The following is a 115,343-nucleotide window of genomic DNA, read 5'->3' as shown; positions in this document are numbered from 1 at the left end:
GAATTGCCATAGTCCAACTGCCTTAGCATTGGACTTAGCATTCGTCACGAAAGCACTTTCAACAAAAGGCAGCAAAGCAATTTCAGTAGGCATATTGCGCGCATTTACTTCTTGCACAATGTAGAACAAATAACGTGAAGAGCGCGTCATCGAACGGTTGACATAATCTGGTCGAGCACTTAACCACCGGACCTGTTCAATCTCTAGTGGACTGTTCATGGGCTCCATCTGGAACCCATCGCGAATTCGAATCCATAAATTATCAGAAGGTGCGTACACCTTACTCACAGATTGATTTTTGAGATTGACGCGAGTCACTTTTGAGGACTTGGAGTTACCTCTAGCCGGCGTATCTGAAGACCAATCACCAGTACTTGCACAACCCGATATTAAGGTGGCAACTGCAAGTACCACATACATCAAGCGCATCAGAACTTATCTTTCCAAGCGCGAATGATGGCCAATACATGTGCAGCAGTTGGCAAATTTGCTTGACCAGAGATTGATTTTGCTGAGGCAATTACCTCGGGTTGATCGCTGCGCATAAAAGGGTTGACCTGTAGCTCTTGTCCAATTGTTGTTGGTAAAGTTGGCAAACCTTTATCGCGGAGTTCTTTTGCCTGCTCAGCCCAGGAGATCAGATTGACATTATTAGGCTCTACTGCAAGGGCAAAGCGAATATTCGAGAGTGTGTATTCATGGGTGCAATACACCAGGGTGTTTTTAGGCAATGCAGCAAACTTCGCCAGGGATTGGGTCATTTGTGTCGGCGTACCCTCAAACAATCTTCCGCAACCAGAGGCAAATAAAGTGTCGCCACAAAAGAGCATGGGCTCAACTACATTTGCCTGCATATTTGCAAAGTAGGCGATGTGACTTAAGGTATGGCCTGGAACTTCGTAAACTTTTAGGCTAATTCGGGGCGAGGCAATTTCAATCTTGTCGCCCTCTTTTGCAATTTGAGTCCGGCCTGGGATATTGTCACCCGCTGGTCCATAAACTGGAATATTGGCGTCAATGGCTTGCAGTAAGTTGAGAATCCCCCCGGTATGGTCAGCATGGTGGTGGGTAATCACAATTCCCTTGAGTTTGAGCTGGTGCTTTGCAAGATAGTCCAAAACCGGGACAGAATCACCGGGATCAACGACTAAGGCAGAATGTCCATCGTGAATACACCAGATGTAATTGTCATCAAAAGCGGGAATGGGCCAAACTTGCAATAAAGTATTCTTATCCATAGTCCGATGATACCAACCCCACCCATCCCCTCGCAGACGCCTGCACCTCCATGGAGCTCATGGGAGAAATGGCTGCAATCACCACCTGGAAGGTATGTTCTCCGCTGGGAGCAAAAATGCTTTGATCAGATTGTGTCAGATGTTTTTGGCTTTCATGCAGTTCAAATTGGCTTGCCCCAAATGAATGCGCTTAGCGAGAATCGCATGCCTTTACATGCACTTTTGGTGCACACCAATGACAATCGAGAAAGTGCCTCACGTTTTAGATGGCACCCAATTGAAGGTAATGCTACTGAACTGCCGTTTGCCAATGAAAGTATTGACCTCATTGTCCTGCCACATGTACTGGAATTTGCTTCAGATCCCCATCAAATTCTGCGTGAAGTCGATCGTGTATTGCGTCCCGAGGGTCGTCTAGTTATCTCAGGCTTTAATCCTGCCAGCCTCTGGGGGGCAAGACAATATCTCAGCAGGCTTATCGGCAACCCCTACTTGCCTAGAGATGGTCAATTTATTAGCCTCATCCGGGTTAAAGATTGGCTGCAATTATTAAATTTCTCCTTAGATCGTGGCCACTTTGGTTGTTATAAATTGCCGCTGCAGGGTGAAGCATCAATGACTCGCATGGATTTTTTAGAGCCCATGGGAAATCGCTGGTGGCCCATATTCGGAGCTGTCTTTTTGGTTTCGGCAATTAAACGTCAAAAAGGAATGAGACTAATTGGTCAGGTTCAACCGCTTCGTGTACCCGCAATCACTCAATTAGCCCCTGCTGCAGAACGCAATAGATTAAAGAACAAGTAAATTAGCGCTATGCCACATCACAAACCAGCCCATCACCCTCCCCATATCGTGATCTACACCGATGGTGCCTGCAAAGGGAACCCAGGACCTGGTGGCTGGGGAGCTGTATTGCGGTCAGGAAATCATGAGAAGCATATACATGGGGGTGAAAAGCACACCACCAACAATCGCATGGAAATTAGTGCTGTTATTTTTGCTCTGCGCGCCTTAAAGCAAAGAAGCTCAATAGAACTCTGGACTGACTCCCAATATGTCCAAAAAGGGGTTACAGAATGGCTAGAGGGCTGGAAAAAACGGGGCTGGAAGACAGTCAGTAAAGAGCCAGTCAAAAATTCTGATTTATGGCAAGAATTGGATGCTTTGATTCCAGATCATGAAATTTCGTGGCATTGGGTCCGTGGACATAACGGTCACCCTGGTAATGAGTTGGCCGATCAGCTAGCCAATAAGGGTGTAGAGGAGTTTTTACCTTAGTGCTTATGGTCTTCTGACAAGGCTTTTCCTTCGGTCTTATGAGAGAATGGGTGAGCCTTAAAATCGCTAGAAACTGCATTTAAACCATAAAAAACCTAGAAAAACGAGACTGTGTCAAAAATAGAATCTTCTCTGGATCAGCTAGTCATCAAACTAGGCCAACTTAAAACAGTTGGCAAAGCCCACTTGTGCTCGTTGTGGCAAAAATATTCACCCCAATTAGATAAGCTTAAGAAAATTGACTACGCAACAGTAAAAGCATTTGTTTTGAAATTTAAGTGGCGCATTTTTTTGGTTTTAATTCTTTTATACGCCGGCTCAAAGGTCTACGATTATTTTTTCCCTGCAGCTGATAAAGCGGGTGGTCCTGTAACAGTCACCTCCGTTATTGTTGAGAAAAAAGATATCCCCCTCATTATTGAAGCTACGGGAACTATTGTTTCTAACAGCATTGTGGATATCCGCCCAATGATTACCAATACTGTCGCCAAGATATTGGTGAAAGATGGTCAAGAGGTAAAGGCTGGCGATTTACTGTTCCAATTAGACGATCGCAACGACAAGGCTAACTACGAAAAACTCAAAGCTTTGGCAGACGATGCTCAGAGTCAGTATTTACGCGCTAAGGAGCTGGTAGCCAAAAACTTCATCTCCAAGGCAGGCTTAGAAACCTCCTCTGCCAATGCGAAAGCAGCATTAGCAGCAGCTAAAGCTGCTGAAGTACAGCTGTCATTTGATTACATTCGTTCGCCTATCGATGGGCGTGCAGGCATTGTGAATGTATTCCCCGGCTCACTGGTTCAGGCCAGCAACGTAGTTTCTACCTCTACCAGCTCGACTGCAACTTCCAGCGTTGGCGCAATGGTAACGATCACGCAACTCAATCCAATCAACGTGCAATTTGTTATTCCCGAGAAAGATATACCCACCCTCCTGGAGAATCAGCTTGATGGTGAGCCCTTAAAGGTCAAAGTCACTGTTGGTGATACGAGTAAGAAAACTTATGAGGGCACGGTATTGGTGGTTGATAACCAAGTGGACCCATCTATCGCAGCGGTCCGAGTTAAAGCGCAGATACCCAATGACTCAATGACCCTGCTACCGGGTCAGTTTGCGCGCGTCTCTTTAGTAGCTAGCGATCTGAAAGATGCCTTATCCGTGCCGTCACAAGCGGTTGTGATTAATCCTCGCGGGAAATTTGTTTACACCCTAGATAAGGATGGCAAGGCAAGTTCAGTGCCAATCAAGGTGATTTATGAGTACCAGGGAAATTCTGTCATTACTGGAATTCAAGCGGGTGATCGCATTGCAGTTGAAGGAAAGCAGAATTTACGTCCAGGTAGCAAAACCCGTGAAGCTAAATCAAGTGCAGCGCCGGTTAATAGCCCTGCAACAAGCCCAACTCCAGCTGCAACAACTACTAGCGATAAAAAATGACGTTATCCGAGTTATGTATTCGGCGTCCCGTAATGACGGTATTGCTTTCAATAGCAACCGTCATTGCCGGCACAGTCGCTTATTTAAAAATTCCTGTCGCTGCCCTTCCTAGCTTTAACTCACCAATCATCTCGGTTAGTGCATCGCTTCCCGGTGCCTCACCAGAGAACATGGCTGCCTCAGTAGCCCTGCCGCTAGAAAAAGAGTTTTCTACCATTGACGGCATTACCGTCATTAGCTCAACGAACTTTTTGGGCAGCACCAGTATCACGCTGGAATTTAATAACGATCGTGATATTGATAAGGCTGCAGTAGACGTACAAGCTGCTCTGCTGCGCGCACAAAAGCGCTTGCCAATTGAAATGACGATTCCGCCGTCATATCGAAAAGTCAACCCTGCTGATACGCCAGTCTTGGTAGTGCGTATGAGTTCACCCTCTGTAAACCTGTCAGATCTAAATGCGTACGCAGAAAACTTGCTGTCGCCCAACATTTCCACTATTAGTGGCGTAGCTCAAGTCCTCGTCTATGGTGCAAAGCGCTATGCCGTGCGTGTCCGGGTTCATCCAGATGCGCTTGCAAACCGCAATCTCACAATGGATGATGTCGCTACTGCCATTAATAAATCCAATGCCAATAGTCCTGTGGGCGTCCTTGATGGCCCACGTCAGGCGATCACGATTTACGCTAATCCGCAATTAGTGAGGCCAGAAGAATTTGGCAATTTAGTCATTAGCCAAAAAAATGGTCTACCGATTTATTTAAAAGATATTGCTGATGTCAGTGAAAGTTATGAAGACGTTAAAACACTAGCCAGTGCTAATGGGGAGCGTTCCATTGCAATTGCCATCTTGCGCCAGCCAAGCGCAAATACTGTTGAAGTAGTGAGATCCGTTAAAGAGCTGCTTCCACAATTGCAAAAGCAGATGCCTGAGTCAGTCAAACTGCAACTTCTAAATGACCGATCTTTATCCATTATTGAAGCAATTCATGATGTGAACTACACACTAGCCTTAACTGTGCTTCTGGTGGTTCTGGTTATTTTCCTTTTCTTAAAACACATTTCAGCAACGATTATTCCTTCTATCAGCTTGCCGATTTCCTTGATTGGGGCATTCTTCTTGCTCTACTTCTTGGGCTACAGCCTTGATAACATTTCCCTACTAGGCATTACATTGGCAGTCGGCTTGGTAGTTGACGATGCTATTGTGGTCCTTGAAAACATCATGCGCTACATTGAGGAAGGAATGGAGCCTCTTAAAGCTTCCCTCAAGGGCAGCAAAGAGGTTGGCTTCACCATCATCTCAATCTCGATTTCATTAGTTGCGGTGTTTATTCCCCTCTTCTTTATGGCAGGGCCAATCGGCCTTCTTTTCAGAGAGTTCGCAGTAGTTGTATCTTTGTCTATTCTTGTTTCGGCTATCGTCTCTCTGACGGTTGTTCCAATGTTATGCAGTCGCTTTCTACCTAAGCCCGGTCAACATGCCAAAGAATACGCAATCAATAAAAAATTTGATCGACTATTTGATTGGATGCTCAAAACGTATATTCACTATTTGGATTTAGCTCTACGTAACCGGAAAAAAGTATTGTGGGGGGCGGTATCTACTTTTGTAATTACCGTAGTATTGTTTATTAATAGCCCTAAGGGCTTCTTCCCTGAAGAGGATATTGGACAAATTCAGGCTACCACTGAAGCATCCGAAGATATTTCCTTTAAAGCGATGCTGGCATTACAAGATCAGGCAGCTGAACTCGTTAATACAGATCCCAATGTAGCTAGCTCTATCTCTGTAGTTGGTGGAGGAGCAAGCTCTGGAACCAACACAGGCCGTATCTTCATTATTCTGAAAGATAAAGCCGATCGCCAAAAGATGTCCAAGGTAATGGAAGGTCTTCGTGCGAAGTTCAAAGAGTTACCAGGTCTTCAGGTTTACATGCGACCCGTTCAGAACTTACAGCTGGGCGGAAAAAATAGTAAGTCACGTTACCAATTTATTTTGCAAAGCGTTGGTTTTGAAGGTGTTAATGAGTGGGCGGATAAGCTCATGCAAAAAATGCGCGCCGATCCAATGTTCCGAGACGTCACCAGTGACTCTCAACTTAAGGGCCTGAACGTCAAGATTGATATCAATCGTGAAAAGGCTGCCAGTGCCGGTGTTTCTATCGCAGATATTCGTACAGCCTTGTACACCTCATATGGTGAGAAACAGGTCTCCACAATTTACACCCCAGTAAATACGTACTACGTCATTCTTGAGGCTTCAGAAGATGACCGCCAATATGAAACCGATCTGAACAAAGTCTTTGTGCGAGGACGCGCTACCGACAAGTTAATCCCATTGTCCAGTCTTGCAACCTTTACCCGGACAATAGGCCCCACTGCAGTAAATCATCAGGGTCAAATTCCTGCGGTTACGCTCTCATTTAACTTAGCTCCCGATGTCTTCCTGGGTGATGCCACCAAGAAAATTGAGGAGTACACCAAGCAAATTGATTTGCCCCCTTCAATCATTACCAGCTATGGAGGGGATGCTGCTGTATTTAAGAGCAACCAATCTGGACAACTGATTCTGATTTTTGCGGCATTGGGAGTGATCTATATCCTCTTGGGAGTTCTATATGAAAGCTATATTCATCCCTTAACCATTTTGGCCGGCTTACCATCCGCGGCGATTGGTGCGATTCTGTCATTACGCTTATTTGGATTTGAATTAACAATCGTCGCATCGATTGGCATCTTGCTCTTAATTGGTATCGTCAAAAAGAATGCGATTTTGATGATTGACTTTGCACTTGATGCACAACGAAATCAAGGCATGACACCTGAGAAGGCAATCCGTGAAGCCTGTATTTTGCGATTCCGACCCATCATGATGACGACCTTTGCTGCCCTAATGGGCGCACTACCTATTGCATTCGGTATTGGTGCCGGCGCTGAACTGCGCCAACCACTTGGCATTAGCGTTGCTGGCGGCTTGATCTTCTCTCAATTTGTGACCTTAATCATCACACCGGTGATTTACCTTTACCTCGATAAATACGCCGGCAATGGTCCAATGGACATTCCAGCGTCAGTGCTTGAAGGAACCTAATGCGTCAAGTTATTCTCGATACGGAAACAACGGGTTTAAATCCCGCTACAGGTGATCGCATCATTGAGATTGGTTGCGTTGAGGTTATCGACCGTCGCCTAACAGACCGCACCTTTCACTATTACGTTAATCCTGAGCGTGACATTGATGCCGGCGCTTTTGCAGTTCATGGACTCTCTAGAGAGTTTTTATCGGATAAACCTCTCTTCGGTAATATCGTAGAACAGCTGATTGAGTTCGTCGATGGCGCTGAAATCGTAATTCACAACGCAGCCTTTGACTTGGGCTTTTTGGATAATGAATTTGCCCTCCTGAAGCGCCCTCCCTTTCGCGGTCTTGCTTCAAAGGTAATCGATACTTTATTAGATGCCCGCCAGATGTTCCCTGGTAAACGCAATTCTTTAGATGCACTCTGCGAGCGGTTTTCAATTAGCAATGAACATCGCACCCTACACGGGGCGCTATTAGATGCCCAGCTACTTGCTGAAGTCTATATTGCCATGACTAGAGGTCAAGAGGACCTGTCAATTGATTTGATTGATTACACAGTTGGTACTGACTCGTCTGGCCATACCAAACCGTTGCCAACCAATCTCAAGGTCATGACAGCAAACTCAGATGAACTTGAACAGCATGAAAAGATATTGTCTGAAATTATGAAAGCAAGTAAGAAGGATTCTGTTTGGAGCCCTGCCGTCTCTGGGAGCTAAATCTTTTGCTCTATAAGCTGGCAGTAGAGCGCTTCTAACTCTTTGACGTATTGCTGCGTATTGAACAAAGGAGCAGTCGCCCTTCCTTCCTCAAGTTTATTGCGTATTGCAGACAAAACCTCAGGGTCTTTAGCAAATGACAACGCCTTCGAGTAATACTCCTCAGACGAATTGACGATGAGCTCATCTAACCCAAGAGCGCTTAGTTGGCTAGCAGCCACCCTACCTGCAAATGTCGACCCAAGCTGCGTTAGAACAGGAACACCCGTCCATAACGCATCAGCAGCCGTTGCATGCGCATTGTAATTTGGCGTATCCAAGAACAAGTCTGCCAAACGCAAACGGCTCAAATGGTCCTTTCTTGCAGGCACGCGATTGGCAAAGACCAGTCGATCAACTTCAACCCCCCTAGACCGCGCCTCGTTTTGCAAGTTCAGCATTGCCTTATCAGAAGTTTTTGATAACCACAAAACACTCCCCGGGACCTGCTTAAGCAATCTCATCCACACATCAAATATTTGAGGGCTAATTTTGTATGAATTATTAAAGCAAGAGAATACAAAACCTGTTTCAGGCAGACCCTGAGTATGTCTTGAGGGGGGATTACCCAAATCTGAAATAGAAATGCTGGTATCTACGGGAAAAAATGAATTTGGTAAATACGCAATTTTCTCGGTGTAATGCACGTGATGATCTCTTGGAATTGCCACTTCATCCGCTATTAGACAATCATAAAAATCAGCGCCTGAGGTGCCCGCATAGCCTAAATAGTTAATTTGCACAGGCGCAATTTTTCGTGCAAATAACCCCGTTCTTGCTCCAGCTGTATGCCCATTTAAATCAACGGCAATATCTAGCCCATATTCAAGAATCAATTTATGCGCCTCTGCATCATGCATGCCAAATAAATCAATAGACGTATCGAAAGATTGTCTTAGTCTAGTTTCCAACTGATCCTCAGATGGCTTGCTAAGAAAATATCCTATCACCTCAAAACGTGAGCGAGCATGAAACTTCAGTAGATTCTCCATAAGAATGCCAACCGGATGATCCTTGAAATCAGTTGAAAAATAACCAACTTTGATTTTTTTTGTTTGGCTTGTAGGCAAAACAGGTAGGTTATCCTCGCTTACATAAGCTATGCGATTGCGAATATAAGTTTGTGCAGCCAACATTTGCAACTCTAGAGAGGCCGGGGTTTGCAACAAGATGAACGGCGGTACTGCAGATTTTCTTTCTGCAACCAACTTTAAGGCGGATTCAATTAACTCCCCACTCGCTTCCCATTTACATTGGAGTGCTAATGCATTAATAAATTGCCCAATTAAAAAAGGGATATTAGGTTTTAATCTAAAGGCTTTTTCATAATGAATGAGAGCCAACTCATCTTGTTTTAACTCGGTGAGCGCGTTGCCCTTATTAAACCAAGCTTCCGCATACCCAGTATCCAGACTCAACGCCTCATCATGCGCCTTACAGGCATCGTCAAAGCGACCTAAATCAAACAATGCATTACCGTAGTTGGTCCACGCTTCTTTATAACTAGGATTTAACTGAAGGGCTTGCTCAAAGCAAGGCATTGCATCAACTGGAAAGCCCTGCTCAGCCAGCAAATTGCCCCGGTTGGACCATGCTAAGAAATATTTTTGATCAATCTCAATGGCTTTTTGATAACATACAGCGGCCTTTTCGTACTGACGAATTTTTGAATAGGATGTCCCCATATCAGTAAGAATCTGGGGATTACCAGGCAATAAGAAATTGAGCCTCTCAAAAGACTTAGCGGCATCAATATAACTTGCTGCACTATGTTGTGCCTTAGCCAAATTTGCCAGAAGCTCCAGATTTTTAGGATCAAGTTTAGAAGCCTTGCTCAGCGGCTCAATAGCTTCAGAGTTAAAGCCCTGCATTGCCAAGGATAAGCCCTGGACTTGAAGAGCAATTAAATCCTTTGAATTTACTTTTAATATTGCACGAGCCAACCGATCGGCTGATTCAAGACGTTGATTCTGAAACTCCAGCAACATCTGCTGGAGTAATGGTGCATATGGCTGAGCCATGCCTTGATCAGTAGATTATTTAGATGGCCGCCGCAATAGCCTTACCCAAGTCGTCCGTCTTAGCGGTACCACCGAGATCTGGCGTTAGTGGAGCATTGCCTGGGCCTGATGCAAGTACATTTTCAATGGCAGAAAAGATTGCCTTACCAGCCTCTGGATAGCCAAGGTGATCAAGCATCATCGCCCCACTCCAGATTTGACCAATTGGGTTAGCAATCATCTTGCCGTAGATGTCTGGTGCAGAGCCGTGGACTGGCTCAAATAATGATGGGAATTTCCCTTCTGGGTTAATACTTCCAGATGGTGCAACAGCAATCGTACCGGTACATGCGGGACCCAAATCTGACAGGATGTCGCCAAACAGATTGCTAGCAACCACAACATCAAAACGATCGGGATTCATGACGAAATGAGCAGCCAAGATATCAATATGATATTTATCAGTTCTTACATCAGAGAACTTCTTAGACATCGCCTCTACACGCTCATCCCAATAAGGCATGGTAATAGCAATACCATTGGACTTCGTAGCCGATGTGAGGTGCTTCTTAGGGCGGCTTTGCGCTAAGTCAAATGCGTATTGCAAAATACGGTCAACGCCCTGTCGAGTAAAGATTGATTCTTGAATCACAAATTCGCGATCGGTATCAGGGAACATTTTGCCGCCAACACTAGAGTATTCGCCTTCCGTGTTCTCGCGCACTACAAAGAAATCAATATCACCAGGCTTGCGATTAGCCAATGGGCATGGAACGCCTGGCAACAAACGCACCGGACGTAAATTGACATACTGGTCAAAACCGCGACGGAACTGAATTAAGCTGCCCCATAAAGAAACGTGGTCCGGCAAAATATCTGGCATGCCAACAGCGCCAAAGAAAATCGCATCGTATTGCATCAAGATATCAAACCAATCATCCGGCATCATCTTGCCGTGCTTGAGGTAGTAGTCACAGCTAGCAAAATCAAAGTGATCAAATTGCATGCCGATACCAAATTTACGGTTAGCTGCCTCTAGCGCGCGTACACCTTCAGGCATAACCTCTTTACCAATACCGTCTCCAGGAATAACGGCAATTTTGGGATTCTTAAATATTTTTTTGGCGTTCATTTTTTGTCTCAAGAAGTTATTTTTATGGACTTAAAGGGTAATTTTACCTAGGAATACTCAGCTAATAGCTCTGCGAATCTGGTCTGGAGCAACTTTTTGCCCCTTACCAACGGAGTCACTGTCGTATTCGGTGGTGTTTTCAATGGTTTCCGGGGCATCCTCTTGCATGCGGGTATTGTCTTTTGGGCAGATCGGCGCCCCATAACTAGCCCATTTTTTCAATAAAGTGACCTCATATCCACATTGAGCACATTTTGCTTTGCTTCTGCTGGCATTACTTGGCCTAGGCGGTGGAAAAACAATTGCCTGATGCGGGTATGGACCAAGCTCTTGACTAATCATCATGAGCCTTACCGTAAGCTCCTCAGTCGCATGAGCCATTCGAGCGGGGCCTTCAAGACCAACTGTCTGAGCAATACCCTTGAAATCTTCACCATGGCCACTAAAGCAATCATCCACTGCATGGCATAGCTCGTGAACCAATGTATCCAGTAATTGCACGGGATCGTCAATTTTGGGTGAGATAAAAATCTCATTCACACCGCCCCCAGAGCGCTCCCTAGGCCAGCATTGGCCCAAAGTTGTTCTGGGGCTACTTGATGCAGGAAACCCACAAGATACCCTCACAGGCGGAATGGCATAGCCTGCCTTTGAAAATACCGGCTCAAGATGTTTAACGGCATCTTCCAGCCATGCTTCACGTACAGAATGTTGCTTCATTTTTATGCAGATATAAGAAAGATTAAAAACGGTAAATTGCGATCATACGCCACCAAAAGTAGAATGGACGGATGAAAGATCTGGAAAGCCTGAGTGCATCCCAAGCAGCAAAAGCCCTCGCTCAACGCGAGATCAAAGCGAGTGATTTGTTGCTCTCCTGCCTGGATCGAATTGGACAGCGCGAGAGCATTGTTAAGGCCTGGGTAAGCCTGGGTAAGGAAAATGCCCTCGCACGCGCCAAAGCTCTTGATAAGGGCGCCATTAAGGGGATTCTGCATGGTCTACCTATCGGAATCAAAGATCTGTTTGATACCTATGACCTTCCTACGGGGTATGGCTCCCCAATTTATGCAAAACATTACCCCAGTAGCGATGCAGTTTCGGTAGCTCTCATGCGCCAAGCTGGAGGCATCATTCTGGGAAAGACGGTCAGCACAGAGTTTGCCTCCTTTAAGAGTGGACCAACAAGCAATCCACATGACGATCAACATACGCCAGGGGGCTCTTCTAGCGGCTCTGCAGCCGCAGTGGCTGATTTCATGGTGCCCTTAGCCACTGGCAGTCAAACTGCTGGTTCCATTATTCGTCCTGCCTCATTTTGTGGGGTTGTGGGATACAAGCCGAGCTATGGAAAGATCAGTGTCGCCGGAGTAAAAAGTTTGGCCCCGTCCTTAGATACCTTGGGGTGCTTTGGACGAACCGTCGAGGATGTTGCACTCGGTGTTGCCGCTATGAGTGGTGATTTGGATCTTGCCACCATCGAGAACTTGCACAATAAGCCGCGCATTGCCATTTGCAAAACTGCAGACTGGGGATTAGCAAGCAAAGAAGTTGCTGGCGCATTAGCCCTAGCCCGCTTTAGTGCTGAGACCATCGCCAAAGGAAAAATAAGCGACTTAGACTTACCGCCTCATCTTAATGGGCTTAGAGAAATACAAACTCGCATCATGCTAAATGAAATGTCTCGCAGCCTTGCATTTGAACGTGAGCACTTTTCAAAAAAAATGAGCCCGCAAATTAACCAGCAAATTATTGATGGCTCACAAATCAACTATTCACAATACGTAGCTGATTTATTGGAAGCCAAGGCTGCGAGCACCTATATGTCTGGGTTATTTGCAGATCAACTGGACCTCATCATTGCTCCCAGCGCAATTGGTGAAGCCCCCCTTCTGAAGGATGGCACAGGAGACCCTGTGTTCTGCAGAATTTGGACTCTATTGGGACTGCCCTGCATCAATCTGAATATTGCAAGCGGACCCAATGGTTTGCCACTAGGCATTCAACTGATTGCGGGTCCAGGCAAAGATCGTTTCTTATTAAGTGCTGCAAGAGCGCTTGCAAAAACGTTACCTGATCCCGTCTTGCGAGATCAGGCTTAATTTTTTACTGCTTGCTCCAATTAGTCGAGCGTAATGTTTGCGGACTTAATCACTTTATTCCAGTAAGGCAATTCTTTCTTTACTAATGCCTCGGTTGCAGCTGGATTTTGGTAACGCAATTCGACCCCTGCTGCATCGGCACGCTCCTTTACCTCAGGCATAGCCAAACTCTTCTTCACTGAGTCCGTTAATTTTGCAACAATTGGTGCTGGTGTTCCGGCAGGCGCAAATAGCCCTACCCAAGACTCCAATTGAAATGAAGGTAAGCCTGCCTCTGCAGTAGTCGGCACATTAGGCATACCAGGGTGACGATTTTTACCAGTGACTGCTAGACCTTTGAGCTTGCCACTTTGCACGTGCTGCATCACTGAGGGTGGTGTTGAGATAAAAACCTGTACTTGCCCTGCCAGCACATCCTGAATTGCTGGGCCAGAACCTTTGTAGGGAACATGAACCATATCCACTCCAGTAATCTGCTTAAACATTTCAGTACCGATATGAGAAACCGAGCCATTGCCTTGTGAGGCGTAATTTAATTTACCTGGATTGGCCTTGGCATAGGCAATAAATTCTTTTAAGTTGTTAACTGGAACTGAAGGGTGAACTGCAATGACATTAGTAGAGACTGTCAGCAAAGCAATTGGTGAAAAATCCTTAATTGGGTCCCATGGCAGTTTATCCATCAAAGCCGGATTACCAACGTGATATCCCGAATAAGAAATCAATAAGGTATAGCCATCTGGCTTTGCCTTGGCAACGTATTGGTAAGCAGTATTACCGCTAGCGCCTGGCTTATTGTCGACTACGATTGCTTGACCGATAACACGAGTTAAAGGCTCGCTTAATAAGCGCGCTGAGGTATCGACCAAGCCACCGGGTGGGTTAGGGACAACTAGGACAATCGGCCTATCCGGAAAGCTATCGGCATTCGCAACATTCAATAATGTAACTAATCCAAATAGGATAAGAGCACTGCATACACGCTGAAATAAAGTCATCCTCATCTCCAAATCTTTTTATAGAATTTTTATCGCTGTCCAACTTTAACGCTACCAAAAACAGCTTGCGCCTCTCTTGGCAAACAGCGCCAGTAGCGCTCATTGGCTTTCACGGTACCATCAAGTGCAGCAGCGGCCTCCCAACCCCAGCGTGGCTTGTACAGGAAAGCTCGGGCCAAGGCAATGAAGTCTGCATCTCCTGCTTGCAAAATTGCCTCTGCCTGATGTGGATCTGTAATCAGGCCAACCGCCATCGTGGGTAAGCCCGATTGATCTTTGACAATCTTAGCGAAAGGAACTTGGTAGTTAGGCCCAATGGCGATTTTCTGGTTTGGTGAAATTCCACCAGAAGAGATATGTACAAAGTCGCAACCTAAGGGTTTGAGTTGTTTAGCAAAGTTAGCCGTCTCCTCTGGCGTCCAGCCACCCTCCATCCAGTCGCTTGCAGAAATACGAATGCCGAGTACACCCTTGTATGCTGCTCTAACTGCCGCAAACAATTCCAGCGGGAAACGAATTCGATTTTCAAATGAGCCGCCATATTCATCGGTGCGTTGATTTGCAATTGGCGATAAAAATTGATGCAGCAAGTAGCCATGGGCACCATGAAGCTCAATTCCATCCAAGCCAATACGATCCGCGCGTTTAGCCGCCATGACAAAAGCTTCTATTAAATCTTTTAATTCTGCTTTGGTGAGCTCATGCGGCAAGCGCTCGCCTTCAAGTTGCGGAATTGCTGATGGCGCTGCAGTTTCCCATCCACCTTGATCAACCGACAGCAATTGACCACCATTCCATGGTGTTGCACTTGAAGCCTTGCGACCAGCATGCGCCAACTGAATAAACACAGGGGTAGCTGGTGCTAATTTGCGTGCACGGCTTAATTTATCCTGGAGAGCCGCTTCAGTGCGGTCATCCCATAAACCAAGACAGGCAGGCGTAATTCGAGCCTCAGGAGTAACGCCTGTAGCCTCAATAATGAATAGAGCAGCCCCACTATTCAGAAGATTTCCCCAGTGCATCAGATGCCAATCAGTTGCCTCCCCGTTATCGGCGGAATATTGGCACATCGGGGCCACTACGATGCGATTGGCGAGCTCTAATGGCCCACGAGGGGAATTGAGGGTGTAGGGTGAGAACAGGAGGCTCATAGAAATGCCTTAAAAGTCATAAAAGGGGATAAAAACACAATACGTAGCTTAAAGCGATAAAATAGCAAAAATAGAATAAACGAGACAGCGAAGTCGTGCAGACCCACGGTCTAGCGACTTTAATTACCCCTAAAACTACCATCATCCCTACTGAAGACTATGAACGCACCCCAAGCCTTTGAATCAAAAGAAGATATCGGCCACTTCGTTGGCGGCTCTGTTATCAATCCTAAAGACGGTCGCTTTGCCGATGTCTTTAACCCAACCAAGGGTGCGGTAGCCCGTAAGGTTGCCTTAGCCAGTAAAACAGAGGTTGATGCAGCCGTAGCCGTTGCACAAAAAGCTTTTGAGACATGGGGTCTCACTAGCCCACTGCGTCGTGCTCGCATTATGTTTAAGTACTTAGAGCTTCTCAATGCCAATCGCGACGAATTGGCTGCCATCATTACTGCTGAACATGGCAAGGTATTTACTGATGCGCAAGGTGAAGTCACTCGCGGTATTGAAATTGTCGAGTTTGCAACAGGCATCCCAGAATTACTTAAAGGTGATTACACCGAGCAAGTTTCTACTGATATTGATAACTGGGTCATGCGCCAACCTTTGGGCGTGGTTGCTGGTATTACTCCATTTAACTTTCCAGTAATGGTTCCTATGTGGATGTTCCCGGTTGCCATTGCTTGCGGCAATACTTTCATCCTCAAACCGAGCCCAACCGATCCCTCCGCTTCGCTGTTTATGGCTAAATTACTAAAACAAGCCGGTCTTCCAGATGGCGTATTTAACGTGGTGCAAGGCGATAAAGAGGCAGTTGATGCCTTGATTGAGAACCCAGATGTTAAGGCAGTCAGCTTTGTCGGCTCAACCCCGATTGCAAACTACATCTATGAGCGTTGTGCCCACTTTGGTAAACGTTCACAAGCCCTGGGTGGCGCTAAAAACCATATGGTTATCATGCCGGATGCCGATATTGATAAAGCAATTGATGCTCTTGTTGGCGCTGCCTATGGCTCCGCTGGAGAGCGCTGCATGGCAATCTCAGTTGCCGTATTGGTCGGTGATGTTGCTGAAAAGATCATGCCTAAACTTATTGAGCGGACTAAGACGCTCAAAGTTAAGAACGGTATGGAGCTTGACGCTGAAATGGGCCCGATTGTTACCAAAGCTGCATTAGACCGTATTACCGGTTACATCGATAGCGGCGTTGCCTCCGGCGCAAAATTATTAGTAGATGGTCGCGGTCATAAAGTTGCTGGATATGAAAATGGCTTCTTCTTGGGTGGCACCTTGTTTGATAACGTGACTCCTGATATGAAGATTTACCTCGAAGAAATCTTTGGACCAGTTCTTTCCTGTTTACGCGTTGCAAACTTTACCGAAGCACTGAATTTGGTGAACTCTTGCGAATTTGGTAATGGCGTAGCCTGCTTTACTAGCGATGGCAATATTGCCCGTGAATTTGCGCGCCGTGTACAAGTAGGCATGGTTGGTATTAACGTACCAATTCCAGTACCGATGGCATGGCATGGCTTTGGCGGATGGAAGAAATCACTATTTGGTGACATGCATGCATATGGCAAAGAAGGCGTTCGCTTCTACACTAAGCAGAAGAGCGTCATGCAACGCTGGCCTGAGAGTATTGCTAAGGGTGCCGAGTTTGTTATGCCTACCTCCAAGTAAGAGGCTGGGGCCTAAGTAAAAATAGCGATCTTCAGATCGCTATTTTTTTATCTGTTTACTTCAGAATTTACTGCAAGGTATTTTTGAATGCTGGCATGAGTGGCACAGCCAATACATCAATACCCTCTTCTCTCAGGGACTCCGCCTCATCCAAGGTAGTCTGACCACGAATACTGCGCTCGGGGGCTTCTTTGTAATGAATCTTACGAGCCTCTTCTGCAAAGGAAGCGCCGACATCTTCGGATTTACCCATCAACTCACGCATCCCTTTTAAGAAGGCTGCTTGTACTTGCGCCTCTAGGCGTGAATGATCATTACCCGTTAAGGCAACCACCTCCCCACTAGTAGCGCCAATATTTTCATTGGGCGCAGCGATCGCTAAAGAGGTTGACTTTGCAATTCTGGGGGCAGAAGGCATGCGGGTGATTTCGGTGCTGTCGCACACTGGGCAGGCGAGCATACCTTTGTCTTGCTGGGCAAGACAATCCTCTTCAGAGGCAAACCATCCCTCAAAGTGATGATCTAAGGGGCAAGCGAGGTTGTAGACTTTCATATGACCTATATAAGGGCAAAAATGCCAAATTCAATAGGTCTATTTTAATGGGAATTACAAAACACCCTAATTGAGGGGGTGAGGACTCGCCAATCCACGTCTATACCGATCCAACCAATAGGCAGATATGGTCGTTTTAACATCCGTAATCTCGCCAACCTCAACCCAGGCAATTAATTGCTCCAAAGGCTCTGCAAAGACGTCCAAAAACTCTTCATCATCTAGCTTGTTCGGACCGGGAGTTAGCTCTTGCGCCAAGTAGATATCAATAAATTCAGTTGAATATGAAATCACTGGGTGAATTCGACGTATGAAACTCCACTTCTGAGCGGTGTACCCAGTTTCTTCTTCCAGCTCACGCTGAGCGCACATCAATGGATCTTCACCGATTTCTAACTTACCCGCCGGAATTTCGATACACGCCTTGGCTATTGGATACCGATACTGACGCTCAAGCAACACCCTGCCATCATCCAAGAGAGCTAGCACAGCAACAGCACCGGGATGGGTTAAATATTCTCGCGCAGCAATATGACCATCAGGAAGGCGCACTTGATCACGCTTCATATTTAAGAAGATACCGCCGTAAATATCCTCACCTGAAATGCGATCTTCGCGCAAGTGGGTATCCCCTGCCGGCATATCTTTAAATGATTTTTCGATCATAGAGTCTTTCCATTTAGTTACCTTCATTTAAATGAAGATCGTACAAAAGATCCATGTCATTTAAATGTCATCACTGAACATTAAACAATAAAGGCTCCCTGAGGAGCCCTTATTTACAGTACCGGTAAATTTATGAGCCCAATAAGGTGCGGCGCATTGCATCGAGACAAACACTCATTAATGCAGCCGGGACAATGCCAATAGCCAAAACCAAGATGGTGTTCAAACTCAATAGACCTTTAGCAAAACCAGAGCCAGAAATAGTCACTTCATGGCTTGGCTCATCAAAATACATCACTTTCACTACTCTGAGGTAGTAGAAAGCACCAACCAAAGACGCCATTACGGCGATGATGGCCAAGAACGTATGCTCTGCATCTACCAGGGCTTCCAAAACACCCAATTTAGCTGCAAAACCTACGGTTGGAGGAATGCCAGCTAAGGAGAACATCATTACTAAACCAATAAATGCAAACCAAGGATGTTTCTTATTCAATCCTTTAAGACCATCCAGAGTTTCACAGTCATATCCTTTGCGTGACAGAGCCATCAACAATCCAAAGCTACCTAATGTAGTGAGCACATAAGTAATGGCGTAAAACATCGAAGCGCTAAAGGCGTGATCATCAAATACAGACAGCATGCCCAAGAGAACAAAACCCATTTGTGCGATTGCTGAGTAAGCAAGCATGCGCTTAATATTCGTTTGGGCAATCGCAGTAACGTTACCAACGACTAATGATAGGATGGCTAACAAGACTAACATCGGCTGCCAATCGCCCATCAATGGCAACAAAGTATTTACCAGTAAGCGGAATAACAATGCAAAAGCCGCTAATTTTGGAGCGCCAGCGATCATCAAAGTCACTGCTGTTGGCGCACCTTGATAAACATCCGGCACCCACATATGAAAAGGAACAACCCCCAACTTGAATGCCAAGCCAGCAACAATAAATACCAAACCAAAAGCCATCACCAAGTGATTTACACGGGGATCGGCAACTGTTTTGAAGATTTCAATTAAATCTAGAGAGCCAGTAACGCCGTATAACATCGACATACCGTACAACAAGAAACCTGAGGCTAAAGCGCCCAAGATGAAATACTTAATACCGGCTTCAACACTCTTCTCGCTGCTATGGCGCATAGCCACCAGAGCATACATCGGCAATGCCATCAACTCCAAGCCAAGATAAAGCGTTAGCAGATTTGCCCCAGAAATCAAAACCATCTGGCCCAATAAAGCCAGCAAGATTAAGACGATAAAGTCTGGACGGAATAGACCCCGATCAGATAAATACTGCTTGGAGTAAATCAAGCTTATTAAGACAGCTCCACATGAACAGGCCTTGAGCAAATTAGACAAAGGGTCTGACTGAAACAAACCATTCATAGCAACAAGGGATACGTCACCTAAGCGGCCAACGAATGCGAAGATCAGATAGATTAACAAGATCAATGAGAAAAAATACACAAAACCGACACCGCGGGGAGTGTGAAAGATATCTTGCTCAACGCCAGGAGTTGAAGTGGCTTTTTCAGGTACAAAAACACTCGCCACCAACAATAAGCAAGTAGCAATTAGGAGAACGAGTTCCGGCAGGATGGCGTATAGGTCGAATGCTTGCATTTGCTTTTACTCAGAGTTTGCTAACAGCAACATGCTGCAGCAGATTGATCACGGCTGGATGAATAATGTCTGTAAATGGTTTTGGATAAACGCCCATACCAATGACACAGATTGATAAAACGGCCATCATGAAGTACTCGCGAGCATTGAGATCTTTGAGTTCTTCTACGTGCTCATTATTGATGGTGCCAAAGAAAACCCGCTTTACCATCCACAAAGAATAAGCGGCGCCCAGAATCAAAGCCGTGGCAGCCAAGATGCCAATCACAAAGTCGTAATCAACGGCGGCTAAGATCACCATAAACTCACCAACGAAACCAGATGTAGCAGGTAAGCCGCAATTAGCCATTGCCATTAGCACTGCAAAGGCAGTGAATGCTGGCATGCGATGCACCACTCCACCGTAATCAGCGATTTGACGTGTATGCATACGGTCATAAAGAACGCCGATAGACAAGAACATGGCACCAGCGACAAAGCCATGGGAGATCATTTGGACAATGCCACCCTCGATACCAAGTGGACTGAAGAGGAAGAAGCCGAGCGTCACAAAGCCCATATGAGCTACTGATGAATAAGCCACTAGCTTTTTCATATCTTTTTGAACCAAAGCCACTGCACCAACATAGATCACAGCAACCAAGGATAAGAAAATAACAAATGGGCCTAAGTATTGGCTGGCATCTGGAGCAATCGGTAAAGAGAAGCGCAAAAAGCCATAAGCACCCAACTTCAACATAATTGCGGCCAAAACTACGGACCCGCCTGTTGGCGCCTCTACGTGAACGTCTGGCAACCAAGTATGCAAAGGCCACATTGGAACCTTGACGGCAAATGCCATAAAGAATGCAGCAAACAACAAGATTTGTTCAACGATATCTAGGCGGGCATTTTGCCAAGCCAAAATATCAAAGGTGTTGGTAACGTTATATAGATAGAGCATTGCGACTAAAGTCAGCAATGAGCCAAGCAAGGTATACAAAAAGAATTTGAACGCTGCATATATGCGGTTATGTCCGCCCCATACACCAATAATGATGTACATCGGAATCAAGGTTGCTTCAAAGAATACATAGAACAACAAAGCATCTAACGCAGCAAATACGCCAATCATCAATCCAGACAGGATCATGAATGAAGCCATGTATTGCGAAACCTTAGTATCAATTACTTCCCAAGCTGCAATGACAACGATGATGTTGACAAATGCAGTCAGAACAATAAACCATACAGAAATACCATCAATGCCAAGATGGTAGTTGATGTCATAACGAGGAATCCAGCTCACCTTCTCTACAAACTGCATGCCGGCATTAGCAACATCAAAGTTCAATATCAATGGAAGTGTGGCAATAAAACCAATTACCGCCCCAAAAAGCGATAACCAGCGTACACCGGCAGATGGCTTCTCAGACCCATAAAACAAAATAATGAGTCCAAAGACGATTGGGGTCCAGATTGCGTAAGAAAGAATCATAGTGGCTACTTAAGTAACAAAGGCCTATCGAACAAAAGGCAGGTAAGCATACAAAACCCAGGCCAACAATACCGCCAGGCCTGCAATCATTGCAAACGCATAGTGATACACATAACCGGATTGCAAATGGCGAATGACACCAGCGAAGCGCCCTACTGAATATGCGCTACCGTTAACCAAGAAACCATCGATGATCTTTTGATCACCACGATGCCACAAGAAGCCACCAATCCAAATGAGTCCTTTGGCAAATACTGCTTGGTTGAAATCATCCAAATAGTATTTGTTATCGAACAATTTTTTAATCGGGGCAAAAGCTTCAGCCACTTTAGCTGGTAATTTGGGAGCCCAAAGATAACCAATAGCAGCAGTCAGCACACCAAGTACAACAAGACCCAATACTGGTGAAGTAAAGGCATGAATCGCCATCTCTACTGGACCGTGGAATTCTTCTGCTAACTCCTTCATTACTGGGTGACGAGCCAAGTCGATAAAGATCGAATCGCCAAAGTAAGTTCCAAATAAAAGTGGTGAAATGGTGTAAAAACCAATAATCACTGATGGAATCGCCAAGAGAATCAGTGGCAATGTCACCACCAATGGAGATTCATGTGGTTTTTGACCGGGAGCTAAACCGTGATGAGCGTGATCGTCACCCTGCTCCGCATGATCATGATGGTGATCATGCGAATCTGCATGACCCCAACGGGCTTTTCCATGGAATACCCAGAAGTAAAGACGGAATGAATACAAAGCTGTTACGAATACGCTAGCCATAACTGCAAAGTAAGCGAATCCAGAGCCAGGAATATGACTTGCTGCAACAGCTTCAATAATGGAATCCTTTGAATAGAAGCCAGAGAAGAATGGGGTTCCAATCAAAGCTAGATTACCAAGCAACATCATCAAGCAAGTAATCGGCATGTATTTCCATAAACCACCCATCTTGCGCATATCTTGCTCGTGATGCATGCCTAAGATTACGCTACCGGCTGCAAGAAATAGCAGCGCCTTGAAGAATGCATGAGTCATCAAGTGGAAGATTGCTACTGGATATGCTGAAACACCTAAAGCTACAGTCATATAACCTAACTGTGACAATGTGGAATAGGCAACGACCCGCTTGATATCGTTTTGCACAATACCCAAGAAACCCATGAACAGCGCTGTGATCGAGCCAATCACCAAGATAAAGCTTAACGCTACATCAGAGAGCTCAAACAATGGTGACATGCGTGACACCATGAAGATACCCGCAGTAACCATAGTTGCAGCGTGAATCAATGCAGAAATTGGCGTAGGGCCTTCCATAGAGTCCGGCAACCAAACATGGAGTGGAAATTGGGCCGATTTACCCATGGCGCCAATAAACAAACAAATACAGGCAACGGTTGCTAAGTTCCAGCTTGTGCCAGGCAAGGTTTGCGCAGCTAAAGCAGTATTTTGCGAGAAGATCACGTCATATTGCATGGAGCCAGTACTTGCCAGCAATAAGCCAATACCAAGAATGAAACCAAAATCGCCTACGCGGTTAACCAAGAAGGCCTTCATATTGGCAAACACGGCGGATTGGCGTTCAAAGTAGAAACCAATCAAAAGATAAGACACTACACCCACTGCTTCCCAACCAAAGAAGAGTTGCAAGAGGTTATTGCTCATTACCAACATCAACATTGCAAAGGTAAAGAGCGAAATATAGGAGAAGAAACGGTTATAACCTTCTTCACCTTGCATATAACCAATGGTATAGATGTGCACCATTAGAGATACAAAGGTCACCACACACATCATGGTGGCCGTTAACGGATCAATAAGGAAGCCAATATCTAAATTGAGTTCGCCTAACTGCATCCAGCGGTATACGGTGCCGTTAAAGTAAAAGCCATCCATTACCTGCGATAAAACATTGCAGGACAGAATAAAAGCAATGGTGACACCCAAGATAGTGACAAACTGACTGGCGCCGTGACCAATCCGATTACCGCCTAACTTAGTTCCAAAAAAGCCAGCAATGATGGAGCCGACTAGCGGCGCCAATGGAATTGCGCAGAGAACAGGAATGTTTAAGGTCAATTGCATGACTAGCCTTTAAGGTGGTCTAGATCTTCAGCATTAATGGTGTCGACCTTGCGGAAGAGAACAACCAAAATTGCCAAGCCAATAGCTGCTTCAGCAGCCGCCACAGTCAAAATGAAGAAAACGAATACTTGACCCGCCATATCTCCCAAATAATGAGAGAAAGCAACAAAATTCATGTTTACTGAAAGCAACATTAACTCAATTGCCATAAGCAAAACGATGACGTTCTTGCGATTCAAAAAGATACCGATGACGCTAGTCGCAAATAGAATTGCGCTAAGCACTAAATAGTGGGCAAGAGTAATGCTCATTTTTTCTCACCCCGAGTATCTTGTTTTGCAGCCATATCAGTATCCATCTTCACCATTCTCCAGCGGTCAGCCACCTTTACATTGACTTGTTCGTGGATATTTTGAGATTTGACATCTTTACGATTGCGAAGTGTTAAAGCAACTGCTGCAATGATTGCCACTAATAAGATGACACCAGCAACTTCAAATGCATAAACATAGTCGCCGAAAATCAACATGCCCAAGGCTTGAGTATTGTTAGCCATTACCTCTTCAGGCATTGCTTGGACAGGCGTATTCGTGCCAACGAAACTACGAATTAGCACAATAGAGAGCTCTAGAACAATCACGGCACCCATTAGGAAAGCAACGGGGAGGAATTTTTTAAAGTCACGGCGAAGATGCTCGATATCAAGATCCAACATCATCACGACGAATAGGAATAAGACCATGACGGCACCAACATAAACCAAGATGAGGGCCAAACTGAGGAACTCCGCCTTGAGCAACATCCATAGACCGGAAGCGCAGAAGAATGCGAGAACCAAGAATAAGGCAGCGTGAACTGGATTGCGAGCGGTAATCACACGAATTGCTGAGATTACTAAGAGGCCAGCAAAGCCGTAGAAAAAGACTGCAAATAAGGTAGATGGATCGAATGTCATTTTATATAGGCTCTATTCGATTAGCGGTAAGGTGCATCAATGACGCGGTTGCTAGCAATTTCTTTTTCATACTTATCACCAACAGCCAAAAGCATGTCTTTAGTGAAATATAAGTCGCCGCGCTTATCACCAAAGTATTCAAAGATATTGGTTTCAACAATGGCATCTACTGGACAAGCCTCTTCGCAAAAGCCGCAGAAAATGCATTTGGTTAGGTCAATGTCATAACGGGTGGTACGACGTGTGCCGTCATCGCGCTCTGCGGTTTCAATCGTAATAGCATAGGCCGGACAAACTGCCTCGCATAACTTACAGCCAATGCAACGCTCTTCTCCGCTTTCATAGCGACGTAATGCATGTAATCCACGGAAGCGATTAGATAAAGGCGTCTTCTCTTCAGGGTACTGAATGGTAATTTTTGGTTTGAAGAGATAACGGCCAGTAATGGACATACCAACCAAAATTTCTTTGAGCATTAAGCTATCGAGGAACTGGGAAATTTTCTTAAACATGATTAATCAACTTATTTCCAAATATTCCATGGGGATACCACCCATGCGCCGATAACAACCACCCAAAATACGGAGATGGGGATAAAGATCTTCCAGCCCAAACGCATGATTTGGTCGTAGCGGTAGCGAGGCAATGTGGCACGCAACCAAATAACACAGGACAACAAGAAGAAAGTTTTACCGAATAACCAAAAGAAACCTGGAATATCGCGCAAGATAGGTAAATCAACAATCGGCAACCAGCCGCCCAAGAACATGGTTGAAGCTAATGCTGCGATCAATATCATGTTGGCATACTCGGCCAAGAAGAACATGGCAAATGCCATTCCGGAGTACTCAACCATATGACCAGCAACAATCTCAGATTCACCTTCAACAACGTCAAATGGATGACGATTTGTTTCGGCAACGCCTGAGATGAAATAAATTAAGAACATTGGCAATAAAGGCAACCAGTTCCATGATAGGAAGTTTAGGCCCATGCTAGCGAAATAGCCTTGCTCTTGCGAGGCAACGATCGTACTCAAATTTAAGGAGCCTGAAGTTAGCAATACCGTCACCAGGGCGAAGCCCATAGCGATTTCGTAAGAGATCATTTGTGCAGACGCACGCATCGCACCTAAAAACGGATATTTGGAGTTGGATGACCAGCCCGCCAAAATAACGCCATAAACGCCAACAGATGAAATGGCCATGACATACAGAAGGCCCGCATTAACATCGGCCAACACCATCTTCGCCTGGAAAGGAATCACAGCCCACGCAGCAAACGCTGGAGCAATGACCATTACCGGTGCAATGAAATACAAAACAAGACTAGCTTTTGCAGGAGAAATAATCTCCTTCATTAATAACTTCAATGCGTCAGCAATCGGCTGCAACAAACCTAATGGACCAACACGATTAGGGCCTAGACGAATATGCATCCAACCGATGAGCTTACGTTCCCACAAAGTTAAGTAAGCAACACAACCAAACATTGGCAAAACGATGATGACAATGCGAACTAAAGCCCAAACCAATGGCCAAAAAGAGCCAAAAATAGATTCGCCCTGTGTAGTAATGAGGTTCAAGAAATTATCCATCTCGTACCTTATGCCTTACTTACGGTTACTGGACCAAACATCGATCCCAATTTAGCGCTAGCCAAAGTGCCTGCTGAAATACGTACAGCACCTGCTGCTAAGTTTGCTTCTAATGTTGCAGGCAAATCAACCGATTGGTCGCCTTGAGTAACGCGCACTGCATCGCCCTCTTTCAAGCCTAGTTCCGAGAACAGTTTTTGGCTTAAGCCAGCCTGATTACCGCGTTTGGAATCGCGTGTTAAGTGCAATGCAGGGGCACGACGAACAATAGGATCACCAGCGTAAATATTGACATCAGCTAAACGCTCTAAACCGTTTAGTGGGGCTAAATTACCATTGATCACTGAGTTGGCAGTCGATTGATTCTTCAAGCGGGTACAGTAGTTATCACCTAATGCTTCACCCAAGACTTCTTCCGGCACGTTGTAGAGGAATCCATCTAAGTTGAGCAGCCCACCCAAAACACGCAATACTTTCCATGCCGGACGTGAATCACCCAAAGGTTTCACAGCGGGTTGAATGGTTTGTGCCCTACCTTCTGCATTGACAAAGGTAGAAACGGTCTCGGTAAATGGGGTAATTGGCAAAATCACATCGGCCACCTCTAACAGGTCAGCCGATCTAAATGCACTTAACGCAATGACGGTATTCGCTTTTGCTAAAGCAGCACGGGCTTGCATAGGGTTTGGAAGATCGGAGTCAGGCTCGATATTCATTAAGATCACAGCACGGCGATCGCCAGACAGAACTGAATCAACGCCAGCACCATTAGCATTGACTAGAGAGGCACCAACAGCGTTTCCACCAACAGGCAGGAAACCCAGAGTTGCTCCTGTTTGCTGAGCAATAAACTGAGCCAAAACATGCAAATCAGAAGCATGAGGATGAGCAAGAGCTGCCGAGCCAATTAAGACGGCAGAGCTTGTTCCAGAAAGCAGGCTATCAGCAATCTGTTGCGCTTGTGCAGATACTGGCAAATTAAAAGTACCAGCTGGTGCATTAACTGATTTCGCTTTTGAAATCGCCAAGGCAACTTCACTCAATGCATTTAACCAAGCACTAGGAGCGGCAGCGATTCCTGTTGCAGGAATTAACCAATCATCACCGCCGGCGTCAATACGGGATACCTGAAGTGCACGTTTAGCAGCGGTACGAATCCGTGCAGCCAAGATTGGCTGATCTTTACGCAAGAAGCTTCCAATCACTAAAACGCGGTCAAGCTCGCTAAGCTTAGTAATCGGCATACCCAACCAAGGAGCTGATGCAGCACCACTGATATCAGTTTGACGTAAACGCGTTTCGACTTGATTAGAGCCCAAGCTACGGACGATCTTTTGCAGGAGATGCAATTCTTCTGTACTAGAAATGGGATGAGCTAATGCACCGATGGATTGCGCACCACTCTCAGAAGAAATAGTCTTCAATGAATGAGCAACATAATCTAATGCAGACTGCCAATCGGTCTCTAACCATTGACCGCCCTGCTTCACCATCGGGCTTGTGATGCGCTCAGAACTATTGACACCTTCATAAGAGAAGCGATCACGATCGCTAATCCAACATTCGTTAATGGCTTCGTTTTCTAAGGCAACCACTCGCAGCACTTTATTGGCTTTAGTTTGAACGGTTGTATTGGCACCTAAACTGTCATGAGGACTGACTGAGCGCTTGCGCCCCATTTCCCATGTGCGAGCACCGTAGCGGAATGGCTTACTCGTTAAAGCGCCAACCGGGCACAGATCAATCATGTTTCCAGAAAGCTCTGAATCGACAGTTTGACCTACAAATGTCGTGATCTCGGAATGCTCACCACGGTTGATCATGCCAAGCTCCATCACACCAGCAACTTCTTGGCCAAAACGAACACAACGCGTGCAATGAATACAGCGGCTCATCTCTTGCATAGAGATTAATGGGCCTACATTCTTATGAAATACCACACGCTTTTCTTCGTCATAGCGTGAGCTGGATTTTCCGTAACCTACCGCCAAATCTTGTAACTGGCACTCTCCACCTTGATCGCAAATTGGGCAATCTAAAGGATGGTTAATGAGCAAGAATTCCATAACAGAGCGTTGCGCTTCAACTGCTTTAGCTGAATGCGTGAATACTTTCATGCCCTGCGTTACAGGAGTAGCGCAAGCTGGTAATGGTTTTGGTGCTTTTTCAACTTCAACCAAACACATACGGCAGTTAGCAGCGATAGATAACTTCTTGTGATAGCAGAAATGAGGAACGTAAGTACCGAGCTTATTCGCGGCGTGCATCACCATCGAACCTTGCGGAACTTCTACTGCCTTACCATCTAATTCGATTTCAACCATGCTCACTTTAAGATGTCCCGTGCTCAATAACTTATAAAGGTTTTGCAGAATCTAAGCAGCGCTTATGCTCTACGTGATACGCAAATTCATCCATGTAATGCTTCAACATACCGCGTACCGGCATTGCAGCTGCATCACCCAAAGCGCAAATCGTGCGACCTTGAATATTTGCTGCTACATCGTTGAGTAAATCTAAATCTTCTGGGCGGCCTTGGCCGTGTTCAATACGATGCACAATGCGCCACAACCAGCCAGTACCCTCACGACATGGGGTGCATTGACCGCAAGACTCTTCGTGATAGAAATAAGAGAGACGCTCTAAGGCGCGAACCATGCATCGAGTTTCATTCATCACAATGACTGCACCGGAACCCAGCATTGATCCTGCTTTAGCAATACTGTCGTAATCCATGGTCAAGTCCATCATCTGAGCACCGGGTACTACTGGTGCAGATGATCCGCCAGGAATAACAGCTTTCAATGCCACACCGTCACGCATACCACCAGCCAACTTCAAGAGCTCTGCAAAAGGTGTTCCTAAGGGAATTTCATAATTGCCTGGATGCACAACATCGCCAGATACAGAGAAAATCTTCGTTCCGCCATTATTCGGTTTGCCAAGATCCAAATACGCTTGACCACCAATTGCCAAAATGAAAGGCACGGCTGCAAATGTTTCCGTATTGTTAATCGTCGTTGGCTTGCCATATAAACCAAAGCTTGCTGGGAATGGTGGCTTAAAGCGTGGTTGGCCTTTTTTACCTTCCAGCGATTCCAGTAAAGCAGTTTCTTCACCACAGATATAAGCACCCCAACCTGGTGATGCATGTAGTTGGAATGAAAAATCGCTACCTAAAATTTTGTCACCTAAGTAACCTGCGGCACGAGCTTCTTCTAAAGCCTCTTCAAAACGTGAGTAGACTTCCCAGATTTCTCCGTGAATGTAGTTATAGCCGGTAGTGATACCCATGGTGTAAGCACCAATAATCATGCCTTCGATCAAAGCATGAGGGTTATAACGCATGATGTCTCGGTCTTTAAATGTACCTGGCTCACCTTCGTCACTATTACAAACTAAATATTTTTGACCGGGGAACTGTCGCGGCATGAAGCTCCACTTCAGCCCCGTTGGGAAGCCTGCACCACCACGACCACGGAGTGATGAAGCTTTTAATTCAGCAATGATGGCATCAGGTGAAACTTTGTCATTGATTAAACGACGTAGTTGTTGATAACCACCGCGGCTCTCGTAATCCTTTAAGCGCCAGTTGTCGCCATTTAATCCAGCAAGGATCAAGGGCTTAATATGGCGATCGTGCAAGCTAGTCATGCTGACTTCCCTTCTGCACGAAGCTCATTTAGCAGAGCATCAATTTTTTCATTACTCATAAAGCTACACATACGCTTGTCATTCAAGAGCATTACGGGCGAGTCACCGCATGCGCCCATGCACTCACCCTCTTTGAGAGTAAAGGTACCGCAAGGTGTGGTTTCATTAAAGCCAATACCCAAAGTTTCTTTTAAGTGAGTCGCGGCGGTTTCACCATGCGTTAATTGACAAGGCAGATTAGTGCAAATTACCAACTTGTACTTACCAATTGGTTTGGTGTTGTACATGTTGTAAAAGGTTGCCACTTCTTCTACGGCAATGGTTGGCATTTCTAAGATTTGGGCAACTACTGCAATCACTTCTGGTGAAACCCAACCCACTTCAGTTTGAGCAGCAATAAGTGCAGCCATCACAGCAGATTGCTTTTGCTCTGCTGGGTATTTAGCAACGTTACGGGCAATATCTGCCAGCGTTTTGTCGGAAAGTTGAAGAGTTGTTGTCATTAATAATCCTTGGCACGCTCAATTAGCGGTCAATCTCCCCGAATACGATATCTTGCGTACCAATAATCGTGACCGCATCAGCCAACATATGGCCACGTGACATTTCATCCATTGCGGACAGGTGTACAAATCCTGGCGCACGAATCTTCAAGCGATAAGGCTTGTTTGCGCCATCCGAAATTAAGTAGATGCCAAACTCCCCTTTAGGATGCTCAACAGCAGAGTAAGCCTCGCCATTGGGAATATGCAAACCTTCGGTAAAGAGTTTGAAATGGTGAATGAGTTCTTCCATATTTGACTTCATGTCTACACGCTTTGGCGGAGACACTTTATGGTTATCGCTCATTACAGGACCATCATTTGCTTTCAGCCAAGCAACGCACTGCTTGATGATGCGGTTCGATTGACGCATTTCTTCCATACGAATCAGGTAACGATCATATGAGTCACCATTCACACCAACGGGAATGTCAAAATCAAGCTTGTCATAGGTTTCGTAGGGCTGCTTCTTGCGCAAGTCCCACTCAATCCCAGAGCCACGGAGCATTGGGCCAGTAAAGCCAAGCTGCAATGCACGCTCAGGAGAGACCACGCCAATACCGACCAAGCGTTGTTTCCAAATACGGTTATCCGTTAAGAGATTGCAGTACTCATCGACGTTGGCATCAAAACGGCCTGTGAAATCTTCAATAAAGTCGAGCAAGGTACCGCTACGATTTTCATTCAGACGTTTAATCGCAGATGCACTACGAATTTTGTTCTTGGAGTATTGCGCCATTTGGTCTGGCAAATCCCGATAAACCCCGCCTGGGCGATAGTAGGCAGCATGCATACGTGCACCCGATACTGCTTCGTACATATCGAAAATATCTTCACGATCACGGAAGGCGTACAAGAATACAGCCATGGCACCAACGTCCAAGCCATGACAACCGATCCACAACAAGTGATTCAGCAAACGAGTGAGTTCATCAAACATCACGCGGATATATTGCGCACGCAAAGGCACATCTACTTGCAATAATTTTTCAATGGCTAGAACGTAAGCATGCTCATTGGACATCATCGAAACATAGTCCAAACGATCCATGTAAGGAACGTTTTGAATCCAAGTTCGAGTTTCAGCAAGTTTTTCTGTAGCGCGGTGGAGCAAGCCAATATGGGGATCAGCGCGCTGAATAACCTCACCATCTAACTCAAGCACCATCCGAAGCACGCCGTGAGCCGCAGGGTGCTGTGGCCCAAAATTGAGGGTGTAGTTCTTAATTTTTGCCATGACTTAAACCGGATCTCCGTACTGCTCTTCACGAACGATTCTTGGCGTGATTTCACGCGGTTCAATCGTTACAGGCTGATACATCACACGTTTTAACTCTGGGTCGTAGATCATTTCTACGTTTCCAGCAATTGGGAAATCTTTCCTGAATGGATGACCAATAAAGCCATAGTCGGTCAAGATACGACGAAGATCATCATGACCTTCAAAAATAATGCCGTAGAGATCGAATGCTTCACGCTCAAACCAGTTAGCAGAATTCCAGATAGGGGTTACAGATGCAACTAGCGGATAACTATCATCCGGAGCAAATACTCGAACACGCAAACGCCAGTTATGCTGCAAAGAGAGCAAGTGACTTACCGCTGCAAAGCGCTTACCAGCCCAAGAGCCTTCGTGCAAATCCAAGTAGTCCACGCCACATAGGTCAATAAGCTGCTCAAAACCTAGCAATGGATCATCGCGCAGCAATAAGGCGGATTCAAAATAGGTATCTGCATTGAGAACAACAGTGACTTCACCTAATGCTGTTTCAATAGATTGCGCGCGCTTACCAAGTACTTTTTCGAGGTTGGCGACTAATTGATTTAAACGATCTGACATTGCTTAAGCCTTCCGCGCAATAGTGCTAGTTCGAGCAATCTTGGATTGAAGCTGAATAATTCCATAGATCAAGGCTTCAGCAGTTGGAGGGCAGCCAGGAACATAAATATCAACCGGCACAATGCGATCGCAACCGCGAACTACTGAATAAGAGTTGTGATAGTAGCCGCCACCATTGGCACAGGAACCCATAGACAGAACCCAGCGTGGCTCTGGCATTTGGTCATAAACCTTGCGCAATGCAGGGGCCATCTTATTGGTCAACGTGCCGGCAACAATCATCAAATCTGACTGACGTGGCGATGGGCGAAATACCACACCGAAACGGTCTAAGTCATAACGGGAAGCGCCAGCATGCATCATTTCTACCGCACAACAGGCTAGACCAAAGGTCATTGGCCATAAGGAACCGTTGCGGGTCCAGTTGATTAGCTGGTCCGCTGTAGTGGTTACAAATCCTTCTTTGAGAACGCCTTCTAATGCCATATCGATCACTCCCAGTCGAGAGCGCCCTTTTTCCAGATATATACAAATCCCACAATGAATTCCAAAAGGAAAATCACCATAGAGGCGTAGCCGAACCAACCAAGATCACGTAATGCGACACCCCATGGGAATAGGAATGCAGTTTCAAGGTCAAACAAAATAAAGAGAATAGCAATCAGGTAGTAGCGCACATCGAACTTCATACGCGCATCTTCAAAAGCTTCAAAACCGCACTCATATGGAGAGAGTTTTTCAGCATCAGGCTTTGAAGGAGCCAGAATTTTTCCGAGGAACATGGGGACTAATCCCACCCCAATACCTACGAGGATGAAAAGCAGAACAGGAAAGTAATTAGCGAGATTCAAAATAGTCCTGAGTCGTTCGTCTGATAAATCTTCAGTACAGCAAATTTTAATTATTCCACTACTAACTTCTATTGATTTAGAGCAAAAACTCCACATCTACTTCATATTGGTGCCGACGGCGAGACTCGAACTCGCACAGCCTAAGCCACTACCCCCTCAAGATAGCGTGTCTACCAATTTCACCACGTCGGCATCTTGTAAAGCCTGTTAATTCTACTGCATTGCACCACACAACCACCCCAAAAAGACGGCAGCTAATGATGTAAAAACTGACCTATTTACTTAGGAACTGCTGGTTTACTTGGATCCTGGGCTGGAGCTGCTGGGGCAGCCGGTGCCACTACAGGAGCAACCGTACCAGATAGAACGCCAGGACTAACTTCCTTCTTGTTGCCTACCCAAGTAATACCAAGAGTACAAATGAAAAATACCGCCGCAAAGATGGCAGTTGTATGCGAGAGAAAGTTTGCAGATCCACTGGCACCAAACAAGCTTCCAGAGGCACCTGAGCCAAATGCTGCACCCATGTCTGCGCCCTTGCCCTGTTGCAAGAGAACTAACAAGATCACAGCCAAAGCTGAAACTACCTGCAATACGATTAATAAAGTCTTAAACCATTCCACAGCTTATCTCCAAATAAAAAATCTATGCCTGACAGATAGCCAAAAAATCTTCAGGGTTCAAGGAAGCCCCTCCAACTAATCCACCATCAATATCAGGCATGGCAAACAATTCAACAGCATTATCAGGCTTGACACTGCCACCGTACAAAATTCCTACATGCGAGGCAACATCCTCATCAAATTCAGCTAACTGAAGACGAATATGCCGATGCATATCTTGAGCGATCTGGGCGCTGGCAACTTTACCAGTACCAATCGCCCATACGGGTTCATAAGCAATCAGACAATCAGCCAAGCGATCCTGCAGAACAGAGACTTGTTTTGCGATCTGACCGCAGACAACCTCCTCTGCCCTTCCTGAGTTACGCTCGTCCGCTGTTTCACCAACACAGATCACCGGCGTCATGCCGTTATCAAGAACCTGGAGAGCCTTAGCGGCAACAGCTTCGTCTACTTCATGATGCATTTGGCGGCGCTCTGAATGCCCCACGATCACGTACTGACATCCCAATTCTTTAAGCATGGAAGCACTTGCCTCACCAGTGTAAGCACCGGAGCTTTGAGCAGAGGCATCTTGAGCCCCAAGACTGAGAAAGGCTAATGAATGCTCTTTAATCAAATCGCCACATTGCTTTAAATACGGTAGTGGAGGACATACAGCAAATTTACGACCAGCAGGCATGCCACTCTCCATGCCACGGGCAACGGTCTTCACCCAATCTTGATTACTTGCAAGACTGCCGTTCATTTTCCAGTTGCCGATGACGATGAGTGGGCGCATAAGCTGAAGACTAATTAAACCGTCAGAACAATTTTGCCGACGTGCTCAGAGGACTCCATCAATCGATGGGCATCTGCCGCTTGATCCAGCGTAAATGTTTTATAGATAGACGGCTTTAACTTGCCAGCATTCAGTAATGGCCAGACATGATCAAAAAGCTGCTTTGTAATTTGCTTCTTAAATGACACTGGACGAGGACGCAAAGTTGAGCCAGTAATCGTCAAACGGCGACGCAAAATTTGATTGGTGCTCACTTCGGCTTTAGATCCGCCTTGAATTGCGATAATCACAATGCGACCATCATCCGCTAGGCAATCGATTTCTCGCTGAACGTATTCGCCAGTCACCATATCGAGGATGACATTAACGCCCTTGCCGTCAGTAGCTTTCTTCACCTCTTCTACAAAGTCTTGAGTTTTGTAGTTAATGGCCAAATCAGCGCCCAACTTTAAGCAAGCAGCACATTTTTCGTCGGTGCCAGCAGTAACGAACACCTGATGACCAAGGGCTTTCGCTAGCAAAATTGCTGTAACACCGATACCGCTGGAGCCTCCCTGGACTAATAGGGTTTCACCAGCAGACAATTCTCCGCGCATGAACACATTGCTCCATACGGTATAAAAAGTCTCCGGTAGTGCAGCAGCTTCTTGATCTGTAAAGCCAGTTGGATACGGTAAGCATTGTGCAATCGGGGCAACACAGAGATTTGCATAGCCACCACCTTGCACTAATGCGCAAACTTTATCTCCGAGCTTCAAACCAAAAGCATTGTCAGCGTGCGCTAAGTCACCACCAATAATTTGACCAGCCACTTCAAGGCCTGGAATATCGGAGGCTCCAGCTGGAACAGGATAAAAGCCCTTGCGCTGCAATACGTCTGGGCGATTAATTCCTGCGGCAAGAACCTGAATCAACACCTCGCCAGTGCCAGCAGCCGGGGCTACTGGATCTGGACGAGTGGTAGGCACCAGCATTTCTGGCACACCAAATTCTTTGATCTCAATTACACGCATTGAAAGCTCCGAATAGTCGACTAGTGAATTAAGCTGTTTCGTCAGCTGCAGGAGCAGCTTCAGTAGTAGCGCCTGCCAAAGGAGCAATCGTGCCACCCTCATCAGCCATTGCAGCCTTCAAAGATAAACGTAAACGACCACGCTCATCAGCAGCCAACAATTTCACACGAACTACTTGGCCTTCCGCCAAATAATCTTTTACTTCTTTGACGCGCTCATTTGAAATTTCAGAGATATGCAAGAGGCCGTCTTTACCAGGCAGAATGTTCACCAAAGCACCGAATTCGAGCAACTTGACTACTGGACCTTCGTAGATCTTGCCAACTTCAGCTTCGGCAGTAATACCTTCGATACGCGCTTTTGCTTCAGCCATACCTTCAGCGCTTGTAGAGGCAATGGTTACAGTGCCGTCATCTTTAATGTCGATGCTGCAACCAGTTTCTTTGGTCAAGGCCTGGATAGTTGCGCCGCCCTTACCAATCACTTCACGAATCTTGTCTGGATGAATCTTGAAAGACACCATGCGTGGAGCATGAGCTGACAATTCTGTACGAACTGAACCCATTGCTTCTTGCATTTTGCTCAAGATGTGCAAGCGTCCTTCTTTAGCTTGCGCTAAAGCAACTTGCATAATTTCTTTAGTAATACCTTGAACCTTAATATCCATCTGGAGTGCAGTAATACCGTTTGCAGTACCAGCTACTTTGAAGTCCATATCGCCCAAGTGATCTTCGTCACCCAAGATATCGGTCAACACAGCAAAACGGTTACCGTCCAGGATTAAGCCCATTGCTACACCAGCAACGTGTGCCTTCACTGGAACACCAGCATCCATCATTGCCAGACAACCGCCGCATACAGAAGCCATGGATGAAGAACCATTGGACTCAGTGATCTCTGAAACAACGCGAATGCTGTATGCAAAGTCTTCTGGGCTTGGTAATACTGGAATCAAAGCGCGCTTAGCCAAACGACCGTGACCAATTTCGCGGCGCTTAGGGCTACCTACTCGGCCAGTTTCGCCTGTTGCAAATGGAGGCATGTTGTAGTGAAACATGAAACGATCACGGTATTCACCTTCGAGCGCATCAATGATTTGCTCGTCACGTGCGGTACCTAGGGTAGCGACAACGAGAGCCTGAGTTTCACCACGGGTAAACAATGCAGAACCGTGCGTACGTGGCAGTACACCATTACGAATTTCAATTGGGCGAACAGTGCGTGTATCGCGACCATCAATACGTGGTTCGCCATTCAAAATCTGGCTACGGACAATCTTTGCTTCGATCTCGAACATGATGTCACTAACAGCAACAGCATCAACGTCACCTTCTTCAGATAACTTAGCCAACACTTCTTTGGAAATCTCTTTGAGCTTATCTGAACGAGCGCCTTTTTGGCGAATCTGATATGCCTCACGCAATGGCGCTTCAGCCAAAGCAGTGACTTTCGCAATAAACGGCTCATCTTTAGGAGCAGCAGTCCAATCCCACTCTGGCTTGCCAGCTTCGCTTACCAATTCATTAATTGCATTAATAGCTGTTTGCATTTGGTCATGACCAAATACCACTGCACCGAGCATCACTTCTTCAGAAAGTTGATTGGCTTCTGATTCAACCATCAATACAGCAGCCTGTGTGCCAGCAACGATCAAGTCGAGTTCACTAGTAACTTGTTCTGTACGAGTTGGGTTCAGGAGGTATTGTCCGTTAGCGTAACCAACACGTGCTGCGCCTACTGGGCCAGCAAAGGGGATACCAGAAACAGCCAATGCTGCAGAAGCAGCGATCAAAGCAGGAATATCTGCAGGAACATCTGGGTTAATTGACAAGACATGAACTACTACCTGAACTTCATTCAAAAATCCTTCTGGAAACAAAGGACGCAATGGACGGTCGATCAAGCGGGAGATTAATGTCTCACCTTCAGATGGACGGCCTTCACGACGGAAGAAACCGCCGGGGATCTTGCCGGCAGCGTATGTTTTTTCTAAATAATCTACTGTCAATGGGAAAAAGGATTGGCCTGGCTTTGCAGACTTAGAGGCAACAACCGTACCCATCACTACTGTGTCATCCACATTAACGATAACGGCACCACCAGCTTGACGAGCGATCTCGCCTGTTTCCATAGTTACTTGATGGTTGCCCCACTGAAAACTCTTTACTGCTTTTTTAAACATAGTCATTCTGATCTTCTCCAAATTGTTCACGCAAGACTCACATGAGAATTGCGCTTGTCGTGGGATAAAGCAGTGTCACGACAACACTGGAGTGATTTAGGATTACAAGGGATGCCATTCCAGGGAGGCTCTGAACTCAGAAGCTCATTGGAATGACACAATCCCCTACACAAATAATCTAAAAGCACTCAAAAAAAACATGCCACCTTCTTAAGACTGATTCGGTGAAGAAACAACCTTAAGTGAGATGGCATTGCATACCGATAAGAATTACTTACGGAGACCTAATTTCTCGATCAATGCGCGATAGCGATCCAGATCTTTGCCTTTGAGGTAATCCAAGAGGCGACGGCGACGTGAAACCATCTTCAACAAACCGCGACGGCTGTGATGATCTTTGGCGTTAGCCTTGAAATGGGGGGTTAATTCATTGATGCGGGCTGTAAGCAATGAAACTTGAACTTCAGGACTACCCGTATCGTTTGCGCTGCGCGCGTTTTCTTTGACGATTTCCGCCGTTTTGATATCAGCAACTGCCATTTTTAATACTCCTTACTTGCGAACACATGAGCTTTCACCCAATCCGTGTCGTGCGTTATTAACAAAATAAAACAAAAAAGCTTTATAAATCAAAGCTCTCGAATTGTAGCAGACCGCAGCCCAAAAGCAGGTATTGCCCTACAAAAATTGGTATTCTGTAGAAGAAAATACCCAATTAGTAAAATAATATCTATATTAATCAATAACTTACAAATAATGAACTCCATATATCGCTTTTTAGGCGCCCTTTTTCTCCTCTGCCTTTGCCTCAACAACCCTTCTTTTGCTCAATTTTCAAACCCATTTGGACCTGATAAGACGGTTGCTGAACAGCGCCAAGAAATCCTTAAAAAGAATGAGCAAATTCTCAAGCAGCTCTATTCAGCAGAACCAAAGGCAAAAGATCTGATTGAAAAATCGGTTGGATATGCCACCTTCAGCAACTTTGGCATGAAGATCCTGATAGCCGGCGGTGGTTCTGGCTCTGGAGTAGTAATCAATAAGATGAGTTCCAAGCCAACCTATATGAATATGGCTGAAGTCCAGGCAGGTTTGGGCTTGGGGATTAAATCATTTCAGAACATCTTCATCTTCCAATCTGAAGCGGCTCTCAATGATTTTGTGAACTCAGGCTGGACTTTTGGGGGACAAGTAACGGCTGCTGCGAAATATGACAAAGATGGCACTTCTTACCAAGACGCAACTGTAGTAGCACCTGGCGTTTTAATGTACCAACTAACAGACTCGGGCCTTGCCGCAGAAATCACCGGCAAGGGCACCAAGTATTACAAAGACAGCACCCTGAACAAATAGCAATGCGCTACAAATGACGTTTTTAAGGCGTCATTTGTGCATTGAGTTTTGCTTGGCTTGGGTCGTGTAATTTATTCAATGCTGATAGGTAAGCCTTTGCAGACGCAGCGATGATATCTGGATCGGTTCCAACACCATTCACAATCCGACCACCCTTAGACAGTCTCACAGTAACCTCACCCTGCGATTGGGTGCCCGAAGTAATGGCGTTAACTGAATAGAGTAATTGCTCCGCCCCACTTTTTGCAATCTCTTCGATGGCATTCAAGCTCGCATCTACAGGGCCATTGCCTTCAGCTTCAGAGCTAACCTCTTTCTCACCCATCCGGAAAGTAACCCGAGACTTTGGACGCTCACCCGTTTCTGAATGCTGACTTAATGAGATGAAATGGTAATGCTCGCCCTCTTCAGCTGCGGCAGTATCAGACATGATTGCAATAATGTCCTCATCAAAGATCTCTGCTTTTTGATCAGCTAAGGCCTTAAATCGAGTAAAGGCATCATTTAAATCAGCCTCGGCCTCTACCGTAATACCCAATTCTTGCAAACGTTGTTTGAAGGCATTACGACCGGACAATTTACCTAATACGATTTTATTGGTTGACCAACCCACATCTTCTGCACGCATGATTTCGTAGGTCTCACGGTTCTTCAAAATACCATCTTGATGAATTCCAGAGGCATGTGCAAAAGCGTTCGCACCCACTACGGCCTTATTGGGTTGCACAACAAAACCAGTGATTTGAGAAACCAGCTTGGATGCTGGCACAATTTGGCTAGCATCAATACCACAAACCATATCGAAGTAATCTTTGCGGGTACGCAAAGCCATCACAATTTCTTCTAATGCTGTATTGCCAGCACGCTCACCCAAGCCATTGATGGTGCACTCAATTTGACGAGCTCCGCCGATCTTGACACCCGCCAATGAGTTAGCTACAGCCATACCTAAGTCGTTGTGACAGTGCACTGACCATACGGCTTTGTCTGAATTTGGTACGCGAGTGCGGAGAGTTTTAATAAACTCGCCATACAACTCGGGCGTTGCATAACCTACTGTATCTGGGATATTGATAGTTGAGGCACCTTCATTAATAACTGCTTCAACCACCCTGCACAAGAAATCCATTTCAGAGCGATAACCATCTTCTGCAGAAAATTCAATATCAGAAGCCAAGTTTCTAGCGAAACGAATTGAGCGTTTTGCCTGCTCCAATACTTCCTCCGGAGACATGCGCAACTTCACCGCCATATGCAATGGACTTGTGGCTAAGAAGGCATGAATACGCTTGGCATTCGCCGCCTGCAAGGCATCGGCTGCGCGGGTGATGTCTTTGTCATTGGCTCTAGCTAATGAACAGACGATTGAATCTTTGATGGTAGCAGCCACCGCAGAAATTGCTTGAAAGTCGCCTTCTGAGCTTGCAGCAAAACCAGCTTCAATCACATCTACCTTAAGACGCTCTAGTTGACGAGCAATACGAACCTTCTCGTCCTTGGTCATCGACGCGCCAGGGGATTGTTCGCCATCACGCAAGGTGGTGTCAAAAATGATTACTTTGTCGCTCATCACTACTCTCCGGTTTGGATTACTAATTTAGCTTCTTAACTGAATTCTTTAATAATTCGGTATTACGGTCTTTAAAACAAAAACCCCAGCAATTTGCTGGGGCTGGTATTGGTGGTTAATGGATCTCTTTATCTCATTAACTCAGGCCTTACCCGCCCCAAGCGTAATGCTTAGTGCCAGTAGAAGGAGGCCAGATAAAGGTGAAAAATTCATCAACATGGAATTAATATACCCCAAAAATAGGGAATTAGCTAAAACGCTTACCGCTCAGATGCTCCCAAGCCCAAATCACATAGCCCGAGATTGAATAAATCACAAACAAGCCAAAGAGCGTCAAGGGTGGATTAGATGAAATTAAGACAAAGGTCAGAATTAAGAGAACCATGACGCCGAACGGCACGCGGTAACGCACATCCAGAGCTTTGCCGCTATAAAAGCGAGCGTTAGAAACCATGGTCAAGCCTGCATAAACAGCAATAAAGAATGTGATCCAGGGAATAGCGGTATCGCGCACCGGAATCTTATTGTCATCCGCTAGCCAGATAAAGCCAGCCATCAGGGAACCTGCTGCAGGACTAGGTAAGCCTTGGAAGAATTTTTTATCAACTACACCAGTATTGACGTTAAAGCGAGCTAGACGCAGTGCAGCGCCCGCACAGTAAGTAAAAGCTGCTAACCAGCCCCACTTACCCAAATCTTTTAAAGCCCACTCGTATGCGACTAAGGCAGGTGCAACTCCAAAAGACACCATATCAGCCAGGGAATCATATTGTTCGCCAAATGCACTTTGGGTATTAGTCATACGGGCTACACGACCATCCATACCATCGAGAACAAGTGATGCAAAGATAGCAATAGCTGCGATCTGGAATTGATCGTTCATTGCATTCACAATCGCAAAGAAACCACTGAACAATGCAGCAGTAGTAAATGCGTTTGGAAGTAAATAAATGCCTTTGCTACGAAGGCGTGGTTTAGGTGGATGGAGCTCCTCTACTTCGTAATCCACCCCATCACCCATATCTTCAGCCCACTGGTCTTGAATGGACTCAGTACGGCGATGAGCTAAGCGACTGCGATTAATACGGCCGCGACGGCGAAATGTAGTCAAGCAGTATCCCGGTAAAGTTTCGAATCAATCTAGCCCTGGCACACGTGCCAAAGCGGTATTGGTTGCAAATACTTTATCACCAACAGAAACCAATGGTTCTGCGTTTAAGGGTAAATACACATCTACACGCGAGCCAAAGCGAATAAATCCGTAGCGTTCACCCGCTTTAAGACGATCACCTACGTGGATGTAGCAAAGAATACGGCGCGCAATCAAACCTGCAACTTGAACTAAAGTCACGATTTGACCATTGGCATCAATTACCACTGCATTACGCTCATTCTCAGTAGAAGCTTTATCCAAGTCAGCATTCACAAATTTACCTGGAAAGTACTGAATCTCTTTGACCAAGCCATTTACAGAGCTACGATTGGAGTGCACGTTAAATACGTTCATGAACACGCTGATTTTGAGCGCTTCACGGCCTGCGTAGGGATCATTTGTAACTTCTACTACAACGATACGTCCATCAGCAGGAGATAAAACAAGATCACGGCCAAGCGCAGGAATGCGCTGTGGATCGCGGAAGAACTGCAGAACAAAGATAAAGATGATCCAGAGTGGCCAGGACCATGCAATGCCACCAAGATAGTGAACCAGCAAAGTCACCACTCCCACTAGCGCCAAATAGGGCCAACCTTCTTTTGCAATAATGGGGTGTGGATACATCATTTTTGTTCTGAGCCTTTGTAAGTACTTCTATAAATGGAAATGCTTAGTTCTTAGTCTGATCAACCAATTTGTTCTTAGCAATCCAAGGCATCATGGCACGGAGTTTTGCACCAACCACCTCAATGTCGTGCTCAGCATTCAAGCGACGACGGGAGATCAAAGTAGGAGCGCCTGCCTTGTTTTCAAGGATGAAGCTCTTAGCATATTCGCCAGTCTGAATATCTTTCAAGCACTGACGCATTGCATTCTTAGTATCTTCGGTCACTACGCGTGGGCCAGTTACATACTCACCGTACTCAGCATTGTTAGAAATTGAGTAGTTCATATTAGCGATACCACCTTCGTAGATCAAATCTACGATCAATTTGAGCTCATGCAAGCACTCGAAGTAAGCCATCTCTGGTGCATAACCAGCTTCAACCAAAGTTTCAAAACCAGCTTTAATCAATTCAACTGCGCCACCACAGAGAACAGCTTGCTCACCGAACAAGTCAGTTTCAGTTTCTTCGCGGAAATTGGTTTCGATAATGCCAGCGCGACCGCCACCGTTCGCTGTTGCGTATGACAAGGCAACATCACGAGCAGAGCCCGATTTATCCTGGTACACAGCGATCAAATGAGGAACACCACCACCCTGTGCGTAGGTACCACGAACAGTATGGCCAGGAGCCTTAGGGGCAATCATGATGACGTCTAAGTCAGCGCGTGGTTGAACTTGACCGTAGTGAACATTAAAACCGTGAGCAAATGCAAGCGCAGCGCCTTGCTTGATATTGCCATGTACTTCTTTGCTGTATACATCAGCGATTTGCTCATCAGGCAAAAGCATCATCACTACATCGGCATCCTTAACTGCTTCGCCAACTTCTTTTACTGTCAAGCCTGCGTTCGCAGCCTTGCTCCAGGAAGCGCCGTCTTTACGCAAACCAACAGTAACGTTACAGCCAGAATCTTTTAGGTTCAAAGCGTGTGCGTGACCTTGTGAACCGTAACCAATGATGGTGACTTTCTTGCCCTTAATGAGGGACAAATCGGCGTCTTTATCGTAAAAAACTTTCATGCTCTTTCCTTGTTTTGAAAATGTAATTAATGCAGTAATCAGTTAAAAAAATTAAACCTTGAGGATACGTTCACCGCGCCCAATACCAGAACCACCCGAGCGGACAGTCTCTAGGATTGATGCACGGTCAATCGAATCGATAAAGGCATCCAATTTGGCACCATCACCAGTTAACTCGATGGTGTAACTCTTATCAGTCACATCAATAATGCGACCGCGGAAGATATCGGTTGTACGCTTGAGTTCTTCACGTTCTTTACCGACAGCGCGTACTTTGATCATCATGAGTTCACGCTCAATATGAGGGCCTTCACTCAGATCAAATACTTTTACCACTTCAACCAAACGGTTTAAGTGCTTTGTAATTTGCTCGATGACATCATCAGAACCAAAGGTCACAATCGTCATCCGGGAGAGCGATGGATCTTCAGTCGGCGCAACACTTAAGGTATCAATGTTGTAACCGCGAGCAGAGAAAAGACCTACTACGCGTGACAATGCGCCCGGCTCGTTCTCAATTAATACAGAAATAATGTGTCGCATTACAGATCCTCACTACCCAAAAGCATTTCAGTAATACCCTTGCCTGCTTGAACCATAGGCCAAACGTTTTCTTCTGGGTCTGTCTGGAAATCCATAAATACAGTGCGATCTTTTAAACGGATTGCCTCTTTGAGCGCACCCTCCACATCTGATTTTTTCTCAATGCGCATGCCAACGTGACCATAAGCCTCGGCCAACTTCACAAAGTCAGGCAAAGAATCCATGTAGGAGCTCGAATAACGCTTGTTATAAGTAAGCTCTTGCCACTGACGCACCATTCCCAAGTAACGATTATTCAAAGAAACAATCTTTACAGGTGTGTTGTACTGCTTGCAAGTCGATAGCTCTTGAATACACATCTGAATAGAGCCTTCGCCTGTGATGGCAAAGACGTCCTGCTCAGGGAAAGCTTTCTTAATACCCATTGCATAAGGTAAACCAACCCCCATGGTGCCAAGACCGCCAGAGTTGATCCAGCGACGTGGCTTATCAAACTTATAAAACTGGGCAGCCCACATCTGATGTTGACCAACGTCTGAAGTAATAATGGCGTCACCACCAGTAAGTTCCCAAAGTTTTTGAACTACATACTGCGGCTTCACGATTTGTGAGGCTTCATCAAACTTCAAGCAATCTTTTTTGCGCCACTCGTTGATCTGATCCCACCATGCCGCCACTTTATCGCCGTTCTTACGCGCACCACCAGCCTTTAATTGCGCAGTCATCTCAACTAACACCTCTTTGAGATTGCCAACGATGGGGACATCCACCCTGACGCGCTTAGAGATAACGGATGGATCGATATCGATATGGATGATTTTTCGCGGATGACTTGCAAAGTGCTGGGTATTGCCAATGACGCGATCATCAAAACGAGCACCAATGGCAATCAACACATCACTGTGCTGCATCGCCATATTGGCTTCGTAGGTTCCATGCATACCGAGCATGCCTAAAAATTGCGGACTGGTACCTGGGAAGCCACCCAAACCCATTAAGGTATTGGTCACTGGATAACCCAAGAGCTCAGCAAATTCTTTTAACTCTGGAGCGGCATCCGAAAGAATGACGCCACCACCGGTGTAGATATAGGGACGCTCGGCTTCTTGCAGCAAAGCAACCGCTTTGCGGATCTGCCCACTATGGCCTTTCACTACCGGATTGTAGGAGCGCATCTCCAAGGTTTCTGGATACACAAACGGGCCTTTAGCCGCAGAGACATCCTTGGGGATATCAATCAATACTGGGCCTGGACGACCTGTTTGTGCAATGTGAAATGCCTTCTTCAACACCAGCGGTAGATCTTTCACATCCTTCACAAGGAAGTTGTGCTTTACCACTGGGCGGGTGATACCAACAGTATCAGCCTCTTGGAATGCATCTTCACCAATTGCGTATGTCGGTACGTTACCGCTGATGATCACCATCGGGATCGAATCAGTGTAGGCAGTAGCAATACCGGTAACTGCATTGGTCACACCTGGACCCGAAGTTACTAGGGCAACTCCAACCTTACCGGTTGCGCGTGCGTAACCATCGGCTGCATGAACGGCTGCTTGTTCATGACGGACCAAAATATGTTCAAACTTATCTTGTTTAAAAATCTCGTCGTAGATGAAGAGAACGGAACCGCCTGGGTAACCCCACACGAATTCAACACCCTCTTTGTGCAATGCATGCACGAGCATTTCAGCACCAATCATTTCTGGAGGAGCTGTTACGGGATTTGTATTTGTTGAGTCTTGATTAGCTTTAGTAGCTAAAAATTCGGCGCTGCTTGTATTCATTTTCTTTCGTCCTTTGCAATTTTCGGCAAAAAATTGTTTGGTCTGTTCTATCTCCTGCTTATGGCCTGAGTTCGAACGGCGCTGCTACCGGAAAAACCACTTCGTAAATGAGAATCTAGGTAGTAAGCCCTATATTCTATAGCAATCCCCTAAAATAGCTCAACTCTTACCGATTCAGGTGTAATCGATTGCATGGCATCAGCCCAAGAACTATCCGACTTTCTAAGTAGTGTCGAGCAGCGCGCCTTCAAGCAGGCGGTATATGCCGTGCGTGATGATGATGCTGCTATGGATATTGTTCAAGATGCAATGATCAAATTGGCTGAGAAATACGGTGATAGGCCTATTTCTGAACTTCCATTGGTCTTCACTAGAATCTTACAAAACCGCATTCATGACCACTTTCGACGTCAAAAAGTCAGAAACACTTGGGTCACCCTGTTTTCGAGTATGGGCAGAAAAAGCGATGAAAGTGATGATTTTGACCCCCTAGAGTCCCTTTCAGCCCCAGATAACAGCGAAATTCACCAAGATGGGTCTCAAAAACTAGAACAAAGTCAGCTTTTACAGGCTTTAGAGTCAGAAATAGCTAAATTACCTGTACGTCAACGAGAAGCCTTCCTAATGCGTTATTGGGATGAGTTAAGCATTACTGAGACTGCCAAAGCCATGAGTTGTAGCGAAGGCAGTGTCAAAACGCATTGTTCTAGAGCCACCCAAACTCTAGCTAAAGCATTGAAATTAAAAGGAATTACCCTGTGAAACATCGAGATGAAACCCTCACCCAGTTAGAAGCAGACCAATTTGGTCGAGCGAGTGCCGCCCTGTTAAGTCAGAGCGCTCAAAGTTTGCCTGCTGGCATCAAAGACCGCTTACATGCCGCCCGTATGAAGGCTTTGGCTGTCCGCAAACCTGAAAAGATATTGGTTCAAAAACCTGTTTTTGCTGGTTTCGCTGGTAATTGGTCACCTCGCTCCTCTAACGGTGTTTGGGATACCGTTGGTTGGGTAGCTCCTTTGGTAGTACTTGTATTTGGCTTAATTGGCATTGCCCAATGGCAAGATGAATCTCGCATCAACGATATTGCCGAAGTAGATGCCGCTTTACTCACGGATGATGTTCCTCCAGATGCGTATGCTGATAGCGGCTTTATGGCTTTCTTGAAAAATGGTCCACTCTCGGATTCTCAAGACAGCACTTCTTCTTTGGCCCCAAGCAAATAACTTAAAACGATCAATGCAGCAAAAAATGATGTCCTCTACTTCTAGCGCCTTTTTGGCGATGGTAGTGGGCATCTTTTTAATTTTTGCTCCAACAGCTAAGGCGCAAACTGCGCCTAGCGGATCTCACGGCAAGTCCGCCGCCATACCCGCCAAGACGCCAGATGGGACTTGGGAAGGCCTAAACCCTTCGCAGCAAAAGGTCCTCGCTCCCCTAGAGAGTGACTGGGACTACATGCTTCCAGACAGTCGCAAGAAATGGATCTATGTCGCCAACATCTACCCGAAGATGAGCGCAACCGATCAAGAGCGCCTGCAATCTCGCATGGCCAGTTGGTCTAATCTCTCTCAAAAAGATCGTCGCATTGCACGTGAAAATTATTTAATTAGCCTCAAGTTTCCTGCTGAGAAAAAGGCAGAGGCTTGGAGTGCATATCAAAAGCTGAGTGACGAGCAGAAGAAAAAATTAGCCGAGATGGAGGCCAAGAAAAAACCGAATGCCATCAATGCGCCCACCCTTCAGCAACACACTATTAAACAAGACACCACCCCACCCCCTCCAGCGCCAAGACCCAGGGCTGTGGTTCCTGAGCCTACGTCGCCTACGCCCCCCAGCTCAGAAGTGTATTGAGCTGTTGTTGTTCTAGTTTATTAATGACGCCTACTGAACTCAATGTATTACCTGCTCCAAATTTTTGGCGTCGGGTCTCTTGCTGCCTTTATGAACAACTGGTTCTGCTCGGTGTTATTGCCCTCACATTTTTAGTGCCAAACTTGCTATTAGGCATGATGTTTGGAATAGCGCTGCCTAGCTGGCTCTCCTTCCTATATCTTTATCTTGTCCTAGGCGTTTACTTTGTTTGGTATTGGACTAAGTCTGGTCAAACATTAGCCATGCAAACGTGGCGCATTCGTTTGATTGCTAGCAATGGATTTAATTTGACGAGACCTCAAGCAATGAGGCGTTATATCTATGGCTCGCTCTGGCTTGCGCCATGCGTGCTATTGCAATGGATTTTTCACTTAGAAAAGTGGCAGATTATTGAGATGATCTTCACTGTCGCTCTGTTTATTTGGCCCTTAAGCATTTATCTCGATCGTAGAGAATCTGGGCTTCGTCAAAGCTTGCCAGACCGCCTTGCTGGCTCGAGACTGGTCGAGCTACCTAAGAGCTTAGTGAAACTCTCTTAGGCTTTTAGGCCTCACGCAAACATTCAACTGCCGTAGCGCCTTGAATTCGATTCTGAAAGCGATAGCCCGCTGTAAGAGATGCAACTACCCCGAAAGTAACACCCATCAAGATAGCCTCCGCAAAGGCATTAAATTCAATATCCATAACGTAGCGTCCGAGCGCCCAAGCAGCAGCGCCGGCTGCCACACCCGCTAACAAGCCAGCAGCAAAGCCAATGATGAGTAACTCAGTGCGGGCTATTTGCGATAACACTGTACGGGATGCACCCATAGCTTTTAAAAGAGCAGCATTTCTGAAGCGCTCATCTTGAGTTGCTGCAATTGCTGCAATCAACACCAAGATTGCTGCAATCACAGTAAAGGCAAATAAGAGGCCAAGTGCGGCAGATAATTTATTCAGTACCTCCTGAATTTGTTGCAAGGATGCCGATACATCAACGATTGTTAGATTGGGATTGGCCTGGCTAAGCTGAAAATCCATAGATTCTTTTGCGGGGTCTTGGTAATACGAAGTAATCCACGATTGTGGCATTCCAGCTAATTGCGATGGCGGCATGATGACAAAAAAGTTCACACGCATTGAGCCCCAATCAAGCTTACGCAAAGAAGTAATAGGGGCAACCACCTTCTCACCTGCCACTTCAAAGGTGATTTGATCGCCAAGTTTGAGTTTTAAGGTTTTGGCAATCCCAGTTTCCATGGAGATTTGTGGGCTATCACCGGCAATCCATTGGCCGGACACAATTCGATTACCTAATGGCAACTGCTCTGTATAAGACAAATTGAATTCACGATCGATGAGGCGCTTGGCATTTTCTTCTGAAAAATCTGCCGGCGATACATCTAAGCCATTCACAGCAATAAGACGCCCTCTCACCATGGGATAAAAATCTGGTTTAGATACTCCGCCCGCTTCAAGCGCTTGCGCAATAGCCGTCTTCTGATCGCCCTGAATATTAATCATGAAGCGATTCGGAGCATTAGCTGGAATATTGCCTTGCCAAGTACTGAGCAAATCCTGGCGCAAGAGAAGAATAAGCAGGATGGCCATTAAGGCAATTCCCAAGGCAGTAATTTGCATTACCGCAAAGGCAGATCTACGGCCCATTGCCGTAATCGTAAAACGCAGTGCAAAGTGTTGGGTATTGATATTTGAGAGAAGCCATAAAACCAAACGGGCAGCTATCGAGAAAATGAAAATAGCTCCTGCAAAGCTCAAACCAACCCAAAGCGCCAATTTTGCATCGCGCGCCGCAACCCAAATAAGAACCGCACAGCTTAGCAAACCAAGGATGGCAACCCACATAGAGGCAAGCTTCGTAATTTCAAACTCTTTCCGAATTAAGCGCATGGGTGAAACCTTAGCCAAGCCCATGATGGGCGCCCCAGCAAATCCCAGCAATAAGAACCATGTAAACAGGACACTCCATAACACTGGCTGTACTGAAATGCCCGGTAAATTACCCACCATCAAGCTGCCTAATAGCCTAGTAAGCAGCTCTTGAACTAAATAACCCAAACCAGAACCCACTAGCGCAGCAAATAGTCCTAGTGCCAACAACGTTTTCATTTGTTTTTTTAAAATCGTAGCACTTGTAGCGCCGAAACACTTCAGTGCCGCACAGGAATCGGCTTGACCGATCATATAGCGTCGCGCCGACAAAGATATCGCTACAGCTGCAATCATGGCAGTGAGCAATGCAATGAGCGATAAAAATTGCTCTGCCCGTTCGAGTGTTTTGCGCATCATGGGTTGTGCATTTTCCAAAGTCTCAATCCGCACACCGCGTAACTTTTGAGCATCAATATAGTTTGCAGCCCACTTCTGATAAAGCCTTATTTGCTCATCGCTACCAGCCAACAACAATCGATACGTCACCCGACTCCCAGGACCGATCAGACCGGTGGACTCTAGGTCATCTAAAGACATCATGACTCGTGGTGCAAAGTTCATAAAACCAGCGCCGCGATCAAGCTCGCGCATTAAAACACCAGAAATTACAAACTGATGATCGCCAAGCCGTAAAGAGTCGCCTAGATGGGTATGTAGATTTGTTAACAGCGCTGGATCGACCCAGACAGAGCCGCTAATAGGTCCCGATGCAATATTCGGTGGCGGCTCAACCTGCAGTGAGCCCCTTAAAGGATAGGTAGAGCTAACAGCCTTTACTGAAGATAGCTTGCTCTGTTCACCACTACTAGTCATACTCGGAAATACCACTGTTTGGGCAGTCCGGAGTTGTTGGCTTTGTGCCTCCTGAAGAAAAACTTCAGGAATCGGCTGATCCGCAACAATTAAAAGATCCGAAGCTAAAAGTTGGCGCGCATCAAATTCAAAAGCCCGATGCATGCGATCAGCCAGAAAACTCACGCTGGTTAAAGCGCTGACCGATAAAATTAACGCCACCAACAACCACCTTAACTCCTTGGAGCGAAGGTCTTGCTTCAAGCCTTGAATAAGGCTAGATAGAAGATGGATCAAATTGCCTGTATCTGGCCGCCATCAATGCGCATGACAGTGCCAGTGATAAAAGAAGCATTCTGACTAGCTAAAAACGCTGCGGCATCACCGTATTCCTGGGGATCGCCGTAACGTCCTGCTGGGATTTGACGCAAACTCGCTTTCACAACTTCCTCGTAGCTAGTGTTCTCACGCTTAGCCCTGGCTTCATCTAGCTGACGCAAACGATCAGTAGCGACACGACCAGGCATGATGATGTTCACAGTTACGCCCTCAGCAGCAACTTCTGCAGCCAGAGTCTTTGACCATGCCAATAAAGCGGCACGCAATGTATTCGAAATAGCTAAGTTTTTAATCGGGGCAATCGCACCAGAAGTGGTACTCGTAATAATGCGACCCCACTTACGTTGACGCATGCCAGGTAAAACTCGATCTGTAATGGCAATCAAGGATAAGACCATGTCATTAAAACTCTTTTGCCAAAGAGCAGGATCTTGTCCAGCTGCTGGAGTCGGCGGAGGTCCACCTGTATTGTTAATCAGAATATCAATCGGTCCCAGCTCTTTCTCAACTTGAGAAACTAGGCCATCAATAACGGATGCATCCGATAAGTCCCAGCTCAACGCTAACGCAACGCCGCCTGCTGCTTGAATCAACTCAACGGACTTTTGCAAACCCTCTGGATTGCGTCCAGTAACAGCAACCTTGACACCCTCACGCGCGAGAGAGACCGCCATTGCTTGACCCAAGCCTCGGCTAGACGCCAACACTAAAGCCACTTTACCCTTGATACCTAAATCCATACTGCCCCCACTAATAATGTTTTATTTTTACTTTGGCTATTCGTGAGTTGCTTATTAATCTAAAACTAATTTTTGCTTAGCAACCACTTCTTTATAAACCGCGTATTCAGCTTTAATTTCTTTTGAAAAAGCCTCTGGTCCATTCACGTTAATCAAAGAGCCCGTGTCTTCAATTCGCTTTTTGACAGCGGGATCATTCACCACCACCTTGAGTGCAGCATAGTATTTGTCAACGATATCTTTAGGCATGCCAGCGGGGCCTAAAAATCCGTAGTAAGCCATGCGGTTAACGGGAGCTAAACCAACCTCTGTAAATGTAGGCACATTTGGAAGTTGCGCTAAGCGCTTAGGCGCAGCAATCACTATTGGTACAAGCTTGCCATCTTTGATAAATGGAAATGAAGAAGGCAAGTTATCGAAAATCATCGAGACTTGACCGCCAACGGTATCGGCCAATGCAGGACCTGCTCCACGGTAAGGAATGTGGACGATAAATACACCAGTTAAGCTTTTAAATAGCTCTGTTTGGAGATGGCCAATGCCCCCTGTACCGGAGCTTGAGTAAGAATACTTACCGGGATTAGCCTTTAACACTGCCATAAAGGTTTTGAAATCTTTTGCAGGAAAGGACGGGTTTACAGCGATGATGTTTGGAGTGGCGGCAATATTACTAATGGCCGTGAAATCCGTAATTGGGTCGTAGCCTATCTTAGGGTTGATCGCAGGATTTGCAGCAGTTGTCGAGACGGTTGCCATGCCGATGGTGTAACCATCCTTGGGAGCGCGCATCACCTCTAAAGCACCAACAGAACCCCCGCCACCTGCCTTGTTATCAACAATGACAGGTTGACCTAGCTGCCGACCCAATGCATCCCCTACTGCGCGGGCAATGATGTCCGTGCTTCCCCCCGGCGCAAATGGTACAACCAAGCGTATCGGTTTATTGGGAAAGCCATCTGCTTGAACTGAAAGGCTCAATCCCGAGCCTAATATCAAAAAAGCAAAAGGAACAAAATGATTAAAAATAGATTTGAATGAAATACGTTTGTTCAACTTACTGCCCCATTGGTTTTGGTAAATTGCCAGCATATTTGTAAAGCTGCTCTTCATATTGCTTCAAGATTTCAGCAAGCGCTTGCTGCTGACCCAACACAAGCGCCTCAGGTGTATTGTCTTTGAGAGCAATGCGTTTGGTGTAACGATTTGCACCAATCAAGGGATTGCTTTTTCCACTGTTGGTAACGGTGAGAAAGAACTCAACACTAACAACCGCTTCAGGCCTTACGCGATAGTCGCCGTAAAACTCATTCACAGTAGCTTGTAGGGTGTAGTAAGGAAAGAGGCTGGTGTTCTGACCGACTGTTGCAGAAAAAATACCGGCCTTATTGAACCATTCACGCTCAGAGTTGCTGATCATCTCCGATGGAATCGTTGAGTAAATGTTATAAAAATCCTTTTCGTATCGCTGATCTGTGAGGCGATACACCAAAGACTTACCATCATAGGGTGACGCAACACTCACTGCACCAACCTTAAGCCAAAAATCGGAACGCTCTTTCAGTGGAGCTCCAGTACGTTGTGGAGCAACGACCCAGCTAGTTGGCGTTACAGGGCCACGAGTTGGTAAGGAACAGGCGCCTAAACCGACTACCAAAATGCATGCAAGAACAAATTTGATCATTTAGCAGCTCCTGACTGAGCTTGAATACCATTCATAGGCAGCGTAATTTTTGCTGGCACCTCACCCCAAATCAAGCTAGACGGTGATTGGCTAGCAATTCGAGTGAACTCATTTAACTGCTCTGCGGTCTGCTTCAGATTCTCAACCGTGAATTGGGTATCGCCCTGCATACTGGTAATGGTTTGGCGTAAAGCGACCATTGAACCAACCAACTCACGCATTAGTACATTGAGCTCATCTTTATCTGTCACTTTCGCGATGCGCTCCATGATGATATTCATCTGCTTAACAGATTGAATCAAGCCATCGTTATCCTTGCCTGTGCCTGCCATCATCGTATTGAGATTGGTTAACAGCGTGTCAAATTTTTTCTGTGTCCCATCTATATTGACCTGGTTTAAGCCATCGATCAGCTTCTGGATGCCTTCAATAATTTGGTCGGCTTGATTAGGCAAGGAAGGAATAACAGGATATTTTGACTTCCAATCATAGGGTAGAGGTGGATAGGTTTGCGCGACAGGGGTAAAGTTAAATTCAATATAGTTGACACCTGTAATGCCTTGAGACTTCACCTGTGCGCGAAGATTGTTCTTAACAAATTCTTTAATCAGGTCTTCATTAACAGTTTCACCCATAATCTGCATCCGCACCACTACATACTGACGGCGATCTTGAAAAGGTACGTCTTGCTCGTAGATGTCGCCCGACAAGCCAATCTGGGTCACCTGACCAATTTTGACTCCTCTAAATCGGACTGTAGCACCCGTATCCAATCCCGTGACCGATTGCTTAATATAGGTTTCGATCATGAAGGATTTTTTGAATAGCTGGCCTGAACCAAAGATCAAAATTACCGCGATCAAGACACCGATTGCGGCAAGCACAAAAGCGCCAAGGCGGAAATAATTAGGATTGGAGTTAGTACTCATGCTGCGTCCTTAGTCGTAATGCGATTAAAGAATTGACGCACCCGAGGATCGGGGCTGGTGTCACGTAATACTTTGGGGTCACCTTCTGCAATGATCCCCTTAGCGGTTTTATCTAACATAATCACCTTATCGGCAATCGTATAAATACTGGCCAACTCATGCGAAACAATTACAAAGGTAATGCCGAGGTTTTTAGATAAGTCCAAAATGGTTTGATCCAAATCTGCTGAGGTAATAGGGTCGAGACCTGCAGACGGCTCATCTAAGAACAAAATTTTTGGATCCAGCGCCATCGCCCTTGCAATCGCTGCACGCTTTTGCATACCGCCACTGATATCGCTCGGCATATAAGTTTCATAAGGCAACAAGCCAACTAGGTCGAGCTTGCAGCGGGCCAGCAGATTCATCTGGCTCTGAGTGAGTTGGGTGTATTCCTGCATGAACAATGTCACATTATCGAGTAGGTTCATAGAACCAAACAGTGCGCCCTGCTGATACATCACCCCAAAGCTCGTCATGATTTTTTGGCGCTCTGCACCCTGTGATGCAGTGATGTTTTGACCCTCAATCAACACGTCCCCTGACAAGGGTTGATAAAGGCCAAAGATATTTTTGAGAAGACTGGACTTACCGCAACCTGAGCCTCCCAAAATAACAAAGATTTCTCCGTTATTAACAGTAAAGTTCAGATCCTTCATCAAAATATTCGATCCATAACCTACGGTCAGGTCTTTAACTTCGATTGCGTATGGAGCGCTTGGTGCGGTCACTGGTGTATTCATCAGAAACCCGTCTTATAAGAAATGAAGGCGAAGATACCGTCAACCAACACGATCATCACAATACTACTGACTACTGCGCGCGTTGCAGAAATACCTACTGCTGCAGCACCAGTACCGGTTTGCATACCACGTAGACAACCCATCGCTGAAATCACAATACCAAATAAGGTAGCCTTAATAAGACCTGAGCAAATATCTTCAACGTCCACCGCATTGAGCATGCCGTTATAAAAATTAATAAATGGGATGCCATAAATCAACATCGTGAACATAGAAGCGATGATGCTCACAATATCGGCAAAGAGCGTCAGAATTGGCGCAACCAAAATGCCAGCTAGCACTCGTGGAACCACTAAGAAACGGATTGGACTAAGACCGCCCGTTACCAATGCATCAACCTCGTTATTGACTGTCATGGTGCCAATTTCTGCAGCAAAAGCAGCAGATGAACGACCGGCGAGCAAGATTGCGGTAATTAAAGGTCCCATCTCACGTACGATCCCTAGAGCAGCTAAGGGGCCTACAAAAGTGGTGGCCCCGAACTGCTTCATGCCAATAGCCGCCTGGAAGGACAAGATCACACCGATCAGAAATGCCACGAGGCCTACGATAGGTAAAGCAGCGATACCAGCCTCTACGGCTGCATTAACAAAATCGCCCCAACGCACTTGTTTAATGTGACGAATGGACCAAAATAAATCTGCCGCTAAGTGTCCTGTAAATGTAATCAGTCCACGTGTGTCATCAATCAGGTTCTGCGCAGCCATGCCGGTACTAACCACAAAACTTCTTTTGGGTTTAACTGCTGGCGTTGGAAATAAATTGGTGATTGGATCAAATTCGTGGAGCATCGGCTCATAACGAGAATCTAACCCTATCAAAGAAAAATTCGCGCCCACCTTCTGCTGCGCTTCTTCTACGCCAATCAAAAATGCAATACCTGCTCCATCCAAAGAAGATACTTGTGATGCATCAAACGTGAGGGATGCAGATTGAATCTTGTCTTGTGGAATTTGCGCTAACCAAGCGTCCTGTGCATTACGAATCTGAGTCCAGATTCCACCTAAGGTGTAGATATTCACTTTTCCACTCAAACCGACCTTGGCGTTAGAGGCGTCGATGAGTGACCAAACTGCCACTGGGGCACTAGCAGAAGGATTAACGGCGGAAATAGTGTCAGAAACGCTCATATCGAGACTATAAGGTATCTACAAGAAACCTATGTGAAATGCTAAAAAAGAAAAAGGGCCCAGTTTTTCAACTAGGCCCTGCATAAGTTGGTGCGGCTGGCAGGAATTGAACCCACGACCCCTTGGTTCGTAGCCAAGTACTCTATCCAGCTGAGCTACAGCCGCAACAGCCATAATTATGCCATGGAAGAGAAGAACTACATCACCCCCGCTGGTCACGAGCGGATTAAAACCGAGCTCCTACAGCTTCTAAACCTTGATCGGCCTGAGGTTGTGAAGGTTGTGCACTGGGCGGCCAGCAATGGTGACCGGTCGGAAAATGGGGACTATATCTACGGAAAGAAGCGACTTCGGGAGATTGATCGACGTATTCGCTTCCTCAATAAACGCCTTGAATTTGCTGTTGTTGTCGATAATTTGGCGAGAAAAACCGGTGATGCTGATGCTGAGCAGATCTTTTTTGGGGCTACCGTGTCTTACTCCCCTCTAGAGGGCAAGAATGCGGGAAAAGAGACCACCATCACTATTGTGGGTGTCGATGAGGTCGACTTAGAGAAAAACCACGTGAGCTGGGTATCGCCCATTGCCAAAGCTTTGATCAAAGCAAGATTGGGTGATTGCGTGACGATTCAAACGCCAACGGGCCCTACTGAAATAGAAATACTAGATGTTCAGTATTTATAGTTCATTCAAAGAGCGCGCGTACGAGTCACGCGCATGACATCTGGGTTCGTACGCAAGCTACGCATCACTTTAGATAAGTGCAGGCGGTCATAGACTTGAATGGTGAAGCGAATAGTTACGGAGTCTTCTTTAAAGCGATCTTCCATCGAGACATTCATAATATTGGAGTCGGCAGAAGTAACGCTACTAGCCACGCGTGCCAAGACACCCTTACCTTGACGTGTATCGATTGCTAGGTCAACTTCAAATTCTCGATTGAGCTCCTTAGCCCACTCAACCTCCACCCACTTATCGCTATCTTTAGAAAGCATTCGGAGTGCAACAGAGCAGTCATGGATATGAACTTGCAGGCCCTCACCCTTTCCAAGGTAACCAATGATGCCGTCGCCTGGAATTGGATGACAGCAAGATTGGAAGTGAATCGAATTGCCCTCTCGACCATCGACTAGGATAGCCTGACGCTGATGCTGATGTGATTCTTGGTTTGGCGCAACCCAATCTGCGGCACCAAGACGCATCTGCTCACCCCCACCCTCATCATCAATCAAGATCTTGAGACGAATCGCCAGCTCTTGAGGAGAACGGCGACCAAGGGCGATATTGACGCATGCCTCTTCGCGGGTTTTATCACCCGTCCAGTGCATGAGTTTTTCCCAAATCTCGGGGGTTAGTAATGCAGCATCTACGCCTTGCTGGCGCAGGCCATTGGCAAGCAATCGCTCACCCAACTGTAGTGATTCTGAGTAATGTTTCGTCTTTAATGAATGGCGAATCGATGCACGAGCTTTACCTGTTCGTACAAATGCCAGCCAGCCAGGATTCGGCTGTGAATTACCTGAAGTCACGACTTCAATAATGTCGCCATTCTTCAGCTCGCTGCGAAGTGGTAATTGCAGACCATTTACTTTGACGGCGACACAGGTGTTACCCAAGTCACTATGAATTGAATAAGCAAAGTCAAGAGCGGTAGCGCCCCTAGGAAGTGCACGAATTTGCCCCTTGGGCGTAAACACATAAACCGCATCCGGGAATAAATCGATTTTGACGTGCTCTAAGAATTCTTGTGAGTCGCCACTGCTATCTTGAATATCAATCAAAGATTGGAGCCATTGATGAGCGCGGTTTTGTACTTCGCTCATATCAGGCGATCCGTCTTTATAAGCCCAATGCGCTGCAACGCCCGCTTCTGCTACGGCGTGCATATCGGTAGTGCGAATCTGGAACTCAACCGGCACACCAGATGGCCCTAATAAAGTGGTGTGTAGGGATTGATAGCCGTTGAGTTTCGGAATCGCAATGTAATCCTTAAACTTACCTGGCATCGGCTTAAAAAGAGAATGCAAGATACCTAAGGAACGATAGCATTCATCTATGCTGCCAACCGTGACACGGAATGCATAGACATCTAACACTTGAGAAAAGCTGACGTGCTTAGCGCGCATCTTGTTGTAGATGCTATAAAGCGTTTTTTCACGACCGCGTAGATCGACCTCTAGATTAGCTTTTGCAAAAGCCATACGAGAGGCTTGCAAAATCTTTTCAACCATCTCCTTACGATTGCCACGCGCCCGCTTTACGGCTCCTTCAATGACCCGAAAGCGCATTGGCATCGAGTAACGGAAACTCAGATCCTGCAAATCACGATAGATGATATTTAATCCAAGGCGATGCGCAATGGGGGCATAAATCTCAATGGTTTCTGCAGCTACCCTACGGCGCTTTTCCATCGGCACAGCATCAAGCGTGCGCATATTGTGAGTGCGGTCTGCTAGCTTCACAAGAATGACGCGAACATCTCGCGCCATCGCCATAAACATTTTGCGGAAACTCTCAGCCTGAGCTTCTGCATGACTTTGGAATTCCAATTTGTCGAGCTTAGTCAGACCCTCAACTAGCTCAGCCACCTTATTGCCAAACTTTTCTACTAAATCGGCTTTAGTGCAACCCGTATCCTCAATCACATCATGCAAGAGCGCCGCCATGATTGAAGGGGCATCTAAGCGCCAGGTAGCGCAGAGTTCTGCAACGGCTACAGGATGGGTGATGTAAGGCTCGCCACTGTGGCGATACTGACCTAAGTGAGCCGCATCAGAAAACTGAAAGGCTTTTTTTACTTGGACGATCTCTTCAGGCTTGAGATAGGTAAGTTTCGAGAGCAAGCCCTCAATTGAAACCACCTGATGTTTAAGAGGTAAAGCAGGCGCAGAGGTTGGTCCAAACAAATGACGGCTCGACTGAGCCAACAAAGTCGCAATGATCGACTTCTTGCCGTTTTGAGAATGACTACCTAGAGATGTATCTGATGGGGTAACGAGTAAATCTTTTTGAGCTACCCCAAAGGAGGCCTCATTGGGCGAGACCCCTCCTACTAATTCCGATGTCTTGGTTGTTCCTAAAGGGAGCTCCACACCGGAACTCCTAAATTACAAAGGAACTTTGGTCAACATGTCACGGTCAGTAACACCAGCAGCTACTTCGCGCAAAGCAACTACTGTAGCTTTATCTCTGGACTCAACACGTGGGGAGTGACCTTGAACCAATTGACGAGCGCGATATGTCGCAGCCAATACGAGTTCAAAACGATTTGGAATGGTTTTCAGGCAATCTTCTACAGTAATACGGGCCATGCTGGACTCACTTAATTTAGCTTCAATACCTATAGGATAACTGATTAAACCCCAAGGCGCCTTAAAAGAGCTGGATTTCGGGCCATACTGGGTCCAGAGCGTAGTCGGCTGGAAGCCAAAATATGCTTGAGGTCGACTAGAGCCTGATCAAAAGAATCGTTCACCACGATGTAATCGGCCTCATGGGCATGCTGCAACTCGATATGGGCAGCAGCTAAACGTCTTTGAATGGTGGCTTCATCATCCTGGCCACGTTTACGCAAACGCTCCTCTAAAGCTTCAATCGAGGGAGGGAAAATAAAGATCCACTGCACCGATGGAATGAGTTTGCGAATTTGTTGTGCGCCCTGCCAATCGATCTCGAGCATCACATCACTACCCGCTTGCATCTGAGATTCGATCCAAGGTTTTGAAGTGCCATAAAAATGACCATGCACTTCTGCCCATTCTAGAAAATGACCTTGGTCTCTTTCAACAATGAAATCTTCTTTAGAGGCAAACCGATAATCCTTGCCATCGACTTCACCGGGTCTTGGTGAACGCGTCGTAGTGGATAAGGATAGTTTTAATCCAGCATCTTCTTTTAATAGCGCATTGACTAGGGAAGACTTACCCGCACCAGATGGCGCCACAATCATCAACATACTGCCTTGATAAGAAGGGGTCAAATTTGGACTAGTCATAGATCAATTGTACGGATTATGAATGACTCATCATTCCAGATTTTGCACTTGCTCACGCATTTGCTCAATAAGCAGCTTCAACTCAAGGGCTGCTTGCGTGCATTCCTCAGAAACCGATTTGGAGCTGAGGGTATTAGCTTCGCGATTGAGTTCTTGCATTAGAAAATCTAAGCGCTTACCTACCGGTCCCTTACCAGCTAATGCGGTGTCAACAGCCTGTAGATGGGTCTTTAAGCGCGCAAACTCTTCCGCCACATCAATACGCACAGCATAGAGAACCACTTCCTGACGAATACGCTCCATGAGTTCTGTGCCGGCCTTAGCTTGTTCTTGCGCAGCCAATGCTTCTGATAAGCGTTCGGTGAGTTTTTCTTGATATTGCGCGACATATTCAGGAACCTTAGGCTCAATTGCTTTGACGATCTCGCGCATCTTTTTAGTAATGTTGGTCAATACACCAACCAAAGCTTGTCCTTCTGCATGTCGACTGCTCATGAGCGCCTCTAAGGCGGCACGTCCAGCTTCAACCGTTGCAGCAATCCAGCCCTCTTCTTCCCCACGAGGCTCAGAAACAATCCCGGGCCAACGCAGGACTTCAGCAATACTCATCTCTTGCGCTTTTGGAAAGGCTTCTTGGGCTTTTTCTTGAAGGGTATAGAGCGCATCTAGGCGATCTTTATTAATTGCCCCTAAGGCATGGGGATTGCTCTTGGCAGCCCCTGCGGCACCACTATTGACCCGCCATGCCGCCCGAAACTCTACCTTACCCCGGAAAAGGCTTTGGGTAGCCATTTCTCGCAAGGCGGGCTCCGCCCCGCGACATTCGTCCGGCAGACGAAAGCCTAAATCCAGAAAGCGGCTGTTAACAGCCCGACATTCCACCTGCAGATCAGCAACTACGCCAGCTCCTAGGGAGACTTGACGAGAAGCGCTGCCATAACCAGTCATGCTCGATATCATAGGGACATTGTAGATTCTTTATAGCCCCTTTAGGACAAATCCATGAGCAGCCCAAATTCAAGCACCGTCAACCGCCCAAGCGGTCGCAAACCAAAAGACTTGCGTCCCGTTACAATCTCTCGCAGCTTTACTAAACATGCTGAAGGCTCCGTTTTGATTGCTTTTGGTGATACCAAGGTTTTGTGTACCGCCAGCATCCTCGATAAGGTGCCTCCTCACAAGCGCGGTTCTGGCGAAGGGTGGGTTACGGCGGAATACGGCATGCTGCCCCGCTCCACTCATACCCGCAGTGATCGTGAAGCGGCTCGCGGCAAGCAATCGGGTCGCACTCAAGAAATTCAGCGTCTCATTGGCCGTGCAATGCGCAGCGTCTTCAATTTAGAAATCTTGGGTGAACGCACGATTCATTTAGATTGCGATGTATTGCAAGCGGATGGTGGTACACGAACCGCTTCCATTACTGGTGCTTATGTTGCAGCACGCGATGCCGTTAACCAACTACTGAAAAGTGGCGCTCTCACACAAGATCCGATCATTGATAGTGTTGCAGCTATCTCTGTGGGTATCTATCAAGGTGTTCCAGTACTGGATTTAGATTATCCAGAAGACTCTTCATGCGACACCGATATGAATGTTGTCATGACTGGTAAAGGTGGCATGATTGAAGTGCAAGGCACAGCTGAAGGAGCCGCCTTCTCTAGAAGTGAGTTAACTGCCCTGCTAGATTTGGCCGAGTTAGGAATTCAAGAGCTCACTCAATTACAGATCGAAGCACTGAAATAATCCTATGCAAAAGCTCGTTCTCGCTTCTAATAACGCTGGCAAGGTACGGGAGTTTCAAGCTTTATTAGCGCCCTTGGATTTCCAAGTAATTCCGCAAGGAGAATTAGGCATTCCCTCGGCAGAAGAGCCTCATCACACCTTTGTTGAAAATGCCCTTGCTAAAGCACGTCATGCCAGTGCAGCGAGCGGTCTTCCTGCATTAGCGGATGACTCCGGTATTTGTGCGCATGCCTTAAATGGACAGCCTGGCGTGTTATCAGCGCGCTTTGCGGGAGAGCCAGCCAATGATGCTGCCAATAACCAAAAGCTGATTGAGGAATTAAAAAATCAATCAGATCGAGGCGCGCATTATGTTTGTGCACTCGTATTTGTAAATAGTGCCGATGATCCTGAGCCTCTCATTGTGCAAACTCGCTGGTATGGTCAATTTATAGATCATGCCAAAGGAAGCAATGGCTTTGGCTATGACCCTCACTTCCTCTTGCCGGAATTAGGTTTGACTGCAGCAGAGTTAGAGCCAACAAAGAAGAATGTCATTAGCCATCGCGGCCAGGCATTACGTGAATTAATTACCCAATTGAAGTCTCGTGCCTAATTTGCCAGCGAAAGCTGTTTCCTTAACAGCACTCCCCCCACTTTCGCTCTACATTCACTTTCCTTGGTGTGAAAAGAAATGTCCTTATTGCGACTTCAATTCCCATCAAGTAAAGGATGGTGTTGGTAAAAGTGGGTTTGATGAGAAGCGCTATATCAAGGCCTTAATTGCTGATTTAGAAACGGAGCTTCCCAATATTTGGGGTCGACAGGTACATAGCATTTTCATTGGGGGCGGTACACCGAGTTTGTTATCACCTGAGGGTATGGATGAACTCCTTTCTGCCGTACGCGCTCGGGTCAATTTAGAGCCTAACGCCGAGATCACGATGGAAGCCAATCCGGGATCCATTGAGGCGGATAAGTTTGCCGCCTTTGCCAAATGCGGTATTAATCGTGTATCGATTGGAGTGCAGAGCTTTCAAGATGAACAGCTTAAGGCATTGGGGCGCATTCACAATGGTGAAGAAGCGAAGCGGGCCATCCAGATAGCTTTAGACAACTTTAAGTCCGTCAACCTAGATCTGATGTATGGATTACCCAATCAAAGTCTTGAGGCTGCCAAGGCAGATATAGAAACTGCCCTGTCATTTAAAACACCACATCTGTCTTTATACAACCTCACGCTTGAACCGAATACCTACTTTGCGAGCTTTCCACCCAAGCTGCCTAATGAAGATGATATTGATGCCATCTTTGAACAGAATTTAGATCTACTCACCAAAGCTGGTTATCAGCGTTATGAAGTCTCTGCCTACGCCAAGAAAGATCAGGAGTGCAAACACAACCTGAACTACTGGCGCTTTGGCGATTACATCGGCATTGGTGCCGGTGCTCATGGCAAGATTTCCTTTCCAAACAAAATCACCCGTCAAGTTCGGGAACGTCATCCAGAGACCTATATGGCTGCCATGGAGAGCAAAGGTAATGCCTTAATTGAATCCCGTGAGATCGACCCCAAAGATCTACCTTTTGAATTCATGCTCAATACTTTGCGGCTTAGTGATGGTGTAGATACCAATACGTTTAGCGAGCGCACGGGGCTGCCTTTGAATGTCATTAGCAAGCCTATTGATGAGGCCTGCAAGAAAGGATTGCTTGATGAGAACCCAAGCAAACTGATGGCTACAGATCAGGGTTTACGCTATCTCAATAATCTTCAAGAGCTATTTCTCAGTTAAAGTAAGTCTCCTACTAAATACCAAATTCCCGCGCGGAGACAAGTAATGATTTTTAGCAATAGACAAGGCAAACGCCGAGCACATTTATTGGGCTGCTTAGCCCTATCACTCAGTGCACTCGTTTTTTCTCAAGGTGCTTATGCTCAAGCAAAGAATTGGCCCGATAAACCAGTAAAACTATTTGTTGGCTTTCCTCCTGGCGGTGGCTCAGATGCTATTGCGCGCATCATTGCAATTAATCTTTCGCAAATGTGGGGTCAACAGGTTGTGATTGATAATCGCGGCGGAGCAGCGGGTACGATTGCTGCTGACCTAGTTGCTAAATCGCCCCCAGATGGATACACCCTCGGCTTAGCTCATGTTAACGCTCTTTCCATCATTCCAGCGCTTGGACAAAAAATGTCCTATAACGCCAATACGGATTTCACACCAATTGTTTTATTAGGTATTACGCCAAATATCTTAATTGCCAATGTGGATGCCCCTGCTAAAAATGTAAAAGATCTCGTGGCTTACATGAAACAAAATCCAGGCAAGGTGAGTTTTGGTTCCGCTGGCAATGGTAGTACACAGCATTTAGCTTACGAACTCTTTATGCACATGGCAGGAACACAAGCTTTACATATTCCCTACAAAGGTAGCGGCCCAGTCTTGGTTGACCTGATGGCTGGTCATATCACCTATGCTTTTGAAACTATGAGCGCTGCAACACCGCATATTCAAAGTGGCAAAGTGATTCCTCTTGCACAGACACGCACTAAGCGTTCTGCTGCCTACCCCAATTTACCAACCATGGAACAGCTGGGCTACGTAGGCTTTGAAGCTACTGCCTGGTATGGCTTGATGGGACCTGCTAAGTTGGATCCTAAAATTGTCGATAAGATTAATGTGGACGTAAACACCATCTTACGTAAACCAGAAATTCAAGCGAAATTGGCTGAGGTGGGCGCAGAAGATGGTGGTGGTAGTCCTGCTGCCTTTAGCAAGTTCATCGTTAAGGACCGCAACCAGTGGGCCAAGTTGGTGAAAGATGCAAAACTGCAAGTGGATTTAAATTAATAGTTATGGCTTTTGATTTTGCAAAAATGAGACTCATAACAGTCATCCTTATGGGCCGACAGTAATTGTCGATTCATAAGCAATAAAAGAAGGTCTCCTCGCTGAGTCTGCAGGAAAGACAATAGATTTGTTTGTAGTTGGATCAGCAGTTTATAGGGGCAAACTGTAATGTATCACTTGCACAAAATTACATAAGTAATTGTTTTTATGAATATTTATATTCATAAACCTAGGGTAGAATAGTCAGAGTAAGATGAAAAATTGCTAGAGTTTTGGGGGCTGAGTGGGCCGCATAAATCCCATCATTCTTTTTTTGATGACCGAATGTATCTCATTAGCCAGCGCTTCATCTTGTTTAGCAGGAGGAGTACGAACAGACTCTCCCTCCTCTAGCCCGAGCTGGCGACCTAACATTCTGTGCAAATCCTCAGCAGAAACGCCCCGATTGACGGCACCAAAGCCTTCAGAAGATGCATCATCGCCCTCTTTGACAAAAAGCTGATTGCCTCCACCAGGCGAGTCTAGTGGTTTTTTTTCATTCTCTCTATCCGAAAGCCCGCCAAGCCTAATTTCAATCCCTTTGGCAAGTTTTTTATTAACCCCTCTTAGCATCCAAAGCACTATTAGTAGCACGAAAGTAAAGATGGAGAGGATGAGGTTATTAAGATGGAAATAGTCGCGTAATTGAGAAAATTGACTATCCTGTGTGAGCGCATTCTGCTTAAGTGACGCAACTAAAGCCTCATTACCAGACTTGAGTTGGATAACATCAGCCCTTACTTCGGATTGGATAAGCGCTTGTGAGGCAATTTCTTTTTTTACTAGAAACTTAAGGGTTTTAATTTCCTCGTCAATAGTGGGTACGCTTGTACTATTAACAAGATCAACCTCATTCAAGTTTGCAGCCCAAATAGGCTGGGCCCCAAAAAAAATTGGTAAACCTATGCAGAAATAAGCAATTTTCTTAAAGCGCATTTGCATGCTTTGTTTTACGAAAGAAATGCTAGAAATGAGCTTTTACAGAGGCAAGGAGAAATCAAAATGAGTACCGCCCACGTTCAGTCTGAGTTGCAGGGTTTCATTTCGATTTTTTAAGGATTGGAGTTCCCCACTGCTGACCAACATACCAAGCTTGTCCTGAGTCAGGCTGATCCAGAGCGGAGCTTGACTACCGTCGATCAAAGTTAATGTTGCCCCTGCTCGCACGCTTAAATCTTGTAATTGGGCCTTGAGCTCATCAGGGAAATTCAAAAGAATGGATTCTGCCTGAGCATTAGAACCAATAGTGCCTGACTGGACTGATGAAGAAATACGTTTATCAGAAATCTTTTTCAGTTTTCCAAGTACTTCACAACCCTGCTCCATAGCAAGGGTTGAGTAATGAACCTCACCTTCAACTAATGCGCCCTTGCGAATAATCACATTAGCAGCTTGAACTAAGCCTTTAATAGACCCAGAGACATCTAGTTGCTTGCATTCAATGTTTCCAACGATCGAGGAGCCCGCTTCAGAGACTGTTCTATTTGAAATAATATTGCCTTCAATTTTTCCAGAAACAATGACAGTACCTTGGCCAATTAAATCTCCAACAATATTAAAGTTTTTGCCCAACAAGAGGACATTATCTTCATCAATATTTTGCTCGGATTGACGGTTAGGATTTTGGATCGTACTCATGGTTGCCTGTGGATGAACGAGGGGCTTAAAAGAAATATATTAGCATGAATTATAGGGGCTTTTATGACACGAAACCTCTCAAAAATCAGCATTAAAGACAATAATTTCATGGATTTAGTCATTATTTGTAATCAAAACGCCACTTTAGCGCTTGCAGCGAATTAGAGGGCAAAGGGCTGACCAGAAATCCTCCTGACTGACCCAAAGACCCGCATGAATAATTCAAAAAATGACTCAGGGCAATTACCCCAAACATCTCTGGTTCCGACCAACACTGCAAGGACATTACATACCAAAGGTGTAATAGACCATCGCACTGCTGCTATTTAGGGACTTATATGGCGCCTCACGATAAGATCCAGATAAAGTGATCCATTGATTTTTTTCAGTTTGGTAGCTCACACCGGCACTCGCTGTTGCTCTAGTATTAACCGGGCTTGAGTTGAAATTAATTGGTGTCAAGCCATTAATACCAGAAGCGGAGTACTTGCTGTAATTCGTTGAGACATCTTGCTCAAAACCTACGCTACCAAAAATAGTAGTATCAGGCGTGACCTTATGAGATGCTGTTAAACCACCAATGACAGTTTTAGCATTTGTATTTAAGGCCTGATAAGTCAATGGCGACTGTACAGTGCTAGACGTATTTTCTGTATAGCTAGGCATATTATTAGCGCTATAACGAATGCCAACATATGGTGATACTAAGCTGTTATCCGTAACAGCAAAGCCGTATTTAGCCGAGGCTTGTCCGCCAAAGCCATAGAGAGTGGATGAGCCACTACCAGGTTCAGTATTTCCTACCACTTGTCGTGTAATCGTCGTAGTTTGCTCACTATAGGCGCCTGATAACTTCACTTCTGGACCAGTGCCATCACCGTTTTGCTTCCATGCAACAAATGCACCCATTACTGGTGTGTGATTACCCAGCTGAACTATTCCAGTCGGATTACTAGCAGAAAGATTTTGATCGAGGTAGGCACCAATACGAACTTGTTCGTTTACACGATAGCCACCAATCATCAAAGCACTAGTAGTGTTATTTCCAAATGAAGATAAATTCGTGCTCCTACCACCAACTGAGAAGCAGGCGCCATACTCTCCAAACTCGTTACAGTCATAAGAGAAGCTGTTGACCAGTACGCTATTTGACATTGAGTACGTACTTTGTAGTGCACTGGCACTATTGACTAATGACTGCTGCGTATTAGCCGTAGAGAAATTGAGTAGATCTAGATAAGCATTATTTGCATCGTAGCTAAACTTGGTTGCCAATGGAGTGTAGCTAGACAAGTTAGAGCTTAGATTGCTAAAGCCCCCTGTTAGACCACCAGTTGCATTAACAATGGTGTACTTAGTGCCACCAACATAAGTCCCTGAGCTGGCATTGAGATTCAAGGTGCCGCCAATATTCGCACTACCAGTCGCCTGTAGCAATTGTGAGGCAATAGCAGTTGGTGCAATATTCATCTTCAATGCACCTGAAGAGGATTGCATGTAGTTGCTAACCACAACAGGATTACTTTGATTGTTGTAACTGCTATTGGTGATATCAAAAGTACCGTAGTTATTAACGCCACTACTGGTGGAGATGGATCCTGCACCAGATAATGCCAAGGTAGATCCAGTAGTAATCGTTGTGCCGCCGGTATAGGTATTTGCAGCAGTCAGATCCAATGTACCACCACCAGTGACAACCACTTCACCAGAGCTTGCACCATCAGAAATCGGGGCACTTACCGTTAGCGTAGTACCAGAGGAAACATCAAATGTAGGATCCTTTGAAACAGTAATTGGGTTGCTGACAGTCATATCGGCAGTGGTTGCCAATGTTGAAGCGGTGGTATCCGATCCAACCAAGCTGATAGTACCGCTACCCAACGCGCTTGCAGTACCCACTTGGAGTGTTGCACCAGGATCGACCTCGATACCACCGCTAAATCCGCTGTTATTCGCAGTCAAAGCAACCACACCAGCTGTGCTAATTGAGCCGCCCTGCGTATTGGTAATCGTGATCATGCCAGAACCACTTACTTGATTAGAAATGGTCGTTTGAACAGCATTTTGATTAATGACGCCGCCAATAGTAGAGGTCGCTATGTACTGACCAATACTAGAGACTGAGCTTGAAGCATTAATGGTTCCGCCATTAAGGCTCACGATAGAGATGCTTGGACTGCTAGCTAGCTGAGCTGAAGTTATAGCTGTTCCATAGGATATGGTAGTAGCCGATGCCGAGGCAACCGTCATAACACCCGTTAATGAAGACCCTACTGTACCCAAACTCCAGATAAATGAATCTCCATTTGCATTGGCATATATGCCCGTAATATTCTGGAGATTACTTGTATTTAGGCCAGTCAAAACACCAGCATAGTTGTAAGCAGCGATAGTCGAACCACTAGCAATAGCAAAGTTCATGATGCCAGCGGAAAGTGTTCCACTTGAGGAATAATTCAAGCCACCAAAATTAGTGCTGACCGTACCACCTACTACCTCGTTGTAATTGCTTGGGAGTATGCCCTTATAGCTCAAGCCAGACTGCGCATTAGTCAATGTTGAAATCGTGCCAGAGTTGTAAATACCGGCATTCAAGCCTGAAATTGAGCCTGTATTTACCAGGGATGTAATGAGACCGGTATTCTTAATACCAGTTCCACCAGCAGAATAAATTGTATTGGTATTGGCTAGGCTGGCGATTGTTCCCGCATTATTAAAGATACCTGCCAAGCTGCCTGAAACCACATTACTGTTGATTAAAGTACCAATATTTGCCGTATTTTGTACGCCATAGACGCTACCATTTACTATTCCACTATTGCTTAGCGTGGCAATTGATCCGGTATTAATAATTCCGGTAGCGCCACCTGAAATCGTATTGATATTAGATAGCAAGCCAGATACTGTTGCGCTGACTAAGAGGCTATTGATAGCAATGTCATTGGTATAGCCGATAGTATTAGCAGAGATAGTGTAATTAGTCGGGACTGTCACAGATAAGTCCCAAGTATTGGCCCCATCTTCAACCAAGACCCAGCTATCGCTTCCAAAGCTACCACTTAGATTGTATAAATTGCTTGCACTAATGCCACTCAATACGTGCAGATAAGTATTCTTGAAGACATTTGATCCAGCAGCAATTCCAAAATTCATGGTACCGGTCGCTGTTCCAACAATAGACAACAATCCGTAACTGCTGGCGCTATTAATGATGATGCTGTAATTAGTTGGTAGCGTGCCTTTATAGGTCAAGCTAGACTGCGCATTAGTCAGAGTTGAAATAGTGCCCGTGTTATTGATACCGGCGATTGAACCTGTAATTGTTCCAGTATTGGTTAAGTTACTAATTAAACCAGTATTTTTAATGCCACTGCCAACTGATGCGCCGATTGTGCCGCTATTATTCAAACTAGCAATCGTGCCGGAATTCGTTGCAACGGCCATTGATCCGCTATTGGTTAACACACCAATCGAACTGCTAATAGCGCTGTTAGTTAGACTAGCAATTGAACCGCTGTTAGCAATGGCAGTAATCTTACCGGTATTACTTACGGTATTGATAGTGCCAGCATTCATTGCAGAAGTGATTGAACCGCTATTGGTCAATATAGCAATTGAGCTAGTGGTGCCGCTATTACTTAAGCTAGAGATCAAACCGCTGTTATTGGCGACAGTAATGGTGCCGGTATTAATGACAGCACCAATCGTGCCAACGTTTATTGCAGTGGTGATCGCACCACTATTGGTCAAAGTACCAATTGAGCTGGTTACACCGTTATTACTGAAGCTAGCGATCAATCCGCTATTATTGGCGCCGGCAATCGCACCTTCATTGCTTGCAGTAGTGATTGAGCCGCTATTGATCAGAGTACCAATCGAGCTAGTTGTACCGCTATTGGTCAGGCTAGCGATGGAGCCGGTATTGGTAGCGCTAGCGATTGTGCCAGCATTGCTTATTGTGCCAATCGTACCGGCATTGCTTGCAGTAGCGATTGAACCGCTATTGATCAGAGTGCCAATCGAGCTTGTCGTACCGCTATTGGTCAGGCTAGTAATGGAGCTACTACTTGAAACAGTCGCAATTGTTCCGGCATTGGTAAATGCGCCAACTGTGCCAGCATTAGTTGCGGTCGTGATAGAACCGCTATTGATCAGAGTACCAATCGAGCTAGTTGTACCGCTATTAGTTAAGCTGGTAATGGAGCCGCTGCTTGAAACAGTTGCGATCGTTCCGGTATTGGTAAAAGTGCCAATCGATCCAGTATTAGTTGCGGTGGTGATAGAACCACTATTAGATAATGTAGCAATCGAGCTAGTCGTACCGCTATTGGTCAAGCTGGTAATGGAGCCGCTGTTAACAATACTAGCTATAGTTCCTGAATTACTGAGGCTATTGGTAATAGTTCCTGTATTAATAACTAAGTAAGTTGAAGATCCAGTAATACTGAGATTAGCAATCGTTCCTGAATTAAAGTTGCTTGATGAGCTTGCCGCAACAATCAAATCCCAAGTGGTGTTCTGCGCAGTTTCTGCTGACAATATCCAGTTATATGAACTATAAGAGCCACTTGAGTTGGATAGATAGGAAGCGCTAAGGCCACTCAATACACCAACATAGGTATACGCGGAGAGTGAAGATCCGCTGGCAATCCCAAAATTCATGTGGCCGGAAGTATTGCTAAATGCAGCAGTTCCGAAGCTACCACTGCTTGTACCGGTGATGCTTGCTAAGTAATTACTTGCTAAAACGCCACTGTAGGTAAGGTTAGTTTGCGCGTTACTTAATGTGCCAATCGATCCTGTATTGTTGATGCCATAGCTTAGACCTGAGATGCTTCCAATATTTGATAGGCTTGTAATCAAGCCCGAGTTTTTAATACCAGTCCCTGCAGTAGAGGTGATCGTTGATGCATTGACGAGGCTATTAACTGTGCCACCATTGTTATAAATGCCAGCAGAAGCTCCAATGACTGTGCCGCCTTGCGTTAAGGTGGTGATAGAGCCGGTATTCAGAATGCCTACGTCACCACCACCGATTGAGCCAGTAGCATTATTCGCGAGATTATTAATAGTGCCAGCATTGCTGACAAAAGTAATAATGCCGCTGTTGGCAACGTTGGTAATAGAACCTGAATTACTTAAGGTAGCGATGGCACTGGTCACTGTGCTATTGGAAAGGCTGCTGATTAAACCATGAATACTATTGCTCACAACTCCAAGGCTACCTGCGTTATAAATGCCGAAGTAAGAGCCAGAGATGGTGCCTGCATTGCCTAAGGCAATAATTGTTCCACTGTTGAAAATACCAGTCACAGCACCATCAATAACGCCATTAACAGCGTTATCCAGCTTTTGAATCCTGCCAAGGTTGGCGATGCCGTCGCCAGTTCCAAGCACTTGACCAGTATTTGTCAAGGTGCCAATGTAAGCAGGACTACCGTTATAAACTCCTGTTAAGCCAGCTATAGTACCAATACTTGTGTTGTTAATATTGATGATTGAGCCACCATTAGTAATACCGTAGTAAGCATTGGATGCGATTGAGCCAGTGTTAACAATACTTTGAATGAGTCCGCCATTACCAATACCGTAGTCATTTGCACCAAATACAGTTCCAGCATTGGTGATGAGGCCAATGGTTCCCCTATTAGAAATACCGGTGTTGCCGCCAATAATCTGACTAGCAATGCTGTTATTAATCACACCAATCGAACCACCAATTGTGTTATTCACAGCAAGCAATGAGCCAGAGATCGTACCGCTATTACTTAGGGTACCAATCTGACCACTGTTCTTGACTGCAGTAGTACTGCCAGCAATGATGCTGGTGTTCGATAAGGCGCCAGAGATCGTAGCTAGATTGACTAAGCTAGCAATCGAAGTGCTGTTGGTGTAGCTAGGTGTATCAGCACTGATGGTGACATTGTAGGTAACTGGAACCGTTACCAGCAAATCCCAAATTCCAGAGGTGCCTTCTTGACCTAGCAACCATGAATAAGTACTGCCACCATTAGAAATAGTGCCACTGGGCGCTACTCCACCAGCAAAGTAAGTTACATTCAGGCCACTGATAACTGCAGCATAGGTATACGCAGACAGTGTTGAGCTACTTGCAATACCGACATTCATGGTGTTGTAGAGGGAGCCTACAAAAGAGATCTGACCGTAATTGCGGGTGCCGTTAATAATAATGTTGTAGTTGGTCGGTAAGTTACCAGCATAGGTTAATGGCGAGCTAACAGTACTAGATCCACCACTAGGGGTTACACCCTGAAGGTTATTCAGGGTGACAATCGTTCCATTATTAGTAATGCCAACATTGCTTCCTGTAATAGTTCCATAGTTTGTGAGGACACTGATCAGGCCGCCATTCAATAATCCTGTGCCTTGAGTAGCGCCTGAACCACCGCTTATGATTGCGCCGCTAGCATTGGTGAGGGTATTGATGGTGCCTCCATTCGAAATACCGGCATATTGACCATATACATACCCTAAATTGGTCAGCGCACCAATGCTGCCATTATTTTGTATGCCAATATCAGCGTTTCCAAGAATGCTTGCGCTGATTGAATTAACAAGATTGTTTATCAAGCCATCATTGATGATGCCGTCAGTACCTCGGATATTGCTGCTGTTAGCAATGATATCGATGGTGCCAGAAATGCTGTTATAGATAGCAGAACCTGATCCTGAAATGGATCCAAAATTGGTGAGGGTATTAATTAAACCGCTATTGCTAATGCCACTACCTGCTGATGCATAAATCGTATTGCTATTACTGAGCAAATCGATCGTGCCGGCGTTATAAATACCAGCAGATGCCCCACTGACGGTACCACCTTGGGTTAAGGTAGTAATAGATCCTGTATTTCTAATGCCATAGTTAGAACCAGAGATCGTACCGTTATTGCTTAGAGTGCCAATTTGACCCGTGCTCTTCACTGCAGTTGCGCTACCAGCAATAATGCTGTTGTTGGTCAGCGCGCCAGAGATCGTCGCAAGATTTAGTAAGCTAGCGATCGAAGTGTTATTTGCATAACTAGCAACATCACTACTAATAGTGACGTGGTAATTTGTTCCTGTAGATAAGATTAAGTCCCAGATGCTAGATACAGTACCAGCAATGGTTTCTTGACTCAATGTCCAAGTATAAGTACTTCCACCATTGGTAATCGTGCCACTTGGATTGATTCCGCCTGTAAAGAAGTACGAAGTACTACTTAAGCCAGTAATGACTCCTGCATAGGTATACGCTCCGAGCGTACTTGAGCCATCTATGCCAAAGTTGGTAGTACCGCTTGGAGTACTAAAGGCAACCTTACCAAAGCTATATTGGCCAGTAACAATAATGTTGTAGTTAGTTGGTAACTTACCGTTAAAGGTCAGATTTGACTGTTTATTGCTTAAGGTGCCGATTACACCGCTATTGCTAATACCATATGTACCGCCGGTAATCCCGCCAGTATTAGAAATTGAGGTAATGGTACCGGTGCTGGAGATGCCAATGGATCCACCATAAATAGTGCCATTATTACTAATGACTCCGATAGAGCCGAGGCCATAATTATTGATACCCATTCCTAAACCAATAATTGATCCAGAGTTTGTAAGAGAACTAATGGATCTAAAGTTAAAAACCCCACCACTATTACCGGAAATCAACCCATTATTTGTGAGTACTCTAACGAGGCCATCGTTATAGAATCCATAAGAGTTTGCACTCGTAACGATACCTCCAACATCATTTAAAAATGAGCTGGTGGTTGCTCCATAGGTATTCCATACCCCAGCATTTAAACCTGTAATTAATCCAGTATTGGTTACAGACTGCATAACGCCGGTATTCCAAATTGCAGAGCCTTGTCCGCCGATTTTTCCAGTATTAATCAGGTTATCAATAGTTCCACCATGGTTATAAATACCAGAACCAGCTCCGGTCACTGTACCGCCTTGAGTTAAGGTAGCAATTGAGCCGGTGTTATTGATACCAAATGCATTTCCATTGATAGAGCCTAAGTTAGTTAGGACATTAATCAAACCAGAGTTTTTAATGCCAGAGCCCGACGCAGAATTGATCGTATTACTATTACTGAGCACATTGATTGTGCCGCCATTGTTATAAATACCCGCAGCTGCTCCACTTACGGTACCGCCTTGGGTTAAGGTAGTAATTGAGCCAGTGTTATAGATACCGTAGCTGCCACCAGAGATCGCACCGCTATTACTTAGGGTGCCGATCTGACCACTGTTCTTGACTGCAGTAGTACTGCCAGCAATGATGCTGCTATTGGCGAGCTCACCAGAGATCGTGGCTAGATTGACCAAGCTAGCAATCGAAGTGCTGTTGGTGTAGCTAGGTGTATCAGAGCTGATGGTGACGTTGTAGTTGGTTGCACCAGCAATAATCAGATCCCAAATATTGGAAGTGCCCTCTTGGCCCAAAGACCAGGAGTAGGTGCTGCCACCATTGGTAAATGTACCAGTTGGCGCAATGCCACCGGTAAAGTAACTCGCACTACTTAGGCCAGTAATCACTCCTGCATAGATATAAGCACCTAAGGTACTTGAGCTATCAATGCCAAAGTTGGTGGTACCACTTGGAGTACTAAAGGCAACCTTACCAAAGCTATATTGGCCAGTAACAATAATGTTGTAGTTAGTCGGCAGCTTACCGGCATAAGTTAAGTTGGACTGACTATTGCTTAAGGTGCCAATTACGCCGTAAGAGTTATTGACAATACCGTAGCTACCACCCGTAATTGAGCCAGTATTGGCGATCGAGGTAATGGTGGCCTCATTGACAATACCATCGGTAGAGCCTGTAATACCACCGGTATTGATTAACGCGTCGATCGTGCCATAGTTGTGTACTGCACTACCTGAGCTGGCGTAGATCGTATTGCTGTTGCTCAGCAAATTGATATTTGCAGAGTTATAAATACCCGTTGATGAACCGCGTACTATTCCATCTTGCGTGATGGTGCCAATCAGGCCAGCATTATTAATGCCAATAGTGTTTCCGGCAATGGTACCGGTATTGACAATTGAGTTGATCGTACTATTTGTAGTATTTGAAATACCAGTATAGGAACCAGTGATTGTGCCTGTACTGCGATTGTCAATCGTCTCGATAAAACCAAGGTTGGTAACGCCTTGACCACCAGTTATGAGCCCATTATTAATGAGTGATACGAGAGTTGCATTAACCCCGTTAGCTCGGTCATTATTCCAAACACCTGAATGACCACTATTACCGGAGATTGTTCCATCATTGATGAGGTTTGTTAGGCTACCGGTGTTATAGACTCCGAACCAATAATTACCCAGAATCGTACCGCTGTTAGTAAGCGTATCAATCCGACCAAAGTTAGATATGCCAGTAGCGCCGTCAGATGAGCCAATTACGCCACCTAAGTTATTAATGGATCCAATGACGCCATAACGATCGTTATACAGTGCTGCAGTGGAATTGCCACCGGACAAACTGCCAGTGTTAACAAGGGTTCCAATACTAGCATTGCTATAAATAGCGTAATAAGAAGCGGCTATAGAGCCATCATTGACAAGAGATTTAATTAAGCCGCCATTGTTATTAATGGCATAACCTGAATCTGCATAAATCGTATTGCTATTACTGAGTAGATCAATCGTGCCGTTGTGGTTGTAAATAGCAGCAGATCCACCTGGTGCATTGATGGTGCCGATATTGCTTAAGGTTCCAATTGAACCAGAGTTGTAAATACCGTAGTTAGAGCCAGAGATCGCACCGCTATTACTTAGGGTGCCGATCTGACCACTGTTCTTGACTGCAGTAGTACTGCCAGCAATGATGCTGCTATTGGCGAGCTCACCAGAGATCGTGGCTAGATTGACCAAGCTAGCAATCGAAGTGCTGTTGGTGTAGCTAGGTGTATCAGAGCTGATGGTGACGTTGTAGTTGGTTGCACCAGCAATAATCAGATCCCAAATATTGGAAGTGCCCTCTTGGCCCAAAGACCAGGAGTAGGTGCTGCCACCATTGGTAAATGTACCAGTTGGCGCAATGCCACCGGTAAAGTAACTCGCACTACTTAGGCCAGTAATCACTCCTGCATAGATATAAGCACCTAAGGTACTTGAGCTATCAATGCCAAAGTTGGTGGTACCACTTGGAGTACTAAAGGCAACCTTACCAAAGCTATATTGGCCAGTAACAATAATGTTGTAGTTAGTCGGCAGCTTACCGGCATAAGTTAAGTTGGACTGACTATTGCTTAAGGTGCCAATTACGCCACCATTGTAGATACCGTTTAACCCACCAGTAATTACTCCATTATTTACTAACGAATTGATGGTTCCTAAATTGAAAACGCCGGTGTTAACTCCACTAATGGAGCCTTTATTGGTTAATAATCCTATGCTGCCAGCGATATCGTTTGAGAGTCCTGTGACTCCCCCGCTTAGTACTGTATTTTGAGTAAATGTGCCAATCAAGCCACTGTTGTATACACCATAACTTAATCCAGCAAGAGTGCCTGAGTTATTTAATGATCCAATAGTGGCGGTGTTAAATATAGCTGTACTCGCATTAATGACGCCGCCGATTGTGTTGTCTATGGAGTTAATATTGCCGCTATTGAGGATGCCATAACCTGAGCTAGAACCAGTGCTATTAACAAATCCGCTATTTGTGATCTTATCAATGCTACCGGAGTTCTTAATGCCAGTGTTGCCAGCTAAAACTGTTCCGCCTTGAATTAATGAGGTAATTGATCCTGAATTGATAATGCCAGTGCTGTTGCTTACGATCAAACCAGTAATGGTGTTGTTAAGCAGGCCAATCACACCTTGGTTTTGAATCGCTGTGCCGCCCGCACTAATCGTGCCTGAGTTTGCAATAGTACCGATCGTGCCACTATTGTTATAGATGCCGACATAGGAACCATAGATGGAACCAGAGTTTGTAAGTGTGCCTATGACACCACTGTTCTTGATAGCTGTGCCAGCAGCTGCATAAATCGTATTGCTATTACTGAGCAAATCGATCGTGCCGGCGTTATAAATACCAGCAGATGCCCCACTTACGGTACCACCTTGGGTTAAGGTGGTAATAGAGCCAGCGTTATAAATACCGTAGACAGTACCCGAAATAGTGCCAGAGTTATTCAGAGTACCAATATTGGCTGAATTTGTAAGCGCAACTCGTCCTGTTATCACTCCATCAACTGTATTGTCTAAAGAGGTAATCGTTCCTGTATTAAATAGACCATAGCCTGATCCTGTACTAGAAACCAATCCGGAGTTAGTAATAGCATCGATCGTGCCGCCGGCGTTATAGATACCGTAAGTTGTGCCTGCAACACTGCCGCTATTGGTCAGCAAACTAATTGAGACGCTATTGACAATCGCGGTATTGCCTCCAGCAATAGAGCCGGCGATCGTATTATTTAGAAGGCCTATTGTGCCGCTGTTATTGATGCCATAGATAGAGCCAGTGATCGAGCCGCTGTTGCTTAGGGTATTGATTAGGCCACTATTGGCAACACCTGTAGCCGATGTAGCGTAGATGGTATTGGTGTTGCTAAGAATGCCAATAGTCGCGGCGGAGGTATTGTAAATACCATAGATAGAGCCAGAAATTGAGCCGCTGTTAATGATCGTATCAATTATTCCAGTAGACAGCCCATTGATAAAGTCATTACGAATACCGGTTGATCCTGAAATGATTCCGTTATTCGTTAGACTGGTAATACTACCGTAATTGAAGAATGCAACGCTATTCGTAGAGGTGATGCTTCCATTATTCAGAGCTGACTGAATAGTTCCTACATTTTCTAAAGCAGAATTGGAGTTACTGGAGATAATACTGTCATTAGTTAAAGATCCAATGGATCCGCCGGCTAGGTTAAATAATCCTACATTCCCACCATAGATACTGCCGCTGTTATAGATTGATCCAATCAGTCCACTACTATTAATAGCAATGCCCGCGCCAGAATAGATCGTATTGCTATTTGTGAGCAGATCAATCGTGCCGCTGTTATTAATAGCAGTTGTAGCACTGGCAATAGTGCCTTGATTGATGATGCCAGTGATACTACCGCTATTGACTAGGGCTCCGATGGAGCTGGAGCTACCACTATTGATAAGACCTGAGATATATCCAAGACTACTATTGTTGATTGAAGCTATTGAGCCAGAATTCAATACGCCACTTGATGCGCCAGTAATAATTCCTGAGTTACTGAGATAGCCAATAGAACCGGAGTTGATCAGACCGGTATTGACTGAAGCAGTTATGAGTCCGCTGTTGTCCAAAGAATCAATCGTGCCACTATTGTTATAGATACCAGCAGAGGCCCCGCTGACTGTACCACCCTGAGTTAAGGACGTAATAGAGCCATCATTCTTGATGCCGTAGGTATTTCCAGCAATCGAACCAGCATTGATCAGATTACCAATAGAACCTGCGTTACCCAAGGCCACACCAGTAGAAGCAGATATCACATTGGCATTATTAAGTAATCCAATCGTAGCGCCACTATGGTTGTATATGACCTCACTGCCACCAGTAATAGTCCCAAAGTTATTGATAGTGTCAATGTTGCCATAACTAAAGAGAGCGTGACCAGTACCTGCGATAGTGCCGTAGTTGTCTAAAGTCCCGATTGAGCTGTAGTTCAGGATTGCTAAACCAGCAGAGAGTAAACCGGTGGTGGTGTTGTTGATTGATCCAATCACACCTTGGTTTTGAATCGCTGTGCCGCCCGCACTAATCGTGCCTGAGTTTGCAATAGTACCGATCGTGCCGCTATTGTTATAGATACCGATAGAAGAACCGTAGATGGAGCCTTGGCTTGATAGAGCATTAATCAGGCCAGTATTAACAATAGCAGTGCCTGCTGTCGCATAGATCGTATTGGTATTAATGAGTTGGTCAATCGTGCCACCAGCGTTCCAGATAGCTCTATTTACTCCACTAAGTGCCCCATCTTGAGTAAGGGTACCAATTAGTCCGCTATTGTAAATAGCCCTGTTAGTACCGGACAATGTGCCAGAGTTGCTTAGGGATCCAATAGTAGAAGTGTTGTTGACTGCTGTCTGTGATGTAATCACTCCACCAATCGTATTATCAAGTGTAGAGATTGTGCCGGTATTAAAGATGCCATAGCTGGCGCCATTGATTAAACCGCTATTGCTTAATTTATCAATACTTGCTGCATTATTAATACCTATACCTGTACCCGAAACCGTACCTGATTGACTTAAGGAGGTAATTGATCCTGAATTTATAATACCAGTGCTATTACCTACGATAGAGCCGGCGATCGTGTTATTTAGAAGGCCTATTGTGCCGCTGTTATTGATGCCATAGATAGAGCCAGTGATCGAGCCGCTGTTGCTTAGGGTATTGATGAGGCCACTATTGGCAACACCTGTAGCCGATGTAGCGTAGATGGTATTGGTGTTAATGAGTTGGTCAATGGTATCTCCATTATTGATGCCTGAAGAGTAACCGTAAATTACGCCTTGGTTGTTGATGGTAGCAATATTGCCCGTATTATCAATACCTACTGATCCAGCAATAACACCCGAACTCGTATTCACCAAATTATCTATGGCAGCCTTATTACGCAATCCTTCAGATACTGTGCCATAGAGAAGCCCTGAATTGTTGAGCAAGCTTAGTGTGCCACCATTAACGTAAATACCGTCCAGTCCGCCAGTGATGGAGCCAGATTGGGACAAGGTTGAGATTGAGCCGGTGCTGTAAATACCGTAAATAGATCCAGAAATAGAGCCGCTATTGGTCATTGAACCTATCAGGCCACTATTATTAAAAGCAATGCCCGCGCCAGAATAGATCGTATTGCTATTTGTGAGCAGATCAATCGTGCCGCTGTTATTGATAGCAGTTGTAGCACTGGCAATAGTGCCTTGATTGATGATGCCAGTGATACTACCGCTATTGACTAGGGCTCCGATGGAGCTGGAGCTACCACTATTGATAAGACCTGAGATATATCCAAGACTACTATTGTTGATTGAAGCTATTGAGCCTGCATTTAATACACCACTTGATGCGCCAGTAATAATTCCTGAGTTACTGAGATAGCCAATAGAACCAGAGTTAATCAAACCGGAATAGACCGAAGCGGAAATGAGTCCGCTGTTATTTAGCGAATCAATCGTACCGCTATTATTGTTATAGATACCAGCAGAGGCCCCGCTGACTGTACCGCCCTGAGTTAAGGAGGTAATCGAGCCATTATTATTGATACCGTAGATAAATCCAGTGATCGAACCAGTATTGATCAGATTATTAATAGTTCCGACGTTGGCAATTGCTGAATCAGCATTGGAGTAGATCGTGTTGCTATTGTTGAGCAATCCAATGGTTGCGGTCAGATTATTTTCAATTGCAACACCATTAGTGGCAAAAATGCTTCCACTGTTGTTAATAGTACCAATTGTCTGTTCGCTATAAACCCCGTTGTAATAACCAGAGATGGTTCCTGAGTTGAGGATGTTATCGATGATGCCGCGATTAATGACGCCATAAGTACCACCAACTAAAGCACCAACAGTATTGTTAATAGCACTAATGCTGCCAGAGGAGTTATAGATGCCAGTATTTCCCGCACTAATCGTGCCTGAGTTTGCAATAGTACCGATCGTGCCGCTATTGTTATAGATACCGATAGAAGAACCGTAGATGGAGCCTTGGCTTGATAGAGCATTAATCAGGCCAGTATTAACAATAGCAGTGCCTGCTGTCGCATAGATCGTATTGGTATTAATGAGTTGGTCAATCGTGCCACTGTTATAGATACCAGCAGATGCTCCGCTTACTATGCCATCTTGAGAAAAACTTGTAAGTGAACCGGTATTTACAAAGCCAAGATTCCCGCCGATGATAGATCCACTATTAACTAAAGAGCCAATATAGCTTCCAGTTAGTGAGCCGGATGGTGCTCCATTAAGCATACCAGTGACGCCACTGCCAATCACTCCGTTATTGGTTAAATTGTTTATTGTTCCTGCATTAACAATGCCAATTTGATTGCCGGCAATACTAGCCGAGACATTATTAACCAAGGAACCAACTGTACCTAATACGTTTGCAACGCCGTAAACCGTACCAAATATAAGACCGCTATTATTAACAGTTTCAATATTACCGATATTTAATAGACCTACAACTGAACCTGAGATTGTTCCAATAGATCCCGAAAGACTATCGTTGATAAGAGAGGTGATGCTTGCGCCACCAGAGGAAAAACTTCCATAAGTAAATGTGCCATTTGAAATTCCTGCGAAACTGCCAGAAATTGTTCCAATGTTATACAAAGATCCCATGGTTCCAATACTTGCAAACATACCTGTTGTATTGGTATTGAGTACGCCTATACTTCCACCAACAATAGAACCCTTGTTTGTTAGAGCATCGATGGTGCCGCTATTACGGAAGCCATAGCTTAATCCCGAGATAACACCAGTAGTGTCATTTAGTAGAGAAGTGATACTTCCTAAATAGTTATCGATACCAACATAGCTAGGGCTATTAATTAACCCTTTGTTGATAATGGTTCCGATGGAGGTGAAATTAACAATACCGGCAGCATATCCACTAATTGTTCCAGTGCTGTCGTTGTAAATGGTTCCAATATTGGCATTGCCCGAGAATAAAAAGTCATTTCCCAAAGCAACATAAGAAGATCCAATACTGCCGCTGTTATAAATAGAATCTATTGCGCCTAAATTCTGAATAGCGAGGTTGCCGGTAATTAAGCCATTATTACTTAAATTTATGATGAGGCCGGCATTTCTAATGGCTGAAGAGACTCCAGAACCAATGGTCCCAGTTGAGGCGTTGTTTAAATTGCTGATTGATCCAGTACTAGAGACTGATACAAAATTGATGGCACCACTATTTAATAAATTAATCCAGCTACCAGAATTTGAGAAAGAGCCAATTGTTCCTGAGCTGGTGTTATTGATCTCATAAGAATCGCCAATAATTGATCCTGCATTACTTAATGTACCAATGAAGCCGCTATTTTTAATTCCAGTGAAGCCGTTAATTGCATTAATCAAGGCACCAGTTGCATTGCTGACAAGCCCAATAGATCCACCCACTGTATTGTTAATGCCGATACGAGAGGTAATGATTGTTCCTTGATTTGAAATAGATCCAATAGATCCACTATTCAGAATAGCCGTACCTACCGCAGACATCACACCAGTCAATGAGTTACTAATAGTTCCAATCGTATTGGTATTCGAGATTGCATATGCATCACCTATGATGGATCCAGCATTAGTAATGCCAGTAATTGTGCCTGTATTGAGAATTCCGCTTCCGTAACTGAAAAGCATTCCTGAACTTGCATTGAGAATCGAATCAATAGTGCCTTGATTCAAAATAACATTATTAGTTGAGAGTGCCCCACCGTTATCGATGGTGCCAAAGTTTATCAATGAAGAAATAGATCCAGTACTACTGATACTGACACCACCATAAATAACACCTACGGGAGTATCTCTATCATTAGTCAAGCTTCCGATATAGCCTGAATTGACAATACCGTAGTTGGGACCAGAAATCGTTCCGTAACTATCTATGACGCCAATAGAGCCACTATTATTGAGGCCAACACTGCCGCCTGTTACTACAGCGTAGTCTTGAAGAGTGATTGAGCCGATGAGGCCGCTATTGTTGATGCCGGTAGAGTCGCCAATAATTGATCCTACGTTTGATGAGCTGCCTGCAGCATTTATAAGAGAATCGATTGTGCCTGTATTTAAAAATGCTGTACTGCCTGAAAGCGTTCCGCCTCCATTATTTGCAAAGGAGGTGATGGATCCAGAATTACTGAAGTTGCTGATAATGCCGCTATTCGATACATTCGAAATGAAGGCACCAGATCCCAAAGTGCCGTTGGATAAGCTGCTGATTGTGCCGGATGCTGAATTATTTACGATGTCGATCGTACCGAAGTTGCTGATGGCAGTGATAGTTCCGCTATTACCTAAATTAGTAATACTTCCACTATTAGTAAGGACCCCAATGCTACTTGTGGTGGCACTGTTAGATAAAGCACTAATTAAGCCAGTTGAGGCATTAGTAATCGAAGAAATAGCGCCATCATTTCCGAGATAGCCAATTCCACCACTATTAATGACATCGCCGATAGTGCCTGTATTACTTAAAGTAGCAATAGTGCTTGTCGCGCCGCTATTGCTTACACTTGATAGGTAGCCGCTATTGGTTAGACTGCCAGAGATAGTGCCCGTATTGATCGCATTGGTATATGCGGATAACGGAAATGAAACTGAGTCTATCGATCCAGAATTTAGATATGTAGCATTTGGGTTGATTGCAATCAAATCCCAAGTAGTATTGTCTGATTCTGCTACCAAATTCCAGGTATAAAAGCTAAAAGTACCGGAGGTACCCGATAAATTACTGGCGGTCAAACCAGAAATTACCGCGTAATAGGTATGAGCGCTCATTGAGCTACTGTTATCAATACCAAAATTAGTGCTACTAGAGCCATAATTACTAAAAGTCACCTTACCAAAATTGCTTGTACTACCAATGATGATGTTGTAGTTGCTTGGTAATGTACCGTTATAGGTCAGATTAGACTGTTTATTGCTTAAGGTGCCGATTACACCGCTATTGTTAATACCGTAAGTGCCGCCAGTAATCGTGCCGGTATTGTTAAGCAACCCAATGACACCAGAATTGTTATTGACACCATATTGAGAGCCACCAATCGATCCGGTATTAATGATGCTATCGATTGTGCCAATAGCGCTAGACCACAAACCGTTGTATAGACCAGTTCGACCTGAGATAACCCCACTATTGACAAGAGAACTAACAGTCCCACTGTTGTAGAAACCAGCAGTTACTCCTGAAATGGTCCCGCTATTGACTAACGAAGTTATTACACCTCCGTTATAAAACGCATCGCTGATACCGCCTGAAATAGTGCCGGTATTAAGTGCCGAAATAATAGTGCCGAGGTTGACTATGCCAGAAACTGCGCCGGCAATATTGCCTTGATTCACCAAAGATTCTATTGTGCCATCAGCATTATTTTGAATACCCACTCCGCCAAAGTAGCTAGGCCCAGATTGAGTACCAATAGCACCAATTGATCCCAGATTAGTAAGGGTTCCGATCAGGCCATTATTTAGTATTGCAATACCATTTGTTGCAAATACTGTATTGTTATTTACAAGGTTATCTATGGTACCTATGTCAACTCCGGAGCCAAAAGAAATAGTATTGCTAATAGCAGCCGTCGACCCAATAATTGAGCCGCTGTTGGTTAAGTTCGCGATCCACCCAGAATTACCAATTGCAGTAGCACCTGTAATGGATCCAGAGTTACCTAAAGAACCCATGAGGAGTCCGTTATAAATACCGACTATTGAACCACTTACTACACTGTTCTGATTTAGATAAGCAATAAGGCCATCATTACGAATACCAACTAAAGAATTGATAATGGAGCCATTGTTAGTTAAGGTTCCAATAATTCCAGAGTTGAAAATTCCAAATGTGGATCCTGAGATGGTGCCACTATTAGTAAAGGTATCAATTGCCCCGCCCACGGTGTTGCCGACAAAATTAATGAGGCCACTATTGACTACGTTAGTAAGAGTTCCACTATTAGATAGGAGCCCAATAGTTCCTGAACTAGCATTATTGATATCGTAAGAACCACCAGTAATAGAGCCGCTATTCGCTAGAGTCCCAATCACTCCATTATTAAAAATACCAGTGTAATTTCCAGAAATAGATCCACTATTAGTTAGGGTACCAATAACCCCGCTATTAAAAATACCGGTAATATTTCCAGAAATAGATCCACTATTCGTTAAAGTGCCCAGTACCCAAGTATTTGCAACACCATAGTCACCATAAATGGTATTCGTATTGATGAGTAGATCAATTGTTCCGCTATTAAGAATAGCGGTTGAGTTCGCCATCACACTACCATTTTGTAATATCGTAGCGATAGAACCAGTGTTATAAATTCCGTAACTACCGGATGGTCCACCCTGAATTCCGATAATCCCTTCATTATCAATTGCCCCAAGGTATGCACTATTTGCATTACTGATACCAATAAAATTGGATGTGATTCGACCTAAGTTTGTAATAACGGAAATAGAGCTAGAGACGCCGTCATTATGAATTCCGGTACTAGTAGCGATAATTTTTCCATCATTTGTCAGGCTGCCAATGTAGTTAGAGTTGGCAATAGCAGTAGCGCCTGTAATCTGTGCGCCATTGATGGAAATACTAGAAATAGTTCCTGAGTTATTAATTCCCTTTCCGGCGCTCGAGACCATACCTGAGGCAATGATGGTGTCTATAGTGCCCATATTATTGATCGCATCATTAGATGATCCGACACTGCCAATATAGTTAGTGCTTGTTAAATTGGTAATTGAGCCTGAACTACTATTAGCGATAGAGTTAATCGAGCCACTATTGTTAAGGCTATAAATGCCACCACTATTGGTTACAGTTCCAATACTGCCCGTATTGCTTAAAGTAGCAATAGTGCTTGTCGCGCCGCTATTGCTTACACTTGATAGGTAGCCGCTATTGGTTAGACTGCCAGAGATAGTGCCTGTATTGATCGCATTGGTATATGCAGATAACGGAAATGAAACTGAGTCTATCGATCCAGAATTTAGATAGGTCGTAGTTGAGTTGTATGCAGCCAAATCCCAAATGCTTGAATTTCCGACCTCTGCTTTCAATAACCAAGCGTAGTCATAACCACCGTAGTTAAATACGCCGCTAGGAGTTGTGCCGCTAGTGAAATTCGCCGAACTCAGACCAGTGATCACACCAACATAGGTGTGAGTGGCCAGCACACTAGAACTATCAATACCAAAAGTGGTCGTACCACTTGAAGTACTAAAAGTCACCTTACCAAAATTGCTTGTACTACCAATGATGATGTTGTAGTTGCTTGGTAATGTACCGTTATAGGTCAGATTAGACTGTTTATTGCTTAAGGTGCCGATTACACCGCTATTGTTAATACCGTAAGTGCCGCCAGTAATCGTGCCGGTATTGGAGATAGTATTAATAGTCCCATAGCCTGAAATACCAGTATTAGAGCCGTTGATTTTACCTGAGCTCTGGTTATCAATAGTATCGATAAAGCCAAGGTTTTGTAGACCCCAACCACCGGTAACGAGTCCATTATTCACGAACGACGTGATCGTCGAAACCACCCCGCTATATTTGTCATTGTTCCAGACGCCAGCTTTGCCACTACTATTGCCTGAGATCGTGCCATCATTAATGAGATTGGTCAGGTTACCAGTATTGTAGACACCATGCCATTGGCTACCCATAATCGTGCCGCTATTGGTGAGGGTATTAATCTGTCCGTAGTTTGATACTCCAGTAGCACCAGTCGATGAGCCAATGAGACCACCTAGATTATTAATCGTTCCAATGAACGCCCCACTATTGTTATAGAGTGCAGAAGCAGTGTTACTACCAGCAAGACTACCGGCATTGACAAATGAGATGATGCTGCCATTATTAAAGATAGCAACATTAGAGCCAGTAATTGATCCGCTATTGACGAATGAGCTTATTAAACCGCTATTGTTATAAATACCATCTGAAGCATAAATAGTATTCGTGTTATTCAATAGACCAATCGTACCGTTGTAGTTATAAATACCAGCAGATCCTAACGCCCCAATGGTGCCTGAGTTGCTTAACGTGGCAATTGATCCGGTATTACTAATACCATAGGTAGCACCAGAGATGACATTAGCATTAGTGAGTGCATTGATAGTTCCACTACTATTATCAATACCAATCGATCCGCCACTGATAGTACCGTCGTTCTGTAAAGAGCCAATGATTCCGCCGGCATTAAACAAACCCACAGTACCACCGTTAATTAAGCCGCTATTCTGGAGTGCACTAATTGTGCCGAAGTAATTAATGACACCAAAGGAGCTGGCGACAATGGTTCCTGTGTTGTTATTCCACAGCGAACCCATTACACCTAAATTATCAAGACCAGTAATCGATCCAGAAATAAGGCCGCTATTACTGACTGTAGCAATATAGTCGGTGTTGGCCACGCCAACAATTGCTCCAGTAATAGTACCTATCGACCCTGAAATACTATCATTTACTAGCGAGATAATAGTTGCATTAGAGCCAATGCTGCCGAAAGTATTGCCATTAATTAAACCTCCAAGGCCACCGCTAATTAGTCCGGTGTTGTATACCGATCCGATAGTCCCCCCAAAAGACCCAAGGGTAGCTTCATTGAACAAGCCAATAGAGCCGCCAATAATAGACCCGCTGTTGGAAAGTGCATTTATAACGCCAAGATTGTGAAGTCCGTAGCTACCGCCTGAAATTACACCAGTCGAATTATTTAAAATGGAGGCGATGCTTCCAAAGTAGTTCTCTAAACCGACATAGGTAGAGCTAGTAATAAGTCCGCTATTACGAATGTTATCAATAGTGGCAAAGTTGACGATGCCGCCCTCTCCACTAAATGTACCGGTAGTGTCATTAAAAATAGTACCAATATTTGAGCCATCATTGGCTAAATAGGTTCCATTACCCAGTCCAATATAAGTAGATCCAATGCTGCCACCGTTATAAATATAGCCAATCGAGCCACCGCCAGAATTATTAATTGCAATATTTCCAGTAATTAAACTGTTGTTGCTTACTGTGCCGATAGAGCCGTAGTTGGACAAGCCAGCTAAGGTACCTGTAATTGACCCTGAATTGCTTAAGTTTGTGATGAGGCCAAAATTTTGAATACCCGAAGAAGCTGAAGAGGTAATAGTGGCGGTGGAGGCATTAATTAGGTTACTAATTGTTCCGCTAATATTATTTTTAATACCGATACTACCGCTCGTCAGCTGGCCTTGGTTATTGATTGTGTCAATAGAACCCGCGTTATAGATATCAGCAGTTGTTCCATTGACATATTGATTGATATTATTCGTTAACGTTCCAATAGATCCAGTATTTCCGTTTGCAATGCCTTGATTGCCACCAGAAATTGAGCCTGAATTACTTAGGGTATCTATAACACTGGCATTAAAAATACCGCTGCCAGAAGTTGCGTATATTGTGCTCGTATTATTTAAAACATTAATGCTGTTGTAGTTCAAGATACCAGCACCGTTAGCAGAAATTGTTCCTGCATTGCTGAGGGAAGAAATTACACCATCATTTCTGATGCCGCTATTTTTATTGCTTCCCGTTGAATTAGCTTTAATTAAATTTGAGTTAGTCAGACTATCAATCGTACCGCCACCAACGTTATAAACACCGGCCGATGCCCCGCTCACTGTACCGCCCTGAGTGAGGGTGGTAATCGAACCACTATTCTCAATGCCATAGGCAGAACCTGTAATGGTTCCAGTACTTGCGTTGAGTAAATTATTGATAGTGCCACTTGCATTATTGACGCCAACACTGGCCCCACTAATGGTGCCTGCATTACTCAGGAAATTGATAGTTCCTGCATTAACAATATTGCTTGTACTCGCAGAAATAACTTGATTAGCATTATTAGCAATTGTTGCGATCGAACCGCTGCTGTAGTTATAAATACCAGCAGAAAACCCTGATATAGATCCTGAGTTGCTAATGGTTTTAATAAGGCCACTATTACTGATAGCAGTGCCATAGCTTGAATAAATTGTATTGGTATTGCTAAGTAAGCCTATCGTGCCGCTATTGTTAATTCCAATATTTGAGCCACCAATGGTGCCATCCTGCGCCAAGGTAGCGATTGAGCCGGCGTTACTTATTTGATAGGCAGCACCCGTCATAGTACCAGTGCTGGTGTTGATGAGATTACCAATCGATCCACCGCTAGCGTTATAGATACCGTTGAAAGATCCCGAGATAGATCCCGCATTAGCAATGGTATTGATCAATCCTGAGTTCACCAGCGCGATAGTTGCTGCAGAATTGATGACGCCAGTGGAACTATTGTTTAGATCGCTAATAGTTCCAGCGTTGTTGATTGAGTTGATAACGCCTAAGTTTGTCAAGGTGTTGATGCTGCCAGCGTTTGTCAAAATGCCAAGCAAACTAGCGATGCCTGAGTTATTAACATTTTTAATGAAACCACCAGAGCTATTTATTAAGGTACCAATAGTTCCGCTGTTGTTCAGGCCCGAACCAAAAGCAGTAATGGTTCCTGAATTGCTAATCGTATTAATTAAATTTTGATTAAATAGACCTACTGCACTATTGCCGGAAATATTATTGCTATTGTTAAGTGAGCCGATCGTACCGGAGTTAACAATGCCAAAGAAGTTGCCATAGATTGAGCCTGTATTAACCAGGGTTCCTATCTGTCCTGCATTATTAACACCCGCAGATACACTTGCAGTGATCGTACCGCTATTACTAAATAAATCAATCGTGCCGCCAGAGTTATTTATACCAGCTGCTACTCCGCTCACCTTGCCGCCTTGGGTCAAGGCAGTAATCGAGCCAGTGCTGTAGATACCTGTGGAGGCACCAGTAATGGAGCCGCTATTGCTGAGGGCTGAAATCAAGCCGGTGTTATTAATGCCGTAAGTTACGCCAGAGATAGAGCCGCTATTCACTAAATTGGTGATGGTGCCAGCATTAGCAATTGCTGGAGAACTATTAGAGAAAATTGTGTTGCTATTGTTTAATAGACCAATGGTTGCGCCGGTATTGTTCTCAATTGCTACGCCATTGCTTGCTGAGATGGCGCCACCGTTATTAATGGTGCCGATGGTTTGTTCACTATAGATACCATTGTAGTAACCAGCAATGGTGGCAGCATTGAGAATATTATCGATGGTGCCACGATTGATCACACCGTAGGTGCCAGTAATCAGGCCACCAACGGTGTTATTGATGTAGCTAATACTGCCAGACGAGTTATAGATGGCGGTAGTGCCTGAGCTAATGGTTCCTGAGTTATTAATCTGACCAATAGCCCCACTACTATTGTTGATGCCTATCGTGTAGCCATAAATTGAGCCGGAGTTAGCTAAGGTATTAATTAGACCTGAGTTCAGGACACCAACTGCAACACTTGAAGAGATCGTGTTGCTATTATCGAGGAGCGAAATTGTACCGCCAGCGTTATTAATAGCCTGTTGACCGGATATGGTGCCACTGTTAGTGACCGTATTAATATTTGCAGTATTACGAAGGCCCGTCCCAAATCCATTAATCAAGCCACTATTACTTAAGGTATTAATTACTCCGGTATTACCAATAGCAAACGCATCGGTCGCAATAATCTGATTAGAGTTAGAAAGCAAGCCGATCGTGCCACTATTAACTGCGCCGAAGAAGAGCCCGCTGATTGTGCCGCTATTACTTAAAGTGTTGATCAGACCGCTGTTAACAAGGCCAGTCAAAGCACCTGTAACTATATTCCCCTGGGATAAGGTGCTAATCGTGCCAGTGTTGTTAATTGCTATAGGTGAGCCAGTGATAGAGCCCGCGTTAGACAAATTGCTGATCAGGCCGGCATTCTGAATCGCAGATGACACTGCTGAACTAATGGTTCCACTTGAAGCATTGATGAGGTTACTGATCGTGGCGCCGCTGATATTGTTAATAGCAACAGTTCCAGCAGTAAGTTTTCCGAGGTTGTTGACAGTACCGATCTTGCCTGCGTTATAGATATCGGCTGTCGTACCGGCGATAACGCCAATACTGTTATTGGTCAGGGTTGCAATTGAGCCAGCACTTGCGTTATTAATTCCATAGCTGTTACCAACGATAGAACCGCTATTGGCGAGATTGGTGATCAGCCCTGAGTTCTTTATTGCTGAAGATACTGAAGAACTGATCGTTCCGGAGCTGGCATTAATCAGATTGCTAATAGTGGCAGCACTACTATTAATAATTGCCGTGGAAGTGCTACTGAGCACACCTGAGTTATTAAGAGTCCCAATCTTGCCATCGTTATACACATCATTTAGTGCGCCGCTGATCATACCTATACTGCTATTGGTGATTGTCGCAATGGATCCTGATGTTGAATTGTAGATTCCAGCTAAAGCTCCTGTTATAGAGCCACTATTAGTGAGATTGGTGATCAGCCCTGCATTTTTGATGGCAGATGTCATTGCCGAGCTAATCGTTCCAGAATTCGTATTTACTAGATTAGTAATAGTGCCGCCGCTGATATTGTTCAGGGCAGCACTGCCGCCAGCAGCAATCTGACCAGCATTGTTGATAGCGTCAATCTTGCCTGCGTTACGAATAATTTCTAGACCAGCAGAGATCACCTGATTGGCGCTATTGCTTAAGGTAGAAATTGAGCCTGTACTAGTGTTATTGATACCGTAAGTATTTCCAACGATGGAGCCGCTGTTACTAAGATTGGAAATGAGGCCTGCATTCTTGATAGCAGTTGCAGAGGTAGACCTAATTGAGCCCGCACTTGCATTTATCACATTGCTAATGATGCCGCTGCTGGCATTGTTGATCGCTATTGATCCACCAGTAATTGAACCTAAGTTATTTACTGTTCCAATGGATCCAGCGTTATACAGATTTGTATTACTGCCACCAATTACTTGATTGGCGCTGTTGGTTAATGTTGCGATTGAACCGGCGCTTGCATTATAGATACCATAGCCGCTACCACCAATAGAGCCTGAATTAGTCAGAGTATTGATCAGACCGGAATTGCTGAGGCCTGTTCCAGCCGTAGCGTAAATCGTATTGCTGTTACTTAATAGGCCAATCGTACCCGCATTGTTATAAATACCAGCTGAGGCGCCAGTGACGGTGCCGCCTTGGGTTAAGGTCGTAATGGAGCCTGTGTTGTCAATACCGTAGGTACTACCACTAATAGAGCCAGAGTTAGACAAAGTATTAATGCGGCCAGTATTACTGATACCAGAACCTGCGGAGGCAAAAATCGTATTGGTATTACTCAACAATCCGATAGTGCCGCCATTGTTATAGATGCCTGCTGCTGCTCCGCTAATGGTTCCACCTTGCGTTAAGGTGGTAATGGAGCCAGTATTTTTGATGCCATTAGCAGTTCCAGAAATAGTGCTTCCGCTACTATCAATGAGATTGTTAATCAGTCCAGAGTTGTTAATGCCGATAGTAGAGCCAGCAATAGTGCCTGCATTGGTGATGGTATTAATGGTGCCGCTATTATTAGTTGCGACAATACTGCCAGCATTACTCACCGTATTGATTAACGCGCTAGTTCCACTGTTGTTGAGATTGACGATGAGTCCACCAGCATTATTGGTCAATGTGCTAATAGTTTTAGTATTGATGAGGTTGGTAATCGTTCCAGAATTCGCATCAGCTGTAATAGAGCCGGCATTGCTTAGAGTGCCTATCGAGCCCGTTGTAGCGCTATTAGAAAGACTGCTAATCAAACCAGTCAAGGTATTGGTAATCGTTTTAATAACACCTGTATTGTTGAGACTTGTGACAGTACCTAAATTACCTATTGTTGAAATAGTGCCGCTGTTGATAGCAGATGTAATTTTTCCAGCTGAGCTGGCATCGAATAAAGATGAAATTGAGCCAGAGTTATTGATTGAGCCAACAATAGAGCTATTTGATAGTATCGCGATAGATCCCGCGTTGATCACATTGGATAAAGTGCCAGAGATGCTAAGGTTGGCAATCGTACCTGTAGAAAGATCATTAATTGTTCCAAGGTAGCCGCCACTCAAAATGGTGATGGATCCAATATTCGCGGTATTACTAATGCTAGTAATAGTCCCTGAATCCGTAATTCTGGCAATCGTAGCAATAGTTCCGGTGTTATCTAAGCTCGTAATAACACCAGAAATACTGTTATTGATCGTACTAATAGTTTTACTATTTGCGAGGGATGCAATCGAACTGTTATTGGTCACTCTGAGGATCGAGCCAGTATTACTTAAGCTACCAATCGATGCTCCACTGACGTTATATAAACCGTAGCTGCCACCCAAAATAGTGCCTGAGTTGCTTAAGGTATTAATCACGCCAAAGTTGTCAACCGCATATCCACTGCTGGATATCGAACCCGAGTTCGTGAAGGTATTGATTACACCCGTGTTCTTAATCGCACTTCCAGCAGTAGCGTAAATGGTATTGGTGTTATTGAGTGCGCCAATTGTGCCCCCATTGTTATAGAGACCTGCATTTGCACCATTTAAAGTGCCACCCTGCGTCAGCGTTGCGATTGAACCGGTATTGCTAATACCAGCGGTTGGTCCGTAAATAATTCCATTATTCGTAACCGTATTCATCAGACCGCTATTCTTAATAGCGGTGTTAGAACTGGCGTTGATAGTTCCCGTATTAGATAGCGCTCCAATGGTGCTGGTATTTTTAATGACAGTAGTCACGCTGGAGATCACGCCACTATTACTCAAGCTCACAATAGACTTGGTATTACTAATCGCCGGGGTCCCCGTGACACCTGAAATGTATCCAGCATTACTTAAAGTGCTAATCGTGCCAGCATTGCTAATAGCACTAGCATTACCAAAGATCGTTCCACTATTAATGAGGTTGCCGATAGAGCCTGCATTACTGATCGTTGTGATGCTACCGGTATTAGAGACTGTAGCAATATTGCCGATTGTGCTGCTATTAAATAATCCTGAGATCAATCCAGTGGATGTGTTGACAATCGTGCCAACAATACTGGTATTGATAAAACTATCAATCGTACCGCTATTACTTGCGCTTGCAATCGTTCCTGAGTTGCTTAAGGTGCTAATGGAACCAATGCTGGTGTTATTAATTCCGTAATTGGCGCCAGTAATGGTGCCAGAGTTGGTAAAGGTACTTATTAATCCTGAGTTGATGACCCCACTGCCCCCGGATGAATAAATTGTTTTGGTATTGGTGAGCGTATCGATGGTGCCAGCATTGTTGTAGATACCACCGAGAGTTCCATTAATTGCGCCAGTATTGCTAATCGTTGTGATTGAACTGGTATTTTCGATGCCATAGTTAGAGCCTGTGATTGACCCAGTATTGCTTAAAGTACTGATGAGGCTACTATTTAAAATCCCCGTTCCTGCGGTGGCATAGATAGTATTGGTGTTAGTGAGTGTATCGATCGTGCCTGAATTGTTATAGATTCCAGCAGAGGCGCCACTCACTGCCCCACCCTGTGTCAATACTGTTATCGAGCCCACGTTCTCAATACCGTAGATAGAGCCTGCTATCTTGCCAGAGCTGCTGAGCAGATTGCTGATCGTTCCGGCATTGTAAATTCCGGTTGCTGCACCGGAAATAGTTCCCGTGTTGGCAATGCTACTAATAGCGCCAGCATTATTTAAGGTACTGATACTGCCGCTACTACTTAAAGTGTTGAGAATATTACTGTTACTAATCGTTAGCAACTTGCCACTATTGGTAATGTTTGAAATAAAACCAGGATTGGTAATGGTGTTAATTAAGCCAATGTTATTCAGGCCTACTATGGTAGATACCGTACCTACCGTACCATTGGTCAAGTTGGTAATGGTTGCTGAACTTGCATTGCCAATAGACGTAATTAAGTTGCCGTTATACAGCCCATTAATCACTCCTGCATTATTAGCGATGGTTTTAATCGTACCGGAATAGTTATTGAGACCGTAAGTAGAAGCAGTAATCCTACCGGTATTAATGACAGTATCTATCTTGCTGGCGTTCAGAATTCCGGTGGAAGCTGAACTGGTGATGGTGCCCGAGTTGTTGATTGAACCAATCGAGCCAGTATTCAGAATCGCATACAGAGATGTAGCGGCGATCGTTCCAGAGTTATTAATACCATTGATGGCGCCATTGCTAGTAACGGTATCTTTAACGTTATTGATACCGTAGGAGTTTCCATACACACTACCAGTATTCGTCAGATAAGTAATAGATCCGGTATTGCGAATACCTGTAGTTGCACTCACAACGGTACTGGTATTGGCTAGTGTTCCACTTACCGTGCCCTGGTTCAGAATTCCCCCAGAGTAGCTAGAGTTGGTAAAGTTAATGGTATTGCCGACGATCGTTGAAGATGGCAAAGAAACAATCAAATCCCAAACGGTCAGGTTATTGGTTTCTGGGCTCAGCTGCCAACTATAGATTCCGCCTGAAATAGTTCCAGTGACATTGTTCAGGTAACTGATGTTTGAAAAGCCACTGAGCACTGCAGCATAGGTGTATCCAGTCGAGCCATAGCCGCTATACGAGCTAGATGAAATACCAAAAGTTAAGGCGCCAGATACATTGCTTAAAGCCAATTTACCGAAGCTGCCCGTACTGTTCAGAATGATGTTGTAGTTGAGCGGTAACTTTCCGGAGTAGGTCAAATTAGATTGGGCATTGGTGAGGGTCTTAATGACGCCACTATTGTTAATGCCGTAATTACCACCGGATATCACGCCGGTATTGGTAATGGTATTAATGGTTCCGGTATTAATGACGCCTGTATTGGTACCAGCAATAGTTCCCGCATTTATCAAAGCGGTAATGCTAGCGACAGTACCTAGGTTGGACATACCTGAAATCAGCCCGGAGTTATAAATACCCCCGCCGGAGATAACGCCACTATTTGCAAAGGTCCCTATCGTACCGCCGGTACCATTATTAATCGCATACACAGAACCATAGATAGTTCCGGTATTGATTAAATCAGAAATTACTGCAACGGTATCGGCAATGGTATTGTATGAAACAACGGTAGTGATACTTTTTAAATTACCAGCATTGCCAACGTGACCAACATCGTAAACAGTACCATATACTGTATTGATAGTTCCAACCCATAACTGATTGTTGTAGTTCTGAATTCCGTACCCATTAGCACTAGACAAGATACCAGCATTGGTAAGAGTCCCAATAGTTCCAACGAAGTTATTAATTACGTTTGATTGAGAGGCAGTAACTGTGTTACTTAGACCAATGGTACCTGTAGGAGCGTTATAAATCGAGGAAATAATTCCAGAGTTGGTAATCGAATGAATGGTGGTTGAAACGGTCGCATTATTCAGAGTCTGCGTGCTCTGACCAGCAAATCCACTCCAGTAGTTAACAATCCCATTCTGAACACCTGAATATGTAAGAGCGTATGCAGAAATAATTCCGGAGTTTATTAAGTTAGCAATAGTTCCGCTATTGGCAATACCAGTGTTGAGAAAGCTTTTGATACTAGCATTACCGCTTCCACCGGAAATGTTTGTAAAACTCCCCTGGGCCATTAAGCCACTATTGTTGATAGTATTGATATACCCAGAGTTTGTTATTGCAACACCGCCGATTTTTCCAGCGCGGCCAGTATTGCCAGCCGTCAGAATTCCCATGTTGGCCAGATTGTTAATAGTGCCACTATTTGAAACACCATAGGACTGGGCAGACATGGTACCGCCGATTGAATTTAGGATGTATCCAATTGAACCAGTATTTTGGAGTGCAACGTGCACTCCGCCCTTAGTGGTGTAAAAAGCTTGACCATAAACTCTACCGGTATTGACAATTGAATTGATGGTACCGCTATTGAAGATATCACTGGTGCTTCCGTAGTAATTTCCATTTAGCAATACACCAGCATTAGTCAATGTATCGATAAAACCCGTTGAATAGATTGGTGAATATTGCGCTATTACAGTACCAGCATTATTCAAGGTAGAAATACTTCCAGTATTCGCCACCCCTTTGCTACCAAAATAGTAATTTCCACTATTTGCAATAGTGCCAATGATTGAGTTATTTGTTAAAACAGAAATTCTTCCAGAGTTATAGATTCCGGTGTTTGAGCTATTTGTAACAGCAATGGATCCGCTGTTAGTCAATCCAATAATTAATCCAGAGTTATTGATACCGCCAATGTAAGTGCTGGAGTTTCCACCCTGCAGATAGCCCGAATTCAATACATTATTAATGGTTCCTAAATTTCGTATACCAACCCGACCAATCATAGATCCCGTGTTAGTTAGCGTATTAATTAACCCACTATTAAATATCGCCGCTGAACTCGATCCACTAGCATTGATCGAGCTTGAGTTTAAAAAATAGTTAATTGTTCCAATATTGTCAATGACAGGGGCATTTGTGCCGCTAATGGATCCCGTATTACTAAATGTACCAATCGAACCAGAGTTGTAAATCGCATAAGCGCCATAACTAGGGCCAATAATGCTATTCGAGTTTAAAAGGTAGTCTATTACGCCAGCGTTACTAATACCATTCGCACTGGAAACGGAGATCATGCCAGCGTTACTCAGAGTACCAATTGATCCGATGCTACTATTAAGTATTGCTGTGGCACCAACTGAAGTGATCGTGCCAGTATTCGTAATCGTGTTAATCAAACCAGTATTGAAGATTGCATCCGCCCCTGCAGCAGTTGCGCTAATGCTATTTGAGTTGCCTAGGGTATAAATTGTTCCAGCATTTCGGATTCCGTATTTACTCGAGAGCACCGTGCCGGTATTGGATAGCAGTCCAGTAATGAGACCTGTGCTGGTGTTGTAGATGCCGGTTGCTGCTGTAATCGTGGCGCTATTGGTATATGAGGCGATTGTCGATGAATTGGTATATCCAACAGCACCAAATGCTGGATACATTGCACCATAAAGCCCGACACCTAAACCAACCACCTGAACTACTTTTGCATAATCTGGCTGCTTGAAATCAAAGGGGGGTGCTCTGGGTTGATCTGGAAACACCGCAATCAAATTAAATGATGGCTGGTGTCCTACCTTGGAGGATTTACCACCATCTTTTGTATGGCCGACCGCAATCTCCGAAACTGCAACGATGCATTTTCGAGACTTACTCCAGATGAGCTTATGAATACGATTCATCTACAAGAGGCGGTAAAGAGTGATAAGCAAAATAAATAGCTAGAACCCCCAAACTCTGAAGACAATCTCTGTTGCGAAATTGATCTACAAATTTTGGGGCATTACTAAATCAGTTCTTTACTACTTTGCTAGTCTGCAACAAACCAGAGATTGCTTGTTGACGTCTTTGCTGTATCAGCGCGCGGGCAATGTTTTCCTTGGCCTGATCAAAGCTGGGAACTACTACTGGACGAATGTCATTGATTTCAATAACGTGCCAGCCCACTTGAGTTTGAATTGGCTTGTCATAGACCTGGCCTTTGCCTAAAGTCAGGACGACTTGATTAATTGGCGCCATCAGCTGACTGGGAAGCGCCCAACCAACAAGACCGCCCTGCTCTGATGTTGCCTTGTCTAAAGACTTTTCTTTTGCAAGTGTCGCAAAATTTGCTGGGCTACGAATCTGCTTAATTAACGCAACGCCCTCAGCCTCAGTGGCAACGACAATTTGTGACACTTGATATTCTTTTGCATTTGCTGGCTCTTTGCTCAAAGCTACTTGCCTATCGTATTCGGCTTTCACTTCAGCTTCAGTCACCGGATGACTCTTGAGATAAGCATTAAACCAAACATCTAAAATAGCGTTTTGCTCTGCCAGCTTTACCTTGAACTCGTTATTACCTTGTTTAAGTAAGCCAGTTTTCTTGATGTCCTTTAGGATCAGCTCGCGCAATACCAAATCATTGAGAATGGACTGTCTTAGCTGCGGAGTATCTTGTGCCCCATCCATGACGGCACTCTTCACCCAATCATTTAACTGGCCGTTGGTAATTGCAACGCCATTAACGGTGGCCACTGGAGCACCAGCGGATTGAGAGAGTACGTTTTCAGAAATTATCAAAATAGTCCCAAGTAGTAATAAATTTTGTAGTAGTTTTTTCATTTCGTATTGTGAAAAATTGATTCGCCGTGGTGATGCTTCATTTATTGAAGAAAAAAACTAGATTTAGTTGCCAAACCATGGAATTTTAAGCGAATTTGTCATATTTAGCGTTCGGTTTACCACTCAAAAGCTCTATATCTATCAATGAATTAAGCATGGATATGACTTGTGTTCGGTTTCTACAGAATCAAGCGGGTTTTGATAGACATTAATTCCGCTAAATCATTCATAAAGTCTTAGTATCCACACAAATATAAGCAGTTTGTATAGGCTAAATTGAGCTACTGCTATATTTATAATTTTATGCACCAAAACAGTGAATATTGAATTCTTGGCTGACTAGTCCGAGCCAATCATGAGCGTCATTCATGAAGACAGTCTGATCAATACACAAAATGTATATTTCGAAATTGAGTGGGCTTGCCTCTCAACTTGATTAGTTCTGCAATTGCCAATAAAACAAAATGATTGCCTTTGAATTAATTTTCTTGACTCAAAGTCGGTCAATCTAGAGTGCAAAAATACCGAACATTCGTTTGGTGTGAATGGGTGATGTGAAGATTTTTAGGTTATAAAATGGCACATTAGCCAATTAGCAAGGCTTTGGTAGTTACCTCTTTCCAATATTTTTTGACACAAGCCCCACTTGCACTCCTCCACACTTCTAGCCTTATAAATTATGCAAAACTCTGACCCAAATGCAGCACAACCTAATCTCTCACCGATGCAAGGTGCTGCATTATCGATTCCCGAAGCACTGGGTCAGGCCTATGCACATTGGAATGCAGGCCAAGCCGATCAGGCTGAACTGCTTTGTCAACGCATTTTGGCTATCTGGCCAGGCCAAGCGGATGCCTTGCATCTCATGGGCCTAATGGCTCATGCGTTTAACAACATTGATCTGGCAATTGACTATCTCCGCAAGGCTGCATTAGTACCAAGAGTGCCCCCGCTCTTTTTGAGCAACCTTGCAGAAATGCTTAGACAAAAAGGGAATCTGACAGAGGCTGAAGACTATGCTCGCAGAGCATTAAATGCAGATAAAACTCTACCTGCAATTTGGAATAATTTAGGCATCATCCTACAAGAATCGGGCAAGCTGGAAGAGGCGCGTTTTTGTCTTGAAAAAATGTTGTCAATGGAGCCCAATAATCCACAGGTCCATAACAATCTTGCAAACACTTACAAGCGTTTAGGCAAACAAGTATTAGCGAAAGATCACTGGTTAAAAGCGCTACAACTTAACCCACAATACCCAGATCCATACAGCAATTTGTCTTACCTATTAGGTCAAATGTCACAGCATGATGAGGCCATTGCATATGGTCGCAAGGCCATAGAACTGAACCCCCACTTATCAGATGCTTACATTAACTTAGCTGCCATTGAGACTTCACGCAATCGCCACAATGATGCGCTACGTTGGTTAGATGCCCTATTGAGTTTTGCTCCGGACAACACCATTGGCCTTGCATCTAAAAGCTTGACGCTGATGCATTTGGATAGGCTCGATGAGGCTCTTGAAACAGTAAATCGTGCACTGGAATTTGCACCTCAAAATCCTGAAGTCATTAATACCAAAGGCTTTGTATTACAGGCCTTGGGTAAAACGCCCGAAGCGATCGAAGCATTTAAAACAGCTGCCAGTATTCCCGGCTTAGTAAACGAGAAAGCCCTAACTAATCTTGCGATTTTGCATATGCAAGAAGGTGACAATGAAAAAGCACAAATTGCTTTTGAAGAGCTCGTCAAAGCATATCCAACTTCTGCACAAGCTTGGTTTCAGCGCTCCGATTTAATGACTTTCACTGCTGATGATCCAAGCATTATCCAGATGGAAGAGATTTTGCAATCACTTGAATTTCCAACCGACAGCGACAAGATGATGTTGCATTTTGCTCTTGGTAAAGCCTATCTTGATATTGGAAATTCTGCCAAAGCCTTTGAGCACCTCAATTTGGGCAATCAAATGAAGCGGGCTACCTTCCCTTTTAGCGTTCAAGACAGCGCGCAGTGGCTCAAGGGTATTGAGAGTACTTTCAACAAGGAATACATTACTAATGCACTTTCACGCAGCCCGCGTGAGCCCAAAGATGCCCCTATTTTTATTGTCGGCATGCCGCGTTCGGGCACCTCCCTGATTGAGCAAATTTTGGCTTCACACTCCAAAATTTACGGCGCTGGCGAGCTGAAATGGATTCAAAGCATGGTGAACGATTTTGCTAGCTACCCTAGTATCAACCCTGCTCTAGATGCCGATCGTTCTGCACGATTGGGTAAGCAATATATCGAAAAAATAAGTGCCTTATCGCCCGATCTCAATATTGTGGTGGATAAGATGCCGGCGAATTTTCTACATGTTGGCTTAATCCATGCGATTTTGCCTCATGCAAAAATTATTCATTGCAAACGCAATGCAGTCGATACCTGCCTATCTATTTATAGCAAGCTGTTTAATGATGAGCAATTATTTGCCTATGACCTCAAAGAGCTTGGCGAATTTTATCTTGCCTATGAACACATGATGGACCACTGGAAAGCAGTAATACCTACAAGCAACTTCATTGAAATCGAATATGAAGATGTAGTGGAAAATATTGAAGAGCAAGCCCGAAAGATGCTTGATTTTATTGGCCTAGAGTGGGAGCCTGCGTGTATCGACTTCCACAAGACAAAGCGCACCGTTAAAACAGCTAGCGCCAATCAAGTACGCCAGCCTTTATACAAGAGCTCAAGTGGGCGTTGGCGTAAGCATGCTGAACAGCTACAGAATTTACTCCTTGCCTTAAATTACTCAGAAACAGATGCAGCCACCGAAATGGTACAGGTGGAAACAAAAAAAACTGCTGTCAAACCGGCAGCCAAAACGACTAAAGCTAAAGCGAAGAAAACATCATCGTGACACCGCAGCAATTAGAAGCAATCATTAACGAAGTTCAGCAGAAATTTAATGCTGGTGATCTGGCTGGCGCTGAAGCTGCTCTGCGTCCGCACTTAAGCTCGGGTGTTGGCCCCATCCCCCTGTGGCGCTTGCTAGCAAAATGCATTCGTCCTCAAGGAAAAATTGGTGAGGCCAAACTCATTCAAGAGATGTTGGTGGACTCTTTTCCGGGTGACTTAGAAGCTCGCTTTGATTTATCAGAAACATTATTACTCTTGGGTGAATTTGATCGAGGGTGGCTGGAATATCGCTATCGCTATAGCCTCAAGCACACCAAAATCATTGATCGAAAAGTCCAAATGCCGCGCTGGAATGGCAACCCTATACCGGGCAAGACTTTGTATATCCATGACGAGCAGGGTTATGGTGATACCTTTCAGTTTCTGCGCTTAGTCAAGCATGCTAAAGAGCGCAGTCAAGCGACGGTCATCCTCGAGGTAAATCATGAAAGCTTTCCGCTTGTTGAGCGCAGCCTCAAAGGGGTTTACGACCAAATTCTTCCAAAAGGAACCATTCCCCCTCCGTTTGACATGCACTGCGAACTCATGAGCCTTCCTTTTGCCCTGCATTTGCAACTGAGCGATTTACCAGGAGAAATTCCTTACCTTTTAGCCAATCCTGAGAGAGTCAGAAAGTGGGCTGCGCGCCTGCAATCACTCCCTAGGCCCTGGGTTGCAATTTGCTGGGCAGGCAGGCCAACGCACTTTAATGATGGCAATCGCAGCATGAAGCTCGATGCTTGGAAGCCAATTCTAGAAACTGGTGCCTCGTTTATCTCTATTCAAAAGGGTCCTGCCACTGCACAAATCAATGAACTATCGCCAAATTGCCCCGTACTCAATCTGGATTCAGAAATTATGGATTTTGAAGATACGGCTGCAATTTTGTGTCTGATAGATCTATTAGTTTCAGTAGATTCATCTCCCATTCATTTAGCTGGTGCAATTGGTTGCCCTACATGGGTCATGCTTCCCTACATTCCAGATTGGCGCTGGCTTATCAATCGAGAAGATACCCCCTGGTATCCGAAACATAAACTCTATCGACAGGACCGAGCCGGAAATTGGGCAGGCGTTATCGATCGAATCAAAAATGATTTGCTACAACTTAAAGCTCAGTTTAGTTAGCCAGTTTCGGACATTTCACTTCCCGATCCAAGAGGGATAGCGATAATCCAGCGCACCCAAACTCTCATCTGGATACTGATTACCAGTAGAGCCAGCAAACCCTGATAATAAGGGCCTCAAGGAGTAAATTGGTGATAAGTTTTGGGTAATAGCACGTAAGCAAAAGAACTCGGCAGCTACGCCCGCAGAATCATCAGCCTGAGCATAGGCCGGAAGAATATGCCGCCTACAAAACTCCTTTGAAGTGAAAAAGAAGCGCATATCGGCCCATGCCTGAAGAGCATGTAGATCGCTAAAGTGCCCCCAAAAAATATTACCTAGTTGCGAACTTTCGATCATCTGCGCTATGGCATGAAAGTTTCGACAATATACTTTGCCAGTGCATTTAAAAAAATGCTCAACCTCTTTTAAGATAGCAGAATGATCAAGCGCAAACTCAATAAGTTTGCCTTCACCATAACCCTTCCCCCTGAGTCTTAGTTGTTCATGATCCTGCATAAAATGCAATTGCTCAACTCGCACATTCATCTGCTCTAGTAGTTTTACTTCTTCTGGATTCAGTAAAACAACATCCGTTGCATCCGTAATGACTATATTGCGCACCCCTTGGGACGCCCAAAAGAAAATAGCTGCTTTAGCAGAAACCAAACGGGCAGCAACCCCTGTCATAGCCAAATGCGGAATACCTTCCGGAGGAGCGGTTGCAGTGGTGATGAGTACAGTTGAATTCACAGGAGTCTTTCTTGCATGATCTATCGATTTTTGAGTCAAAATGAGCTCAAACTGCCTATATCTTATTGAAAATACAAGAAATAACAAGAAATCAAACAATCTTTCATCCCTGAACGGATCCATAAATATGCCAATGGAATCATCGCTGTGAGCAGCAGGTCAGTTCCAGCGATAATATTCTTTAATAAAAGCCTCCATCTTCTCTGCTAACTCACTCTATTCATGGCTACGACTCAGCAAATTTTCAAAATTGATCGGACGATGCGCCAGTCACTGAACCAACATGTTGCCAAATGTATATGGCTAACAGGTCTCTCAGGGTCAGGAAAATCCACTTTAGCCAATCTCCTTGAGCAGGAATTGCATGACTTGGGTAAGCGCACTTATATTTTGGATGGGGACAACATTCGCCAATTTCTCAATGCAGATTTAGGATTTAGCGATGAAGATCGCACAGAGAATATTCGCAGAATTGCACATGTGGCCAGACTGATGGTCGACGCGGGCCTTATTGTGATTGTGGCATTCATATCCCCTTTTGAAAAAGACCGTCAGCTTGCCCGCTCCCTGTTTGCAAAAGATGATTTTTTCGAAATCTACATTGAGACTCCTTTAGAAGTCTGCGAGCAACGCGACACAAAAGGTCTGTATGCCAAAGCACGCGCTCATGGGCTCAGAAACTTTACCGGGATTGACTCTCCATATGAGGCGCCAAGCAATCCAGAACTTATTTTGAATACCACCCAGTCTTTGCCGGCGGCATTAGTGCAAAAGACCTTGAACTATCTTGGGTTTAAGTAAGCGGCTTTTTAAGCTCTTCATCCCAGAATTTTAAGAGCGCCTCTTTTGTTCTTTCGGGGGTATATCCAGTCACTTTGCACCTCTTGAGGTCGCCCTGTAGAGCCTGCGCGCATTCCTAAAATCATGGCAACCTTCACCATCAAACCCGGTAAAGATAATGCTCATCACAGTAAACTCAACTAAGATACTAGTACCAATTCAAGTTCTGCGAAGCTGCACATCAATAATTTATTAGTCCATCGCCTTAAATCATGCCATACACACCCAAAACGTCAAAACCCAAACAAACGACAGTAAAGCAACATCGATCACTGAAGGCGGTTGATAGTATTTTGCTAGCAGGAAAAGAGTTAATTAACTCTAAAGATCAACAGCTCAATGCTAGATCTCTTGCTGAGAAATCAGGTTATTCCATTGGCAATATTTATCATCACTTTGAAAAAATAGCTGATGTGTTTGTTCAAATTTATGTAGAAAAGCGAACCATATCCCAGAAAAAGATTGCTCAACTTTTTTCTGAACATGATCCCCTAAGCCCTATCACAGAGCTTGCGCCCAAAGTGACAGACCAGGTTATTTATAACCACAATGAATTTGATCCGAAGGTGCTTACTTTTTGCCTTACGGCCTTATCAAAAGAGTTGAATAATCCATTCGAAATTGATAAATCAGTTGAAAAGTTAGTTGCTATTTTTCGCGAGACCGCAGAGAGAGATCAAACGAATACGTTTCGGAGGATGTCGATCCCTGAATCCCAGTTGCTTGCAAAAACCTATGTTTACGCATTAAGACAACCCTATATCGACGAGAGCGAATTGATGGGCACTGAAGAGCATCGACAAATCATCATCAACTTGTTCTACAGCCTATTTGGCATACAAAAAAATGACACTTGAGGGGAGGATATGTGGGAGAGACTAAAAGAGCGTATGTTCAGTTCTAACGGCATTGGCGGAAGAGGTGAGATTCGAACTCACGGAGGACTTTCATCCTCGCCAGTTTTCAAGACTGGTGCATTCAACCGCTCTGCCACTCTTCCTTTGCGATTTCAGCCCTAGATTATAAGGAACTTTTGATTTGCCCCTCTAAATGCTTGGCAATAGCAAGGCTAGAGGTCAGGCCCGGGGACTCAAAGCCATATAGGTTGTAGAGCCCTTGGAGCCCATGGTCCTGTGGGCCATTGAAGGAAAAGTCGCCCGCTGGAGAGTTTTGGGAGACGATTTTGGCTCTGACACCCGAATAATCTGGCTGCAAAGAGTTATCTTTGAGTTCCGGCCAATAACGCCTGACTGCCTCATAAAAGCCCTCGCCTCGTTTGGGATTGACGGTGTAATCAATTTGCTCTTCACTGTTGATATCGAGCCACTCTACATCAGGCCCAAACTTGGCTTGGCCACCCATATCTAACGTGAGATGAACGCCTAAACCGCCCGGCTCTGGTATTGGATAAATCAAATGCCTAAACGGAGATTTTCCTGAAAGGGAAAAGTAGTTGCCTTTTGCAAAATAGGCTTTAGGTATTTGCTCTTGTTTTAACCCTTCAATTTTTTGCGCAATCGCTGGTGCACTCATGCCTGCACAATTAATAAGTAACTTTGTCTGAATTTGCATACCATCAGACCCGCCGACATTTAACTCATAGCCATCTTCAGCATTTTGTCCAATGGGCTTAGCGCTGATGAGTGGTGATTGATATGCCACCATACCACCCGCATCTTCAAAGCCTCCGAGCAGAGAGAGCATGTATCCATGACTATCTACAATGCCCGTAGTTGCAGACAAAATAGCTGCGACACATTGAAGTTTTGGCTCCAATGATTTTGCCTCTTCTCCTGAAATCATCTTGATGTCAGGCACCCCATTATTTTGGGCTTTATACAAAATGGCTTGCAAGTCATTGATCTGGGTATCGTCAGCGGCAACGATTAACTTGCCGTACGATTGCGTTGCCACTTGATGACTGCGGCAGTATTCGTAAAGGAGTCGATTACCCTCTACACAGAGTTTTGCCTTGAGCGAATCCTTGGGATAATAGATGCCAGCGTGGATCACTTCACTATTGCGAGCGCTGCTGACAGTTCCAAAGGCACTCTCGCGTTCTAGCAAGATAGTTTCGCGTCCTTGGAGTGCCATTTCGCGGGCGACAGCAAGCCCAATGACACCAGCACCTACTACGACACAATCAACCTGCTCCATCTATCTCCGCCTATTTTTGTTTGTCTCTATTGCGTATTTGTCAATTTGTGACGACTTAATGACATTGAATATACCGAAATCCTAACATTTTCAGTGTTTTAGGGAATTTAGACCCCCTTCTTGATAAAATCGAGAAATGTCTTTTAAGCCAGTTTCTGACAACCTAAAATCGATTCACAGCCTCCCTGGCGTCATACCTAATGATGCCCACTCTGCTGTGGATGTTGTTCTGGATACCGCTTACCAAGGCATTGATGAGGATGGCTGGTCCTCCCTCTTTCAGACTGCTCGAGATTCTAAGCTTCCAGAATTTATCGCTGATCTGTTTGCTGGTAAACATATCAATCAAAGTGAAGATCGCCCTGCTCTTCATTCCGCACTGCGTAACCTCTCTAGATCTCCAGTTGTCTTGGATGGTCAAGATGTCATGCCTGCTGTCGCGGATGTATGGCGTCGCATTGAGGCACTCTGCAATAAATGGGTTGGCGTGACTGATGTCATTCATATTGGCATTGGCGGCTCTGACTTTGGTCCGCGTTTAGCTATTGAGGCATTAGCGCATGTTCCCGATATTGAGAGTCGCGGCATGCGCATGCACTTCTTGGCCAATATTGATACCGCTGAATTAGCTCGTATTTTGGATCGTGCGCAGCCTCATAGCACCCGCGTCATTATTGTTTCTAAGTCCTTTACCACTCTAGAGACTACGATGAACGCCAAGGCGGTTGTCGCCTGGCTTAAGACTTCTGGCTGCACTAAGAGTCAGATTGCTAAGGCTTTATTTGCCGTTACCGCCAATGTACCTGCTGCTAAAGAGTTTGGTATTGAGGAAGATCAGATCTTCCCTTTTTGGGATTGGGTTGGAGGTCGCTACTCCGTTTGGTCAGCCGTGGGTCTTCCAATTGCTTTGCAATATGGATTTAAGACCTTTGAAGAATTTTTAGCTGGCGCTCATGCCATGGACTTGCATTTCAAGAATGCGCCTCTAGAGAGCAATCTTCCCGTCATCATGGCCCTGGCTCTGCTCTATCAACAGGAGGCCCATGGCATCAAAGCCTATGCTGCCATTCCATATGCAGATGCTTTAGATTGGTTTCCTAAGTGGTTGCAACAACTGGATATGGAAAGTAATGGCAAAAGTGTTGGTAAAGACGGTAAGCCGATTAAATATTCCTCACCAGTTGTCTTTGGAAGCGCGGGTAGCAATGCACAGCACTCCTACTTTCAGCTTTTCCATCAAGGGCCAGAGATCATTCCGATTGATTTCATTGCAGTACGCAAGCCGATGAGCGATCGCCCTGAAGCGGTTGCACATCATCGCATTTTGCTATCTAACTGCCTAGCTCAAGCCCAAGCATTAGCGCATGGCAAGACAGATAGCAATCCAAATAATGTGTATCCAGGCAAAAGACCGAGTAGCTTATTGCTTTTACCTGAACTCAATGCGTTTTACCTCGGTGCTTTGTTAGCTTTATATGAAAACCGTACTGCTGCACTGGGTGCGCTTTGGAATATCAACAGCTTTGATCAACCGGGTGTTGAATACGGTAAGGTATTAGCTAAGCCGATTGAGAAAGCATTAGCCAGTGGGTCTGATCATGTCGTGGCTGACGATAGTGTTGATACCATTACCGCAGCACGAATTAATTTTCTCAATTCCTGATGTGTTGAGCGCTCTGCGCTTCCTTTTATCCTGAGGTATTTCATGCAACTCTCTCCATCCATCTTTAAAGCTTACGACATTCGCGGCATCATTGATGAGACAGTAGATCCTTCGATTGCCAAGTTGATTGGTCAAGCATTTGGTACCGAGATGCGTGAGCTGGGCGAATCTGAAATTGTGATCGGCCGTGATGGTCGCTTGTCAGGCCCTAGCTTAATTGCTGCCTTAACAGAAGGCCTACTCTCTACTGGAATTAATGTGATTGACCTTGGCATGGTTGCCACACCCATGGTCTACTTTGGTGCCAATCAACTACTAGATGGCAAAAAACCCAAGTCCGGGATCATGATTACCGGGAGTCACAACCCTCCAAACTACAACGGCTTCAAAATGGTTCTCGGTGGTGCTGCAATTTATGGCGATCAGATTCAAGATCTGCGTAAACGCATTGAAGCCAAAAAATTTGCTACTGGGCAAGGTGTTCGATCTACGTTTGACATCTTCCCTATGTACTTAGAGCATATTGTGAGTGATGTGAAGTTGGCTCGCCCGATGAAGATTGTGGTTGATTGCGGTAATGGAGTTGGCGGTGCATTTGCTGGTAAGCTTTTTAGAGCCCTGGGCTGTGAAGTACAAGAACTCTTTTGCGAGGTTGATGGCCACTTCCCCAATCACCACCCTGATCCAGCACATATTGAGAACCTACAGGATCTCATTCGTAACTTGCAGACTACTGATAATGAGCTAGGTCTCGCCTTTGATGGTGATGCTGATCGTTTAGGCGTGGTGACTAAAGATGGTCAGGTGATTTTCCCCGACCGTCAGATGATGCTATTTGCCAAAGATGTTCTCTCCAGAAACCCTGGTAGTCAAATCATTTATGACGTCAAATGCACTCGTAACTTAGCAAGTTGGGTAAAACAACATGGTGGTGAACCCTTGATGTGGAAAACAGGGCACTCTTTAGTCAAGGCCAAGCTCAAAGAGACAGGCGCTCCTCTTGCCGGTGAAATGTCTGGCCATATTTTCTTTAAGGACCGCTGGTTTGGATTTGATGATGGCCTTTATACCGGCGCACGTTTGTTAGAAATTCTTTCGAAAGAAAAAGATCCTACTAAAACGCTAAATGATTTGCCTAATGCAATTTGCACTCCCGAATTACAACTGGCTTGTACTGAGGGTGAGCCGTTTGCCTTACTTGAGACCATTAAAGCAAATGCAAGGTTCCCGACTTCTCAATCCATCAATACAATAGATGGTGTACGCGTCGAGTATGCTGATGGCTTTGGTTTAGCCAGGCCCTCCAATACGACACCGGTAGTGGTGATGCGCTTTGAGGCAGACAGCGAGGAAGCAATTAAGAGAATCCAGTCAGAATTTAAATCTGTACTGTTATCTGTTAAGCCAGATGCTAAGTTACCGTTTTGAATCTTTTCAGCTAACTAGCTGGGCATGATTACATGCAATCTAGCCCAATCAAAAACTGTAACTGGCACTGATCCATCCGCGCGGCTGGGTCGTAGTGCTATCTGTGTTTACGGCCTGTCCTGTAGAGCTATATAAAGGGTTCTGACCTACTTTCCAAGCAACCATTCCGCTAATGGCCCAGCTCTCATAATCCCACTTCACACCAAAGCCAGCACCCATTAAGGAATACGTATTATTAGCATTTGTCATACCCTGCCAATCCGGGTAGAGATTTTTGTACTGCTGAACTACACCGGCATCAAAGAAGCCTGATAAGGTAAATTTTTCATGGATTTGCTGCCGCAACTCAATCGTAAAAATACCCCCCTGAGCGCCGCCTGATTGCGCCACTGGATAGGCACGAACCCCGTAATTTCCACCCATATAGATTTGCTCTGCAGTATTTAGGTTAGCAGAGGAAAATTGTCCCGAGAGAGCCGTATACAGAGTTGTAGTGCCATCCTGAACTAATTGCTGAGTCCGATTCGCTGCAAAACTGAGTTTGGTGTAATTAGCGGGAGTGACTACGCCATATGCTGTAGGCGTAGTATTTGGGATGGTATACGCCCCATAACTAGAGGGGCTAGTAGGCAAAATGTCGAGGTGTCCAAAAATTAAGGTCACCGAACCAGTGCTGACAGCGCCATATCCAAACCCATCGACCATATTGCCTGATAGGCCTGCTGAAATATTATTGATGTTGTATGCACTAACTACGGTATCTGTTAAAAAATTTCGGTTGTTATAGCTTTTTATATCGTAATTGAGAGTACCGTTTAGATTGGCGCCAAGACTACGTATCAACGGATAGGCAGCGCTCACGCCTGTTGTCCAGGCATCGCCTGCTCCACCAAGGGAGACATAGTTGCTGACGTTTTTGTAGTTCAAGAAAGTGCCTGATAGACCTAAACGCAAGCCATCCGGTGAGGCGGGTACAGAAACCGCACCCTGAATATATTGTGAGCCATCTGATGCAATACCGTTTAATGAAAATTGCTCACCAATTCCAATCGGGTTATTTAGATTTAACGCAAAGACGCCTTGATTAGCGCCTGTAGTTCTACTGCCATAATTATTGAGCTCTACCCGCCCCTGAACTAGATTGGGCTGAGTTAATTGCAGCCGCAAATTAGCTTCCCCGTCTTTTGCTCCCTGCTCTAACTGGCTAGAGACAATCACACCAGGAGTTTCGTTGAGAATCATAATGGCGCGTTCAATGGCAGGCATGCTCAGTGGATCACCAATAGGATTTGCGTAAGTAATATATGCCGCAGCATCCTCTTTACTGAAGCGCGTTGGGCCTTGCGGATTTTCAACCACAACCTTCCCCAATGAAGCTTCTGTCACCACAATCTTGACTACCCCGCCAGCAATTTTTTGGGGTGGTAATGTCGCTTGAACGGTATACCCTTTTTTGCGGTAATACTGTTGAATTGCATTGCAAGCATTTTGCAAATCATCAAAACCAATATCTTTACCAAGCCAAGGTTTTAATACTTCTTGAATATCAGCTGCAGGCAGAATCTTTACACCCTCCAGCAGAAAAGAATTCACTGTAAAGCGCACTTCTCCTGCTTTACTTTTGGCGGCGGGCTCTGCCTCCTTAGCACTAGGCTCAGGAAGAGCCAGTGGAGAAGGTAAAGGTAACTGCTGCTCAAGTCCACGTTGTAGTGCCCCCGCATCAACCTGGGCATATGCAATCGAAAAAAGTCCACAATAGGTCGTGAAAAAAACTGCTGCTAAGCGCCTGCGAATGATTTTATGGCTTGCAAGCATATAAGGAGTCTGAATGGTTGAGTCAAATCTTCAAAAGATCAATCATTTTAACGGTATAGAGCTTAATGGAATGAATTGCCCAGACAGGTTAATATTTCGTATGAATTTAACTGTTAGCCCCCCAATTGCCTATGATTACCCACAGCAGGACGCTGCTGGGGCGACCTGTACCGCTCAAGCTTGGGCAAAAGTGCCGCCACACCTTACTGGTCCTGAGAAAGACGCAGTAATCGCCCGCATTAAGCAGCTGTTAATTGAAAAGAATGCTGCTTTGGTAGCTCATTACTACGTAGATGGCGATATCCAGGACCTAGCGATGGAGACTGGTGGTTTTGTTGCCGACTCTTTAGAGATGGCTCGCTTTGGGAAAAATCATCCTGCCAAGAACTTGATTGTTGCTGGTGTGCGATTCATGGGCGAATCTGCCAAGATACTGAGTCCTGAAAAACGCGTCTTCATGCCAGACTTAGATGCAACCTGCTCTTTAGATCTGGGATGTGATGCTGCTGACTTTGGCAAGTTTCGTGCCGCGCATCCTGATCGCGTTGTGGTTGTGTATGCCAATACATCGGCAGCAGTCAAAGCGCAAGCCGATTGGATGGTCACTAGCTCTTGTGCTTTAGCTATTGTTCATCAACTCAAAGTTGAAGGCAAAAAGATTTTGTGGGCACCTGATCGTCACTTGGGTCGATACATCCAAGAACAAACTGGCGCAGATATGCTGCTATGGAATGGCGCTTGCATTGTTCATGACGAATTCAAAGCAGCAGAATTAGAAATACTCAAAGCAGCCCACCCTAATGCGATGACCTTAGTTCACCCTGAGTCCCCGCAAGCAGTAGTTGATCTAGCGGATGTTGTTGGCTCTACTTCAGCCATGATCAAAGCCGTTGTTGAAGGTAGCGCTACTGAATATATTGTGGCGACTGATAAAGGCATCTTGCACCGCATGCGTCAGCTGGCCCCAAACAAGAAACTCATTGAGGCTCCTACTGCAGGCAATAGTGCGACTTGTAAGAGTTGTGCTCACTGCCCTTGGATGGCGATGAACGGTCTTCAAGGAATCCTAGATTGCCTCGAAAACGCTTGTGGTGAAATCTTCATTGATGAGCCGATTCGTGTTGAGGCTCTTGGTTGTATTGAGCGCATGCTTGATTTCACAAAAAATCACCCCGATCTTCTTGCTAAAGCCCAACATGGCTTTGTAAAGAATATTGGCGCTGCTTAATTAAGTTTTTTCTTTTATAGATAAGTATTGTTTTTCATGTTTGATTACAACGAAACCTTAGAACAAGCACGCCAGCGAAATATTCATGATGCGCTTATGGAAGATATTGGTACTGGCGATTGGACTGCTAAGCTCGTGCCTAGCAAGCCCGTTCAAGCACAATTGATTGTTCGTCAAGAAGCAGTACTGTGCGGTGTAGACTGGTTTGAAGGCACACTCAAGAAGCTCGATCCGAACGCAAAAGTCACCTGGCATTACATCGAGGGTGAGTTGATGAAGCCTGATAGCAAGGTGTGCGATATTCAGGCGGACTCACAAGCATTGCTCTCCGCAGAACGAGCTTGCATTAATTTCTTGCAAACCCTGTCTTGGACGGCCAGCATTACTCGCCAGCACGTGGATGCGATTGCTGGTGCTAGTCCAAACCCCAAAGGCTGTGCCGTACTAGATACCCGCAAGACTATCCCCGGTTTACGTCAGGCGCAAAAGTACGCAGTACGAGTGGGTAGTGGTCAAAACCAACGTCTTGCTCTATGGCACGGAATCCTGATTAAAGAAAATCATATTGCTGCTGCAGGTAGCGTAACCGCCGCCCTTCAGAATGCCCAAGCACTGAACTCTGGAGTGGATATACAGATTGAAGTTGAAAGCTTTGCTGAATTGGAAGAGGCTTTGGCTGCTGGCGCCAAGAGTATTTTGATTGATAACTTCAATACTGATCAAATGAAACAAGCAGTAGCAATTACTGCAGGCCGCGCGTTGTTAGAGGCCTCTGGTGGCATTAACTTAGACCAGATGAGTGCAATTGCGGCTACTGGTGTTGATCGTATCTCTCTGGGCAAATTAACCAAAGATGTAAATGCAGTTGATTTCTCGATGAGAATTCTGAGTTAATCCCTAGGCTTCTTTGGAATTTTCTACGCCCTCAGCTTGCGGTGTCAAAATTGTTGGGTATGAGACTGCCCAAGTACCTGGGTAGTCGCGACTGTAATGCAAGCCCCTACTCTCTCTACGCATCAACGCTGATCGCACAATCAGTTCGGCGCATTCGAGAAGATTTCGCAACTCAATAAGGTCACGTGTCACCTTAAAGTTCGCGTAATACTCTTGCACTTCATAACGAAGGAGCTTAATTCTGTGCAAGGCTCGTTCTAATCGACGATTGGTTCTCACAATACCAACATAGTTCCACATGAGTGAGCGTAACTCATCCCAGTTATGCGCGATAACTACCTGCTCGTCAGCATCATCTACCTGACTTTCATCCCAGAGTGGTAGCGGTGGCATTACTGGAGTCTTTAAAGCCGAGATATCTTCAGCAGCAGCTTTACCAATCACCACACATTCTAATAATGAGTTACTTGCTAAGCGATTGGCGCCATGTAAACCGGTATAAGTTGCCTCACCCACCGCATAAAGACCTGGAAGGTCCGTGCGACCTTTGAGATCAGTCACTACGCCACCACAGGTATAGTGAGCTGCCGGTACAACCGGAATAGGTTCTTTTGTGATATCCAATCCAAGACTTATGCAGCGCGCATAAATCATTGGGAAATGTTCTTTGATAAACGCCTCGCCAAGATGAGTGGCATCAAGATGCACATAGTCCAAGCCATGCTTCTTCATCTCAAAGTCGATAGCGCGGGCAACAATATCGCGCGGCGCTAATTCATTACGCTCATCATGATCGGGCATAAAGCGTGTGCCATCGGGCAGCTTTAATAGACCACCCTCACCGCGCATTGCTTCAGTAATCAAGAAGGTGCGATCACTAGGGTGATACAGGCAGGTTGGATGAAACTGGATAAATTCCATATTGCCCACTCGACAGCCTGCGCGCCAAGCCATAGCAATACCATCACCCGTCGCAGTATCAGGGTTGCTGGTGTAGCGATAAACCTTACCAACACCACCAGTTGCAAGCACTACAGATTTGGCTTCAATCGTTTCTACCCGATTGTTTTTAATATCTAAGGCATACACACCATAGCAACGATTAGGCTTGGTGCGTTGAGTCTTCGCATCTAATTGACGATTGGTAATCAGATCTAGAGCAATCCAATGCTCCAAGATGCGAATATTTTTATGAGATTTGGCTTTATCTAGCAAAACCTCGTGAATCGCTTTACCAGTTGCATCAGCAGCGTGTGCAATACGACGGTGACTGTGACCACCTTCTCGAGTTAAGTGCAAACCCATTGGGCCAGACTTATCTTCAGTAAACGGAACACCCTGCTCTACCAGCCATTTAATAGCGTCAGCACTCTCTTCTGCGATGTAACGAGCAGTGGACTCAACCACGAGGCCCGCACCAGCATCCAGAGTATCGGCCACATGGGAATCAATGCTGTCATGCTCCTTGTCGACCACCCCGACAATACCGCCTTGAGCCCATGCAGTAGCTGCCTCACCCAAGCCGCGCTTGGCCATCAAAATGACTGGCTGGGTCTCAGCCATATGCAGGGCAACGGTCAAGCCAGCCAATCCAGCCCCAATAATAAGGACCGGTAACTCAGCTTGAGCTTGGGAAGGGGTGGGTGTTGAACTTGCCATAGAGGGTTTATTCTAAAGGGCAATTGATTTTCATGAAGGTGATGAAAAAAGGCTCCATTTATGGAGCCTTTTTTCATTTGCTAGCCAAGCGTTTATATGAGTACTCAGACGTTTGACATCACCTTTGACCCGCCTGGCGCATTGGTGCCATATCCCATGATCTTTGCAGCATCACCGCCTTTGGCGAGTTTGACTGC

At 45.1% G+C, this 115,343-nt stretch carries 79 protein-coding genes and 3 tRNA genes (2 of these 82 cut by a window edge); 25 read left to right on the top strand and 57 right to left on the bottom strand.

What is annotated here, in order from left to right; genetic code table 11:
* Positions 1-429 carry the start of a transglycosylase SLT domain-containing protein gene (locus FD961_RS04210; protein ID WP_215394232.1) on the bottom strand. 987 nt of this gene lie to the left of the window's left edge, so only the first 429 of its 1,416 coding nucleotides appear in the window; the start codon lies at positions 427-429; its stop codon lies beyond the left edge, outside the window.
* Positions 429-1,238, bottom strand: a complete 810-nt coding sequence (gloB, locus tag FD961_RS04205) for a hydroxyacylglutathione hydrolase (protein WP_215394231.1) — start codon at positions 1,236-1,238, stop codon at positions 429-431. The genes FD961_RS04210 and gloB overlap by 1 nt, the downstream gene beginning before the upstream one ends.
* A 6-nt stretch (positions 1,239-1,244) precedes the next feature.
* Between gloB and FD961_RS04200 the strand changes: the two genes are divergently transcribed.
* The 5 genes from FD961_RS04200 to dnaQ all read left to right on the top strand — a co-directional run bounded on the left by FD961_RS04200 (position 1,245) and on the right by dnaQ (position 7,758).
* Entirely contained in the window at positions 1,245-2,042 is a 798-nt protein-coding gene (locus tag FD961_RS04200; protein ID WP_215394230.1) for a class I SAM-dependent methyltransferase, read from the top strand.
* Between the two features lie 9 nt (positions 2,043-2,051).
* Positions 2,052-2,516 (top strand): ribonuclease HI, encoded by a 465-nt coding sequence (rnhA, locus tag FD961_RS04195; protein WP_215394229.1) that lies wholly within the window; start codon positions 2,052-2,054, stop codon positions 2,514-2,516.
* A 111-nt stretch (positions 2,517-2,627) separates the two neighbouring features.
* A complete protein-coding gene (locus FD961_RS04190; RefSeq protein ID WP_215394228.1) occupies positions 2,628-3,953 on the top strand; it encodes an efflux RND transporter periplasmic adaptor subunit in 1,326 nt (441 codons plus the stop codon).
* Positions 3,950-7,048 (top strand): efflux RND transporter permease subunit, encoded by a 3,099-nt coding sequence (locus FD961_RS04185; protein WP_215394227.1) that lies wholly within the window; start codon positions 3,950-3,952, stop codon positions 7,046-7,048. Before FD961_RS04190 ends, FD961_RS04185 begins: the two co-directional genes overlap by 4 nt.
* The gene (gene dnaQ / locus FD961_RS04180; RefSeq protein ID WP_215394226.1) at positions 7,048-7,758 is read left to right on the top strand and encodes a DNA polymerase III subunit epsilon; all 711 of its coding nucleotides are present in this window, start codon (positions 7,048-7,050) and stop codon (positions 7,756-7,758) included. The genes FD961_RS04185 and dnaQ overlap by 1 nt, the downstream gene beginning before the upstream one ends.
* Here the strand turns inward: dnaQ and FD961_RS04175 are convergent.
* The 3 genes from FD961_RS04175 to FD961_RS04165 are packed head-to-tail and all read right to left on the bottom strand — an operon-like array spanning position 7,755 to position 11,649.
* Positions 7,755-9,818 carry a tetratricopeptide repeat protein gene (locus tag FD961_RS04175; protein ID WP_215394225.1) on the bottom strand — a complete coding sequence of 688 codons (2,064 nt, stop codon included), beginning with the start codon at positions 9,816-9,818 and terminating at the stop codon, positions 7,755-7,757. The two genes, dnaQ and FD961_RS04175, sit on opposite strands and share 4 nt — an antisense overlap.
* A 19-nt stretch (positions 9,819-9,837) precedes the next feature.
* Positions 9,838-10,929: a tartrate dehydrogenase gene (locus FD961_RS04170; protein ID WP_071465849.1), complete on the bottom strand. Its 1,092-nt coding sequence runs from the start codon at positions 10,927-10,929 to the stop codon at positions 9,838-9,840.
* 57 nt (positions 10,930-10,986) lie between these two features.
* Positions 10,987-11,649: a SprT family zinc-dependent metalloprotease gene (locus FD961_RS04165; protein ID WP_215394224.1), complete on the bottom strand. Its 663-nt coding sequence runs from the start codon at positions 11,647-11,649 to the stop codon at positions 10,987-10,989.
* Positions 11,650-11,720: 71 nt separating this feature from the next.
* On the opposite strand from FD961_RS04165, the gene FD961_RS04160 reads away from it, so the two are divergent.
* A complete protein-coding gene (locus FD961_RS04160) occupies positions 11,721-13,031 on the top strand; it encodes an amidase (RefSeq protein WP_215394223.1) in 1,311 nt (436 codons plus the stop codon).
* Between the two features lie 20 nt (positions 13,032-13,051).
* Here the strand turns inward: FD961_RS04160 and FD961_RS04155 are convergent, their stop codons facing one another.
* A complete protein-coding gene (locus FD961_RS04155) occupies positions 13,052-14,035 on the bottom strand; it encodes a Bug family tripartite tricarboxylate transporter substrate binding protein (protein ID WP_371817160.1) in 984 nt (327 codons plus the stop codon).
* Between the two features lie 23 nt (positions 14,036-14,058).
* Positions 14,059-15,180: an NADH:flavin oxidoreductase/NADH oxidase gene (locus tag FD961_RS04150; RefSeq protein ID WP_215394221.1), complete on the bottom strand. Its 1,122-nt coding sequence runs from the start codon at positions 15,178-15,180 to the stop codon at positions 14,059-14,061.
* Between the two features lie 159 nt (positions 15,181-15,339).
* Here FD961_RS04150 and FD961_RS04145 point away from each other — a divergent pair, with 159 nt between their 5' ends.
* Positions 15,340-16,860 (top strand): CoA-acylating methylmalonate-semialdehyde dehydrogenase, encoded by a 1,521-nt coding sequence (locus FD961_RS04145; RefSeq protein ID WP_215394220.1) that lies wholly within the window; start codon positions 15,340-15,342, stop codon positions 16,858-16,860.
* Between the two features lie 67 nt (positions 16,861-16,927).
* On the opposite strand, the gene FD961_RS04140 is transcribed toward FD961_RS04145, so the two are convergent.
* The 22 genes from FD961_RS04140 to rpsO form a co-directional block, all read right to left on the bottom strand.
* Entirely contained in the window at positions 16,928-17,413 is a 486-nt protein-coding gene (locus tag FD961_RS04140; RefSeq protein WP_215394219.1) for a DUF1178 family protein, read from the bottom strand.
* 66 nt (positions 17,414-17,479) lie between these two features.
* A complete protein-coding gene (locus FD961_RS04135; RefSeq protein WP_215394345.1) occupies positions 17,480-18,079 on the bottom strand; it encodes an NUDIX domain-containing protein in 600 nt (199 codons plus the stop codon).
* Between the two features lie 130 nt (positions 18,080-18,209).
* Positions 18,210-19,709, bottom strand: coding sequence for an NADH-quinone oxidoreductase subunit NuoN (gene nuoN / locus FD961_RS04130; RefSeq protein ID WP_215394218.1), 1,500 nt, complete (start codon positions 19,707-19,709; stop codon positions 18,210-18,212).
* 10 nt (positions 19,710-19,719) lie between these two features.
* Positions 19,720-21,186, bottom strand: coding sequence for an NADH-quinone oxidoreductase subunit M (locus FD961_RS04125; protein WP_215394217.1), 1,467 nt, complete (start codon positions 21,184-21,186; stop codon positions 19,720-19,722).
* Between the two features lie 24 nt (positions 21,187-21,210).
* Positions 21,211-23,265 carry an NADH-quinone oxidoreductase subunit L gene (gene nuoL / locus FD961_RS04120; protein WP_215394216.1) on the bottom strand — a complete coding sequence of 685 codons (2,055 nt, stop codon included), beginning with the start codon at positions 23,263-23,265 and terminating at the stop codon, positions 21,211-21,213.
* Between the two features lie 2 nt (positions 23,266-23,267).
* A complete protein-coding gene (nuoK, locus tag FD961_RS04115) occupies positions 23,268-23,576 on the bottom strand; it encodes an NADH-quinone oxidoreductase subunit NuoK (RefSeq protein ID WP_215394215.1) in 309 nt (102 codons plus the stop codon).
* Entirely contained in the window at positions 23,573-24,220 is a 648-nt protein-coding gene (locus FD961_RS04110) for an NADH-quinone oxidoreductase subunit J (RefSeq protein WP_215394214.1), read from the bottom strand. The genes nuoK and FD961_RS04110 overlap by 4 nt, the downstream gene beginning before the upstream one ends.
* A gap of 20 nt (positions 24,221-24,240) precedes the next feature.
* Positions 24,241-24,732 carry an NADH-quinone oxidoreductase subunit NuoI gene (nuoI, locus tag FD961_RS04105; protein ID WP_071465862.1) on the bottom strand — a complete coding sequence of 164 codons (492 nt, stop codon included), beginning with the start codon at positions 24,730-24,732 and terminating at the stop codon, positions 24,241-24,243.
* Positions 24,733-24,743: 11 nt separating this feature from the next.
* A complete protein-coding gene (nuoH, locus tag FD961_RS04100) occupies positions 24,744-25,817 on the bottom strand; it encodes an NADH-quinone oxidoreductase subunit NuoH (RefSeq protein ID WP_215394213.1) in 1,074 nt (357 codons plus the stop codon).
* Positions 25,818-25,825: 8 nt separating this feature from the next.
* Complete coding sequence (gene nuoG, locus FD961_RS04095) at positions 25,826-28,141, bottom strand: NADH-quinone oxidoreductase subunit NuoG (protein WP_215394212.1); 2,316 nt, start codon at positions 28,139-28,141, stop codon at positions 25,826-25,828.
* A 31-nt stretch (positions 28,142-28,172) separates the two neighbouring features.
* Positions 28,173-29,471 carry an NADH-quinone oxidoreductase subunit NuoF gene (gene nuoF / locus FD961_RS04090; protein WP_071465865.1) on the bottom strand — a complete coding sequence of 433 codons (1,299 nt, stop codon included), beginning with the start codon at positions 29,469-29,471 and terminating at the stop codon, positions 28,173-28,175.
* The gene (nuoE, locus tag FD961_RS04085) at positions 29,468-29,974 is read right to left on the bottom strand and encodes an NADH-quinone oxidoreductase subunit NuoE (RefSeq protein ID WP_215394211.1); all 507 of its coding nucleotides are present in this window, start codon (positions 29,972-29,974) and stop codon (positions 29,468-29,470) included. The genes nuoF and nuoE overlap by 4 nt, the downstream gene beginning before the upstream one ends.
* Before the next feature lie 22 nt (positions 29,975-29,996).
* Positions 29,997-31,250 (bottom strand): NADH-quinone oxidoreductase subunit D, encoded by a 1,254-nt coding sequence (locus tag FD961_RS04080; RefSeq protein ID WP_215394210.1) that lies wholly within the window; start codon positions 31,248-31,250, stop codon positions 29,997-29,999.
* 3 nt (positions 31,251-31,253) lie between these two features.
* A complete protein-coding gene (locus FD961_RS04075; RefSeq protein ID WP_215394209.1) occupies positions 31,254-31,853 on the bottom strand; it encodes an NADH-quinone oxidoreductase subunit C in 600 nt (199 codons plus the stop codon).
* Between the two features lie 3 nt (positions 31,854-31,856).
* Complete coding sequence (locus FD961_RS04070) at positions 31,857-32,339, bottom strand: NADH-quinone oxidoreductase subunit B family protein (protein ID WP_071465869.1); 483 nt, start codon at positions 32,337-32,339, stop codon at positions 31,857-31,859.
* A 5-nt stretch (positions 32,340-32,344) separates the two neighbouring features.
* Positions 32,345-32,704, bottom strand: coding sequence for an NADH-quinone oxidoreductase subunit A (locus FD961_RS04065; protein WP_068948474.1), 360 nt, complete (start codon positions 32,702-32,704; stop codon positions 32,345-32,347).
* Between the two features lie 107 nt (positions 32,705-32,811).
* Positions 32,812-32,896, bottom strand: a tRNA-Leu gene (locus FD961_RS04060).
* Positions 32,897-32,982: 86 nt separating this feature from the next.
* Entirely contained in the window at positions 32,983-33,327 is a 345-nt protein-coding gene (gene secG / locus FD961_RS04055) for a preprotein translocase subunit SecG (RefSeq protein ID WP_071465870.1), read from the bottom strand.
* A gap of 22 nt (positions 33,328-33,349) precedes the next feature.
* On the bottom strand, positions 33,350-34,108 hold the full coding sequence (gene tpiA / locus FD961_RS04050; RefSeq protein ID WP_071465871.1) for a triose-phosphate isomerase: 759 nt from the start codon (positions 34,106-34,108) through the stop codon (positions 33,350-33,352).
* A gap of 14 nt (positions 34,109-34,122) precedes the next feature.
* The gene (locus tag FD961_RS04045; protein ID WP_071465872.1) at positions 34,123-35,121 is read right to left on the bottom strand and encodes an NAD(P)H-quinone oxidoreductase; all 999 of its coding nucleotides are present in this window, start codon (positions 35,119-35,121) and stop codon (positions 34,123-34,125) included.
* A gap of 28 nt (positions 35,122-35,149) precedes the next feature.
* The gene (pnp, locus tag FD961_RS04040) at positions 35,150-37,309 is read right to left on the bottom strand and encodes a polyribonucleotide nucleotidyltransferase (protein ID WP_071465873.1); all 2,160 of its coding nucleotides are present in this window, start codon (positions 37,307-37,309) and stop codon (positions 35,150-35,152) included.
* Between the two features lie 264 nt (positions 37,310-37,573).
* Positions 37,574-37,843 (bottom strand): 30S ribosomal protein S15, encoded by a 270-nt coding sequence (gene rpsO, locus FD961_RS04035; protein WP_068323724.1) that lies wholly within the window; start codon positions 37,841-37,843, stop codon positions 37,574-37,576.
* Between the two features lie 216 nt (positions 37,844-38,059).
* Between rpsO and FD961_RS04030 the strand changes: the two genes are divergently transcribed.
* Positions 38,060-38,656 (top strand): hypothetical protein, encoded by a 597-nt coding sequence (locus FD961_RS04030; RefSeq protein WP_215394208.1) that lies wholly within the window; start codon positions 38,060-38,062, stop codon positions 38,654-38,656.
* A 22-nt stretch (positions 38,657-38,678) separates the two neighbouring features.
* On the opposite strand, the gene FD961_RS04025 is transcribed toward FD961_RS04030, so the two are convergent.
* The 6 genes from FD961_RS04025 to FD961_RS04000 form a co-directional block, all read right to left on the bottom strand.
* Positions 38,679-40,226, bottom strand: coding sequence for a 2-isopropylmalate synthase (locus tag FD961_RS04025; RefSeq protein WP_215394207.1), 1,548 nt, complete (start codon positions 40,224-40,226; stop codon positions 38,679-38,681).
* Positions 40,227-40,473: 247 nt separating this feature from the next.
* Positions 40,474-41,337 carry a CDP-diacylglycerol--serine O-phosphatidyltransferase gene (gene pssA, locus FD961_RS04020; RefSeq protein WP_215394206.1) on the bottom strand — a complete coding sequence of 288 codons (864 nt, stop codon included), beginning with the start codon at positions 41,335-41,337 and terminating at the stop codon, positions 40,474-40,476.
* A 24-nt stretch (positions 41,338-41,361) separates the two neighbouring features.
* Complete coding sequence (locus FD961_RS04015; RefSeq protein ID WP_071465876.1) at positions 41,362-42,009, bottom strand: phosphatidylserine decarboxylase; 648 nt, start codon at positions 42,007-42,009, stop codon at positions 41,362-41,364.
* Between the two features lie 43 nt (positions 42,010-42,052).
* Complete coding sequence (gene ilvC, locus FD961_RS04010; protein ID WP_046329933.1) at positions 42,053-43,069, bottom strand: ketol-acid reductoisomerase; 1,017 nt, start codon at positions 43,067-43,069, stop codon at positions 42,053-42,055.
* 51 nt (positions 43,070-43,120) lie between these two features.
* Positions 43,121-43,612: an acetolactate synthase small subunit gene (gene ilvN, locus FD961_RS04005; protein WP_011902903.1), complete on the bottom strand. Its 492-nt coding sequence runs from the start codon at positions 43,610-43,612 to the stop codon at positions 43,121-43,123.
* Positions 43,612-45,399, bottom strand: a complete 1,788-nt coding sequence (locus FD961_RS04000) for an acetolactate synthase 3 catalytic subunit (RefSeq protein ID WP_071465877.1) — start codon at positions 45,397-45,399, stop codon at positions 43,612-43,614. The genes ilvN and FD961_RS04000 overlap by 1 nt, the downstream gene beginning before the upstream one ends.
* A 192-nt stretch (positions 45,400-45,591) precedes the next feature.
* Between FD961_RS04000 and FD961_RS03995 the strand changes: the two genes are divergently transcribed.
* Genes FD961_RS03995 through FD961_RS03980 form a run of 4 tightly spaced genes read left to right on the top strand, consistent with a single transcriptional unit; the run spans position 45,592 to position 47,810 of the window.
* Complete coding sequence (locus FD961_RS03995; protein ID WP_215394205.1) at positions 45,592-46,161, top strand: RNA polymerase sigma factor; 570 nt, start codon at positions 45,592-45,594, stop codon at positions 46,159-46,161.
* Positions 46,158-46,622, top strand: coding sequence for a DUF3619 family protein (locus FD961_RS03990; protein WP_215394204.1), 465 nt, complete (start codon positions 46,158-46,160; stop codon positions 46,620-46,622). The genes FD961_RS03995 and FD961_RS03990 overlap by 4 nt, the downstream gene beginning before the upstream one ends.
* 25 nt (positions 46,623-46,647) lie before the next feature.
* A complete protein-coding gene (locus FD961_RS03985) occupies positions 46,648-47,250 on the top strand; it encodes a DUF3106 domain-containing protein (protein WP_251371330.1) in 603 nt (200 codons plus the stop codon).
* A gap of 23 nt (positions 47,251-47,273) precedes the next feature.
* The gene (locus FD961_RS03980) at positions 47,274-47,810 is read left to right on the top strand and encodes an RDD family protein (RefSeq protein ID WP_215394202.1); all 537 of its coding nucleotides are present in this window, start codon (positions 47,274-47,276) and stop codon (positions 47,808-47,810) included.
* A gap of 4 nt (positions 47,811-47,814) precedes the next feature.
* Here FD961_RS03980 and FD961_RS03975 read toward each other — a convergent pair whose 3' ends face one another.
* The 8 genes from FD961_RS03975 to FD961_RS03940 all read right to left on the bottom strand — a co-directional run bounded on the left by FD961_RS03975 (position 47,815) and on the right by FD961_RS03940 (position 55,821).
* Entirely contained in the window at positions 47,815-50,217 is a 2,403-nt protein-coding gene (locus tag FD961_RS03975; RefSeq protein ID WP_251371329.1) for an ABC transporter permease, read from the bottom strand.
* A 71-nt stretch (positions 50,218-50,288) separates the two neighbouring features.
* Positions 50,289-51,074, bottom strand: a complete 786-nt coding sequence (locus FD961_RS03970) for an SDR family oxidoreductase (RefSeq protein ID WP_215394200.1) — start codon at positions 51,072-51,074, stop codon at positions 50,289-50,291.
* Positions 51,075-51,128: 54 nt separating this feature from the next.
* Positions 51,129-52,052 (bottom strand): tripartite tricarboxylate transporter substrate binding protein BugE, encoded by a 924-nt coding sequence (locus FD961_RS03965; protein ID WP_236638868.1) that lies wholly within the window; start codon positions 52,050-52,052, stop codon positions 51,129-51,131.
* Positions 52,053-52,128: 76 nt separating this feature from the next.
* Positions 52,129-52,755, bottom strand: a complete 627-nt coding sequence (locus FD961_RS03960) for a membrane integrity-associated transporter subunit PqiC (RefSeq protein ID WP_215394199.1) — start codon at positions 52,753-52,755, stop codon at positions 52,129-52,131.
* Entirely contained in the window at positions 52,752-53,684 is a 933-nt protein-coding gene (locus FD961_RS03955; protein ID WP_215394198.1) for an MlaD family protein, read from the bottom strand. The genes FD961_RS03960 and FD961_RS03955 overlap by 4 nt, the downstream gene beginning before the upstream one ends.
* Positions 53,681-54,466, bottom strand: a complete 786-nt coding sequence (locus FD961_RS03950) for an ABC transporter ATP-binding protein (RefSeq protein WP_215394197.1) — start codon at positions 54,464-54,466, stop codon at positions 53,681-53,683. Before FD961_RS03950 ends, FD961_RS03955 begins: the two co-directional genes overlap by 4 nt.
* Complete coding sequence (locus FD961_RS03945; RefSeq protein ID WP_215394196.1) at positions 54,466-55,656, bottom strand: ABC transporter permease; 1,191 nt, start codon at positions 55,654-55,656, stop codon at positions 54,466-54,468. The genes FD961_RS03950 and FD961_RS03945 overlap by 1 nt, the downstream gene beginning before the upstream one ends.
* 88 nt (positions 55,657-55,744) lie before the next feature.
* Positions 55,745-55,821: transfer RNA gene (locus tag FD961_RS03940), tRNA-Arg, on the bottom strand.
* An 18-nt stretch (positions 55,822-55,839) separates the two neighbouring features.
* Between FD961_RS03940 and greB the strand changes: the two genes are divergently transcribed.
* Entirely contained in the window at positions 55,840-56,340 is a 501-nt protein-coding gene (gene greB / locus FD961_RS03935) for a transcription elongation factor GreB (protein WP_215394195.1), read from the top strand.
* A gap of 5 nt (positions 56,341-56,345) precedes the next feature.
* Here the strand turns inward: greB and FD961_RS03930 are convergent, their stop codons facing one another.
* Genes FD961_RS03930 through FD961_RS03915 form a run of 4 tightly spaced genes read right to left on the bottom strand, consistent with a single transcriptional unit; the run spans position 56,346 to position 60,610 of the window.
* Positions 56,346-58,748, bottom strand: coding sequence for a bifunctional (p)ppGpp synthetase/guanosine-3',5'-bis(diphosphate) 3'-pyrophosphohydrolase (locus FD961_RS03930; protein ID WP_215394194.1), 2,403 nt, complete (start codon positions 58,746-58,748; stop codon positions 56,346-56,348).
* Between the two features lie 15 nt (positions 58,749-58,763).
* Positions 58,764-58,967 (bottom strand): DNA-directed RNA polymerase subunit omega, encoded by a 204-nt coding sequence (gene rpoZ, locus FD961_RS03925; protein ID WP_011902918.1) that lies wholly within the window; start codon positions 58,965-58,967, stop codon positions 58,764-58,766.
* A gap of 44 nt (positions 58,968-59,011) precedes the next feature.
* A complete protein-coding gene (gene gmk / locus FD961_RS03920; protein ID WP_215394193.1) occupies positions 59,012-59,650 on the bottom strand; it encodes a guanylate kinase in 639 nt (212 codons plus the stop codon).
* A 30-nt stretch (positions 59,651-59,680) separates the two neighbouring features.
* Positions 59,681-60,610 carry a YicC/YloC family endoribonuclease gene (locus tag FD961_RS03915; protein ID WP_215394192.1) on the bottom strand — a complete coding sequence of 310 codons (930 nt, stop codon included), beginning with the start codon at positions 60,608-60,610 and terminating at the stop codon, positions 59,681-59,683.
* 42 nt (positions 60,611-60,652) lie between these two features.
* On the opposite strand from FD961_RS03915, the gene rph reads away from it, so the two are divergent.
* Genes rph through FD961_RS03895 form a run of 4 tightly spaced genes read left to right on the top strand, consistent with a single transcriptional unit; the run spans position 60,653 to position 64,227 of the window.
* Complete coding sequence (gene rph, locus FD961_RS03910) at positions 60,653-61,393, top strand: ribonuclease PH (protein ID WP_215394191.1); 741 nt, start codon at positions 60,653-60,655, stop codon at positions 61,391-61,393.
* A 4-nt stretch (positions 61,394-61,397) separates the two neighbouring features.
* The gene (gene rdgB, locus FD961_RS03905) at positions 61,398-61,988 is read left to right on the top strand and encodes an RdgB/HAM1 family non-canonical purine NTP pyrophosphatase (protein ID WP_215394190.1); all 591 of its coding nucleotides are present in this window, start codon (positions 61,398-61,400) and stop codon (positions 61,986-61,988) included.
* Positions 61,981-63,168, top strand: a complete 1,188-nt coding sequence (gene hemW / locus FD961_RS03900) for a radical SAM family heme chaperone HemW (protein WP_215394189.1) — start codon at positions 61,981-61,983, stop codon at positions 63,166-63,168. Before rdgB ends, hemW begins: the two co-directional genes overlap by 8 nt.
* Positions 63,169-63,213: 45 nt before the next feature.
* On the top strand, positions 63,214-64,227 hold the full coding sequence (locus FD961_RS03895; RefSeq protein ID WP_215394188.1) for a tripartite tricarboxylate transporter substrate binding protein: 1,014 nt from the start codon (positions 63,214-63,216) through the stop codon (positions 64,225-64,227).
* Positions 64,228-64,491: 264 nt separating this feature from the next.
* Here the strand turns inward: FD961_RS03895 and FD961_RS03890 are convergent, their stop codons facing one another.
* The 4 genes from FD961_RS03890 to FD961_RS03875 all read right to left on the bottom strand — a co-directional run bounded on the left by FD961_RS03890 (position 64,492) and on the right by FD961_RS03875 (position 98,662).
* Positions 64,492-65,202 (bottom strand): hypothetical protein, encoded by a 711-nt coding sequence (locus tag FD961_RS03890; RefSeq protein WP_215394187.1) that lies wholly within the window; start codon positions 65,200-65,202, stop codon positions 64,492-64,494.
* Positions 65,203-65,244: 42 nt separating this feature from the next.
* The gene (locus FD961_RS03885) at positions 65,245-65,904 is read right to left on the bottom strand and encodes a polymer-forming cytoskeletal protein (RefSeq protein ID WP_215394186.1); all 660 of its coding nucleotides are present in this window, start codon (positions 65,902-65,904) and stop codon (positions 65,245-65,247) included.
* Between the two features lie 285 nt (positions 65,905-66,189).
* A complete protein-coding gene (locus tag FD961_RS03880; RefSeq protein WP_215394185.1) occupies positions 66,190-97,740 on the bottom strand; it encodes an ESPR-type extended signal peptide-containing protein in 31,551 nt (10,516 codons plus the stop codon).
* 109 nt (positions 97,741-97,849) lie between these two features.
* A complete protein-coding gene (locus FD961_RS03875; RefSeq protein WP_215394184.1) occupies positions 97,850-98,662 on the bottom strand; it encodes a peptidylprolyl isomerase in 813 nt (270 codons plus the stop codon).
* A gap of 679 nt (positions 98,663-99,341) precedes the next feature.
* Here FD961_RS03875 and FD961_RS03870 point away from each other — a divergent pair.
* Positions 99,342-101,564 (top strand): tetratricopeptide repeat-containing sulfotransferase family protein, encoded by a 2,223-nt coding sequence (locus FD961_RS03870; protein ID WP_251371328.1) that lies wholly within the window; start codon positions 99,342-99,344, stop codon positions 101,562-101,564.
* Entirely contained in the window at positions 101,561-102,730 is a 1,170-nt protein-coding gene (locus tag FD961_RS03865) for a glycosyl transferase family 8 (protein ID WP_251371326.1), read from the top strand. Before FD961_RS03870 ends, FD961_RS03865 begins: the two co-directional genes overlap by 4 nt.
* A gap of 15 nt (positions 102,731-102,745) precedes the next feature.
* On the opposite strand, the gene FD961_RS03860 is transcribed toward FD961_RS03865, so the two are convergent.
* Positions 102,746-103,462: a hypothetical protein gene (locus tag FD961_RS03860; RefSeq protein WP_215394183.1), complete on the bottom strand. Its 717-nt coding sequence runs from the start codon at positions 103,460-103,462 to the stop codon at positions 102,746-102,748.
* Between the two features lie 222 nt (positions 103,463-103,684).
* On the opposite strand from FD961_RS03860, the gene cysC reads away from it, so the two are divergent.
* Positions 103,685-104,263: an adenylyl-sulfate kinase gene (cysC, locus tag FD961_RS03855; protein ID WP_215394182.1), complete on the top strand. Its 579-nt coding sequence runs from the start codon at positions 103,685-103,687 to the stop codon at positions 104,261-104,263.
* Between the two features lie 251 nt (positions 104,264-104,514).
* Entirely contained in the window at positions 104,515-105,159 is a 645-nt protein-coding gene (locus tag FD961_RS03850; protein WP_215394181.1) for a TetR/AcrR family transcriptional regulator, read from the top strand.
* Positions 105,160-105,212: 53 nt separating this feature from the next.
* Here the strand turns inward: FD961_RS03850 and FD961_RS03845 are convergent.
* Together FD961_RS03845 and FD961_RS03840 are read right to left on the bottom strand one after the other, a co-directional pair.
* A tRNA-Ser gene (locus FD961_RS03845) sits at positions 105,213-105,302 on the bottom strand.
* Between the two features lie 20 nt (positions 105,303-105,322).
* Positions 105,323-106,459, bottom strand: a complete 1,137-nt coding sequence (locus tag FD961_RS03840) for an NAD(P)/FAD-dependent oxidoreductase (RefSeq protein ID WP_215394180.1) — start codon at positions 106,457-106,459, stop codon at positions 105,323-105,325.
* 136 nt (positions 106,460-106,595) lie between these two features.
* Here FD961_RS03840 and pgi point away from each other — a divergent pair, with 136 nt between their 5' ends.
* Positions 106,596-108,122, top strand: coding sequence for a glucose-6-phosphate isomerase (gene pgi / locus FD961_RS03835; RefSeq protein ID WP_215394179.1), 1,527 nt, complete (start codon positions 106,596-106,598; stop codon positions 108,120-108,122).
* Between the two features lie 42 nt (positions 108,123-108,164).
* The gene (locus FD961_RS03830) at positions 108,165-109,550 is read left to right on the top strand and encodes a phosphomannomutase/phosphoglucomutase (RefSeq protein ID WP_215394178.1); all 1,386 of its coding nucleotides are present in this window, start codon (positions 108,165-108,167) and stop codon (positions 109,548-109,550) included.
* A gap of 48 nt (positions 109,551-109,598) precedes the next feature.
* Here FD961_RS03830 and FD961_RS03825 read toward each other — a convergent pair whose 3' ends face one another.
* Positions 109,599-111,365: a ShlB/FhaC/HecB family hemolysin secretion/activation protein gene (locus FD961_RS03825; protein ID WP_215394177.1), complete on the bottom strand. Its 1,767-nt coding sequence runs from the start codon at positions 111,363-111,365 to the stop codon at positions 109,599-109,601.
* A 100-nt stretch (positions 111,366-111,465) separates the two neighbouring features.
* On the opposite strand from FD961_RS03825, the gene nadA reads away from it, so the two are divergent.
* Both nadA and nadC read left to right on the top strand, forming a co-directional pair.
* Positions 111,466-112,593, top strand: a complete 1,128-nt coding sequence (gene nadA / locus FD961_RS03820) for a quinolinate synthase NadA (protein WP_215394176.1) — start codon at positions 111,466-111,468, stop codon at positions 112,591-112,593.
* 36 nt (positions 112,594-112,629) lie between these two features.
* Positions 112,630-113,487, top strand: a complete 858-nt coding sequence (gene nadC, locus FD961_RS03815; RefSeq protein WP_215394175.1) for a carboxylating nicotinate-nucleotide diphosphorylase — start codon at positions 112,630-112,632, stop codon at positions 113,485-113,487.
* 3 nt (positions 113,488-113,490) lie between these two features.
* Here nadC and nadB read toward each other — a convergent pair whose 3' ends face one another.
* Positions 113,491-115,146 carry an L-aspartate oxidase gene (nadB, locus tag FD961_RS03810; protein ID WP_215394174.1) on the bottom strand — a complete coding sequence of 552 codons (1,656 nt, stop codon included), beginning with the start codon at positions 115,144-115,146 and terminating at the stop codon, positions 113,491-113,493.
* A gap of 104 nt (positions 115,147-115,250) precedes the next feature.
* Positions 115,251-115,343 carry the 3' end of a formate dehydrogenase subunit alpha gene (fdhF, locus tag FD961_RS03805; protein WP_215394173.1) on the bottom strand. The gene runs 2,802 nt beyond the window's last position, so only the last 93 of its 2,895 coding nucleotides appear in the window; the start codon falls outside the window, past its right edge — the gene reads right to left on this strand; the stop codon is at positions 115,251-115,253.

Source organism: Polynucleobacter sp. TSB-Sco08W16 (genome assembly GCF_018687455.1).
Classification (GTDB): domain Bacteria; phylum Pseudomonadota; class Gammaproteobacteria; order Burkholderiales; family Burkholderiaceae; genus Polynucleobacter.
This window is presented reverse-complemented; position numbering and strand designations above follow the sequence as displayed.

Coding starts and splice junctions, on each gene's coding strand:
- gloB (WP_215394231.1), bottom strand. CDS start 1,238: ATGGATAAGAATACTTTATTGCAAGTTTGGCCCATTCCCGCTTTTGAT.
- FD961_RS04200 (WP_215394230.1), top strand. CDS start 1,245: ATGATACCAACCCCACCCATCCCCTCGCAGACGCCTGCACCTCCATGG.
- rnhA (WP_215394229.1), top strand. CDS start 2,052: ATGCCACATCACAAACCAGCCCATCACCCTCCCCATATCGTGATCTAC.
- FD961_RS04185 (WP_215394227.1), top strand. CDS start 3,950: ATGACGTTATCCGAGTTATGTATTCGGCGTCCCGTAATGACGGTATTG.
- dnaQ (WP_215394226.1), top strand. CDS start 7,048: ATGCGTCAAGTTATTCTCGATACGGAAACAACGGGTTTAAATCCCGCT.
- FD961_RS04175 (WP_215394225.1), bottom strand. CDS start 9,818: ATGGCTCAGCCATATGCACCATTACTCCAGCAGATGTTGCTGGAGTTT.
- FD961_RS04170 (WP_071465849.1), bottom strand. CDS start 10,929: ATGAACGCCAAAAAAATATTTAAGAATCCCAAAATTGCCGTTATTCCT.
- FD961_RS04165 (WP_215394224.1), bottom strand. CDS start 11,649: ATGAAGCAACATTCTGTACGTGAAGCATGGCTGGAAGATGCCGTTAAA.
- FD961_RS04160 (WP_215394223.1), top strand. CDS start 11,721: ATGAAAGATCTGGAAAGCCTGAGTGCATCCCAAGCAGCAAAAGCCCTC.
- FD961_RS04155 (WP_371817160.1), bottom strand. CDS start 14,035: ATGAGGATGACTTTATTTCAGCGTGTATGCAGTGCTCTTATCCTATTT.
- FD961_RS04150 (WP_215394221.1), bottom strand. CDS start 15,180: ATGAGCCTCCTGTTCTCACCCTACACCCTCAATTCCCCTCGTGGGCCA.
- FD961_RS04145 (WP_215394220.1), top strand. CDS start 15,340: ATGAACGCACCCCAAGCCTTTGAATCAAAAGAAGATATCGGCCACTTC.
- FD961_RS04140 (WP_215394219.1), bottom strand. CDS start 17,413: ATGAAAGTCTACAACCTCGCTTGCCCCTTAGATCATCACTTTGAGGGA.
- FD961_RS04135 (WP_215394345.1), bottom strand. CDS start 18,079: ATGATCGAAAAATCATTTAAAGATATGCCGGCAGGGGATACCCACTTG.
- nuoN (WP_215394218.1), bottom strand. CDS start 19,709: ATGCAAGCATTCGACCTATACGCCATCCTGCCGGAACTCGTTCTCCTA.
- FD961_RS04125 (WP_215394217.1), bottom strand. CDS start 21,186: ATGATTCTTTCTTACGCAATCTGGACCCCAATCGTCTTTGGACTCATT.
- nuoL (WP_215394216.1), bottom strand. CDS start 23,265: ATGCAATTGACCTTAAACATTCCTGTTCTCTGCGCAATTCCATTGGCG.
- nuoK (WP_215394215.1), bottom strand. CDS start 23,576: ATGAGCATTACTCTTGCCCACTATTTAGTGCTTAGCGCAATTCTATTT.
- FD961_RS04110 (WP_215394214.1), bottom strand. CDS start 24,220: ATGACATTCGATCCATCTACCTTATTTGCAGTCTTTTTCTACGGCTTT.
- nuoI (WP_071465862.1), bottom strand. CDS start 24,732: ATGTTTAAGAAAATTTCCCAGTTCCTCGATAGCTTAATGCTCAAAGAA.
- nuoH (WP_215394213.1), bottom strand. CDS start 25,817: ATGGATAATTTCTTGAACCTCATTACTACACAGGGCGAATCTATTTTT.
- nuoG (WP_215394212.1), bottom strand. CDS start 28,141: ATGGTTGAAATCGAATTAGATGGTAAGGCAGTAGAAGTTCCGCAAGGT.
- nuoF (WP_071465865.1), bottom strand. CDS start 29,471: ATGACTAGCTTGCACGATCGCCATATTAAGCCCTTGATCCTTGCTGGA.
- nuoE (WP_215394211.1), bottom strand. CDS start 29,974: ATGACAACAACTCTTCAACTTTCCGACAAAACGCTGGCAGATATTGCC.
- FD961_RS04080 (WP_215394210.1), bottom strand. CDS start 31,250: ATGGCAAAAATTAAGAACTACACCCTCAATTTTGGGCCACAGCACCCT.
- FD961_RS04075 (WP_215394209.1), bottom strand. CDS start 31,853: ATGTCAGATCGTTTAAATCAATTAGTCGCCAACCTCGAAAAAGTACTT.
- FD961_RS04070 (WP_071465869.1), bottom strand. CDS start 32,339: ATGGCATTAGAAGGCGTTCTCAAAGAAGGATTTGTAACCACTACAGCG.
- tpiA (WP_071465871.1), bottom strand. CDS start 34,108: ATGCGCCCACTCATCGTCATCGGCAACTGGAAAATGAACGGCAGTCTT.
- FD961_RS04045 (WP_071465872.1), bottom strand. CDS start 35,121: ATGCGTGTAATTGAGATCAAAGAATTTGGTGTGCCAGAAATGCTGGTG.
- pnp (WP_071465873.1), bottom strand. CDS start 37,309: ATGACTATGTTTAAAAAAGCAGTAAAGAGTTTTCAGTGGGGCAACCAT.
- rpsO (WP_068323724.1), bottom strand. CDS start 37,843: ATGGCAGTTGCTGATATCAAAACGGCGGAAATCGTCAAAGAAAACGCG.
- FD961_RS04030 (WP_215394208.1), top strand. CDS start 38,060: ATGAACTCCATATATCGCTTTTTAGGCGCCCTTTTTCTCCTCTGCCTT.
- FD961_RS04025 (WP_215394207.1), bottom strand. CDS start 40,226: ATGAGCGACAAAGTAATCATTTTTGACACCACCTTGCGTGATGGCGAA.
- FD961_RS04015 (WP_071465876.1), bottom strand. CDS start 42,009: ATGATGTATCCACACCCCATTATTGCAAAAGAAGGTTGGCCCTATTTG.
- ilvC (WP_046329933.1), bottom strand. CDS start 43,069: ATGAAAGTTTTTTACGATAAAGACGCCGATTTGTCCCTCATTAAGGGC.
- ilvN (WP_011902903.1), bottom strand. CDS start 43,612: ATGCGACACATTATTTCTGTATTAATTGAGAACGAGCCGGGCGCATTG.
- FD961_RS04000 (WP_071465877.1), bottom strand. CDS start 45,399: ATGAATACAAGCAGCGCCGAATTTTTAGCTACTAAAGCTAATCAAGAC.
- FD961_RS03995 (WP_215394205.1), top strand. CDS start 45,592: ATGGCATCAGCCCAAGAACTATCCGACTTTCTAAGTAGTGTCGAGCAG.
- FD961_RS03985 (WP_251371330.1), top strand. CDS start 46,648: ATGATGTCCTCTACTTCTAGCGCCTTTTTGGCGATGGTAGTGGGCATC.
- FD961_RS03980 (WP_215394202.1), top strand. CDS start 47,274: ATGACGCCTACTGAACTCAATGTATTACCTGCTCCAAATTTTTGGCGT.
- FD961_RS03970 (WP_215394200.1), bottom strand. CDS start 51,074: ATGGATTTAGGTATCAAGGGTAAAGTGGCTTTAGTGTTGGCGTCTAGC.
- FD961_RS03960 (WP_215394199.1), bottom strand. CDS start 52,755: ATGATCAAATTTGTTCTTGCATGCATTTTGGTAGTCGGTTTAGGCGCC.
- FD961_RS03955 (WP_215394198.1), bottom strand. CDS start 53,684: ATGAGTACTAACTCCAATCCTAATTATTTCCGCCTTGGCGCTTTTGTG.
- FD961_RS03950 (WP_215394197.1), bottom strand. CDS start 54,466: ATGAATACACCAGTGACCGCACCAAGCGCTCCATACGCAATCGAAGTT.
- FD961_RS03945 (WP_215394196.1), bottom strand. CDS start 55,656: ATGAGCGTTTCTGACACTATTTCCGCCGTTAATCCTTCTGCTAGTGCC.
- greB (WP_215394195.1), top strand. CDS start 55,840: ATGGAAGAGAAGAACTACATCACCCCCGCTGGTCACGAGCGGATTAAA.
- rpoZ (WP_011902918.1), bottom strand. CDS start 58,967: ATGGCCCGTATTACTGTAGAAGATTGCCTGAAAACCATTCCAAATCGT.
- gmk (WP_215394193.1), bottom strand. CDS start 59,650: ATGACTAGTCCAAATTTGACCCCTTCTTATCAAGGCAGTATGTTGATG.
- FD961_RS03915 (WP_215394192.1), bottom strand. CDS start 60,610: ATGATATCGAGCATGACTGGTTATGGCAGCGCTTCTCGTCAAGTCTCC.
- rph (WP_215394191.1), top strand. CDS start 60,653: ATGAGCAGCCCAAATTCAAGCACCGTCAACCGCCCAAGCGGTCGCAAA.
- rdgB (WP_215394190.1), top strand. CDS start 61,398: ATGCAAAAGCTCGTTCTCGCTTCTAATAACGCTGGCAAGGTACGGGAG.
- FD961_RS03895 (WP_215394188.1), top strand. CDS start 63,214: ATGATTTTTAGCAATAGACAAGGCAAACGCCGAGCACATTTATTGGGC.
- FD961_RS03890 (WP_215394187.1), bottom strand. CDS start 65,202: ATGCGCTTTAAGAAAATTGCTTATTTCTGCATAGGTTTACCAATTTTT.
- FD961_RS03885 (WP_215394186.1), bottom strand. CDS start 65,904: ATGAGTACGATCCAAAATCCTAACCGTCAATCCGAGCAAAATATTGAT.
- FD961_RS03880 (WP_215394185.1), bottom strand. CDS start 97,740: ATGAATCGTATTCATAAGCTCATCTGGAGTAAGTCTCGAAAATGCATC.
- FD961_RS03875 (WP_215394184.1), bottom strand. CDS start 98,662: ATGAAAAAACTACTACAAAATTTATTACTACTTGGGACTATTTTGATA.
- FD961_RS03870 (WP_251371328.1), top strand. CDS start 99,342: ATGCAAAACTCTGACCCAAATGCAGCACAACCTAATCTCTCACCGATG.
- cysC (WP_215394182.1), top strand. CDS start 103,685: ATGGCTACGACTCAGCAAATTTTCAAAATTGATCGGACGATGCGCCAG.
- FD961_RS03850 (WP_215394181.1), top strand. CDS start 104,515: ATGCCATACACACCCAAAACGTCAAAACCCAAACAAACGACAGTAAAG.
- FD961_RS03840 (WP_215394180.1), bottom strand. CDS start 106,459: ATGGAGCAGGTTGATTGTGTCGTAGTAGGTGCTGGTGTCATTGGGCTT.
- pgi (WP_215394179.1), top strand. CDS start 106,596: ATGTCTTTTAAGCCAGTTTCTGACAACCTAAAATCGATTCACAGCCTC.
- FD961_RS03830 (WP_215394178.1), top strand. CDS start 108,165: ATGCAACTCTCTCCATCCATCTTTAAAGCTTACGACATTCGCGGCATC.
- FD961_RS03825 (WP_215394177.1), bottom strand. CDS start 111,365: ATGCTTGCAAGCCATAAAATCATTCGCAGGCGCTTAGCAGCAGTTTTT.
- nadA (WP_215394176.1), top strand. CDS start 111,466: ATGAATTTAACTGTTAGCCCCCCAATTGCCTATGATTACCCACAGCAG.
- nadC (WP_215394175.1), top strand. CDS start 112,630: ATGTTTGATTACAACGAAACCTTAGAACAAGCACGCCAGCGAAATATT.
- nadB (WP_215394174.1), bottom strand. CDS start 115,146: ATGGCAAGTTCAACACCCACCCCTTCCCAAGCTCAAGCTGAGTTACCG.